Origin of the sequence: Microcoleus sp. AT9b-C3 (genome assembly GCF_036705485.1) — a bacterium.
In the GTDB taxonomy this organism is placed as follows: domain Bacteria; phylum Cyanobacteriota; class Cyanobacteriia; order Cyanobacteriales; family Microcoleaceae; genus Microcoleus.
Genome location: NZ_JAUBUR010000007.1, coordinates 170,822 through 256,294, shown reverse-complemented (window position 1 = coordinate 256,294; position 85,473 = coordinate 170,822). Strand labels below are relative to the sequence as shown.

69 protein-coding genes and 1 tRNA gene (1 of these 70 running past the window's edge) are annotated in these 85,473 nt (G+C 46.0%); 41 read left to right on the top strand and 29 right to left on the bottom strand.

The genetic code is table 11. From position 1 onward, the window contains the following. Positions 1-135: 135 nt before the first annotated feature. Together QUB77_RS09595 and QUB77_RS09590 are read right to left on the bottom strand one after the other, a co-directional pair. Positions 136-1,197 (bottom strand): mannose-1-phosphate guanylyltransferase, encoded by a 1,062-nt coding sequence (locus tag QUB77_RS09595; RefSeq protein WP_333171731.1) that lies wholly within the window; start codon positions 1,195-1,197, stop codon positions 136-138. A 218-nt stretch (positions 1,198-1,415) separates the two neighbouring features. After that, a complete protein-coding gene (locus QUB77_RS09590; protein ID WP_333171729.1) occupies positions 1,416-2,027 on the bottom strand; it encodes a thylakoid membrane photosystem I accumulation factor in 612 nt (203 codons plus the stop codon). Positions 2,028-2,348: 321 nt separating this feature from the next. On the opposite strand from QUB77_RS09590, the gene QUB77_RS09585 reads away from it, so the two are divergent. The 12 genes from QUB77_RS09585 to psbM all read left to right on the top strand — a co-directional run bounded on the left by QUB77_RS09585 (position 2,349) and on the right by psbM (position 13,647). Next, on the top strand, positions 2,349-3,251 hold the full coding sequence (locus QUB77_RS09585) for an undecaprenyl-diphosphate phosphatase (RefSeq protein ID WP_333171727.1): 903 nt from the start codon (positions 2,349-2,351) through the stop codon (positions 3,249-3,251). Positions 3,252-3,601: 350 nt separating this feature from the next. Continuing rightward, positions 3,602-3,808, top strand: coding sequence for a hypothetical protein (locus QUB77_RS09580; protein ID WP_333171725.1), 207 nt, complete (start codon positions 3,602-3,604; stop codon positions 3,806-3,808). 49 nt (positions 3,809-3,857) lie between these two features. Further along, positions 3,858-4,193, top strand: coding sequence for a DUF433 domain-containing protein (locus QUB77_RS09575; protein WP_333171723.1), 336 nt, complete (start codon positions 3,858-3,860; stop codon positions 4,191-4,193). A gap of 6 nt (positions 4,194-4,199) precedes the next feature. Beyond that, positions 4,200-4,442: a DUF5615 family PIN-like protein gene (locus tag QUB77_RS09570; protein WP_333171721.1), complete on the top strand. Its 243-nt coding sequence runs from the start codon at positions 4,200-4,202 to the stop codon at positions 4,440-4,442. A gap of 127 nt (positions 4,443-4,569) precedes the next feature. Beyond that, positions 4,570-4,983: a hypothetical protein gene (locus QUB77_RS09565; protein ID WP_333171720.1), complete on the top strand. Its 414-nt coding sequence runs from the start codon at positions 4,570-4,572 to the stop codon at positions 4,981-4,983. Between the two features lie 154 nt (positions 4,984-5,137). Then, positions 5,138-7,696: a sigma 54-interacting transcriptional regulator gene (locus QUB77_RS09560; RefSeq protein ID WP_333171718.1), complete on the top strand. Its 2,559-nt coding sequence runs from the start codon at positions 5,138-5,140 to the stop codon at positions 7,694-7,696. 347 nt (positions 7,697-8,043) lie between these two features. After that, the gene (locus QUB77_RS09555) at positions 8,044-8,421 is read left to right on the top strand and encodes a hypothetical protein (protein ID WP_333171716.1); all 378 of its coding nucleotides are present in this window, start codon (positions 8,044-8,046) and stop codon (positions 8,419-8,421) included. A gap of 142 nt (positions 8,422-8,563) precedes the next feature. Further along, a complete protein-coding gene (locus QUB77_RS09550; RefSeq protein WP_333171715.1) occupies positions 8,564-9,331 on the top strand; it encodes a class I SAM-dependent methyltransferase in 768 nt (255 codons plus the stop codon). 80 nt (positions 9,332-9,411) lie between these two features. Next, entirely contained in the window at positions 9,412-10,797 is a 1,386-nt protein-coding gene (locus QUB77_RS09545) for a TIGR03279 family radical SAM protein (protein ID WP_333171713.1), read from the top strand. Between the two features lie 141 nt (positions 10,798-10,938). Continuing rightward, positions 10,939-12,831, top strand: coding sequence for a TolC family protein (locus QUB77_RS09540; RefSeq protein WP_333171711.1), 1,893 nt, complete (start codon positions 10,939-10,941; stop codon positions 12,829-12,831). A gap of 118 nt (positions 12,832-12,949) precedes the next feature. Further along, the gene (locus QUB77_RS09535) at positions 12,950-13,246 is read left to right on the top strand and encodes a 2Fe-2S iron-sulfur cluster-binding protein (RefSeq protein WP_333171709.1); all 297 of its coding nucleotides are present in this window, start codon (positions 12,950-12,952) and stop codon (positions 13,244-13,246) included. A 287-nt stretch (positions 13,247-13,533) separates the two neighbouring features. Then, a complete protein-coding gene (gene psbM / locus QUB77_RS09530) occupies positions 13,534-13,647 on the top strand; it encodes a photosystem II reaction center protein PsbM (protein ID WP_015177760.1) in 114 nt (37 codons plus the stop codon). Between the two features lie 120 nt (positions 13,648-13,767). Here the strand turns inward: psbM and QUB77_RS09525 are convergent, their stop codons facing one another. Next, positions 13,768-14,619: a universal stress protein gene (locus QUB77_RS09525; RefSeq protein WP_333171707.1), complete on the bottom strand. Its 852-nt coding sequence runs from the start codon at positions 14,617-14,619 to the stop codon at positions 13,768-13,770. A gap of 141 nt (positions 14,620-14,760) precedes the next feature. On the opposite strand from QUB77_RS09525, the gene QUB77_RS09520 reads away from it, so the two are divergent. The 4 genes from QUB77_RS09520 to QUB77_RS09505 all read left to right on the top strand — a co-directional run bounded on the left by QUB77_RS09520 (position 14,761) and on the right by QUB77_RS09505 (position 21,009). Continuing rightward, complete coding sequence (locus QUB77_RS09520; protein ID WP_333171705.1) at positions 14,761-15,261, top strand: thioesterase family protein; 501 nt, start codon at positions 14,761-14,763, stop codon at positions 15,259-15,261. A gap of 141 nt (positions 15,262-15,402) precedes the next feature. After that, complete coding sequence (locus QUB77_RS09515) at positions 15,403-16,464, top strand: DMT family transporter (RefSeq protein ID WP_333171703.1); 1,062 nt, start codon at positions 15,403-15,405, stop codon at positions 16,462-16,464. A gap of 22 nt (positions 16,465-16,486) precedes the next feature. Further along, complete coding sequence (locus tag QUB77_RS09510) at positions 16,487-17,662, top strand: D-alanyl-alanine synthetase (RefSeq protein WP_333171701.1); 1,176 nt, start codon at positions 16,487-16,489, stop codon at positions 17,660-17,662. A gap of 323 nt (positions 17,663-17,985) precedes the next feature. Further along, entirely contained in the window at positions 17,986-21,009 is a 3,024-nt protein-coding gene (locus tag QUB77_RS09505; RefSeq protein WP_333171699.1) for a right-handed parallel beta-helix repeat-containing protein, read from the top strand. Positions 21,010-21,152: 143 nt separating this feature from the next. Here the strand turns inward: QUB77_RS09505 and QUB77_RS09500 are convergent, their stop codons facing one another. From QUB77_RS09500 to QUB77_RS09490, 3 genes are all read right to left on the bottom strand, one after another. Beyond that, the gene (locus QUB77_RS09500) at positions 21,153-22,043 is read right to left on the bottom strand and encodes a DUF6282 family protein (protein ID WP_333171696.1); all 891 of its coding nucleotides are present in this window, start codon (positions 22,041-22,043) and stop codon (positions 21,153-21,155) included. A 139-nt stretch (positions 22,044-22,182) separates the two neighbouring features. Then, positions 22,183-23,088, bottom strand: coding sequence for an alpha/beta hydrolase (locus QUB77_RS09495; protein ID WP_333171694.1), 906 nt, complete (start codon positions 23,086-23,088; stop codon positions 22,183-22,185). Positions 23,089-23,102: 14 nt separating this feature from the next. Further along, complete coding sequence (locus tag QUB77_RS09490; RefSeq protein ID WP_333171693.1) at positions 23,103-23,549, bottom strand: SufE family protein; 447 nt, start codon at positions 23,547-23,549, stop codon at positions 23,103-23,105. 196 nt (positions 23,550-23,745) lie between these two features. Between QUB77_RS09490 and QUB77_RS09485 the strand changes: the two genes are divergently transcribed. The 3 genes from QUB77_RS09485 to QUB77_RS09475 all read left to right on the top strand — a co-directional run bounded on the left by QUB77_RS09485 (position 23,746) and on the right by QUB77_RS09475 (position 26,952). Beyond that, on the top strand, positions 23,746-24,744 hold the full coding sequence (locus QUB77_RS09485) for an iron ABC transporter permease (RefSeq protein WP_333171691.1): 999 nt from the start codon (positions 23,746-23,748) through the stop codon (positions 24,742-24,744). Positions 24,745-24,838: 94 nt separating this feature from the next. Further along, positions 24,839-25,624 carry an ABC transporter ATP-binding protein gene (locus QUB77_RS09480; RefSeq protein WP_333171689.1) on the top strand — a complete coding sequence of 262 codons (786 nt, stop codon included), beginning with the start codon at positions 24,839-24,841 and terminating at the stop codon, positions 25,622-25,624. A gap of 422 nt (positions 25,625-26,046) precedes the next feature. Continuing rightward, the gene (locus QUB77_RS09475) at positions 26,047-26,952 is read left to right on the top strand and encodes an ABC transporter substrate-binding protein (RefSeq protein ID WP_333171687.1); all 906 of its coding nucleotides are present in this window, start codon (positions 26,047-26,049) and stop codon (positions 26,950-26,952) included. Positions 26,953-27,107: 155 nt separating this feature from the next. On the opposite strand, the gene QUB77_RS09470 is transcribed toward QUB77_RS09475, so the two are convergent. Further along, on the bottom strand, positions 27,108-27,473 hold the full coding sequence (locus tag QUB77_RS09470; protein ID WP_333171685.1) for a hypothetical protein: 366 nt from the start codon (positions 27,471-27,473) through the stop codon (positions 27,108-27,110). Positions 27,474-27,798: 325 nt separating this feature from the next. Here QUB77_RS09470 and QUB77_RS09465 point away from each other — a divergent pair, with 325 nt between their 5' ends. The 3 genes from QUB77_RS09465 (at position 27,799) to QUB77_RS09455 (ending at position 30,394) form a co-directional block, all read left to right on the top strand. Next, positions 27,799-28,530: a response regulator gene (locus QUB77_RS09465; RefSeq protein WP_333171683.1), complete on the top strand. Its 732-nt coding sequence runs from the start codon at positions 27,799-27,801 to the stop codon at positions 28,528-28,530. 9 nt (positions 28,531-28,539) lie between these two features. Beyond that, positions 28,540-29,139, top strand: coding sequence for an adenylate/guanylate cyclase domain-containing protein (locus QUB77_RS09460; RefSeq protein WP_333171681.1), 600 nt, complete (start codon positions 28,540-28,542; stop codon positions 29,137-29,139). Between the two features lie 319 nt (positions 29,140-29,458). Continuing rightward, the gene (locus QUB77_RS09455; protein WP_333171679.1) at positions 29,459-30,394 is read left to right on the top strand and encodes a fused MFS/spermidine synthase; all 936 of its coding nucleotides are present in this window, start codon (positions 29,459-29,461) and stop codon (positions 30,392-30,394) included. Positions 30,395-30,714: 320 nt separating this feature from the next. Here QUB77_RS09455 and ccmS read toward each other — a convergent pair whose 3' ends face one another. The 3 genes from ccmS to QUB77_RS09440 all read right to left on the bottom strand — a co-directional run bounded on the left by ccmS (position 30,715) and on the right by QUB77_RS09440 (position 34,708). After that, positions 30,715-31,146 carry a beta-carboxysome assembly chaperone CcmS gene (gene ccmS, locus QUB77_RS09450; RefSeq protein WP_333171677.1) on the bottom strand — a complete coding sequence of 144 codons (432 nt, stop codon included), beginning with the start codon at positions 31,144-31,146 and terminating at the stop codon, positions 30,715-30,717. Between the two features lie 155 nt (positions 31,147-31,301). After that, positions 31,302-33,083, bottom strand: coding sequence for an ABC transporter ATP-binding protein (locus QUB77_RS09445; protein WP_333171736.1), 1,782 nt, complete (start codon positions 33,081-33,083; stop codon positions 31,302-31,304). A 161-nt stretch (positions 33,084-33,244) separates the two neighbouring features. Continuing rightward, the gene (locus QUB77_RS09440; protein WP_333171675.1) at positions 33,245-34,708 is read right to left on the bottom strand and encodes an RtcB family protein; all 1,464 of its coding nucleotides are present in this window, start codon (positions 34,706-34,708) and stop codon (positions 33,245-33,247) included. A 707-nt stretch (positions 34,709-35,415) separates the two neighbouring features. On the opposite strand from QUB77_RS09440, the gene QUB77_RS09435 reads away from it, so the two are divergent. Continuing rightward, positions 35,416-36,951 (top strand): NAD(P)/FAD-dependent oxidoreductase, encoded by a 1,536-nt coding sequence (locus QUB77_RS09435; protein ID WP_333171673.1) that lies wholly within the window; start codon positions 35,416-35,418, stop codon positions 36,949-36,951. A 426-nt stretch (positions 36,952-37,377) separates the two neighbouring features. Here the strand turns inward: QUB77_RS09435 and QUB77_RS09430 are convergent, their stop codons facing one another. Continuing rightward, complete coding sequence (locus QUB77_RS09430) at positions 37,378-38,595, bottom strand: CapA family protein (protein ID WP_333171671.1); 1,218 nt, start codon at positions 38,593-38,595, stop codon at positions 37,378-37,380. 63 nt (positions 38,596-38,658) lie between these two features. Between QUB77_RS09430 and QUB77_RS09425 the strand changes: the two genes are divergently transcribed. Together QUB77_RS09425 and QUB77_RS09420 are read left to right on the top strand one after the other, a co-directional pair. After that, positions 38,659-39,636, top strand: a complete 978-nt coding sequence (locus tag QUB77_RS09425) for a hypothetical protein (RefSeq protein ID WP_333171668.1) — start codon at positions 38,659-38,661, stop codon at positions 39,634-39,636. Positions 39,637-39,714: 78 nt separating this feature from the next. Then, the gene (locus QUB77_RS09420; protein WP_333171666.1) at positions 39,715-40,275 is read left to right on the top strand and encodes a Uma2 family endonuclease; all 561 of its coding nucleotides are present in this window, start codon (positions 39,715-39,717) and stop codon (positions 40,273-40,275) included. Positions 40,276-40,552: 277 nt separating this feature from the next. On the opposite strand, the gene QUB77_RS09415 is transcribed toward QUB77_RS09420, so the two are convergent. The 3 genes from QUB77_RS09415 to QUB77_RS09405 all read right to left on the bottom strand — a co-directional run bounded on the left by QUB77_RS09415 (position 40,553) and on the right by QUB77_RS09405 (position 44,678). Then, positions 40,553-40,948 (bottom strand): SH3 domain-containing protein, encoded by a 396-nt coding sequence (locus QUB77_RS09415; RefSeq protein WP_333171664.1) that lies wholly within the window; start codon positions 40,946-40,948, stop codon positions 40,553-40,555. Between the two features lie 81 nt (positions 40,949-41,029). Beyond that, positions 41,030-42,823, bottom strand: a complete 1,794-nt coding sequence (locus QUB77_RS09410) for an N-acetylmuramoyl-L-alanine amidase (RefSeq protein WP_333171662.1) — start codon at positions 42,821-42,823, stop codon at positions 41,030-41,032. A 169-nt stretch (positions 42,824-42,992) separates the two neighbouring features. Beyond that, entirely contained in the window at positions 42,993-44,678 is a 1,686-nt protein-coding gene (locus QUB77_RS09405; RefSeq protein WP_333171660.1) for an NAD-binding protein, read from the bottom strand. Positions 44,679-45,043: 365 nt separating this feature from the next. Between QUB77_RS09405 and QUB77_RS09400 the strand changes: the two genes are divergently transcribed. Further along, the gene (locus QUB77_RS09400) at positions 45,044-45,655 is read left to right on the top strand and encodes a COP23 domain-containing protein (protein ID WP_333171658.1); all 612 of its coding nucleotides are present in this window, start codon (positions 45,044-45,046) and stop codon (positions 45,653-45,655) included. An 89-nt stretch (positions 45,656-45,744) separates the two neighbouring features. On the opposite strand, the gene bchH is transcribed toward QUB77_RS09400, so the two are convergent. Next, the gene (gene bchH / locus QUB77_RS09395; RefSeq protein ID WP_333171656.1) at positions 45,745-49,569 is read right to left on the bottom strand and encodes a magnesium chelatase subunit H; all 3,825 of its coding nucleotides are present in this window, start codon (positions 49,567-49,569) and stop codon (positions 45,745-45,747) included. Positions 49,570-49,787: 218 nt separating this feature from the next. Here bchH and cobJ point away from each other — a divergent pair, with 218 nt between their 5' ends. Together cobJ and QUB77_RS09385 are read left to right on the top strand one after the other, a co-directional pair. Next, positions 49,788-51,563: a precorrin-3B C(17)-methyltransferase gene (cobJ, locus tag QUB77_RS09390; protein ID WP_333171654.1), complete on the top strand. Its 1,776-nt coding sequence runs from the start codon at positions 49,788-49,790 to the stop codon at positions 51,561-51,563. A gap of 515 nt (positions 51,564-52,078) precedes the next feature. Continuing rightward, positions 52,079-52,864 (top strand): hypothetical protein, encoded by a 786-nt coding sequence (locus tag QUB77_RS09385; RefSeq protein ID WP_333171652.1) that lies wholly within the window; start codon positions 52,079-52,081, stop codon positions 52,862-52,864. Positions 52,865-53,048: 184 nt separating this feature from the next. On the opposite strand, the gene QUB77_RS09380 is transcribed toward QUB77_RS09385, so the two are convergent. The 10 genes from QUB77_RS09380 to QUB77_RS09335 form a co-directional block, all read right to left on the bottom strand. Beyond that, a complete protein-coding gene (locus QUB77_RS09380; RefSeq protein ID WP_333171650.1) occupies positions 53,049-53,810 on the bottom strand; it encodes a DNA polymerase beta superfamily protein in 762 nt (253 codons plus the stop codon). Positions 53,811-53,928: 118 nt separating this feature from the next. After that, positions 53,929-54,870: a DNA polymerase beta superfamily protein gene (locus QUB77_RS09375; RefSeq protein ID WP_333171649.1), complete on the bottom strand. Its 942-nt coding sequence runs from the start codon at positions 54,868-54,870 to the stop codon at positions 53,929-53,931. Between the two features lie 127 nt (positions 54,871-54,997). Continuing rightward, entirely contained in the window at positions 54,998-55,402 is a 405-nt protein-coding gene (locus tag QUB77_RS09370; protein WP_333171647.1) for a putative toxin-antitoxin system toxin component, PIN family, read from the bottom strand. Then, a complete protein-coding gene (locus QUB77_RS09365) occupies positions 55,399-55,764 on the bottom strand; it encodes a hypothetical protein (protein ID WP_333171645.1) in 366 nt (121 codons plus the stop codon). The genes QUB77_RS09370 and QUB77_RS09365 overlap by 4 nt, the downstream gene beginning before the upstream one ends. Before the next feature lie 183 nt (positions 55,765-55,947). Then, positions 55,948-56,019 (bottom strand) — tRNA-Val (locus QUB77_RS09360). 125 nt (positions 56,020-56,144) lie between these two features. Continuing rightward, positions 56,145-56,357: a DUF2839 domain-containing protein gene (locus QUB77_RS09355; RefSeq protein ID WP_333230920.1), complete on the bottom strand. Its 213-nt coding sequence runs from the start codon at positions 56,355-56,357 to the stop codon at positions 56,145-56,147. A 65-nt stretch (positions 56,358-56,422) separates the two neighbouring features. Then, on the bottom strand, positions 56,423-57,931 hold the full coding sequence (locus QUB77_RS09350; protein ID WP_333322981.1) for a helicase C-terminal domain-containing protein: 1,509 nt from the start codon (positions 57,929-57,931) through the stop codon (positions 56,423-56,425). Positions 57,932-57,953: 22 nt separating this feature from the next. Continuing rightward, entirely contained in the window at positions 57,954-59,483 is a 1,530-nt protein-coding gene (locus tag QUB77_RS09345) for a pentapeptide repeat-containing protein (RefSeq protein WP_333322979.1), read from the bottom strand. A gap of 80 nt (positions 59,484-59,563) precedes the next feature. Beyond that, positions 59,564-61,126, bottom strand: coding sequence for a pentapeptide repeat-containing protein (locus tag QUB77_RS09340; RefSeq protein WP_333171637.1), 1,563 nt, complete (start codon positions 61,124-61,126; stop codon positions 59,564-59,566). A gap of 96 nt (positions 61,127-61,222) precedes the next feature. After that, on the bottom strand, positions 61,223-62,785 hold the full coding sequence (locus QUB77_RS09335; protein WP_333171635.1) for a pentapeptide repeat-containing protein: 1,563 nt from the start codon (positions 62,783-62,785) through the stop codon (positions 61,223-61,225). A 38-nt stretch (positions 62,786-62,823) separates the two neighbouring features. Between QUB77_RS09335 and QUB77_RS09330 the strand changes: the two genes are divergently transcribed. From QUB77_RS09330 to QUB77_RS09320, 3 genes are all read left to right on the top strand, one after another. After that, positions 62,824-63,663, top strand: coding sequence for a prephenate/arogenate dehydrogenase (locus QUB77_RS09330; protein WP_333171633.1), 840 nt, complete (start codon positions 62,824-62,826; stop codon positions 63,661-63,663). A 67-nt stretch (positions 63,664-63,730) separates the two neighbouring features. After that, complete coding sequence (locus QUB77_RS09325) at positions 63,731-65,566, top strand: APC family permease (protein ID WP_333171631.1); 1,836 nt, start codon at positions 63,731-63,733, stop codon at positions 65,564-65,566. 2,243 nt (positions 65,567-67,809) lie between these two features. Beyond that, positions 67,810-68,373, top strand: a complete 564-nt coding sequence (locus QUB77_RS09320) for a transcriptional regulator (RefSeq protein WP_333171629.1) — start codon at positions 67,810-67,812, stop codon at positions 68,371-68,373. A gap of 295 nt (positions 68,374-68,668) precedes the next feature. Here QUB77_RS09320 and QUB77_RS09315 read toward each other — a convergent pair whose 3' ends face one another. Next, the gene (locus tag QUB77_RS09315; RefSeq protein ID WP_333171625.1) at positions 68,669-70,597 is read right to left on the bottom strand and encodes a penicillin-binding protein 2; all 1,929 of its coding nucleotides are present in this window, start codon (positions 70,595-70,597) and stop codon (positions 68,669-68,671) included. A 288-nt stretch (positions 70,598-70,885) separates the two neighbouring features. Continuing rightward, a complete protein-coding gene (locus QUB77_RS09310) occupies positions 70,886-71,461 on the bottom strand; it encodes a hypothetical protein (protein ID WP_333171623.1) in 576 nt (191 codons plus the stop codon). Between the two features lie 337 nt (positions 71,462-71,798). On the opposite strand from QUB77_RS09310, the gene QUB77_RS09305 reads away from it, so the two are divergent. The 3 genes from QUB77_RS09305 to glgB all read left to right on the top strand — a co-directional run bounded on the left by QUB77_RS09305 (position 71,799) and on the right by glgB (position 75,546). Continuing rightward, positions 71,799-72,047 carry a serine protease gene (locus tag QUB77_RS09305; RefSeq protein WP_333171622.1) on the top strand — a complete coding sequence of 83 codons (249 nt, stop codon included), beginning with the start codon at positions 71,799-71,801 and terminating at the stop codon, positions 72,045-72,047. Positions 72,048-72,304: 257 nt separating this feature from the next. Beyond that, a complete protein-coding gene (locus QUB77_RS09300; RefSeq protein ID WP_333171621.1) occupies positions 72,305-72,613 on the top strand; it encodes a hypothetical protein in 309 nt (102 codons plus the stop codon). Between the two features lie 638 nt (positions 72,614-73,251). Next, positions 73,252-75,546, top strand: coding sequence for a 1,4-alpha-glucan branching enzyme (gene glgB / locus QUB77_RS09295; RefSeq protein ID WP_333171620.1), 2,295 nt, complete (start codon positions 73,252-73,254; stop codon positions 75,544-75,546). A 505-nt stretch (positions 75,547-76,051) separates the two neighbouring features. Here the strand turns inward: glgB and QUB77_RS09290 are convergent. Then, positions 76,052-76,969: a glycosyltransferase family 2 protein gene (locus QUB77_RS09290; protein WP_333040020.1), complete on the bottom strand. Its 918-nt coding sequence runs from the start codon at positions 76,967-76,969 to the stop codon at positions 76,052-76,054. An 86-nt stretch (positions 76,970-77,055) separates the two neighbouring features. Next, entirely contained in the window at positions 77,056-77,886 is an 831-nt protein-coding gene (hpsJ-B, locus tag QUB77_RS09285) for a hormogonium polysaccharide biosynthesis protein HpsJ (protein WP_333171618.1), read from the bottom strand. 796 nt (positions 77,887-78,682) lie between these two features. Here hpsJ-B and rfaE2 point away from each other — a divergent pair. The 7 genes from rfaE2 to QUB77_RS09250 form a co-directional block, all read left to right on the top strand. Beyond that, a complete protein-coding gene (gene rfaE2, locus QUB77_RS09280) occupies positions 78,683-79,177 on the top strand; it encodes a D-glycero-beta-D-manno-heptose 1-phosphate adenylyltransferase (RefSeq protein ID WP_445251723.1) in 495 nt (164 codons plus the stop codon). Positions 79,178-79,318: 141 nt separating this feature from the next. Then, a complete protein-coding gene (locus tag QUB77_RS09275) occupies positions 79,319-80,188 on the top strand; it encodes an STAS domain-containing protein (protein WP_333040028.1) in 870 nt (289 codons plus the stop codon). A gap of 55 nt (positions 80,189-80,243) precedes the next feature. After that, a complete protein-coding gene (locus QUB77_RS09270) occupies positions 80,244-80,633 on the top strand; it encodes an STAS domain-containing protein (RefSeq protein WP_333171614.1) in 390 nt (129 codons plus the stop codon). Between the two features lie 387 nt (positions 80,634-81,020). Then, positions 81,021-81,419 carry an anti-sigma regulatory factor gene (locus QUB77_RS09265; protein WP_333161485.1) on the top strand — a complete coding sequence of 133 codons (399 nt, stop codon included), beginning with the start codon at positions 81,021-81,023 and terminating at the stop codon, positions 81,417-81,419. Positions 81,420-81,722: 303 nt separating this feature from the next. Continuing rightward, positions 81,723-82,742, top strand: a complete 1,020-nt coding sequence (locus QUB77_RS09260) for an ATP-binding SpoIIE family protein phosphatase (protein ID WP_333171611.1) — start codon at positions 81,723-81,725, stop codon at positions 82,740-82,742. Continuing rightward, the gene (locus QUB77_RS09255) at positions 82,739-84,277 is read left to right on the top strand and encodes an ATP-binding protein (protein ID WP_333171609.1); all 1,539 of its coding nucleotides are present in this window, start codon (positions 82,739-82,741) and stop codon (positions 84,275-84,277) included. The genes QUB77_RS09260 and QUB77_RS09255 overlap by 4 nt, the downstream gene beginning before the upstream one ends. 595 nt (positions 84,278-84,872) lie before the next feature. Then, on the top strand, positions 84,873-85,473 hold the 5' end (the start) of the coding sequence (locus QUB77_RS09250; RefSeq protein WP_333171607.1) for an MBOAT family protein. Its footprint extends 872 nt past the window's final position; 601 of the gene's 1,473 nt are visible here — the first part of the coding sequence; its start codon is at positions 84,873-84,875; its stop codon lies off the right edge, out of view.

The following is an 85,473-nucleotide window of genomic DNA, read 5'->3' as shown; positions in this document are numbered from 1 at the left end:
ATTTTGGTTTGTAAGGCAACGATCTATATATATCTTGCCTTACAGATTTTTTTTTGCTCACTTTTTCAGTGCCATTGGACTTTAGTCCTTACTACAAACGAAGTTTTCAGGACTTGGCTCAGCGGTAGTTTGTCGTTACAATAAATCCTTGAATTTCTGATCTTCTCCCAACACTTTAATTACCTGTTTAATCTCCTGCGTCCTGTCCTTTTTCACAATCAAAGTGACATTGCCATCTCTGACAACTACCACATCTTCTAAACCAATGGTGACAATAACTTCATTCTCATCCGCTGCATACAGAATGCTATCCTTGGTGTCAATTCCGACGTGTTTTGCTAACTCGACATTCGGCTTGTCTCCTTGCAGCAAACGACCGATCGCATTCCAATCTCCCAAATCGTCCCAGCTAAAGCCTACGGGCAGAACACAGGCTTTTTGCGTCTTCTCCATCAGCGCGTAATCGATGCTAATTTTCGGCAATTCGGAGTAAGCAGCGGCACCTTTTGCTTCCAAAGCTGCCATCATTTCGGGTACATGATTTCGCAATTCTGTCAAGACTGTTCCAACTCGAAAGACAAAAATTCCGCCGTTCCAACTAAACTTGCCGCTGGCTACAAATTCTTCCGCAGTTGTGCGATCGGGCTTTTCGGTAAACCTCGCTACCCGATAGGCTGGAAAACCCGCAAAACTGCCAATTTCCTCGCCTTGTTCGATGTAACCGTAGCCGGTGGAAGCATAACTCGGTTTTACTCCCAAAGTGGCGATCGCATCCTGATTTTTCGCCAACTGGGCCGCCGCCTCCAAAGTCTTGACAAACTCCTGTGGTTCCCCAATCCAGTGATCCGCCGGGAAAAAACCAACAACCGCATCCTCACCGTAACGCTTCGCAGTTTCTATCGCAGTCCAGGCCACCGCTGGCGCAGTATCCCGGCCCTCTGGTTCCGCCAGCAAATTCTCAGGAGGTAAAAGCGGCAACTGTTCCCGGACTCCTGCAGCCAACATTTCCGACGTTACCACCCACAAATCGTCCCAGCCGTTACCTAATGTTAATAGTCTTTCTGCTGTAGCTTGCAGCAAACTCTTGCCGCTACCGTCGAGACTCAAAAACTGCTTGGGCCGCTGCTTGCGACTCAGTGGCCAGAAACGTTCGCCTTTACCGCCGGCCAGAATCACAGGAATTAAGGTTCTATTCATTGTTTAATGTTTAAACTGTTCACGTCCATTTTGCCTTGATACCCGAGATGGTGTTTGTAAAGAATTACTGAGGCTGAATGACGGTAGACGCTTGACTGTTGACTGTATCACCCTAAATGTAGGGTGCGCATTGCGCACCTTACCCAATATAAGACAAAAAAACTCTGTTAAGGCATCCTTGAAAATTGCTATAACGACTAGCAATTAGCCCTTACCTATTACTTCGACAATTCGATATTGAGTTCGTTTACGACACGGCGTTTGAGCGGGATCGATTTTTCACGGGGCAGCAAGTCAAATACTTTCCGAAAAGCATCATCTACCTGTTCAAAGGGTATTTGTCCTTTTTCATTAAAAACTACTTTTCCCGATTGGTCTAGGATGACTGTTTGAGGGACAAAACCTTCGTAATAATGACTTGGTTCGGTGATTTCTGGTGACGGTTGCGGAGGCAAAGAGTCAATTGTTATTGGCATAAAATCGGCTTCGCGCCCGTAAAATTCCTGGAGTTGAGAGACGACGATCGCGTATTGCTTGGAGTCACTGCTGTCGTCAGTGTAAAAAACTAAGAGTACGGGTTTATGGCGTTTAAAAGAATCTGCAATCTTGACTTTAGGAGGAACTAGGGAACCGTTGCCGGCGTAGAGGGCAAAGATTGTACCGTCGAAGCGATCGTCGGTGAGAGTTGCCAAGGCTGGCGGCGTGCCGCTTAGCAGTATTAAGCTAAGTGCGATCGTCACTGTTAAAAGACTGGCTGACAAGATTCGCTTCAGCAAGCCCAGGCCAGAAGCAGGAGTAACAATTGAATTTTTGTTCTCAGGAAATATCATAGGGTATTGGCAGTTGCTGTAAGGAAAGCGAAATCAAATGCAAAAACTTTCCTAATTGTATCAGCAACTGTATGCAAATGTTCCTGATTAGGTTAACGTAGTTTCGGATAGACTATGATAATTTGCTTGTTGTAGCGCTCGACACGGTGATTCTACTGATCCAAGAACACTATTTGCGATCGGCTTTTCATGGGCGGACTGGAACTATCCGCGCCACAATAGAATTTATTTGTTGCGGGCTGAGCTTGTAGCTTCTGAGAATGATGCAAGATGTTAAATCCAATGGATAACTAGAAACTGACAACTGGGAACTAATAACTAATGATAGCTTTGCTTGACACAATCCTCGCCCAAACGCCCGCTGCTGATGTTTCCGGGCCCGCTCAAATCAATCTGGTGCAGGCTCTTGTTTTAGGAATTGTACAAGGATTAACAGAGTTTTTGCCCATCAGCAGTACCGCTCATTTAAAGGTAGTGCCGATCGCTCTAGGATGGGGCGATCCGGGGGTTGCTTATACTGCTGTAATTCAGTTGGGCAGTATTGTTGCAGTGCTTTGGTATTTCTGGAAAGACTTGACAAATATAACTGTTGGTGCAGTAAAAGCCCTGGTGCAGCGCGACTACAAATCCCATGAGTTTCAAATGGCGCTGGGGCTTGTTTTGGGAACAATTCCTATACTCTTTTTTGGGCTGCTAATCAAGGCATTGGTTCCAGATTTTGATCACTCGCCGCTGAGAAGTTTGACCAGCATCGCCATTGCTTCGATCGTCATGTCGCTACTTTTAGCAACAGCAGAAAAAATTGGCAAGCGCAATCGCACTTATGAAAAGTTAACTGTCTTAGACGGTATTTGGATGGGATTAGCTCAAGCAATCGCATTGATTCCGGGGTGTTCGCGATCGGGTTCCACTCTAACAGCAGGATTGTTTATGGGATTGGAAAGGCCTGCCGCCGCCCGGTTTTCTTTTTTATTGGGAATTCCGGCAATTACTCTGGCTGGATTAGTGGAATTAAAGGGTGACTTGGGACAAGGAATCGGCGATGCTGGAGTTGCAGCTTTGATAGTGGGAACGATTTCGGCATTTGTGTTTTCTTATTTGTCGATTGCGTGGCTAATGAAGTTCCTGCAAACTCAAAAAACGTGGATATTTGTGTTGTATCGGCTAGCTTTTGGCGTAGCCATTTTAACGGCGATCGCAGGTGGGGCAGTGGGAAATGCGTAGGTTGTTCTAATTACAAGAACAGGCATTTTGCTTTTCAAACAAACAAGAACAGGCATCTTGCCTGTTCCACAAAGAGTAAATTTTATTGTGGGACGGGCCGGAGAACCAGTTCATAAAATGCTTATTAAAAGTTAACAAAATGTTAGCTTTTAACTCAAAGTTAGCGTCGCAGTGAAGGATGTAAAATGATCGAATATAGCGAGCGCCAAAAGGCCTAATTAACGCTAATTCTGCTGGTTCCTGCTGCTAGCATTGGTGTAGCGATGTCCTTATTTGTTGCACCCGAAATTGTGGGAACAATAGTATCAGATTTAAAACTGGTTATCCGTTCAGAATCCCAGTGCTAATATATGGAAGAGTATCGCAAAAAAAGCGATTATTTCCCGCACGGCTGGGTTGACAAAAGAGCGCTGCTGTGCTGGCAGAAGCAACTAACCTTGTCAGGAACCAGTCAAAATTTTGAGTTTCATAAATACATATTTTTGATACATCCTCTCACCGGCAATCTAAATTCACAACCCAGAACTTATCCTGATTCTAAAGGCGATCGACCTTAGCAGACTGCTATGCTGAAGAGAGAAAACTAACACTGCCATCAATCTCAAAATGCTACTTGTTCCGACGGCTGAACCAATTCCGCTGGTGGTGGCTGATGCAAACGGTGTGATTCGCATTAGCAGAATCCGCGTCACCCTAGATACAGTCATTACAGCTTTTCTTGAAGGAGGCACAGCAGAAGAAATCCGGGAACAGTACCCGTCTCTTCAACTTTCCGATATTTATTTTGCGATCGGCTACTACTTGCGACACCAATCCGAAGTTGACGCTTATCTGATGGAACGTCAACGTCTTGCCGCAGAAGTTCAGCAGGAAGCAGAAAGGCGTTTTAACTCAGTGGGAATACGCGATCGCCTATTAGCAAGACGCAACCAAAAAGGGTAGTTTTATATGCTGCGATTCTTGGCAGACGAGAACTTTAACAATCAGATTGTCCGAGGTATTCTGCGGCGGAATCCCGACGTTGATATTGTCCGCGTTCAAGATATGGGTTCGATCGAAGCAGACGACCCAACTGTCTTAGAATGGGCAGCGCTGCAAGGGCGGGTGGTACTAACTCAGGATGTAGCAACGATGGCCGAGTTCACCTACGAGCGCATGCAAGCAGGTCTTGCAATGCTTGGGTTATTTTAAGTCAGTCGCCGTGTTTCCGTAGGTTTGACGATCGAGGAAATTTTGCTAATAGCTGAGTGCAGTCTGGAAGGAGAATGGGAAGGGCAAGTGCGATTTTTACCTTTACGCTAACGAGTTTAAGCAAACTATGTCAATACCGAAAAAAGGAACAAGAAAAATAATTGTTGACGGGGAGCCTTTCATCTGGCTAATCCGAAGACAAGCTACTAATACGCAAGTAGAATCTGGCTGGGGACACCTTCATGTTGCTGTCGAACACGCTGAAAAACCGGGTTCGGTGTTAGTTCTCATCACCGATCGACCTCATCCTCAAGGTTGGAGTCAAACTAACTGTGAATTTATACCCGTAAAACCTCCAGATGGAGCGCCGCAAGAGGTAAAGGTATGGCAGATTATTTCAACGAAAGAAGTGAAACCAGTAAGACCCTCTGATGTAGCACAATGGATACGGCAAGCAGTGCAACTTGGATGGCAGCCTCGGCGATCGGGAATCACTTTTAACGTGCAGATTGCAGGAGGACGTGGAGAAAAAATATATTAGAGCGGGGAGGGCCGATCGGGTATGCTGAAGACAGAAAATTAACACCACACTCAAACTAAAAATGCTAGTCGTTCCCAGCAGTTAATATTGATCTAGCACAAAAATATATATCCTACACCAACCACCACGATTCGGCTTTCGCCGACGCTAAGCGATGTCTACCGAAACATTAGTTAACTGGCTCGAAGAGAGTACCGAATTAGCCATATTATCCCGCGAGATTTTACAGGCGATCGCGGGTGAAATGGAGATGACAACTTTTCCCCCTGGATTTCGAGTGGTAATAGAAGATACGCCCATCACTAATCTCTATATCCTAGAACGAGGACAAGCCGATCGATACCGCAGCAAACAACCGGGTTTAATGTGGGGGAGTAGTTTATTACCGGGGGCGATCGTCAATTTATCTGCCCTTCAACGATCGCAACCTGCGGATAGTCGAATTATTGCTCGGACAGAGTGTCAATTTTGGGTAATTAGTGCCGATCGCTGGCGTGGTTTGCTAAAAAGATATCCACGCATTACCGAAGCCTACGCTCAACGCTTGGCGGCGAAGTTAGAGCAGCTAGAAGCAGAAATTGCCTACGAACGAGAGCGTCAAAATGCCCTCCGCAGCTATCTAGTACCCAGGGCGAAACGGGGAGTAATTGGCAATAGTCGTTATGCAGTGAAATTACGCCAACAAATTCGCGCGGCATCGAGTGACAGCCGATCGGTATTAATCTCTGGCGAACCTGGTTTAGAAAAGGATAATTTAGCTGCTTTAATTCATTTCGGTTCCCATCGCCGCAACGAGCCAATTATTCAGATTAAAAGTGCTTTACTTCAGAGCAACGGAGCGGAATTGTTCGGGCGGTTGGGCGGCAAACCGGGGCTGTTGGAATGGCTGGGAGAAGGGACGTTAATTTTAAATGACGTGCAAGAATTACCCCCTGAATTATGCCCCCAAATTCAGCAATTATTAACCGAGGGAACCTATACGCCAGTTGTCAGGGAAGGACAAATACCGCGACCACCGCGTTCTAGTAATGCCCGGATAATTTTAATTTCAGAACTTGTGCAGCCCAAGCTAGATAAGCTGACACAACACAAGATTAAAGTCCCATCCTTGCGGGTGCGAAAAGCAGATTTAGAGGCACAAGTCAACTATTATCTCAATATCATTGGTCGCAAAAAGAAATTAGTCAAGCCCCAAGTCACACGGGAAGCAATTCGCCGCTTACAAGCCTACGATTTTCCAGGTAATTTGCAGGAATTGCAGGGAATGGTCGATCGCGCCTTAGTTCAAGCACAGGGGAGTCAGGTATTAACGGAAGAAGTGTTTTGGGCCCAGGCAGCGAAGAAACAAAAGTTTCGGCTGAATTTATTAAATATTTATCCCAAATTTCGGCAATTTTTACGGAGCGAGTGGTATCCCGATCGCGTAAATTATTGGTTTACCACCTGGGTGTTTGCATTAGTGGTAATTATCCTGTTTGTTGCTCCCCAAGATCGACAACATAATTTTGCCCTAAATATCTTTTGGGCGTGGTGGTGGCCGTTAATTTTATTATTATTCCCCATCATCGGACGATTGTGGTGCGCTTTTTGCCCTTTTATGATTTATGGGGAAATCGTCCAAAAACTATCGCTGAAATTTTTCCCGCGATCGCTCAATCAATGGCCCCGCAAACAAGCAGAAAAATGGGGCGGTTGGTTTCTTTTTGGACTATTTACCCTAATATTTCTGTGGGAAGAGTTGTGGAATTTAGAAAATACCGCCTATTTATCCAGTTGTTTGTTGTTGCTCATCACCGCCGGAGCGGTAATTTTTTCCCTAATCTTCGAGCGGCGATTTTGGTGTCGTTATTTATGCCCGATCGGGGGAATGAATGGATTATTTGCTAAACTATCAATTATCGAACTTCGCGCCCAACAAGGAACCTGCGCGGCGGAATGCAGCACCTACCAATGTTACAAAGGCGGCCCCGGCTTGGGGGAAGGATTAACTACTAATGGCTGTCCGATTTATTCCCATCCCGCCCAATTAACTGATAATAAAGATTGCGTGTTGTGCATGACTTGCTTGAAAGCTTGTCCGCATCGATCCGTTGAATTAAATTTGCGCCCTCCCGGAATCGAATTATGGACGACTCATGTTCCCCACAGTTATGAAGTCGCCCTGTTATTTTTATTACTAAGCGGTATTTATCTCCATCGCTTGCCGGAGATAAATAGTTTGTTGGGGCTAGGCATCAATTTAGACCAATTTATCCCTCATTTAGGACTCTCGCTCGCTGTGTTAATTATCCCGCCGATGATTCCCCTAATTGCCTACGCCGTCATGCAGGTAATTTATCGATTGGGACAAGCAGAAACCATGCCATTTACAACCTACAAACCCCTCTCATTTGTCTCTCTCGCCTACGGTTATTTACCCTTAGTCTGGGGCGGTAGTTTGGCTCACTATTGGCGATTGGGTTTGCAGGAAGGCGGTCGAGTGATTCCCGTAACTTTTGCCACTTTCGGACAAATTAGAGACGATTTACCGAGTTTTATCGGCGATCCCGCCGTGATTAGCTTCTTGCAAGGTTTAACTTTGATTGTATCATTATTAGTCACAATATTTGTGACTCAACAAATTGCCAAGCGCTCGATTAAATCTTTGATTCCACAGCATTTAGCGAGTGTGTGTCTGATGGTGAGTTTGTGGTATGCGATCGTGGGAAACTAAAACAACCATCATCAAGTTCGTAGTGCGGACTTTAGTCCGCAGGATTTTGCGGACTAAAGTCCGCACTACAAACCGTCTCGATCGCTGGTAATAGACCGGACATGATATGATATGCCCATGCAAAGCAGTATGACATTGAGCAGCAAGCTTTCACCAATCTTGGCAGCAATCAATTACCGGACAAACATTACCGCTTTTTCATCGGACTGGGAAGATTTAGAAAGCACAGTTTAATATCATGATTGAGGTTGCTTGAAACAAAGATTCTGCGCCTGTCACATAAACCGGGTTAGGAGCCAAAACTCTGCAACAAAACCTATATTTATAGTCAAAAATCCGGTGGCTCAATGCTTATTGAAAATGCTGAAATATTTAAGCTGAAACAAACTATGTCAATACCGACAAAAGGAACAAGAAAAATCATAGTTGATGGGGAGCCTTTCATCTGGCTCATCCGCAGACAACCTACTTATACACAAGAATGCTTTCATGGCGGAAATCTTCATGTTGCTGTCGAACACGCTGAAAAACCAGGTTCGGTGTTAGTTATCCTCACCGATCGACCTCATCCTCAAGGTTTGACTCCAACTAACGAAGTGAAACCAGTAACACCCTCTGATGCAGCACAATGGATACGCCAAGCGGTGCAAATTGGATGGCAGCCTCAGCTACCTGGAATAACTTTTGAGGTGCGGATTGCAGGACTGTTTGTGGAAAAAATATAATGCTGTATGTTTAGCAACCAGACAAGTCAATTCTGTTAAAGACAATTCACTCGCCTAGACTGGCAGAAGCGATCGCCCGATCGCCAAATTCAGCCTAGACCAGTTAAACTGTAAACATTCTCCGCTAGCCACATCCTAAACTATGACCGCACATCAGGAATCCATCATCGACCAGTTCACTCGTCAGGCAATTCCATTCTCTAAATTGTACGCTCACACCAATCAAGAGTCTCTGTACCTGCTGAGAGAAATGGCGAGTGTATCTGACAAAGACACTGTTCTAGATGTTGCTTGCGGTTCAGGTATTGTTAGTTGTGCTTTTGCGGAAGTTGCCAGTCACGTTACTGGCATTGATATCACACCAGCGATGCTCGAACAAGCCCAGATTCTGGCGCAACAGAAAAACTTGATTAATGTGTCCTGGCAACAAGGAGATATTGAAACACTACCATTTCCCGATGCTACTTTTTCTCTTGTTCTGAGTCGTTACGCTTTCCATCATTTTTTGCGGCCAGATGTTGTTATATCAGAGATGGTTCGCGTATGTCGTCCAGGTGGTCGAATTTTGATTGCTGATGTTGCTTTGCCACCGGATAAAGTGAATGCTTACGATCGGATTGAGAAGTTGCGCGATCCCTCTCATACTCGCGCCTTGACTCTGGAAGAGTTGCCAAAATTAGTCGCAGATGCCAATCTTCAAAATGTTAAATTGGCTTTTTACAAGGTAGAGCTTGGGCTAGAACAACAGTTAGCTGCTTCTTTTCCTAACCCCGGCGATGACCAGAAAATCAGAGAAATTTTTAGAGAGGATATTGGTGTTGACAGTCTCGGAATTGGCGCGCATTTCCAAGGCGAGGAGATTTATTATGGGGTTCCCATCGCTGTCATCGTTGGCGATAAAATAGCCTAAGTTGTATCAACTAAAAACAAGTGTAACAGAGTCCCACTAATAACTAATTACCAATAACTAATTACCAATAACTAATAAATATGAGCGATTTATCAACCCGACCAGCCCTAATCAGCAAAGTCATCCCCGATAGCATCGCCGCCGAAATTGGATTTGATGCTGGCGACGCCATCATTGCTGTCAACGGCCAAAAACCCCGTGACTTAATCGACTATCAATTCCTGTGCGCCGATGAATTTCTAGAATTAGAAGTATTAGATACTAAAGGCAAAACCCACAAGTTAGAAATAGAAAAAGAGTATGACGAAGATTTAGGATTAGAATTTGAAACTGCTCTTTTTGATGGGCTAATTCAGTGCAACAACCGCTGCCCTTTTTGCTTCATTGACCAACAGCCTCCAGGCAAGCGGGAAACTCTGTATCTTAAGGATGATGACTACCGCCTCAGCTTTCTTTATGGCAGCTATCTCACTCTCACAAATCTGACTCAAAAAGAGTGGGACAGAATCGAACAAATGCGGCTTTCTCCTCTCTATGTTTCCGTGCACGCTACGGAACCGGAAGTGCGAATTAGGCTGTTAAAAAATCTCCGCGCTGGCCAGATTCTCGAACAAATTAAATGGTTTAAAGAACGCCGCTTGCAAATTCACGCTCAAGTAGTTGTTTGTCCTGGTATTAATGATGGCGAACATTTAGAACGCACTTTGTTAGATTTGGCAAAGTTTCATACCGGAAATATTCCCGCTGTAGCATCGGTGGCTGTAGTGCCGGTGGGTTTAACTCGCTTTCGCCCAGCCGAAGATGAACTAATCGCAGTAACGGCCCAAAAAGCGCGAGAAGTAATCGAACAAGTGCAGAAAATTCAACTGCTTTTGAATCAGGGGAAAGGTGGGCAAAAGGCGAAAAAGCCGAATTCAAAATCGCGGTGCATTTGGCTGGCTGACGAGTGGTTTTTAATAGCTGGTTTAGATTTGCCGTCGGCTGCTGATTACGAAGATTATCCGCAAATTGGTAACGGTGTGGGTTCGATTCGCCAGTTTATCCAACAGTTTGAAACGGCTTTTGAGAAGTTGCAACCGATGCAAGTCGAGCCTGCGCGCAAGTTGGTTTGGGTGGTGGGGAATGCTGTCGAAAAAGCTTTTGAGCCGATCGTACAACAACTAAACCAAATTCCCGGCTTGTCCGTCAACATGGCTGCACTGTGCAGCCGCTACTGGGGACAAACTATCACTGTCACGGGTTTGCTCACCGGGCAAGATTTGCTCGAAGCTTTGCAGGGGCGAGACTTGGGAGATGGCATCCTGCTGCCGTCGGTGATGCTAAAACAGGGGGAACCGCGTTTTCTAGACGACATGACCCTCGAACAGCTCGCCAGCTCGCTGAAAACCCGGATTTTGCCGGTGAGCGGAGTAGAGGAACTAATCTCGGCGGCGATCGGTCTGGCAAATGCTGAAGTTAAATTCTAAATTTTGAATCGAACATTCAAAAGTTAAGATGAGTATGGTAATTGTGACTTGTAACCGTCGAGTTCAGGCTACAGACTAGAAACTTGAGACCTCAATCTTGCTCTAAAATTGTCTCTAGGATTGCAGAGTAATTAAAAAATTATGCGTGTTTTTCGTCAAATCATCGTAGTCGGAGTGGGCGCTGCAATTACTTTGGGCAACGCCGCACAGAGTGCTTCAGCACAGCCTCCGGATCAATCTCAGGACAGTGTGGCCCGCTTCAATCAGCTCGAATTAGGGCAGAAGGTTCGATCGACCTCGAGCACAGCGGCAGAATCAGCATCACAGGCCGAACAGTCGATCGCCCTTAACCCTCAAACCTCCGAGTCTCAGCAGCAAGGGGGAGCGAATATCGCATCAACTCGAACCCAGCCCGAGCAAGCATCAAAGCCTCAACAGGCTGCTCCGGCGGCCCCATCAACTCTGTCTCAGGGCGGTTCCACACCACTAAGAGGTTTGGAACCGACAGAGGTTCAGCAGCCTTCCCCGAACCCTCCCAACAATGTTCCTGTCCCCAGTTCCCCGGTACCCATTCTCCGGGGCACTCCGAACGAAAGTTTCCCCCCTGTGCCTCCAAGGGGCATTTTAGACACCAAGCCTCCGGCTTCCCTGGAACCCAACCCGAATCCGCTGCAGTTTCCGACCAACCCGGAGGATGTCAGGATCGAGCAAACTGAGTCAATTACCTTGCAGCAGGCGATCGACCTCGCCCGCCGCAACAGCCAAGTTTTGCAAATCGCCGGACAGCAAGTGGAACAAAGCAGAGCAGCTTTGCGCGAACAGCAAGCGGCTCTTTATCCAGACCTGAATTTTCAAATGGACGCCAGCCGTTCTGTGAGTGCCGGCGGAGAACTCGGAATCCGGGCTGCACAGCGCCGCTTCAACGCTCAGGCTAACGGAACCGGGCAGCCCGCCCTCCAAGCCGGCACAAATTTTGGCAACAACAGTCTCAACAGCACTTTGCAGTTGAGCTACAACCTCGATTTGTTCGGAGGCCGGCGCGCTACCATCCGCGCGGCAGAGGAACAGTTGCGCCTTCGGGAACTGGATGTGGAACGCCAAGCCGAGGAACTCCGCTTCGACACTGCTGAGGCTTACTACACCTTGCAAAACGCGGACGGACAAGTTGCCATCCGCCAAGCTTCGGTGAGAAATGCCCAGCAAAGTTTGCGGGATGCCGAAGCTTTGGAACGGGCCGGGGTAGGAACCCGGTTTGCTGTGTTGCAGGCTCAGGCAAATTTGGCTAACGAAGTGCAACAACTGTCAGTGGCCCGTCGTGACCAGCGAGTTGCCCAGCGGCGTCTGGCTGAGATTTTGAATGTCAGCCAGTCGGCGAACTTGACAGCGGCTGATCCGGTAGAGCAAGCGGGCTCTTGGAGGCTGTCTTTGGAAGAGAGTATTGTGCAGGCTTTTAAGAATCGCCCCGAGTTGGAACAGCAGTTGGTCCAGAGGGATATCAGCAAGCAGCAGAGGCGAGCGATTCAGGCATCGCGTTTGCCTCAAGTGAGCGTGGGGGGTAGTTACAACGTACTGGGACAAGACCCTGATAACCCCGATCCGTATACTTCTCGCGGCTGGGCCGATGGTTATTCGATCCGGGCGAGTCTGACTTGGAGTCTCTTCGATGGGGGCGCGGCGAACGCCAGGGCGAGACAGCGGGATGCTGAGATTACGATCGCTGAAAGTCGATTTGACCAACTCCGCAATCAGGTGCGCCGGGAAGTGGAACAAGCTTATTTTGGCTTAGAGTCGAGTTTTGAGAATATCGAAACTTCTGAGGCGGGGGTTTTGCAGTCAAGGGAAGCTTTGCGTCTGGCGAGACTGCGGTTTCAAGCTGGCGTGGGTACTCAGACGGATGTGATTCAGGCGGAAACTGATTTGACTAGGGCTGAGAGAAACCGATTGTCGGCAATTGTCACCTACAACCTGGGGCTTTCATCTCTTCAGCGGGCTGTGAGCAATCTTCCGACTAATAACCTCTCGGATGCTCCTTGAGATTGAGTTGGGGCGAGCTTTAATTACCAGATCAATTGGACATCGGGTATTAAACGTCCGACACATTAGTTAATATTTTGTAATAGAGTTGGATGTCAACTGCGTTAAGGAATCGGCAATGGCCAATATCAAGTTTGTGAAGGAAAATCAGGAAGTCATCGCAGCAGACGGAGCCAATTTGAGGCTCAAAGCTCTAGAAAACCGCATCGATTTGTACACATTTTCGGGAAAGATGATGAATTGCGGGGGCTACGGTCAATGTGGCACCTGCATTGTGGAAATTGTCGAGGGCAGTGAAAATCTGTCGCCCCGCACTGACTTTGAAAACCGCAAGCTCAAGAAAAAGCCCGAAAACTATCGGTTGGCTTGTCAAGCTATGGTCAATGGCGACGTGAGCGTGAAGACTAAACCGTGACTTTCAGGGGGCAGAAGACTAGAGATGCAGAAGGAAAGAAAAATGCAGAATGCAATAATTTTGTTTTTTTTTCCTATTTCACTGTATAATCACGCATTTTGCCGATCTAGGAAAAGAAACTTGGTTTCTAGGACAAATAAGAGATGGGGAAGCAAGGCATCCAGCCAGAAAGAGGGTTTCGACGCTTGTCGGTAAGCTCTTCTTCTGTCTTGGAGTTTGCCTTTTGCCTTTGAGTGATATCCTAGTTGTGTGTGTTTTTCTATTTTCCGATAGAGGCGAGCGTCTTCATGGAAGTTAACGATTTAGGGTTTGTGGCAACCATTCTGTTTGTATTGGTTCCCAGTGTTTTTCTAATCATTCTGTACATTCAAACAGCTAGCCGTCAAGGTAGAAAAGATTAGCAACTGCTGCTATTTCTGTCTGGCTTTGCTGCTTGCAAAAAAAAGCGCCAACAGCTTTTTGCTGAGGCGCTTTTTTTATTAAATGTTGAGTGTTAGCTGCTCGTTCTTAACGATGAGATTCTAGGCGACTGTGCGGGCTAGCAAGACGGGACAGTTGGCATAAACTCGCACGTAGTCTGATAGCGAATTTCCTAGGAGTCGATCGATATCCACAAAGTTTTTGGCAACGCTGGGTCGCCGATCCGGGGAACCGATTACCAATAAGTCGGCATTCAAGTCGTCTGCAATCCGACAAATTTCTTCCCCTGGCTTACCTGTAGCACTCACGCAGCGGTAGCTAACTCCCATTTGTTTGGCTAGTGCTACTGCGGGAGCTAATACGGGGTCTTTTTCAGCACTTGCTGTTAAATCTTCGCTGGCTTTTCCCGTCAAATCTTTGGTGACGTGTACTAAAATTATCTCTCCGCCACTGACTTCTTTGACCAAAGAGAGCGCAAGCTGCAATGACTGTTTGGCAGCTTCTGATTTGTCTACCGCTACCATGACGCGCTTGATTTTTTTGACGTAAATGTCGTCTTTTACTAACAGCATCGGTCGGGATGTTAGCTGGAAAACGTACTGGCTGACTGAGTTTTCCAAAATCGATTGCAGCCGTCCGAGTCCCCGGGAACCCATAATTACTAAGTCGGATTGTTCTTCTTCTGCGACTTGGCAAACGGTGGTTTTCGGGTCTCCCTGTTTGAGCCGCGGGTTGACTTTGCTGGGATCTATTTTCAAAGACTGGACTGCTTGTGCTAAAATCTTTCCTCCTTCTTCCAACTTCTCGGCCATGCCATCGGAGGTTACTTGCGGCGGCACGACGTGCAAGACGGTGACAGAGGTTTGTTGCAAGGAAGGGATGTCCATCAACATATTAAACATCTCTTCGCACAAGCCGCGACCGGCTACGGCTACTAAAATTTTTTCTATCATGGTTTTGGCGGTAAAAACAGTTGAGTTTTCTTGTGCGACGTTACACTAGGGCGTTGGTACTCTAGTTTCTTACTGTCAAGCATAAGCCTGAAGTTTGTCTTATGATTTGTAGAAATGTAGCGTTTTGGAACGATTTGTAAAGTGTTAGAGAACGATCGAACTCAACCAGAACTCGCACCGGCTGGTGCTATTCAAAATCGGCGCGGGATGGACTCTGAGGGCTGGTTTGAATATTTGGTGCGAGTGTACCCTCACCATACTGACTACAGCGGTGTGGTTTGGCACGGTACTTATATTGCTTGGATGGAGGAAGCTAGGGTGGAAAGTTTGCGCTCTCTTGGCATCGAGTATGCAGATTGGGTGGCGCAGGGTTTGGAATTGCCCGTGGTGGAACTTTCGCTGCGCTACCACCGGGCTGTACAAATGGGTCAATCTGTGGCAGTCAGAACGCGGATCGCTGCTACCGAGGGTGTGCGGCTGCTTTGGGATTACGAAATTCGATCGGCTGAGACTCAGGAGTTATATGTGACAGCACAGGTAACTTTGGTTGGTGTCGATCGCGACAAGAACAAGATTATCCGGCAATTGCCGCCGGCGATAAAGGAGGCTTTGACAAGGCTTTCTGTTAAACCTTCAGCCTAAGCTGCAAAAACCATAAAAAATAGTTTTTGCAGCCCTCGTAAGTAGAGTGCGTGACTTTTGAGTCACTCCATTCGTCGCCCAATTTTTATTTGGTCACGCACCCTACACAACTGCCTTCTGCCTTCATTGGAACTTTTAATAATGTCAAAAAAACTGGGATTGCCAGAGCCAAATATTGAACTTCAGCGCAATATTTTGGAAAAAACCGAGTTAAACTCTGCCTTAATAACTGAAGACAAAACTATTGTTTCGGGAAAGCCAGACAGTTTAAAAAACGGTGAATTAGCTGAGAGTCAAGGCAAAATTTGGGCGATCGCATCGCTGTCGGCGGCGCTGCTAGCGGTGTCGCTGGCTGCGATTTTTATTAGGTTGAGCGAACGGGAAATCAGCCCGAATGCTACTGTTTTTAACCGTTTGTGGATAGCAACTGTAGTATTTGGAGTGTGGAATGGTGCGGGTGCTGCGCGTCGCCGAATGTCTGGGGCACAAGTTGAAGAGCGATCGAACTACACTCTGCAGGATGTGATGCTGTTAATCGCCGTAGGCGTGGTTTCTTCTGCTTCTGTGGGTTTCTGGGCGTGGTCACTGAGTCAGACTAATGTCGCCAATTCTACTGTACTGCGAAACTTAACTCCTTTATTTACTACTTTGGGAGGATGGCTGCTGTTGGGGCGGCGCTTTGACAACAGGTTTTTGGTGGGACTGGCGGTGGCTTTGTCTGGTGCAATTGCGATCGGTATGGACGATTTGCAAACGGCGGGAGACACTCTTGTCGGCGACATTGCTGCTCTTTTATCGGCGATGTTTTATGCAGGAAATCTGCTAATTTCAGAACATTTGCGAACCAAGTTTCCGGCAACAACTATATTGATGTGGCGCTGTTTTATGGGCAGTATCTTGGTTTTGCCACTGGTTCTGCTGGCGGGCGATCGAGTTTTCCCTTATTCTTGGCAGGGATGGCTGACTGTAATTGCTTTGGCGGTGATTTGCCAAGCTTTCGGTCAGGGACTGCTTATCCACAGTCTAGGTCGTTTGTCCTCGGAATTTGTAGCTTTTTTCCTGCTGCTAGAACCCGTAATTACAGCTATTATGGCTTGGGTGCTGTTTTCGGAAAGTTTGAGCTTGTTTAATTGGTTTGCTTTCTCTGTGGTTTTGGCTGGAATATATTTGGGAAAATCTAGCGGTTCGGTCGCTAAAAAATGAAACAAAAAGGAAAAATACTTAAATGATTCCAATATCAATTACCCGGAATCGCTGGCATTATGACTTTAGTTTGCTGCCTCAATATTTGGAGGTACTGTTTGCTAAATTGCGGATTGCTGTGGTGTTCGGCGGCGACTGCGATAGCCCCGGCTCAGTGATTTACAAAACTCACAACCCCCGCGCTTGGAAGAGTTACGAAGTCGTCGCCCGCGAGATTGCTAAAGCATTAGTAGGAATTGGCTTTAAGCACGTCTTTGTCCTACCTGATGACATGAATTTGCCGGAAAAACTCAAACAAAACAATATCCATTTAGTGTGGCTGAATACTGGCGGAGTCCAGGGCTACAATCCTGTTTGTCACACTCCCGCATTGTTGGAAATGTTGGGAATGCCTTATGTCGGTCACAATCCTTTAAATAGTTCAACTTTAGATAACAAACACGCTTTTAAACGGGAACTGCAATCAGTCGGAATTAAAACCGCTCCCTTTATGACTTGGCATCCTTCTCAAGGGATTTTGCAGCCTCATTTGCATCAGCGTTTTGCCATTGCTTTTGGTGACTATCAAGGGCCGTTTGTTGTTAAACCAGTATCCGGTCGCGCTTCGCTGCACGTTCATTTTGTAGACCAGATTGAGGGTTTGTCTCAGGCGGTTTTAGAAGTTCACCGAGACACTCACAATACTGCTTTAATTGAAAAGTATTTGCCGGGACGAGAATTTTGTGTAGCGGTCTGCGGCTATGTTACTTATGCTAAAGGCCGATTTTATAAAAATACCAAACCCTTTGCTTTTTCGACTGTGGAGCGGGTGCTGGAGCCTGACGAACGCATATTTACTTCTATGGATAAAAAGGCGATTACGGCCGACCGAGGACGGTTGATGGGCGGTGAAGAACCTGAACTAAAACAAGAGTTAATTGAGTTGGCTCGAAAAATTTATTGGGAGTTTAGTTTGAACAGTTTGGTGCGGATTGATGTCCGAAGTGATGCTGATGGCTCGCTTTATGTTTTGGAAGCAAATCCCAAACCGGATCTGAAACATCCAGGGGAAAATGTGACGAGTTTGGTAGCTTTAGGTTTGGCGGAATACGGGATGAGTTATAACGATTTAATTTTTAGTTTATTGGCGGATAGGTTGGATTATTTGTTGACTCAGCATATCCAAATTATTCCTCATATTGTGGATTTGCTTCATTAATCGGACTTGGAGGGTGCGCTGTACCTTACCTGTAAACAAAAGGGATTTGTAAAGAAATATAAATTGTTGAGCCAAGTGAACACAGGCAGGCAAGTTGTGATAGCTTTGAGTAATATCAATTCCGGTTGCACTCCTCATGACTGTTGACTGTTGACTGTTGACTGTTGACTGGCGGGTCGCAAAACTGAAGGGTTGATTGTTAACTGTAGACTCGATTTTCTTATTCCGATGCAACCGGAAACGATATAAGATAGCGAGTTGTGGATGTCCATTTTTTGGGTCAGCATCAAAATCAATCAATTTATATTAATTAGATAAAACAAATGGAAGCATTACTTTTATTAATTGGATTTGGAGGCGGGGCATTAGTCTGCTGGCTAATTTTGAATAAGCGAAATTCACGCAATTTGGTGCGGATGCAGGGTTCGCAGGAGGCTATATCGAATTTGGCTGCTCAGTTGGATGCCCGAACTTCGGAATTGCGACAAAAGGTGCAGAATGAAAATCAGCTAAATTCTGAATTGTCCCAGTTGCAAAGTCGCTTGGAAACTGTGACTGGCGAGCAAGAATTGTTAAAAAATCAAGTGTCGGAAATGGAAGAATTTTTGGCAGGAATTGCCCAGGATCGATCGCAAATTGATGCTCTGATTGCTGATTTGCAGTTTCAGCTAGAAAATGCTCAACAAGCTGAGTCGCAGTTAGCAGAAGTGGCAGAACTTAAAGATCAGTTAGAAGTTGCGGAGCAGGAGCGATCGCAGCTTAACGCTCAATTGCTGGAAATGCAAGCAGAGTTAGAGGCGGTTGATGCAGAACGTTCTCAATTTCACGCTCTGCTGTCGGAATTTGAGAGTCAGTTGGAAACGGCTAGCCAAAGCCGATTGCAGGTACAGTACCAGTTGTCGGAAATTCAAATTAAATTCGAGCGCTCCATTGAAGAGCGGGAGCAACTTCAGTCTCAACTTTCGGGTTTGCAAACTCAACTGCAATTAGTCGAAGCAGAGCAATCGCAATTTACTTCGGAATTGTCAGAGCTACAAGCTCAATTGGAGAGTGCAGAGCAAGAACGCGAATTACTCAACTCTCAATTGCAAACCGCTCGCGAACAAGCACAGCAACCTCCATTTGAATTATTAGAACTGCAAAGACAGTTAGAAGCTGCTAATTTGGATAAAATGCAGTTAAACTCTCAAGTTCATGAACTACAACTTCAATCCGAAATGGTTGTTTTAGAGCGAGAAAGACTGCTGTCTGAGTTGTCAGAAATGGAGTCTCAGATACATCGCAAGGAGGAAGATAGCTCGCAACTCCAGTCTCAGTTATCAGAACTGCAAGCTCAATTAGAAACTGCTAACACAGAACGATCGCACCTTTATTCTCAACTGTCGGAATCCCAAAGTCAAATCGAGACAGCCAATCAGAATCAAACTCAACTTCAATCTCAAATCTCACAGTTAGAACGCCAGTTACAAAGTGTTCGTCAAAGTCGATCTGAATTAGAATCTCAGCTAGAAACTGCTAACACAGAACGATCGCAACTTTATTCTCAACTCTCGGAAATTCAAAGTCAAACCGAGACAGCCAATCAGAATCAAAATCAACTTCAATCTCTAATTTCCGAGTTAGAACAACAGTTAGAAAGTGTGCGTCAAAGTCGCTCTGAATTGGAATCTCAGCTCACTTCTCAAATTTCCCAATTGCAAAGTCAAACCGAGACAGCCAATCAGAATCAAAATCAACTTCAATCTCTAATTTATGAGTTAGAACAACAGTTAGAAAGTGTGCGTCAAAGTCGCTCTGAATTGGCATCTCAGCTCACTTCTCAAATCTCCCAATTGCAAAGTCAAATCGAGACGGCCACTCAGAATCAAACTCAACTTCAATCTCAAGTATCCGAGTTAGAAAATCAGCTAAATAGCCTGCGTCAAACTCGCTCTGAATTAGAAGTTCAGCTAGAAACTGCTAACACAGAACGATCGCAGCTTTATTCTCAACTCTCGGAATTCCCAGCTCAAATCGAGACAGCCAATCAGAACCAAACTCAACTTCAATCTCAAATCTCCGAGTTAGAACATCAGTTAGAGAGTGTGCGTCAAAGTCGCTCTGAATTGGAATCTCAGCTCACTTCTCAAATCTCCCAATTGCAAAGTCAAATCGAGACAGCCAATCAGAATCAAAATCAACTTCAATCTCAAGTATCCGAGTTAGAAAATCACCTAAATAGTGTGTATCAAACTCGCTCTGAATTAGAAGTTCAGCTAGAAACTGCTAACACAGAACGATCGCACCTTTATTCTCAACTCTTGGAATTGCAAAGTCAAATCGAGACAGGCAATCAGAATCAAAATCAACTTCAATCTCAAGTATCCGACTTAGAAAATCAGTTAGAAAGTGTGCGTCAAAGTCGCTCTGAATTGGCATCTCAGCTAGAAACAGCTAACAGAGAACGATCGCACCTTTATTCTCAACTGTCTGAATTCCAAAGTCAAATCGAGACAGCCAACCAAAATCAAGCTCAACTTCAATCTCAAGTATCCGAGTTAGAACATCAGCTAGAGACAGTTTATCAAGAACGCTTGCTGCTAACATCGCAACTTTCCGAAGCGGGCGATCGACAATCGGAGCATTTTGACTCGGAATCAGGGCAAATTAAAGCATCTACTTCAGATCCCAAAGTTTTGAAGAGTAAAAAATTTGTTGTTTCTCAGCAGGGTCAAGGCGATTATACTACTATTAGCGAAGCGCTGAAAAATGCAGCACCGGGCACGCGCATTGACGTGCATCCAGGCGTTTATCGCGAAAGTCTAATTCTCGACAAATCGGTAGAAATTATCGGCAGGGGAGATGTCGATCGCATTGTGGTTGAAAGTATCAACTCAAACTGCATTAAAATGGCAACTGATACTGCTTTAGTGCGGGGTTTAACGATGAGCGCAACGGGGAAATATTACGCTGTGGATATTCGCAAAGGCGAGTTGATCGTAGAAGACAGCGATATCACTTCTGCGGACTATTCTGTGGTGGGCATTTGCGGCCCTGATGCAAATTCTATCCTCCGCCGCAATCAAATTCATGATGGGGTATGGAACGGAATTTTTATATCTGATAATGGGAAAGCAACGGTGGAAGATTGCAGTATTTTTGACAACGGCAGTTTGGGAATAGGTGTCGGATTGGGAGGAAAATTGATCGTGCGCCGATGTCGGATTAATGGTAATGAAGGTGAGGCGATCGCCGTTTACAGAGATAGCATTGCTACAGTGGAAGATAGCGATTTAACGGGCAATGCTGGCGGTGCTTGGCGCATTGCAGATAACGGATACTTGAAGGGCAAAGGCAATCAAGAATAGAAGAAGGAAGTTCGGCAACGAGCAATGTACGGGATGTAACGGATGTCAGGAAGAAGGCAGAAGGCAGAGGGAAGAAGGAAGAGAAAAGAGGGAAGAGAATTCCCAATTAGCGATTCCCAATCCCCGATTGCCAATTACCAATTCTAAATGCCTAACAATCGAGCTGGATTGTGTGTCATCATCAAATCAATTTCCTGCGGAGAAATGCCTTCATCTATCAATTTTTGCACAAATAATTTGTAACCTTCCGCAGGCAAAGGATCGGGTTTCCTTCCTAAATCCGTGCTCATCACAAAATGCTCTGCTCCGATTAGTTTAATCGCTGCTGCCATCTTCTTAATTGAAACTTGATGCCAGTTTTTGTGTCCGTCATCAGCGGCCTTTTCTCCCATCAAATCGTTGACAAATGCTAGTTCTAGAAAAGCTCCCATCTTGGCGGCTGTTTGCATATTTTCTAGGGACAAACCGGGTACATCTGCCATTGCGTGGGTAATCAGGATGTTCTTAATGTTGAGCAGGTTGGCTTCACCGACAACCGCCATCACTTCTTCTGATGAAATATGACCGGTTTCCAATATCAAATTCTCTTTTGCTACAATCTTCAACACCGCTGCTGTTTTCGGTAAAACCTTGCCATTTTCCGCAACTTTAATCCCTATTCCCGATTTGTGAAAAACCTGCAAGTGATGCTCAGCATCAACCGTTGGCAGCCACACTACTTTACCGTATTTGCCACCGATGCGGTGCATTGCATCTACAGCGTCGGGATTAATGCCGCCGACAGCATGATTGAGAACAACTCCCCCGAAAACTTCGATTTGTGGTACTATTTTATTAACCAAAACTGCCCGCGCTGCTGTACTCGCATAATGATTTTTCAATACAACAGCTTTCATGTGCGATCGCGCGGCTGACTTAGCTACTTCAAAATCATCCAACCTGCGAGGAATCACATCAGGAGAAGAATGAATGTGAAAGTCGATCGCACCTTCAATAATACTCTGTTGTGAGTTAGCAAACGGCGGCTCTCCCACAGCATACAGTGGCAAGGAAAAGGAAGAAAAAACTAGCCAAAATACCGCTGTTATTCTTATGATGTAAACCGCCGAATTGAATTCGGGGCTACACAAACGAAGTCCGCCTGCGCGGACTGAAGAGTGGGATTTAAATAATTTAGAGAAAAGATTTAGCCGCATTTGCCAAAGCTTCTGCATTCTCTTCGTGCATACCCAAAGAACCGGGAATAACTCGCGATTCAACACCGGGTAATTCCGTTAATGCTTCCATTTCCGCCTTTGATTTGGGCGGCGCCTTTTCAGCAATTACAACCATCACCGGCACTGCTAATTGTTGAAAATTGTCTGTAAATTCCGATCGCACTTTGGCCGGATCTAAACCACCAGTCACAAAGGCGGCGGAACCGTAGCGAGCACCTGGTTTTTGCGTAATTTTCCACTTATTTTGGATGAAATCGGGCGTGACTTTAGCTGCATCCACATAGACGTGGCGGCGGTACATGAGACTGAGGAATGACGGTGCAGTGTTGAGTTTGTATAGGAATTGTCCCAGTAAGGGCGATCGTACTAATTCTCTCACCATTCCATGCCACCCGCTTTGCTGTTTGCTCATCGTCGGCAAAGGCCCGCGCCAAGTCGGCGCAGCTAACACAATCTTTGACCAAACATTCGGCTGTGATTGCGCTAATTGCATCGCATAACCCGCAGCGTGACCTGCCGCAACTACAGCAACCGGACTATTAAAAATTGACTCCACAAAATCCTTAAGAAATTGATGGTATAATTGCGGTTCATAGTCGGTTCGCGGGCGATCCGAGTCGCCAAAACCCGGCCAATCTAAGCTCACAACTTGAAAGTTAGAAGCTAACAATTCTGCTAAAGGACGCATTTCTTCTCGCGTCGAAACCGTACTGAAAGCAGGCAGCAGCAAGACAGGATTTCCCTGTCCTCTGGTTTCGTAAATAACTTTTATTTGCGTTTCTTTCCAATTCCAGAGATATTCTTGAACTGCGGCCGGATAGTTGCCAGAACCTGATTTTGTTAAATTTGTAGTTTGAGTCATGGCTGTTTATTCTTTTAATTAACTTCGGCTTGCTTGCTCAATTCACAAGCAAGTGCCTTATTTTTCATCATTTGAAAGATGTTGTAAAATCCGTTAGCGCGGGAAGGTGTCAGACTCACATTCAATCCCGTGTCTTGAATAAAATCTGGGGTAATGGTGACAATTTCAGCAGGGGTTAATCCGCTCAAACCTTCCACCAGCAAGCCAACTAATCCTTTGACTAACTGAGCGTCTGAATCGCCTTGATACAATACTTTTCCGTCTGCCAAATTTGCAGTAATATAAACTTGCGACACGCAGCCAGAAACTTTGTTTTCCGGCAGTTTGTCGCTTTCGGGAAATGCTGGGAGTCGCTTGGCATACCACAGCAGTTGTTCGTAGCGCTGTTTCGGATCGGAATGTCGCTGAAAGCGCTGGACGATTTTAGCTAGGGCTGCGGGTAGCGCGGTGTTTGCGGACATGATTCACTCGTAGCGGTTTACTTCGTTAATATTATACATTTAATTTTGGCGGCGGGTGCGATCGCCTGCTCATCTGCTCCCACGGTCGCCGTCTTCTTGTGAATGGGTTATTGTTATTGTAGTTAACGAGTTCGACCATTCTCAACCGAGGAAATATGGTATTTAGTGCTGTTAATCAAGATAGTGGTGTAATGTAGTGAATCTGCAAAAAATCTGGCTAGAATATCGAGTTTTTCAGGCAGTAGTATTCTTAGGATTGGGTTTGCTATTAACCATCGCCCTTTCGCTTTCTTTTGGTGCGGTGTCGATGAGTACCGATCAATTGTGGCAAGCATTTCTGCACCGAGGTGATGCTGTCAATCAGACTATTTTTTGGGAATTGCGTTTGCCCAGAGTGGCGGCAGCGCTGACGGTTGGTGCGGCTTTAGGAATGTCGGGGGCTTTGCTGCAAGGTTTGCTCCGCAACGGTTTAGCCGATCCTTTTGTATTAGGAATTTCGGCGGCTGCGGGGTTGGTTGCGATTACCATGCTGACTTTGGGAATATTTCAAACTTGGGTGCCTTTGGCGGCTTGGATAGGTGCTATTTTAACTTCGATGCTGGTCTACTTTTTGGGAAAAACTAAAACGGGGATTTCGGTTGAACGTTTGGTTTTAGCTGGTGTGGCTGTGAGTTCTCTTTTTGGGGCCATACAAACTACACTGCTGCTGTTGGCTGAAGACAGCCGCTTGCAAGCTGCTTTGAATTGGTTGATCGGTAGTTTGAACGGTCGCGGTTGGTCGGATTTGCAGGTGGCTGCACCTTATATTTTGGCTGCTTTGTTGTTAGGATGTTTTTTGGGTCGATCGATAAATTTGCTGGCTTTGGGCGACGATTTAGCTGTTGGTTTGGGGGTTTCGCTGGTACGATCGCGCTTATTGATTGGGGGTGTTGCTACTTTGCTAGCTGCGAGTGCTGTCAGCATCGGCGGATTGATTGGTTTTGTGGGATTGGTTGTGCCTCACGGGGTGCGTTTGTTGGTTGGTAATGATTATCGGTTTGTGTTGCCGATGAGTGCGATCGGCGGTGCTTGGGTGTTGACTTTTGCTGATTTTTTGGCTCGTTTGGGTGCAGTAGAATTGCCTGTGGGTACGGTTACGGCTTTGTTGGGTTCTCCGCTATTTGTCTGGCTGCTTTATCGGCGTTCTAGTTATTAGTCATTAGTCATTAGTTATTAGTCATTAGTCATCTCTCATTAGTCACTCGCGCTTCAACTGTCAACTGTCAACTGTCAACTGTCAACTGTATCTTATGTCTTTAGAAATTCACAATTTAACTGGGGGTTACGGCGAAGTTGCGATCGCCCACAACATCACTTTATCTTTGCAACCTGGTGAGTGGTTGAGTCTTATCGGTGCCAACGGTTCTGGTAAGTCTACTTTCTTGAAATTAGTTAGCCGCATCCTAACTCCGCAGCAAGGAAGTGTGTTGCTTGATGGCAAAGAAATTCATACTCAACCTGCTGCTGTTGTCGCTCAAAAATTAGCGCTTTTGCCGCAGCAGCAAACAGTACCGGAAGGTTTGACGGTACGGCAATTAGTTAGTTTGGGGCGTTCTCCTCACCAGGGTTGGTGGCAGTGGGAATTGAGCAAGGAAGATGCGGAAAAGGTGGAAGTTGCTATCAGTCAAACTGGGATTGAGGATTTTCGCGATCGCCCTGTCGAACAACTCTCAGGAGGCGAACGCCAGCGCGCTTTTCTCGCCTTAGCTTTGGCTCAAAATCCGCAAGTTTTGCTATTAGATGAACCTACTACTTATTTAGATATTTGCTATCAGTTGCAATTGTTAGAACTGCTTAATCAACTCAATCAAAAACACAAATTGACGATTATTACAGTGCTGCATGAAATTAATTTAGCTGCTAGGTACAGTTCGCGGATTGCTATGTTAAATAAAGGGGAACTTTTTTGTGTAGGAACTCCGGCACAAGTTTTAACTCCTGATAATTTAGCTCAGACTTTTGGCGTAGAAGCTATCATTTTAGAAACTTCTGTAGGCTTGCAGATTTGTGCGATCGCTCCCACTCATCATACTTAATACTTTTTTGCTAAGTATAACCTCCCCCTCGCACGAAGTTCCCAATTTATTCATAATTATTTCTATTAACTTATTGCCACAATCGGCTGTTCTATCTGAGTGCCACAGGCAATAAACTATTGCCTAGTAGTGGTTCCAAAGGCTCCCATAAAAGTTAAGAGATACTTAAAAAATCCGAAGTCAGGCAATAAAGGCGGTTTTTTATACAAAATATACCGTAAACTATTGATATTTAAATCATTAAGCGCTAAAGTGCGATCGAACTTCCCGTCATATCGTTTCCGGTTGCATCGGTATTTTTCAAATGTCCAAACAGTCAACAGTCAACAGTCAACAGTCAACAATCATTTCTGAGTGCGATCGCACTTCCCGTCAATTCTGTCTCAACCTGGTCTAAACTCGCAGTAACTCCCGCCTAAACTATGTACAAAACTTTTTTTTATCGTACCGCTATCCTGTTGCTGAGTTTAGCATTTACCGCTTGCTCCGCCGCCACATCACCCCAAATTCAGCAATCAACTCCTGCTGGTTCGCCAGTTAATCAACCACAAACAACTAACAGCGAATCAGCACAAAAAGTTGTAGCTTTAACACCTTTAACCGCCGATATTATCCATCAACTCGACCCAACCAAACTTGTAGGAATTCCCGGCAGCAAATTAGTCAGCAGCAACCCCAAATTTACAGGGATTACCGCAGTCACGGCCGAACGTACCCCTCCTAATTTGGAAAAAATTATCGCATTAAAACCGGATTTAGTCGTAGGTGCGTCGGGATTTCACGACCAAACTATGCAAAAATTGCAGCAGCTTGGAATTAAAACTTTACTGACTCAAGTGGATAGCTGGAAATCCCTAGAAGAGTTAACAACCACTTTAGCTAAATCCCTCAATACAAATCCCGAACCTCTGTTAAAACGCTACCAAACATTTTTAGCAGACATCCCAAATCAAAGCCCCGCCACTTTAGTTTTGGTAAGCAGACAACCGATTTTATCTCCAAATCAAAGCAGTTGGGCTGGAGATTTGCTGGGTAAGTTTAACGTGAAAAATGTCGCAGCCCAATTGCAAGGAGATAGCCCCGTGCGAGGCTACGTCACGCTTTCAGCGGAAAAGGTTTTAGAGGCTAATCCTGAAGTTATCATTGTAGTCGATCGGGGAGAAGGAATTTTAGACCAATTTAAATCTGATTCATTTTGGAATCAACTAACAGCCACAAAAAATAATCGAGTTTACGTTTTTGACTACTACGGATTAGTCAACCCAGGTAGTATCGAAAAAATTGAGCAAGCAACTGCTCAACTTAAACAAGTTCTCGCTAAAAAGTAGAGACCGATTTTGAGAGATAAAAAATCTCTAGAAATCATGGAACAAATTGACTACAATTTCTCTAAAACTGAGAAAGCTAAAGGCACTCAAAAGCGCGCAGCGATCGGAAACCAGGTTTTTGAGCCTGACTCCCAATGCTGTCTGACCGATCGCCCTCAAGAAGCTAGATCTAGAGGTGTCACACCCCGTAACTGCCGCAGCGAGTTGATACACACCTGACAGTCGCAGCCAAACAGCGCCACCGCCGCATCGCTTTCTTCTTCCGAAAAATCCAGCATCGCCACCTGTTCGTCAGCAGGGCGCTGCCAAGTAATTCTCGGCTTAGAAGCCGCAGCAGCAGACTTGTCAGGAAGCCGCACGCAAGTCAGACGCTGAGTGTGGGGCGATCGCACGCATTGGGGCGAATCAGCCGATTGCCTTGGTGTTTCGCCAATTTGAGCGGGATTTGCGATCGCGCTCAAAGACATCACAGATCCAAACAGCGTCGGACTTACAAGTAAAGTGAGGAGCAATCGATTCATTTGTCGTCCTTAAGAACTTCAACGTATACAGTAGCCGATTATCTGTTGCAATTCAACCAGGTTTTCGTCCGATATCAGTACGATTTGCCGTTATTAAGGCTTAAAAGCCGAATATTTACCGCCTAAACCTTCAACAATTATCAGGGTATTAGCAACCAGCATTTTTGGATAAGTATCACCTTCGCTCGCCAGTTTAAGATTTGTTGCAATTTGAGTAAGTTTAGCTCGCCAGTGATAACAAATTCATCCAAGGCGGGTAAACTGATGTCAGCAAGGGTGACTCGAAGCAGCGAACAAGTTTACCTCAAAAACCAGGTGGGGAGTGATGAGAACAGTTTTAGTGGTGGAAGATTCCCGCAGCCAGCGGGAGTGCATTTCACATCAGTTGAGATGCAGCGGATTGAATGTAATTCAGGCATCTGACGGTGTGGAAGCGTTGGATAAAATTGAGAAAAATTGCCCTGATTTAGTATTATTAGATGTTATAATGCCCCGTCTGGACGGCTACGGGGTTTGTCGTTTAATTAAAGCTAATCCCGAAACTCGGAACATACCGGTGGTATTTTTAACAGGTAAGGGACAGCAGTTAGCTTTATTTTCGAGGTTCCAGGGCGATCGCGCCGAGGCTTATGTTAGCAAACCTTGGCAGCCGAGGGAACTTTTGGCAACGATCAAAAAAGTTTTGCTCAATGCCAATATTAAGTTCGATCGAGCTTCAGCCGACGCTTGGACAGAATACGGCATCTTAAACTTAAGTACAGTCGAACTGTATCAAAGTTGTGCCGATGCTTGGACAAAATACAGCGCCCAAATTATTAAATTGTACGATTCCAGCTTAGCCGCTTTCGAGCAAGCTTTGGCAATTGAACCGAGTCACTCGAATGCAAACAAGTATCGTAACCGAATCCAGACAATCCGGGCAATTTTGATGAAAAAATTAGAGCAAACTAAACCTTGCACTGTCTGCGATTATTATTACGGCAAGGATGGCATCAATTGTGCGGTGCATCCGGCGGGTCGCCCTCAAGAACTGTGTCGCGATTGGGATTTTAATTAATAAAATAAAATGAAAACAAATAACCGCGCTAACTTGGAAAAGTTGCTGCAAGAAAGAAACGAACATCCCGAAAGAATGGCTGAAATTGATGAAAAAATTAATGCCACTTTCCGCAAACATTACGCAATTTTAGTAATGGATATGTCGGGATTTTCGCGCACGACAGTCCGCTACGGAATTATTCATTTTTTGGCAATGATTCACCGGATGCACGGCATTGTCAAACCGATAATTTCCGAATACGGCGGCACTGTAGTTAAGGAGGAAGCAGACAATATTTTTGCAGTTTTTGCTGATGTAAAATCCGCTGTGGAAGCTGCGATCGACTCTTTGAAACAAACGGCGGCTGTCAACACGACACTGCCGCCGGAGATGGATATTTACCTCTGCATTGGTATTGGCTGTGGCGATGTTTTGATGCTGGAAGGAGAGGATATGTACGGATCGGAATTTAATCTGGCATCGAAACTGGGAGAGGATTTGGCGGAACGGGGAGAGATTTTGCTAACCTCAGCAGCCTTTGAAAAGTTGGAAGGTGACAAGCAAGATTGGGAAAAAGTGGAACTTTCGGTTTCAGGTTTGGAATTGGTGGCGTACAAGCGGCTGTAATGGGGTGAATTTCTGTTTTCTTCTCCTTCTTCACCATCCTGGAAAATGAGACATGACGCAGCCCAAAAACGGATACCGTGCCACGTAGTTAATTCGTGGAAAGATAAAAATTTTAGACCCTAGTTCAAGCTCCCAGATTTATCTGTGGGGTAAATCTAAAATCTAAAATCTAAAATCTAAAATCGACTGACTTGCCCCAGCCTTGACTAGAAACCCGGTTTCTTCGCAGATATCGGGCGACTCAGCCTTTTTTGTAGAAACCGGGTTGATGAGGCTGTATTCTTAGAGAATATCGAATTTAAATAAAATTTAAAATCAGATGATTGAAGAACACAGAACTTGGCAATCTATTAATTTAGCTGCCATTCAACAGCGGCTGGCTTGGCTGCAGGAACAGCCAGACCAAGTTATTTTTTGCAAAGAGTCTGGTGTTCACTATGTTGCAGTCACAAAAAAGCGATCGCACATTAATCTATCTTTAGTAGAAAAAGTCAATCAGCACACAGATTTACTGCAATCTATTTTCGATCTCAACAATCCTTTACATCTAGTGTCTGAATATACTCAGGCGATGATGTTGGGTTTAGTGTGGCAAAGCCAACCTCAAAGAATCTACATAGCTGGATTTGGCGGCGGCAGAATTCCCTTAGTTTTGCACCACTATTTGCCGGAAACTGTTATAGAATGTGCGGATGTAGACCCGATCGCGATCGAAGCAGCTAAAAAGTGTTTTGGAGTGCAATTTGACGATCGGCTAACTGTAACAATTCAAGACGGCCGAGAGTATTTAGAGCAGCAAAAATCCGATACTAAGTACGATATCATCATGATCGACGTAGCTTTTGGCAACGGCTACTTTCCGCACCGCCTATCCACCAAAGAATTTTATCAAATCTGCGAAAAACACTTATCAAGCGAGGGAGTTGTACTAGCAAATCTGCTGCACAGAGATGAGTTTTATGCCGAAAAAATCACAACTTTTCAAAGTGTGTTTTCTCAGGTGTGCCTGTGTGTTTGCCAGGAAAGTAATAGCATTTTGATTGGTAGCAACAGCAAGATTTTGGAGAAAGATCAGATTGTTGCTAAGGCAAAATATTTGCAAGATAGCCATCAATTTTCCTTTCCATTAACAGACAGGGCGCTTGAGGTAAAAGTAGGTAGAGAATTGGCAGAGGCTGTACCTACTTTAGACAAAGCTCAAATTTTTTATGACGATTCGCCGCCCCCTGGTTATTTTGATTGCTGGTTATTCTGATATCTAATTCTGATATCTATAATAAGTCCGGGTTTACTCTTTGTGGAACAGGCCGGAAAGCGTGTTGCTGATACGCAGTTTATCTCACCGAGGGATTGAAAGAGACTCTTGGATGAAATTGCCCTCAGAGTGCGATCGGATATAGCCATCGACAATAGGGAAACCGAGGACACAGCATTGCCGTTTACCTACCCCAACATAATCAATCTTTCTCGATAAGAGATATAACTATCGCCCGATTAATTGTAGGGAAACCGCACGGCGTCGTCTCCTGACTGTAGGTAATATCACTTCCGATGCCACCGGATTTGATATAACTCCTATTTCATATATTCACCCATCTGCTGTTCCAGCTTAGCCAACAATGTATCCACATCTGTTGCCGCTTCCTCAAAACACACAGGAGGTTCAGGCTTAGGTTCAAAAAAAATTAACTTAATTTGACCTTCCCCGATCGCCAAAATCGCCACTTCTGTCTCAGGCTTGTGAGCGTTCAACACACCTACAACTTCCTGAATATGACTTCTCACTTGACGGTTCAACTCCTCAACCGCCTCTTTCTTACAATACACAAAACGCGCAGTTTCTGCAACATCAATTGCCAAAATCTCCTCGCTTTCCTCTCCCCTTTCCAGAAATAGCCCCCAAGCCAAAGCAGCCAATTCATTTTGATTAGCTTTCACGAATTTATCTAATTTGCGGCTCCAGCTATTTTCGTTGGGTTTGGACTCAGGGCTATCAAATAGAAACATTTTCTCTTCTTGTTTGTATAAACTAATATTTTACAGTCAGCAGTCAGTAGTCAGTTGGCAGTTGGCAGTTGGCAGTTGACTGTTGTCATTAGTTACCCATGCCCAATGCCCCATCCCCAATTCCCAATTAGCAATTACCCAAAACCGCTGCGTTTCTATCTTATACCAGATTGCACCCGCCAGAGCGCCGCATAAATTCCGTCCTGTTCGATCAGTTGTTCGTGCTGCCCCGATTCTACCACCAGCCCCTCTTCCATGACACAAATGCAATCGGCATTGCGGACAGTAGAAAGACGGTGGGCGATCGCAATTGTAGTGCGATTCTTGGTAATTCGTTCGAGCGATCGCTGAATTGCCGCCTCCGTCTCGTTATCCACCGCTGAAGTAGCTTCGTCAAGAATCAAAATCGGCGGATTCTTCAAAACAGCCCGCGCAATTGCAATTCGCTGCCGCTGACCCCCCGACAATTTTTGACCGCGTTCCCCTACAATCGTGTTGTAACCGTCCGGCAATTGTACGATAAACTCGTGAGCCTCCGCAATTTTCGCAGCATTTACTATCTCTCGATTGCTGGTTTCAAAACTGCCGTAAGCAATATTTTCGGCCACCGTACCGTGAAACAAAAACACATCTTGACTCACCAATCCGATCGCTCTCCGCAAATCTTTTAAATTCAGGTTATTTAATTCTATACCGTCGAGGTAAATATTGCCGTACTGTACCTCGTACAGCCTCAAAATTAGTTTAACCAGCGTACTTTTTCCCGAACCAGTAGCGCCAACGATCGCAGTAGTTTTACCAGCAGGCAGAGTCAACGAAAAATACTGCAAAATCGGCTTTCTTTGATTGTAAGAAAAAGTAACATTTTTAAATTCCAACTCACCCTTAATCGAACTAACAGGCCGCCGAATATCACCCGTGCGAATAGCGATCGGAGTATCCAACAAATTCATCACCCGATTAGTAGAAGCCATTGCGCGCTGGTATTGATCTAGAGTATCTCCCAGGCGAGTCAGCGGCCACAGCAACCGCTGGGTCAAAAACACCAAAACGCTGTAAGTTCCCACAGACAACCGGCCCGCAACTACCTCCAAACCGCCCAGAAATAGCGTTGCAATAAACCCCAAGAAAATCACAACCCGAATCAGCGGAATAAAAGCTGCCGAAAGTGCGATCGCTCGTCGGTTACTTTGGCGGTAAGCTTGGCTTTGTGTTTCGATGCGCCCAATTTCATAATCTTCGGAAGTAAAACTTTTAATAGTAGTAATTCCGGTCAAATTATTCGACAGTTGCCCGTTCAGAAAACTCACCTTTTCCCGCACATCAGCATAGAAAGGAGCAAGGCGATTTTGAAAGGCGATCGAACCCCAAATAATAAAAGGTATCGGCAGCATTGACAGCCCAGCAACACCAGGAGAAGCAGCAAAAAAAGCCGCACCAATCACAACAACCGTTGTAATTACCTGAATCACCTCATTAGCACCGTCGTCCAAAAAACGTTCCAGTTGATTGATATCATCATTGAGAATAGAAATCAAACCGCCCGTGCTGCGTTCTTCAAAATAAGCTAATTCTAATTCCTGCAAATGCCCGTAAGCTTCCAGACGCAAATCGTGTTCAATATCCTGAGCTAAATTGCGCCACAAATAATCATAGGCATATTCAAAAACCGATTCCAACGTCCAAACAATCGCGCTCAAAAGAGTGATAATTGCCAGTTGCCAAAAAACATCTTTTATGCCCCACTGAGCGAGTATAGAATCTTGCTGTTTCACCACCACATCAACGGCAATACCGATTAATGCTGGCGGCGCTAAATCAAAGAATTTATTCAGCAGCGAACAGATACTTGCCAGCCAAGCTTTCAGCCGGTAGCGGCGCCCGTACTTCAGCAGCCGCTTTAGGGGATGAACAGGTTTTGATGTATTTGGTGACAATTGAGGATGGGGATAATTGGACAAGTTTGAGATTTTGCACTTACTTTCACAGGTTGTGGAACGGGCTAGAAGCTCATTCCACAACCTGTGAAATTGTCTTGTGGAACGGGCTTTTAGCCTGTTCATAAAACCAGTTTTTGAGAACGGACAAATGAGCCAGCCTAGGCTTTAAACGTTAACACTGGTTTCATTTTAGCGACTATCCCCACCATTTGCGCCTCAACCTGCACGTCAATTACTGGTTGAATTTGCTTGTACGCAGCCGGTGCTTCTTCGATCCTGCGTTCTTCGCGTAAGGTAATACAATCTACGCCAGTTAAACCCAAAGCGGAGTCAGTTTTGTCAACACCTTTGCGACTCATATCGAATCGCGATCGCGCCCTTCCTGCACCGTGAGAGGCCGATCGCAAAAATCGATCATTTCCCTTCCCAACTAGCAAATAAGACGGCGCGCCCATCGAACCCGGTACAATTACAGGCTGACCGGAATGTGCGGGACAAGCGCCTTTGCGCGTTACCCAGCCAGCACCTTCAGCTAAGGTAATATTGTGAGGCAAATCGTATACTAACGGCGCTTCCACATCGCCGAAAACTTGCCGCAAACGCAAGCGCAAAAGTTCTGCTAACAGCAAACGGTTGATAAAACCGTAGTTAGCGGCTGTTGCTTCCGCTTGCAGGTAGCTGCTCACAAGTTCGGGATTGGCCTCGACAGACAGCGGAAAAAGGCCGGATTCAGGGTATTTCAGAGTTTTCGGCCAGGCGTCGCAAGCTCGATCGCGCCACATTCCCCCGATGTATTTGCCGACATTCCGCGACCCCGAATGAATCATGAAAGCGATTTGTCCCGATCGAACTCCCCAAGTATAAGCCGTAGCTCGATCGATAACTTCCTCAACCACTTGAATTTCGACAAAGTGATTGCCGCCACCGATGGTAGCTAACCCGCCATCCCTGACTAAGCCGTCATTTGGGACTAATTCGTCGGGAGCCCATTTGACATCGCCATTCATGGAACCGCCGAGGAAAGTGCGATTGCACTCTGTCGCCAACTGCTCAAAATCCGAATTAGCCGTGCTGCCGGTTGCCTCGTCCAGCATACCATCCAGCCATCCGGGAATCCCGTGTTGGAACATGGCGCGAGCAGTTTTTGCAGTCATGCTGACATCGCGAGTACCGAAGAAATAATCGCCTTTGAGCAATTCTACAAATCGATCGCGCTGACTGAGGAATTGTTCGATCGACAAATCCGCAACGTGTAACCGCATCCCGCAGTTAATATCGGAACCGGTAGCCGCCGGAATCACCATTCCTGCTGTTTCTACAATAGAGCCGATCGCCACCCCCGAATCCCCCGGATGGAAATCTGGAGTAGCGCAAGCGCGGCAAACGCAACCGCCTTGAGGGTGTCGAACATTCGCCAAACTTGCTAACTGTTTGAGGGCCTTTGCTTCCACCGGAAAATCCTCTGGAAGCAAAACTTCTGCTGTTGTGGCACTGGCATCTTGCCACTCTTCTTTCAGAGAACTATTGAGACAAATCGAGTAGACTTTATTGTCGTAACTAACATCAAGACCTTGCCGAGACAAAGCTCGCAAAAGCCTGTTCAAGTTTTTTGGCTGCTGCATAAATAGTCGGTTGCGGGTTGCATAGCAACCCCCAAAAGTTGAAGAGATTTTTTAGGGAACAAAAGACTTGGGTTCAGCAGCCGCAATCTTTTTCAAGATAATTTGAAAGGCAAGTTTTCTAATGAGTAAAATTATAACATATCATTATTTTATATGTCAACCCTTTCCTTGATTTTTTAATAAATATATAGCGCTCGTAAATCATTTGTGAATTTCTTACTCCCTCCCATTACTCAGGGGAGGGCAGGGGTGGGGTAAAAAATTTACGACTCCTGCAAGGATTACTATAGTTATTAGTTACATCATTGGGATGCTCGGAATGTGCCAGCTCGCCTCGACTGAGGCTGTAGCAGCCAGACTGCAAGAATTGCTCTCCCCCTTAGTCTATAACCACCTAGGCTAATATCAGCAGTTAGGGTTAAGGTCGCGGAGCTGACGGGGTGACAGCGCTTCTATCTTGTTGAGAGCGATCGATTTAAACTCTTTTCAGTGCAAGGCTTTCCGGTTGCTTGTCACTGCCTCAGTAAAATTACAAATAAAAATGGTTTAAAGCCGGAACCCTTGTAGGGAGAAATTAAAAGAAGACTATTCATTACTCCAATCCTCTTCCTTCCAGGTAGAGGTCGCTGTCAACTGTCAACTGTCAACTGTCAACTGTCAACTGTCAACTGAATCTAATACCCATACACATAAGGAGACTCAAATATATGCAATACAAAAACGGTATGCCAATTGCCATTATCGGCGCGGGAATATCAGGCATTACGACAGCCAATATTCTCAATAAAAATGGTTTCGCAGCAGTTGTTTTCGAGAAATCCGAAAAGATTGGCGGAGTATGGGCACTTGCATACCCAAACGTACACCTGCAAAATATCAGGGAACAGTATCATTTATCTGATTTTCCCTGGCCCTTCACCCCGGATTTACATCCCACCGGAGAACAAATCCTGAATTATTTGGAACAAGCGGTCAACCATTTAAATCTTGATGTGCGGTTAAATCATGAAGTTATCGAACTCAAAGAAACAGAAGATGGCTGGCTATTAAAATATAAAAACCAGGAGGGCGTTCACGAAGAATTATTTGGATATGTCGTTATCTCAGTTGGGCAATATACAGAAGGAAAGTATCAACCTGAATTTCCTGGTATAGAAGATTTCGGTGGAAAAATCATCACTGAACGGGATGTCCACACGCTTGATATATTCGACAATCAACGAGTTGTAATCGTTGGCTTCGGAAAAAGCGCTTTGGACATGGCGACTTTCGCAGCCAAACAAGGCGCACAAGTAAATCATGTATTTCGTACACCGCGCTGGCTTATCCCCGAATGGATTTTGGGCGTACATTTTACCTACGCATTATTCAGCCGTTTTGGAACAGTGATGATGACAAGTTGGGCACATCCAACCGCCATTGAACGTTTCCTGCACAATCGCCTTAGCTTCATTGTTTCAGCTTTTTGGGATTTGATTGCATCCATCTTCCGCTTTCAAGTTCAGCGAAATGTTTCTGGAAAAGATCAAGAAGCCCAGCGTCGCATCAAAGCTGTACAACCAAATCACAAACTATTGCCTGATTTACGTTCAGCCACAGCGGTTGCGCCTGAAAATTACTATCCGTTTATTGCAGAAGGAAAAATCTCGCCCCACCGTGCAGAACTATCTGGTTTTTCGCGAGAATCAGTAAAGTTGAAAAATGGTTGCGAGATTCCATGCGATTTAGTCGTTCTATCTTTGGGTTCGCAAACGCCGATTTTTCCATTTTTGCCTGATAAATATCGAAAAATGTTGGAAACCGAACCCGATGGCGTACAGTTATATCGTCACTTGCTTCATCCTCGCATTCCTGGCATTGCCTTTGCCGGGTTCAATCATGGATATATGCACGTGCCAGCAGTCGAAATTGCCACACAATGGCTGTGTGCTTACTTGCGTGGTGAACTTGAGTTGCCTTCTAGCGAAAACATGGAAAAAAGTATTGAATATATCCGCGAGTGGAAACGCGCCAATATTCAATTTGAACCTTCGCGATCCTGTGCGATTAACACTCGCTTCCAACAATATATTGACATCATGCTTCAAGATATGGGTGTTTCTCCTTATCGAAAATTGCCTAACATTTTCGCTGAGATATTCGGCAGATATGAACCATCTGATTATCTTGGCGTATCGGAAGAATATAATCACAAAAAGAAAAGTCGCTCTACTCCACTACACCCTCTTCCGTTGGATACTTGATTGCTTCCCAAGCTTACCAGGAGTCAATTGATATCAATTCCGGTGCAACCGGAATTATTGTTGACTGTTAGCTGTTAGTCGCAAAACTCAATGATAGTTGAGTATTGACTGTTGATTCGATTTTACAATTCCGATGCTAGCGGAGTTGATATGACGCGCTATTCTGCTGCCCATTTCGCACTTATTGGAAAGGATATCCAAGCTTGGGGGAATTTATTTGCTGAAGATTCGGCATGATTGTTCGATCGCCCAAATCTAAGTTTTCTACCAAAAACTTGAGTAAATTCTGAGCATAATTGCTGATTGACAAATGCTTCCCTAGCTTAAGCTGTTACCTTAGCAATGGACACTACCTGGGAATACAAATACTCGGCTAAGCCTCCAATTCCAATAACTAATGCCCTATTCCCAATTGGCACTGCCAACTTATTTGGATTTTGGCGGACTATTCAAAGAGGTAAGATGATTGTTCATATCTTGCAAATATTTTGATAAAATTGGATACTGTGAAGTTCCTAGGAGTGCATCTTTTTTCTGGGTAACAGTTGTTTCTAAGGGCAAAACGCGATAGTTCGTTTTATTGTTCTGAGTATAGCGGTGTACCCAAGTAGGATGTGTTTTTACATCTGTAATTTCTGTGGTTTTTTCGGGAAATTTTTTGCGAATATTTACTTGCAAAATTACGCCTAAGTCTGTATATTTTTTATTCTGACCGGAAATGAAGTTTCCCATTGAATAAATTGCTACAGCTTTGCGAGTTTTGCCATTTTTTCCGGGAAAGTTAAAAATTTTGTAAGGTTGGACGACGTGGGGATGGCTGCCGAGAATGATGTCTGCACCCGCTTTTAATAGGTTTTCAACTAATTGTTTTTGTTGGGTGTTTGGCTGTCGCTGATATTCATCGCCAAAATGCAGGGAAATTGCGATAATGTCTGCTCCTTGTTTTCGGGCTTTAGCAATGTCTTTGACTATCTTTTTTTCGTCGATTAGGGAAACTAAGTAGTCTTTGCCTTTGGGTATGGGAATGCCGTTTGTGCCGTAGGTGTAGGCTAGCAGGGCTAATGAAATGTTGTTTTTGGTGCTGATTAAAGTGCGTGAAGCTTCGGCGGCTGATGTCGCTGTTCCTGTTGAGGCAATTTTGCGATCGCTCAGATTTGCGATCGTCCTAATTACCCCTTTTTCTCCACGGTCTAAAGCATGATTGTTCGCGGTTGTCAAGATATTAAATCCGGCTTTTTTAGCCGCATCCGCTAATTGAGCCGGTGCGTTAAATAGCGGATATCCCGTATATCCGCCCGCATCTTGCCCCGCTAAAGGTGTTTCGAGATTTCCGATGACCCAATCGCCTGTTGACAGGATACTTTTAACTGGTGCGAAGAAAGTGTCAAAATTGTATGTTTTATTTTTTGCGTCGTAGCCCGATCGCGTTTGGGTACTGTGCATCATGATGTCGCCGACAGCAATTAGTTTTGCTTCTTTGATCTCAGACTTTGGTTGGGGGGGAACAGGGGTTGCTATTGGCGATGGCGTCCCGCCCCGCAAGCTACGACTTTCTGTAGACTGTGTGTTGGTTTGTGGCGTTTGGATATTGCAGCCTGCGATCGAAAGCATGGCAATTATCGAGAGCAACCGACGAAAATTCATAATTTTTTAGAGTAATTTGTCGGCTCATATGGTATCATAAATAATTTACTTACAGCTATAAAAATGAAAAAAAACTATATAATTATTGCCTTAATTGTTTTTGTAGCAATTACGGGTTTTGGCGTTTTAACTTACGCTCAAACTTCGCGCGATCGACCTTTTGAATTTGCCTTAATTGGCGATTTGCCCTACAGTGCCGAACAAGAAGCAAAATTTCCGAGTTTGATTGCAGATATCAATCGATCGCCCGCCGCGTTTGTAGTCCACGACGGCGACATTAAAAACGGTTCTAGTGTCTGCGACGATGCAACTTTTATCAGTCGCAAGCAGTTATTTGATAATTTTGAAATTCCATTTATTCTAGTTTATGGTGACAATGAATGGACGGATTGCCACCGATCAAAAAACGGCAGTTACGATCCAGTAGAAAGACTCGCTAAACTGCGGGAAATCTTCAACCAAGGTAATCGAAGTTTGGGAAAGCGCACCTTAACTCTCACCCGTCAAAGCGAAAACCCGCAGTTTGCTAAATTCCGCGAAAATGTTCGCTGGATTTATCATGGAGTCGTGTTTTTCGCGATTAATATGCCGGGAAGCAACAACAATTTTGGCCGCACTCCCGAAGCAGATGCTGAATATGCCGATCGCAATTGGGCTAACTTAGCCTGGATCAAAGAATGTTTTGCTTTAGCCAAACGCATCAACAGCAAAGGAATTGTGTTAGTTGCACAGGCAAATCCGGGATTTGAATTCGATCCGACGGACAAAAGAAGAAGTGGCTACAACGATTTTATCGCAACTCTGGAAACAGAAACAGGCAATTTCCCAGGGCAGGTTGTATTCGTCCACGGCGATACTCACTATTTCCGCATCGATAAACCTTTACCCCATTTTACCGATGAAACTCAACTACCGAGAATGAAAAATTTTACTAGAGTTGAAACTTTTGGTTCTCCAAACGTGCATTGGTTGCGGGCTTTTTATGACCCTACCAATCCTAATTTGTTTGAATTTAAACAGCAGATTGTTCGGCAAAACTAGGCTATTTCACACCCTTTTTATGCAAGATAAATAATTTTTGGATTACACTGAAGATAGGTAGAATTGAGGAATTTATTTATGACGATCGCAAGTGAGCGCCTTACTCTTGAACAATTTCTGAAACTGCCAGAAACTAAACCTGCCAGCGAATACATTGAGGGGGATATTATCCAAAAACCTATGCCAAAAACTAAACATTCTCGTCTCCAGGGGCAATTCCTGCGTGTCATTAATGAAGTGGTAGAGGAACCCAAGATAGCTTACGCTTTTCCAGAGTTGCGGTGTACGTTTGGCGGTCGATCGATTGTTCCAGATATTGCGGTACTATTATGGGAACAGATTCAATTTGATGACAGTGGCGAACCAGTGGATGATGTGCGAATTGCACCGTATTGGACGATCGAAATCCTGTCGCCCCAGCAAAGCTCAAATCGCGTAACCAGAAAAATTATTCACTGTATTCAAAATAATTGTCAGTTGGGGTGGCTAATCGATCCAGACGATCGATCAATTTTAGCGTTTTTGCCCAACCAACAACCGCAATTCTGCGAAGGTAGCGATGTCCTTCCTGTGCCCGAAATGATTCCCCTGAATATCACCGCCGAACAGGTGTTTAGCTGGTTGAGAATGCAACAATGAATCAGGGCGATCGTCTTTTTTACATCACATCCGGTTTTAAATCTCCTTTTTTTAAAGTATCGCGTTGCGCTATCGTAGGGGCGGGTTTCACCGACAATTATTGTCAATAATCGACAATATAGTAAACGCGCCCACCCAACGGTAAATCCCCATATATTTTTTTCTTTTGCGATCGAAATCAAGGTTCATGTAGGTTATTGGTGGTGTGGGGGCGGGTTTATATAGATTGTTTGTACTCGTTATATATTGTTTGTAAAACCCGCCCCTACGACATCCCCTATTGCCGCCACCTGTCAAATTGGTCTTCAGAACAGCCATTAATAAATTGATTGCTCACCCAACCGTCAAGGATTGTCAAAGTTTCATTAGGAGGATTACCCGAAAATCTGGCCGCAATTTTCACCCAATTACCTTGTCTGCTGACAGCCCTAACTCCGTCTCCCCTTTTCAATTTAGCTACAACCGCGTACTTATTGCCTGGGCCTTTGCGAATGTTAACAGCGCCCCCTTCACCTGTAATAAACGAGCATTGAGTTTGCTTTTTTAAAGCTTCGGCTTTGGCGGGAGAAAGACTTTGCTGCTTGCCGAAAACAGGAAAACTGTAAAGTGAGAAGCTAAGGCTTGCAACGACGGCTGCAATAAAAAAGGCTTTTGATTGAGTAAAAATTAGCATTATTTCATTTCCTTGGATTGGCAGAACTGAAGTCCTGACTATGATTTTTTGGAGAAAGACTTCAGTCCTTACTACTAACTATTATTTGACAGAGGCAAACCATTCGGTAACACCTTGGGCGATCGCCGCGGCTAACTTCTTCTGTTCTGTCGGATTCACAATCCATTCAAACTCTTCGGGATTGATCATAAATCCCAATTCCATTAAAACAGATGGAGCAACCGCAGGACGAGTCATGGCTAAGTTGTTCCAGAATACACCATAGCTCGGACGGTTCAACTTGGCAACTAAATAATTGTGCAAAAAGATTGCCAAACTGTGCGCTTGCGGGTGAAACCAGAAAGCGCCGACGCCTTTAGTCTTAATGGCGTCGCCGTTATCTGGCAAAGCATTGTAGTGAATTGAAATTGCGATCGCAGGTTCTTCTTTTTGAATCATTTCCACCCTCGGTGGCAAATCCAAATCGACATCTTCTACCCGCGTCATTAGCACATTCGCGCCCCGATTTACCAATTCCTGTTGCACCAATTTCGACACTGTTAAAGCTACTGTTTTTTCTCTAATCCCCACTGGACTGACAGCACCTCCATCCTCCGGGCCGCCGTGTCCCGGATCGATGAGAATCTTAATTCCCGATAAGGGCTTTGCTTGCGAATTCGGCATCATGCTTGTATTCGCAGGCGGGTGTTTTAAAGACAACACTAAAGTTGTGCCATCGTATCTCAACTTGTAACCCCACTGCTGGGCAGATTTGAGATTAAAAGTGTATTGTACTTGCAGTGGCGAGATTTGTTGCCATTCCAAACGTGAAATTACGGGGTCATCAGAGACGCGAATAATGTCAGTTTGAGCGGTAGTATTGTACAGCGTTAAAGTAAAAGTGCCTTCTCCTTCCTGCACAGTGACTGGGACGGGTATTTCTAAGGGGAATAAAACCTCTGTCCAGCCGGACACTTGACGCGAACTGGCGCTACGAATAATCGATCGCGGAGGCACTGAATCCTTGACAATTCGCACTTCCGCTGCTTTAATCCAAGCACCGTAATCCAGTCTGAGCCATTCTCCCTCGCGCCCGATAATTGTTGCTCGCGTTCCCTTCGGCAGCGGTGTCATCCGAGAAAAATCTGTACTTGCCCCGGTTCGGGCAACACCGGGATCTGCTGTTACTTCGGCTATTTCTAAGTCAGCCGGAGAAAGAATAGTAATCTTGCCAGTACCTTGTTGGCTGATAGTTTGATCGTTCATTGTTAGTTCAAACGATGGCACGCCTAAATCAACTGTTTCTCCCTTAGATGAGAGGGCGTTATCAGGGGTTTTACCGCAGCCTTGATACTGTTGGCTGCCGTCTTTTTTGATCGGGGAGTTTTCACCTAAAAGTACGGAGTTGTTGGCGGGTAGTTCGACTTGCGATCGCGCTTTTAAAGGAATAGTAATCCCCGCCAATTTTACTGAAACTTGAGCATTCGCAGGTGCGATCGCCCCAAAGCAAATATATTCTCCCGGCAAACTCGCCACATCGACTTTCGGCGTCAGGGAATCTTTAGCAAAAGCCAATCCTAGAGGGGCTTCCGGCTGATTCGACTCGCGCGTCACCTTAATTTTGACTTCCTGATTTTCGTAACGCAAGGTAAAGACATTTTCGCCGAGTTGCAGCGGAAAAGTCGGGGCGAAATGCCCGGATGCGGTGCGAGAAATTTGGTTGCCATTTACTAACACTTGTCCCGGTGCGGGCGCTGTACCGATTAAAAAGATGCGATCGGCTGTAGTTTTGTGGTTGGCTGGAGGATAAGAGACGAACAAAGGTTGAGCCGCCACAGCTACAGAGGCGATCGCCATTATCAGCCCAAACACACATAATGCTAAAAATTTTCTCATTCTAAACCGTAACTAATTGAGACTCTGTTGGTTATTTATACTAGAACTTGGCCTAAGAAACCGGATTTCTGAGGATTAGCCGTAAGTCTTATTTACTAGACAGAGCTCATTTTATCAGGTTTGTAGTTGCAATTGAGCGATCGGCAAAATAAATTACCGCATCAAACCATTAAGTTTTAATTAATTCCGAGGTCGTTCTCCACAGTTGATCCAACCGATTCGCCGGCATCGTCAAATACAAAACATCCCCCGTACTCAAACAACAATTCAGTAAATCCCAGCCGTGGAGAGTTTGACACTTAGTTTCCACATAAAGAGGCACAAAATCCGCCGACTTAGCAGCATCTTGAATGCGGTGGCCGCAGAAAGGATGGTTGGGCGTAATCAATGTGGCCAAGCAAACCCAGAGACTATCAGCAGTCATCCCGTTGCCCAAAATCCTGCCTCCAATTGCCGCCGCTGCGAAAGCAGGAGCCGCCAATTCCGTCGGGTTCAAAACTCCTTCAAACTCAAAAACTTGCTGCACCATCAAAGCAAAATGTGGGTCTTGATTGCGGACAATAACTGATAGTTTTGGGGCCAATCCTTTAGCGCTCAAGGCAATTTCGACATTAGACATATCGCTGCTAGTTACCGCCAAAAGTGCTGCCGCTTGCTTAACATTAGCAGCTTCCAAAGTTGCGGGCAAACTAGCACTTCCCTGAATTACCGGAATTTTCATTGAGCGAGCCGTACTCAGAAATCGGCAGTTCGGATCTTGCTCGATCGCCACAATATCGTAACCGTTAGTGTGCAGTTCTTTAGCAATTTGGATACCTATTCCTCCGAGTCCGCAGATAATGTAATGATTGCGCTGCGGAACTCGCGCTACATCCCAATATTCGGTAAAGCGAGTTCCCAATACATAATCGTTGAGCAGTGCGTAGCAGATGCCGATGATTCCGGCTCCAACTAACATCATGACAACTGTAAATAGTTTAATGCTTTCGGGAGCTTGTTCGGCAACTTTTTCATAGCCTCCGGCTCCGGTAATCATCCCTACTGAAAAATACAGAGAATCGACAATTGAGATATTATCGTTAACACAAATATAGGTAGCAGTAGCAACGGCAATCATTGCCAGCAGCGTCAGTACAACGATTACTGCTGCTTGGCTGTGCTGCTGAAATCGGCGCAGGTTAGTTAATGTTTTGAGCAGTTTTTGAGTGAAAGTTTTTTGGGGGCTGCGGATAGTCGGCTGAGTGGCAACAATTAGCCGATCACCCTGCTGACACTGCCGATCGGCAAGCACCGCCGATACTAAATCAGTTTTGTTAGCAGCCGGCAGATAATAAATCAACATTCGCGATCGATCGTCCCACAAATCGCTCAGTTTGCGATTTTTCCAAGGATGTGTTTCATCGATATATTCTTCGTGAATCGGCCAAGTGCGATCGAACAAACGCAACTGTCCGATCGCCTGACTTCCGAGAGCCGCAAAGGCAAAAACCGGAGCCGCCAACGATGAAACGCTCATGGAAGTGTGATCGGGCAAAGTGTGGTCAATTCTGTCGCCCAAGCTAGTATTGAACAATCGGTTGATGATGCGAATCTGAGGATTGAGAATCCTCGCCTGCATCAAAATTGCCAAATTGACAGCATCATCGTCTCCTGCAATTACTAAAGTGTGAGCATTTTGAATGCCAGCAGCCAACAAGGTAGAAGCTGCTTGCAAATTGCCGACAACCACATCAGAAGTTTCACCGCGAATTGGGCGATCGCTAATACCGATCGCGATCGCTCCTTGCTGTCTCAACAAACAAAAAATCTTGTGTCCCGTGTGGCCCAACCCGCAAACAATGATTCGAGGTTTCATAAAAAGTTATTTGCCAGCCAATTTCGGAGCTGTCCTTTGTAATTTTACTTACCATTGTTGACTGTCGTGGCTTTGCAGAATGTAGCTAAAAACACTATCTAGGATACTTGTGCCACAGTCTCGAAGTGTTGGAAACAAAGAAAAAGCTGTGCCGTGTTTCTAAAGCCACGTTCCCAAGTGTTGAAATAAACACACCATACTGCCATGTACCTACAGACATGAGGTGCAACTAACCTGATTTAATATTTGAAAAATATCCGGGTGCGACAGCCAACCAGCGGAATTTGAAGTTGTAGGGATACAGCCCTGTCCCTACAACTATGACTTCTTACATAAATTTAGCTGCCTTAGTGGCAGGAGTTATTATGAAATTGACTGCACCCTTATTAGCATCCGCTTTAGTTTTCGCCGGTACTGCTGCCTTTGCAAGCCAAGTGCAAGCAGCTCCAACGAGCAACTGGAATAACACTAGAACAACATTTCAGTGCGTTACTTCCGGCCGCAATTTTGTCACAATTGCGCGGCGAGGAAATGTCACAACAGATCCGATGATTCTGTGGAAATCTACCGAGTTCGGCCGCGAATATACACCTTGGCAGCGCTGTCAAATTGTTTCCAATAGATTGACCAAAGCTGTTGCCCAGAGTGGCGGAAGATTGAGCAACTTGCAGTTAACAACAGGAATTGTTAATAACTTGCCCGTAGTTTGTTACGTGAACGGACAGGGGCGCTGCAACTCTCAAAATCTGCTGTTCACCCTAGACAAGCGAAATGCTAAAAATCCCGGTGATGCCTTAACGAGATTGATTAATTTTGCCCAAGACGGCAGCGGGCCAGTTACAACGTTCAGAACCGGAGCTCCATCGGCTGCACCGCAGTTTGTTCCCTTTGGAGATATGGTCGATCGAGCTTTTAACTCTCCCAATAAGAAACCGTCAGTTCCTGTAACAAAACCGCAGGGCGATCGAGGTATTTAATAGCCGCGCCTCTAACTTGCACCTGAAAAAATTGGAAACTATTGTGGGGTGGGCTTCTAGCCCGCCCCTAAATATTTAGACTAAAAAAACTACACTGTCACCCCTTCAATCCTCTCATCAGTCAACTCGTACAACTCGCGCAACTGCTGCAACTTATCCGCATCCGGCAGCCAAAAACCCCGCCCGTTAGCCTCCAACATTCTGCCTACAATATTGCGAAAAGCTTCAGGATTTGCCTCGCGCAACTTCCGCGCCATCTCCTCATCCAAAGCATAAGTATCAGCCGCCTGATCGTAAACCCAACTATCAGTAAAATCAGCCGTTCCGCCCCAACCAATTAACGCCGTCATCCGCTGCGAAATTTCATAAGCGCCGCCAGAACCTTGATTTGCCATCGCGTTAGCCCACTTAGGATTTAGCAACTTAGTTCGATATTCCAAGCGCAGCAAATCTTCTAAATTGCGCGGAGTTGTATCCTGAGAAAAACTTTCTACAAAACTCGTGTTAACCTTTTTGCCGCGCTGCTTTTCTGCGGCTTTCTTCAAACCGCCAGTATTTGCATAATACTCTTGAATATCAGTCAAACCGTATTCAACAGAATCAATTTCTTGAATTATGCGATCGCACCCTTGCAACAACTGAGTCAAAACCTCCGGCCTCGCCTCCCCCTTATCCTTTCTCCCGTAACTAAAAACATTGCGGCTTTCCCAAGTTTTCCCCAACTCATCCCCCGATTCCCAACTACCATCAACAACCCTGTCATTAACCAAAGAACCAAAATCGCCAGCCGGATTAGAAAACAACCTTGCCGAATAATTCTGCACACCTTGTCCCTGCAAAATTAAAGCGTGTTTGCGAATAAAATTCTCCGATTCCGGTTCATCAGCATCCGCCGCCCGCACGAACAAATCATCCAACAACTCAATAATATTCACAAAGCTATCTCGGAAAATACCCGAAAGATTGCCCAACACATCAATCCGGGGATGACCGACATCAGCTAACGGTTTTAATTCATAGCGAACAATGCGGCCAGTACCTTCTTTAAGAGGTTCAGCCCCCACCAATTCTAGCAGAATTCCAATAGATTCGCCCCGCGTTTTAATCGCATCCAAACCCCACAACATCACCGCCACAGTCTCAGGATAATTCCCATGTTCCTTAAGGTGCTTCTCAATAATTTTCCGAGCAATTTCGCGCCCCCTTTCATAAGCAGCAGGAGAAGGCATCCGATAAGGGTCTAAAGCGTGAATATTCCTGCCAGTTGGCAACACTCCAGCCCCATCCCGCAACAAATCCCCACCCGGTGCCGGCAGAATATATTCCCCATTCAAACCCCGCAAAAGATTAGTCAACTCATCCGTCGTTTGCAACAACAAATCCTGCACCAACAAACCCTCCTCAACAACCCCACCAAACCCCTCTTTCTCTTCCTCTCTGCGCCCTCTGCGCCTCTGCGGTTCATTTTCTTCAACAACCAGTTCTTGCACCTGTTCCGGTGATAACCTATCCCCAAAATAAGCCTCAAGATAAGAGGTCATTTCCTCAGAACTAGGCGGTTCTCCGAGAACGTGCAAACCAGAAGAAAACAAACGACATTCCACCACCTGCAAATACTCATAAAGCTTCACCAAATAGCGGTTAAAAGCATCAGCACTAAACATTCCCACATTCTCAAAACTAAAAGCAATCCCTAACTTGCGACCCTCGTCAAACGAACAATCAGCCTCCAAACCGCTATCTAAAATTTTCTTACAAATAGCCTCTTTCAGCACATAATTTTTTGCAGTATCTTCTCGATATTCCGCAATCAAATCCCGCAAAGCCATCAATTCCTTGTACAAGCCCGCGCGGCCGTAGGGCGGCACATTGTGAGAAATCAAAACACCGTAACCGCGCCGTTTTGCCAACATCGATTCCGAGGGATTGTTGGCAGCATAGATATAAAGATTCGGCAAACTTCCCAACAGAATATCCGACCAAGAATAGCCAGTATTTCCCAGAGGAGATCCCGGCAACCATTCAACAGTCCCGTGCATTCCGAAGTGAACCACAGCATCAGCTTGCAAATCATTTTGCAGCCACTTGTAAAAAGCAGCATATTGAGGGTGAGGCGTCAAATCGCGATCGAACATTAAGCGCATCGGATCGCCCGAAATTCCCAGCGGCGGCTGCAAACCTATCCAAACATTCCCCAGTTGAATGCCACCGATATGGAACTCGTCGCCGTCAGTCTTAATCCCAGTACCAGTCAGAGATTTCCACTGTTTTTCAATACGACTTGTTAACAGATACCCCAGCCACTTCTCCAGAGTTTTAACATTAACAGTATTGCCAAACCCTCCCCTCCCATCTGCGTTCATCCGCGTTAATCCGCCCCCATCTGCGGTTGCAACATCCGCCTCCTTCACCCTGCGAATTAACTCCTCCCCGTCAGCCGGAATTTCTCCAACTGTATAACCTGCTGCTTGAAGTTTGTGCAGGAAATTTAGCAGAGATTTCGGTACATTTAACAAAGCAGCCGTACCCGCCGCACCGTAACCGGGAGGAAACCCGTAGAGAATAATCGCAATTTTCCTTTCAGATGGCGGAGTTCGACCTAATTTCACCCAATTGTTAATTCTACTTGTCAGGCGTTTCGCGCGATCGGGCACCAGATAAATATCCTCACCCACCAAACCGCCTAGGGGAACAGGATCGATCGCGCCATCCAACTCAGGCAAAGCATACAATACCACACTTTGCAAACCTCCAATCCCCTGACGAGTCCAAGAATGGATATCCTGAATCAGCAGAGGTGCGGACACAAAATAAGGTACATTTTTAGCAGTTAAAATGCGCTTAGCAACTTCCACCTGCCTCCCCGCCTCCATCGAACCAGCAGGCCCGCCAACCAAAGGAAAGCCAATAGTAGAAACAATCGCATCAACTTCCACAGCATCTTTAGAAAGCGAAAGAGTTTCAATATTGCCTTGTTTTCTCCGCCCAGTTTCATCAGCAGTCGTCATCCAATCCCGCACCGCGACATGGCCTTCAACGCCATTGATAAAAATCGGCAAAGGCACAATTCCCGCCTTTTCAAAATAGCGAATTAATTGAGGAATATAAGGCTGCTTGGTGATAACGTGCTTGCGGTAAAGCAAAATTCCCACAACAGGGGATTTTACTTTATCTGAATTTGGAAACCAATTGGTTCCCAACTTTGTGGAACGGGAATCTTGCCCGCCCCTAGCACTTTTATGACTCAGATACCAATCCAAATATTGCCGAGGCGATTCAAAATAACCATTATAATCGGGATGCAATAAACCCATATTGGGAGTTTCCACAGGCGGCGGAATTTCTGCAACCTTCAGCCCCAAATAGTTTTCGGCAATAATCCAAAACATCGAGACAACATTATCCGCACCGCCCGCATTCCAGTAACCATAAATAATCAGCCAGTTGCGTAAATCTTGCACTTTTTGCACAGGCACATATTTTAATAATTTCGGCCCCACCTTCAAAAAGCTGATGTAACCAGCCAGCTTATCTTCTTCTCGCCCATTGCTGAACTTATCCAGAATAAACTTAACCGGCTTCGGCATTCCCTTCGGTTTGTCGCCAATTTTAAAAGCGCCGATTTGAGTAAGACTCATCAATTCCAAAGCCGACTCAAAAACCAGGCGAATAGGGATATGTTGCACCCTTTCTCGCAGCCACATTACCGCATCGTAATCAAACAGCAAACTCCCGAAAAACACATCAGCATTAGAGAGGGCGACTGCTACAGCGTCGGGTTCGTCTACGAGGGCGCGATCGCTAAAAACCCGTACTTCCAATCCCTGACACCCAGAAACAGCCAACTCGGCAGCTTTGCGGTACAAATCAGCATTAAAAGATTCAAACCCTGCAATTAAGACAATGCGTTTCACAGCCAAACCTCGAAATATTTATTGATTGTAGCCTGTTTTAATTAGGTTATATTATATTAGATAGCATCCTCCGTGGGGGTGGGGCGGGTTTAGTAGATTTCTGGTGTTGTATTGCAGACCTTGGCGAATCCGCCCCTACATTACCAATTATCAATTATCAATTCCTAATTTCCGTCGCAACTCTCATAAAATCTAAAATCTAAAATCTAAAATCTAAAATGGTTCGAGTTTCTCCCGCAATAGTTATATTAGGTCAAAACAGCCAGCCGATCGCCAAAAAAATCTCGGCACATTTCCCCGGTTCCCAGATTTACGGTTTAATCGATCGCACTTCCAACACAGACATCAAATTTAGCAACTTCGGCGAAACCTTGCGGGAATTATTTGCAACAGAAACCCCAATCATCAGCATCTGCGCCGCCGGAATCATCATCCGTACCCTCGCCCCGCTGCTGTCAGACAAACGCGCCGAACCGCCAGTTTTAGCCGTCGCAGAAGACGGAAGCGCCGTCGTACCGCTGCTGGGCGGTTTGCACGGCGTTAATGATTTGGCCAGAGAGATTGCAGCAGCCCTCGGCGTACAACCTGCAATTACCACCACCGGAGATATTCGGTTTCGCACCGCGCTGCTGAGTCCTCCCCAAGGCTATTATTTAGCGAATCCAGAGGACGCGAAGACTTTTATTTCAAATTTGCTCGCCGGGGCAAAAGTACGCCTAGAAGGGGCTGCAAGCTGGCTGTCCGAGAGCAATTTGCCGTTAGCGCAGCCCTCGGAGAGGATCGCCCCCGACGCAAAATTGACGATCCGCGTCAGCGAAAAAGCAATTGTGCCAACGCCCGATTGTTTAGTTTACCATCCGCAAATTCTGGCAGTTGCACTCACAAAAATATCGAATATTGAGCCGGAAATAGCGGTTTCATTAGTCCAGGAAGTCTTGGAAAATGCAGGTTTAGCGCCAGCTTCCGTTGCTGGATTTTTTGCATTAAAAGATGAGATGGGAAATCCGGCACTTGAAGCAGTTTCACAATATTTTAAAGTCCCCGTCCGCTTTTTCAAACTCTCCGAACTTGTCGAATTAGACTCAATTGAATTCATCGAAAATCAGGCCGCAAAAATTGCCCTGACAGCAGCCGGTGCAAACAGTCAGTTAATCGAAGGCGATCGCCCAAACGCACTGAATTGCGCGATCGCCCTAGCCGCCGAACCCATAAATGCTAGCGCGATCGGAATTAGCCGCGGCAAACTGGCGATCGTCGGTACCGGCCCCGGAGGCGCTGCCTGGATGTCGCCGGAAGTTAAGGAAATTTTGCGCGAAGCCACGGATTGGGTGGGTTACAAGTTCTATCTGGACTTAGCCGGAACCCTGGGTGAAGGACAAAAGCGGCACGATTCCGACAACCGCGAAGAGATCGATCGCGCGCGTTTTGCCCTAGATTTAGCAGCATCGGGAAAATCTGTCGCCGTCGTTTCGTCGGGAGATCCGGGTATTTTTGCGATGGCGGCGGCGGTGTTTGAGGCGATCGACTTTGATGCCAAACCCGAATGGCAAGGCATTGATATTCGGGTAGCACCGGGCATTTCAGCCATGCAGGCGGCCGCTGCTGCGATCGGAGCACCCCTCGGACACGATTTTTGCGTGATTTCGCTTTCGGATATTCTCAAGCCTTGGGAGGTCATTGAACAGCGGATTGCGGCCGCTGCGATCGCAGATTTCGCGATCGCATTTTACAATCCGATCTCGAAACAGCGGATTTGGCAACTCGCAAGGGCGATCGAGATTTTGTTGCAAAGTCGCGATGCTAAAACCCCCGTCATATTGGGGCGCAATCTCGGCCGCCCAGGCCAATCTGTGCGGGTTTGCACCCTCGGCGAATTCCAGCCGCAAGACGCCGACATGAGAACTTTAGTTATTGTCGGTTCGAGTCAAACTCGGATTATTCCCCGCAAATATGGAGATGTTTGGGTTTACACGCCGCGCAGGTACGAAAAATAAGTAAAGCAGCAAAAACTTGAGAAATCAGCAATTGACTGACAGCTAATTGACTTGGACAATAAAATATTTCGATCTCGCTGGGGGGAGTAAAGGTTAACAAATGGCGGCGAATCACTCGACTGGCCTGTTATTTCACCTCATAGTGGTCACTCTCGATCGATCGGTAATCTCCTTTGATTACAGAAATTCTCGGTAATGAGGAATCTCGGCTTCCTGAAGCCGAGTTTTCTCGCAGACATCGAGCGAATTTAGAACTAGACTCAACCATAGCAAGGGTTTCAGCTTCATTTTGGGAGAAATATAATTTACTTCTCAGGCAATAATATTTTTCATATAGCTGAATAAAATTAAGGGCGATCGAGGTCTTATCAATTCCTTAATCTTACAATAATCATACAGTTACAAAAAGATAGCCTTCACCCGCAGGCGTCCTCTCTGTCTTTGGGTAGAGCGCATGAGTTTTTTCTTTTGATAAGATTCCCTTAAACAAAGGTTAAGAGAATAGTGAAAATAACATGAAATTCCAAATTCCTTTAGCTCCTGGGGCTGTAACCCAATTTTTGCTGCGAGTGGTGGCCTGTCTAGCTGTACTCTCTTTCTTAAGTCAGATGAGTCTGTACTACTTGCCGGAATACCCGTTGAGAGAGTACATTGCAAAAGTATTTAACGTTGATGCCGAGCGGAACCTTCCAACCTTCTACTCATGTTTGGCATTGCTGTTTACTTCTCTCTTGTTGGGTGTGATCGCCTATGCGAAAAATTTGGATACCGATCGCTACAAGAATCACTGGAAAGTTTTATCATTCATATTTCTATATCTATGTTTAGACGAAGCTGGTCAATTGCACGAAAAGTTGATCGATCCGACGAGAATGCTGCTAAATGCGTCAGGATTTCTTTACTTTACTTGGATTGTACCATTTGGTTTTCTGGTAGCGATATTTTTATTATCCTATAGTAAGTTTGTGTTCCACCTTCCTGTTGCCACAAGAAAATTATTTGTTTCCGCATGCGCTCTTTATATTGGAGGAGCAATAGGGATGGAACTTCCAGGGGGATACCTATCTTCTACCACGGGGGAGGGGGGTCTAGCCTACGCCCTAGTAACCACCCTTGAAGAGTCATTAGAAATGGTGGGCATCGTTGTATTTATCCACGGCTTGATTTCATATATCAAGACATATTTAGGTGGCGTAAGTTGGAATATTTACATACCAGGAAAAAACTCACAAGTTACCGAATATCAAAATATCGGCATACTTGGTATTAGCGAATCCGCCAACACAAATCTATTAAAGTGAATCACTTAAAACCGGGTTTAATGGATGAGGAGAATACAGGATTCTGGCTTTTGAGCAGGATAAAAAACCCGGTTTCTTTGGTACTGATGCGCGTTTGACTTCAGTTTCTGCGATCCGCGGCGCACACAATGACTAATATATAGGCTGCTTGCTGCACCAAAAGAATAATTAGAGGTGGAACAGCTTACTTTACAGATGACATCCTCACCTTTACCAGAAAATCGCTAAGAGCAACCTTTGCATTAGGATTTGACGGCAAATGACTTGTACTGCTTGCATCTACCAATATATTAACCAGTCGAACGCGCTCTTGTCGATAAAACTCGATCTCAGCATCTTCCAGCACCGATTTTTCCTCCCCGCCGAGCTTTCTCGCAATCAAATCGGGAATGTACGACAACTGAAATTTTTCATTTAGTTTTACCAAATTTGCCTCTACCTCCCCCGTTTGCATCAAATGAATCCCAGTCAGCAACACCCGGTAAACATACAGCAGCGGTTTCACCCGGCGCGGCTGTTCTTTCTCAAACAATTTCCACTGATTGTGAGCAAAACCGAGATAGTGGTGGCTGTGATGCTTGGTGATGCAGTTCGAGGCGAGCTCTTTTAATTCCTCGTGTTCCTTTGTACTGTAAACTATCAGCGGCGAATACAGTTGTTCTAGCACGTAGCCGTTGCGCTTCAACAGCAACTCAAAAAATTTCTTGATGTCGTGAGTTACTAAATCGAGTTGCATTCCCTCCCGAACTTTCGACACTTCGATTGTTTCTTCTCCAACTATCAGTCCAATTACTTTCGGTAGGGGCAAAATGTGTACTCCCCGCAAGTCGAAGTCAGAATCTGCGGAAGGAAAGCCGTATAAATGCGAACCGCTGACAGTCGCAAACAGCAGCGGATAAGGTTGAACGGATATAATTTGGGCGAGGTTAGAGATATATTCTATCATTTTTTAAACATTTTATCCATGCTAATTTCCAGGGCGGTTAAACAATCGCAAATACCTGTAGGGGCGGGTTTTACCAACCATATATGTCTCAAATTAACGCTCTCGTAAACCCGCCCTTTTAGCCAAGAGCACCTTTACGCGCTTCAATCAAAAACAGATTCGCTTTCTCGTAATTAGGACGTTCTGGCAACTTAGTTTCAGCAAAAGCGCGATCGAACTCTGCGTGCAAACTCAACCGCCACTGATTGACCTCATCCCAGGATATTTCTTGGTTGCGGATCGATAAAAGTTGCGATCGATAATCCTGCACTCGAACGGGTACAAACCCCTCCTTGAGCACCGTAATTCCTGACAGCAACAAGCGAATTAAGTGCATCGCGTGCTTCCAACGAATTTCCCCGGTATTGCGGAGGTCTTGCTCCATTTTTTTAAATTGAGACAAAACGTAGCTATTGTAAGTTTGATAAACCAATTGAGAAAGAAAGATTTCCCGAATTTCCAGCAATTCTTGTGCTACAGGAGAAACCGTTTCTACCAAAGGCGTGTACAAACATTCTAGCACATTTGGATTAGCTTTTAATGCCAAGATTAAAAACTTTTGCAGTTCCCAATAGCATTCCTGATTTTCCTTGTTTTCCAATTGTTCTGGAATGCCGTAAAGCGACCAATGAAGTATTGCAGGCGGCAGGTAAATCCCGCGTCTGTCTGTATCGGATTGCTCGTTATCAAGACCGTAAGCTCTCGAACCAACAATGCAGCGGTAAATTACAGAATCATAGAGGTTGTATTCTGCAAGAAAATCTCCTCCTGACTGCAATCCTTCGCTCTGAAACTGCTTGCGGATGCTGAGTTCGTGCCGCCGCAGACTAACTTCTGTTCCGTCTGGGAGTTTGACTAAATATGCGTGGGAATTGTCGGTAGGCGATTGAACGATGACGCCTACTAATCCCGGTTTCCAAGATTGGTCGCTGGCGGGGTTTTTGACCTCGATTCGGGTGACAATTTGGGTTCCTGCGGGGATGATTAAGTTGAAATTTTGAGGAATATTGGCAGTTGCCATGAGGGAACCTCCTGCGGGGCACGAGCTACGATGTTATTGTAGCATACGTGTAGTATAAATAATGGGGGTTTGGGCGATCGCGTCGGGCCCCGCAAGCTACGGCAGTTTTGGCCTTCTTGAACAGTGTCTAATTCATAATCAATTCTGCAAAAAGAGAAACAGAAATAATTAACGTATTTTCTAAACTCTGAACTTCTGTAAAATCGCGATCGCCTGTAATTAAAAAATCAGCATTAGCAGAGAGTGCACAAGCAATAAACTTAGCATCTTTTTGATCTCTAGGGAAATCAATTTCTATAGACACATCAATGAGTTGGGTTGAACCCTGAATCAAATTTAACCATCTTTCTTTCTGAACATCTGTTAATTTTAGTTTTCGTCTGCTTAATACCTCCTGATACTCTGCTAAAATTTCTTCTGAAACTACCCATTCATAATCAGGTTGATTGATAACCCAGGTAATAACAGAAGCTGGTTTTCTTCCAGCGAGCGCTGCAGATACTAAAATATTAGTATCTATAACAACTCTCATTCTCCACTCCGATAAGCTGCAATTTCTTGGGCAATTTCTTCATCAGTTAAAGGATGATCCGCGTGTAAAGCCTGGGTTTCTTCACATAAGTTGTTAAAATCTTCAGCTAAAGCTTGTCGGTGCGGATCGGGCTGATAACTATTCTTAAGTTCTCGGCTTATTTGGAGTTTTTCTGCTAGTAAATCTTGTGCAGGTTTTCCTGAAAGAATCGTTACTACTTGCCGAGGTTGATTAAGATGCTGTTTTTCTGACAAAGCTTTTAAAGCATCAGTAATTACCTGATCGGGGGTTGTATATTTCCCTGTCTCTAAGTGTTGTTGCAGTAAAGTTTCTTGTTCTGAGTTCAGAATTATTTGGATCATAAAGTTACCTCTCTAAATAATCTCAAGCCGTTTGAGATCTGTAGGCGTGAAGCCTTTGGGCGACAATTGTATGTTGAAAACCTGTAATTTTCTCCCCCAATGCTTCACCCTCCAACCTGGATCGCACTCCGACAGGATATTTTATTTTTTGGAGATGTCTAATGAGTCACCATAGATTTTGAATGGGCAATACAGGATTTGAACCTGTGACCCCTTCCGTGTGAAGGAAGTGCGCTACCACTGTGCTAATTGCCCGCAGATAATTAATATACCATACCAAGTCCAAATTTGCAACTAAATTTTTCCTAAAAATTCAGCCGCTGGTTTCCCAGTAAAACTCGACACAATGCCAAGAATACAGGCATTTGTCGAGTCTGGCATCAGTTAACCTGCCACCAACCCGCCGAGGGGCCGACAAACCGCACTACAATCCACCAAGCCACCAAAAGACTAATCCCCATCCAGCTTCCGCGACTTGTCCACTTCACAAAATCTTCGCTTTGGGTTTTCGTGATTGGCAGCCAGGGAAGGATGCGTTCTTCTTTACCGTATTCGTCGCCGATCGACTCTTTGCGACGCTTAGCTTCACCCATAATCTTTGTCTACTAAATTAGATTTCAACTGGATACCTAACCAAATTATACGCCAACAGGTCATCTCAAGCCTGCGTCAGCCAAGTCGTATCCAAATAATCAATCCTCGCAAAAGGGCTCAAGGCCGCTAAAACCTGTTGTCCATAACTGCGGTGAATCACCCTGCTGTCGAAAATCGCCACCACCCCTTGACGTTCTCGCACAGGCGCGATCGCCCGCTGCAATTCATTCAGCGCCGCCGGCAGCAAATACAACCGAAACCAATCCTTGCGCCGTTCCTTATAATAAGCCACACGCGCCGTCACCAAAGGATTCTCCAAAGAAGGCAATGGCAAAGTTGCGATCGCCAGCAAGTGAGGCGCCCTCAATTCCCCCTGATGTTCCCGCCAAAACTCCCACCCCGTCACCAAAATCGCATTCTCGCCCACATCAGTTTTTTCTACCTGCACGCGAGAACCGAACTCAGAAGCCAAAATTGCCGCCAGCCGAGCCTTCAGCGGTACATCACCAACAATCAGCACAGTTAAACCCGCCACCGACGCGCTCATCAACAGCAAAGTCCGAATTTCTTCCATTAAAACTCCCTGAAATTCCGGCGTATTTGGCAGCGGCAGCCAGTTAGGAATGTACAGTTGAATTAATTCGCTTTGTCGATCGGGCGAAAACTTAACGCTCGTCAATTCTGGCAGTCCCAGCATTTCCCTGAAAATCGGAGCCTTCGGTTCCACATCCACCGCCCCGCCAATCAACACCATCGGCTGATCGTCCCAAATTTTGCCCAAAACCTCAGCCACCTGCACCGGCGCGCAGAACAGAGAAAATGAGCCAGCCTCCCGATGAATTTGCGCCCACCGCAGTTTTCCGTTTGCTTCCCACCGCTGCCAAAAATTCCTCCAAGCAGCCGGAATTAGGGGGTTTGGCTCGATCCTTTCAAACAGCCCCTGCAAAATATTTTGCTCTGCCGTTTCCAGCAAATAGCACTCCTCTGGTTTCGCCGGATGCCGAAAGAAAGCCCGCGTTAGCAGTACCCGCCCTTGGAGGATTGCATCGGCTTCCAAAGGCTGAGATTGCATTAAATCATTCCAATCAGCCGGTTGCAAGCCCGCCGTCAATTGCTGGCGCGTCCAAACTTCCAAGTCATCCACACCGTCGATAATTGTCGGAATATTCCTGTGAAGTTCCGAATTCCCCGCCAAGCGAGCCGCCAGCCAAGACTCGGGATCGGCTAGCATCAATCCTCGTCCAGTGGCATTATCCGAATAAGTCTCGATCGACTTATCAGTTTGCAGCCACTCTTGCAAACGTGGAATTTCCACTGCTCTCAAATGCTCAATCAGCCGTGTCGGCGCCACCAAAATCACAGGTTCCGGCCACATCAAAATCGGCATCAAATAGCTGACTCGATACCGCTGTCGGTAAGCTCCAGCGGGAAGCCCCGTTTGGATCAGAGCGCTGCGCCTTAAGCGCAAAGCCCGCGCCACGAGCCGCGCCATCGTTAAATGGTGGGGCCAGTGCGGCTCGGAGTTCGATCGCAGGAAGCGGAGCAGCGAATTGTGGACTTCTACCTCAATCAATCGGTTTTAAAATTGACATTTCTCACTCAACATAATCAAAACTTGCCAGAAAATCAACTACTTTTTGACCGAGAGGCAAACAGAATTTACTCTCCTGATGAGTTGCACCTCCCTTCCCAAAATTCCCGTGAGAATTCACCATCAAACTCTCCTGTCCCGAACTAATTAAAATAGTTTGGGTAGGAGACTCAAAAAACTTTGTGGGCTGACTCCCTCGTGATATATTAGAGACCAAATTTATCAACTCATTTAATTTATTTGTAGCTGTACTCAATGCTTTACGCAACTGCAATATTCGTTTCTCCTCCAACTTTTGACTTTCAATATTTTTGCCGATAACCATAATATTTCTCTGAGTTTGTACAGCATCCTTAAAAGGAAGAATCGCTAAAAAAGCTGCTGGCAATAAATGCTCATCGCTCTCAAATCTAAAAGTTAGAGTTGTGCGGCGGTAGCCGACTTCAATATTAGGAGGAAAATTCATTGCCCGGTAATGCCGAGCTATTTCGCTGTAAGCTGTTGCTAAAGTGCTGTTTGCTGAGTAGTCTAAAAGTGCGTCAACCACAATTTGCACTAACCCCGGCGTGTGATTTAAAAATTTTCTTGATTCTGACGGCGAATTAAATTGTTGAATCTGAGTGCGATCGCCTGCGGGGCTGAGGTCAACCCACTGGCAAGTAATATCATCTGCAATGATACCGCACCGAGGAACCAAATACAGTTTTGCTCCTGTTAAAGTTGCTCCCCTCAAATCAGCGCCCACCCAATCTGCATTAATCAAATTTGTTTCTGTCAAATCAGCGTGAACGAAATTAGCACTTCCTAAATTAGTATTTCTTAAATCGGCTCCGTTAAGGTTAGCTCCGCTCAATTTAGCACTGCTCAGATCAGCGCCGTTGAGGTTAGCTCCCGTCAAATCAGCCCATTTGAGGTTAGCTCCGCTCAAATTGGCACTGCTGAGATTCACCTGTTGCAAAGAAGCTTGTCTGATATCGGCATTGATCAAATTGACGCCGCTAAGTTCTGCTTTCGTCAAATCTGCGCCGTGTAAGTTAGCTTCTTGAAAGTTAGCTGAAGCAGCCGAAGCGCCTCTGAGATTAGCACCGGAAAGATTAGCACCGGAAAGATTAGCTTCCGTCAGTTTTACCTCTCTTAAATCTGCTTCAGTCAGGTTTGCGCCGCTGAAATTAGTTTTGCTGAGTTCGCAGCGGACTAATTCGCTTCTAATCAGGGATGCTCGGATTAATTGAGCTGCACTTAAATCGGCTCTGACTAAGTTTGCTACGTTGAGAGTAGCCCCGTTTAAGATTGCCCGCGATAGGTTGGTACTGCTGAGTCTAGCCACATTCAGGTTCGCTTCGCTCAAGTTAGCTTCGCTCAAGTTAGCACCGCTGAGGTTGGTGACAAATAAGCTAGCCCGTCTTAAAATTGATTGGCTAAGGTTGATGCGGCTGAGATTAGCTTCATTCAGGTTGATTCCTGTGAAATCTCTATCGCCTTCAGTGTATCTTTTGACGATTGCAAATCGTTTGAGCAGTTCTTCAGCTTCCATTTTCTTTACCTGAATGAAATAGCAATCGGCTAACTTTTTTATGGCATAAATAGAAATAATATCAAATTAATATATAGTATTTACTCACCGAGCTGATAAAAGCTTTTGACAAACTCAATGACCGTATTTAGTGGCGGGGTGGTAAATCTTTGCGCTTTAATTGCCGGACTGATAGACGTTTTGTTTACTCCCGGCAAATTTGTCAAGTTTCTGCCAAAATCGGGGTGATAGTGAATCATCAAAGTTTCGGCGCTGGAGTTAGCGAGTACAGTTTGGGTAGGCGATTGGAAAAAACTTGACATCGGTTCGCGATCGAGGCGAATCGGCTGAATTTTCATTTCCCCTATTTTTCTCATTGTTTTGGTCAGGGCTACGTTTAATTGCACTACCATATTTGACACTCTGACGCCCAGGTTATTACCACTTTGGGGTTGAATCATCTTGATCAGAGTAATCAAATTTTTCTGAGTGAATGCTGCATCACTAAAGGGAATAATTGCAACGAAAGCTGTGGGAAATAGTTGATCGTCCTGCTCTATTTTAAATGATATGATTGTGCGTCTGGAATTAACTTCGATACTGGGAGGATGATTCAAAGCAGGGTATTGACGGGCAATTTGGCGGTAGGTAGCTGCAAGGACAAAGTTAGCATCCGGGTCGAGGGGTCGATCGACAATAATTTGAACTGTCGGCGGTGTAGCATTGAAAAACCTTTGAGATTCTTCTGGGGTAAAGCGCTGAATGTGGCTGCGATCGCCGTTAGGACTGAGGTCAACCCAATCGCAGGTAATGTCATCTGCTTTCACATCAAACCTAGACACCGCGTAAATTTTTGCCCCCGTCAGGGCCGCCCCCGTCAAATCTGCGCCCACCCAATCAGCGTGAATCAAATTCGCTTGAGTCAAATCCGCGTGTACCAGAGTAGCGTTCAACAGATTGACATTGCTCAAATTTGCCCCGTACAAGTTGGCCCCGCTCAATCTCGCTTCGTCGAGGTCAGCGCCGGTTAGGTTCGCCCCGCTGAGGTCAGCCCACCGGAGATTAGCGCCTCGCAAGTCAGCGCCGCTAAGGTTTGCTTGAGACAGATTAGCTTGTCTGAGTTCGGCATTGCAGAGGTTGACTCCTCGCAAGTCTGCCCTGCTGAGGTCGGATCTGTGCAAGTTGGCCCGTTCCAAGTTGGCCGCTGTTAGAAAAGCGCCTCTCAGGTGAGCCCCGCTGAGGTCGGCTTGCTCTAGATTGGCTTCTCTGAGGGTTGCTTCTCTCAAATCTGCTTCGCTGAGATTTGCACCGGTCAAGTTGGCACTGCTGAGGTTGGCTCGAATCAGTTCAGATCTGATCATTGTAGCTTCGACGAGTTTGGCTTCGCTGAGGTCGGCTCGAATCAAGTTGGCCACGTTGAGGATAGCGCCGCTGAGGTTGGCTTGGTGGAGATTAGCACCGCTGAGTCTGGCAACATTGAGTTTGGCTTTTCTCATGTTGGCGTTTGACAAATTGGTGCCGCTCATGTTGGTGAGGCTCAAGATTGCCTCACTGAAATTAGCCCCGCTGAGATCGATCCTGCTGAGATTTGCCTCGCAAAGGAGGATGGCAGTAAAATCTCTTTCTCCTGCTGCATATTTGGTGATGAGTTCTTCGGCATCCATGCTTTTCAATTTCCCTGATGTCTTAGTTAGAACAAAGCTTTATTGTGCCAACCTTTAAACTAGAATAAGCATTTTTTGTAACTTGATGCAATATGCCTAGACATCTATATTGTGGAAGCCTTTTATAAAATCCAAAATGCTAGTGATATTAGCTTGAGCCAATTTTGTGCTTTCGGCTAACTTAGCCGATGTTGAGTTACTCAGATCGTATTTTTTAATCAGGCGCTTGCCGAAGCCTGGGTGGTGATATACGCTGAGTCTTTGATCGCGGGAATTAATTAAGCTCATCTGTGTGGGTATTTGAAAGAAATTGATGCTTTCACCGATTTTGGGAAAAGAACTGGAAATTTTGATTTGGTCTACTTTGCTGATAGCTTGGTTAAGAGCTTTGCTGCATAACTGGACGTGTTTAGATTCTTTGACGTTAAGTTTGCCTGCATCGTGGGATTGAATCATTTTCATCAAAGCTATTAGGTTTTTTTGAGTTATGGCAGCGTCGTTAAAAGGAATGATGGCAACGTAAGCGGTGGCAAATAATTTATCGTCGCTGTCCATTTTAAATGCGAGTACGGTGCGCCGGGAGCTGACTTCGATCGTGGGAGGCTGACTTAAACTTGGGTATTGTTGGGCAATTTGGTAATAAGTTGCAGCTAGTGCAAAATGAGCGCCTTGGTCTAAGGGCGAGTCAATTACAATCCGAACTGTGGGCAAGGTTTCATGAAAAAATTCGTGGGTTCCTCCCGAGTTCAACCAGTAAATTTGGCTGTGGTCGCCGTTGGGGCTAAGATCAACCCACTTGCAGGTCATGCCTTCGGTTTTGATGCCGAGTCGCGAAACTGCGTGAAGTTTGGCTCCGGTTAAGGTGGCTCCGGTTAAGTCGGCTCCAATCCAGTCGGCGCGGATCAGATAGGCATTTGTCAAGTCGGCGTGAACTAAGCTGGCATTCAGCAAGTTGGCGTGGCAGAGGTCGGCTCGGCTGAGGTCGGCACCGCTCAATTTGGCTTCGCTGAGGTCTGCCCAGCGGAGATTGCAGCCGCTGAGGATGGCCCAGCGCAGATTGACGCCGCTGAGGTCGGCGCCGCTGAGTACGGCTTGAGTGAGGTTGGCTTGTCTCAGTTCTGTGCCTCGCAAGTCTGCGCCGCTGAGGTCGGCGCGGCTAAGGTCGGCTCCTTGCAGGTTGGCTTGTTCGAGGTTGGCTTCTGTCAAGCACGCGCCGCTGAGGTGAGCGCCTCGAAGGTTGGCTTGAGCGAGGTTGGCTCCTCGAAGGGTGGCTTCGGTGAGGGTGGCGCCGCTGAGGTTTGCGCCGCTGAGGTTTGCGCCGCTGAGTTCGGCTCGAATCAGCTCGGCTCTGATCAGTTTGGCTCCTATGAGTATGGCTTTTTTGAGGTCAACTCGCACTAGGTAAGCGACGTTGAGGTCGGCGTCGGTGAGGTCGGCGCCGCCTAGATGGGCGCCACTGAGTCTGGCGATGTTGAGTTTGGCACCTGTGAGGTTGGTTTTGCTGAGGTTGGCTCCGCTCAGGTTTGCTACACTCAGATTCGCACCCTTGAGGTTGGCTCCGCTCAAGTTGACGCCGCTGAGGTTGGCCTCAGTCAGGTTGATTCCGGCAAAGTTTCTTTCTCCGGCGGCATATTTTTTCAGGAGTTCCTCGACTGTCATGGGGGCGGCACCGTATCAAATATCCCCATTTTATTGCTATGAATATCGGTATTGTAGGACTGGGTTTAATTGGTGGCTCGATCGGGCTGGATTTGCGATCGCGCGGGTTTAATGTTTTTGGGGTGTCGAGTCGGCAGCAGACTTGCGATCGGGCGCAAGCTCGCGGTGTTGTCAATGAAGCCAGCATACACCTGTCTCTGATCGCAGCAGCGGATGTGGTTTTTATTTGCACGCCACTCGGCTCGATCGAGCTGATCGTCCGAGAGTTGATGCCCTATCTTTCCCCTGATACTATTGTAACCGATGTCGGTTCCGTAAAAACACCCATAGTGCAGGCTGTGTCTCCTCTGTGGCCGAATTTTGTGGGGGGACACCCGATGGCGGGGACTGCTGAAAGCGGAATTGAGGCGGCGATGCCGGATTTGTTTGTGGGCCGGCCTTATGTGGTGACGCCGACTGCCCAAACGCCGACGCTTGCGGTGGATAAGGTTGAGGAAATTGCGCGGTTGCTAGGTGCTAAAGTTTACCGATGTGAGCCGGAAGAACACGATCGAGCTGTGGCTTGGATTTCTCATTTGCCGCTCATGGCGAGCGCGACGCTGGTTGCGGCCTGCGATCGAGAGGGCGATCGAGATATTGTTAATTTAGCCCAACATTTGGCGAGTTCGGGTTTTCGGGATACGAGCCGCGTTGGGGGCGGCAATCCCGAGCTGGGAGTGATGGTGGCCAAGTACAATCGAGAGGAATTGTTGCGATCGCTCTCTATTTACCGCGACAGTCTCGACGAGTTCATCAGCGATATCGAAGCTCAAAATTGGGAAGGTCTCGAACACAAGCTGAAGCTGACTCAACAAGCGAGACAGAATTACAAATTGTGATCCAAAAATTACTTAAAACTTTCCCCGTCTCGATTATGATTTGTGGACGGCTATATATTGAGTTTCAATGTACACTTATTCTCGACTCAAGCGATTTTTACTGGGTGAATCTCTCCCCACTAGCGCATCTATTCATGAACGCCTGAGCAACGCTACAGGACTAGCTGTTCTGGCTTCCGATGCACTGTCATCTGTTGCCTACGCTACTCAAGAAACTCTGCTGGTACTGTTACTAGCGGGCAGTAGCAGTTTGAGTTTATCGCTGCCTATTTCTGGAATTATTATTTTACTGTTGGCGATCGTGGCGCTGTCTTACCGACAGACAATTAAAGCGTACCCTAACGGCGGTGGCGCTTACATTGTAGCGCGAGAAAATTTAGGTATTTATCCTGGCTTGATTGCAGCAGCTTCGCTGATGATTGATTACATTTTAACTGTAACAGTGAGTATTTCGGCTGGGGTGGCGGCCCTAACTTCAGCAGTTCCCTCGCTGCAACCCTACACAGTTGAACTGTGCTTAGTTTTTATTGTCCTAATCATGTTTGCCAATCTCAGGGGATTGCGGGAATCGGGCAATATATTTATGGTTCCCACCTATGGGTTTCTCGTTGGGATTTTTGTTTTGATTGGCTGCGGTTTATTCCAACAGGCAACAGGTAATGTTATGCCGACATTACAAAATATTCCCGCTAAGGAACCTTTGGGATTATTTCTGCTGGCGCGCGCTTTTGCGGCGGGCTGTACAGCCCTGACTGGAGTTGAAGCCATATCAGACGGGGTGTTGGCTTTTAAGCCTCCTGAATGGAAAAATGCGCGCCTGACTTTGAGCTATATGGGGGGAATTCTGGGAGCGATGTTTTTGGGAATTAGTTACTTGGCTCATATTTATCAGGTGATTCCTACAGAACATGAAACGCTCCTTTCTGTATTGGGAAAACAAATTTTTGGTGTCGGTATATTTTATTACTATTTGCAGGCAGCAACTCTGTTGATTTTGCTGTTGGCTGCGAATACGAGTTATGCAGATTTTCCGCGACTTTGTTATTTTTTGGCGCGGGACGGGTTCTTGCCGAGGCAATTGTCGCTGTTGGGCGATCGCCTAGTTTATTCTAATGGGATTAATCTGCTAAGCTTCTGCGCTGCTCTTTTAATTATCATCTTTCGAGGCAATACGAGCGCGGTGCTTCCCCTGTATGCGGTTGGAGTTTTCACTTCTTTTACTCTCTCCCAATCGGGAATGGTAATTCACTGGTTTAAGGAACGAGGTAAAGGTTGGCAAGTTAGTGCTGTGATGAACGGTATTGGTGCAGTGGCAACAACGGCAGTTTTGGCTGTAATCCTCGCTACAAAATTCCTTTTGGGAGCTTGGGTTGTCGTAGTAACTATTCCTATCGTAGTCACTCTATTTTTAGCTATTCACCGGCACTATCGCTATGTAGCAGCTCGCTTGAGCATTCAGGGAATAGAACCGAGGTCTTATCTTCGCAGACCTAGAGTTAAAACGGTGACACATCCGGCAGTGGTGTTAGTCGGGCAGTTGCACCGAGGAACTTTCGAGGCCCTCGATTACGCTCGTTTAATTGCTGATGAAGTTGTGGCAGTTCACGTAGATATTGGTTTGACCGATCGAGAAAAATTACAATTAGCGTGGAAAGATTTGCAGTCTGATATTCCTTTGGAAATCCTGGACTCACCTTACCGTTCTGTTAGTTCGGCTTTGACACACTTTTTGGCTTTGTTTGAAGAGCAGCGACCGGGAGTATATTTAACGCTGATCATTCCGGCTTTTGTGACGCGAAATTGGTGGGAGGGACTGCTGCACAATCAAACTGCTTTCTTTTTGAAAGCGGCTTTGCGGGCTAAAAGAAGTCGGGTTGTAACAACGGTTAGATATTATCTTTAAGTGGGGATAGGCAACCACGGGGGATTGCCCCTACTTCCTCGCAAGTAAGACTGGAATTCGGTCACGCGCTGGCCCAATAAACCCGGTTTGTTCGCAAAATCTTTCGTTTGGATGCTATTTTTCTACGAGAAACCGGGTTTTTGACACTGCTGGGTAAATCATATATATTTATTAAATATTCACTAAAAGGGTTGACAGATTAGAAATGATATACAATAAATTTAGTCATTAGATAATTGCCTTTCAACTTATCTTGAAAAAGATTGCGGCTGCTGCACTCAAATCTTTTTTTGCCTCAAAAATCTCTTCAACTACTGGGGGTTAGTATGCAACCCGCAACAGACTATTTATGCCCCTGTCAAAAAACTTGAATAGGTTTTTGCGAGCTTTGTCTATGCCAAGTCTGGATGTTAGTTACAGCACCAAAGTCTACTTTATTTCTCTCAATAGTTCTTTGAAAGAACACTGGCAAGATCCCAGTGCCACAAGAGAATTCAATAGTTCTTTGAAAGAACACTGGCAAGATCCCAGTGGGGAGCGTGTCACTTTGGTGATGAATCTAAATACTCATAATAATCCCCATAACTGTTTTAGCTATCATCAGTAAAATACGCAATAATTATCATGTCTTCCCACTTGAGATAGAATCATGACAGCCGAACAACAACAGGCAATTAAAACACATATAGATGCTATTTCTGCCATTTTTTATGCTGATTGTGATCGTGAATTTTCCGACCTTAGAAGATATTGATCTCGCAGTCATAGAACAAGTTTTGCCTCATGTGAAACCGCATATCGGATTTTTTTCTACTCAGCTAGCGGTACAAAAGCAGGAAGAATAAAAACCTTAAAAATGACTCTATGTAATTTAAGTATTACCCAGAAGCAAGCAGATTAACTAGGCTATGGTAGTAAGTTGAGTGCACATTTAGAAAACTGTTGCTTAAGACAAGCGTGCCAATGTTGCTTATAATCATGCAGCCCAAGATATTGAGTATATAACGAGGGTGACTGTTCCGTCTAAAACACAACACAGATTAGTACATTCTCAAGACTTCGACCACCCCAGAGCAACAGAAGATATTTCGGAGCTAAGCACCGATGGTGGAAAAGTACGACTGAGCGCACTTTTCCTGAGAAAAATCTGAAGGTAAAGACTATAAATTAATTGTGTCGCCAGCTTGTAGAGTGGCTAGTTTCAATCAAAATGATCTCATTGATTGGGCAAATAAACAACTGTTAGCAAACCCTATCACTTGCTTAGGTGATGGACATGATGGGGTGTGGAATATATTTAAGGACATCAGTTGTGAATAGGAGAGCAGAGAAATTCTCGATTGGTATCATCTCACTGAAAATCTTCAGAAAGTAGGCGGTTCAATTAAGCTACTCAAGCAAGCAGAAGCATACTTGTGGAAAGGGAATGTAGAGAGTGCGGGCGCTCTATTTACAAAGCTAAAGAAAAAATCAGCATTGAATTTTTGCAAATATGAAGGAAAAGCACAAAGAAAGGATTATCAACTATGAAGTTTTCTCCAGGGATGGCATCTGTTCAATTGGTTCGGGAGCGGTAGAATCAGGCATGATATCATTTCCGGTTACACTCATACATGATGTTGACGGTTGACTGTTGACGCCGTGAACAGTCAACCGCCAACAGTCAACAGTCAACCGTGAACTCGAATTTACTATTCCGATGCTAACGGATTTGATATGAAGCAAATAGCCAGACGAATTAAAATATCTGAAGCGAGTTTAAAATCAGAATATGTGGGACAAGTATTAGCTCCTAGTTGTGCTTACTTGAACGGCTTAATTGGTAATCAGCGAAAACCGGCCTGAGTATAATTACTCCCTGCAAAAGTGAAATGCTCTTCTTTCCTTCTGCCTCCTGCCTCAAAACTCCTGCCTCAAAACTCCAATTTCTAGCTTGGCTGCAAAAGTGAGATTCTCCTTACATACCTTCGGACTCTGATGCGATCGGGCGATCGACAAAACTGCAATAGAGAAACCGCACAACCGTTTCCTGACAACCGTTTCCTTACCCGCTTTGTTAAATTTGCATAAATTTTCAGTAAATACCGATCTACACACTCCCCAAACCCAAAGTTAAAATATACCCAATAAAAAATAGCTCCTCCTAGCTGTTTTTTGGCCCGCTAAATATCAGGGAGTGCATCTACGTGTCAATATATAAAACGCTCAAAGGCAGAGCCACTACACCTGCCGCAGGTTTTACAATGCTTGAGCTATTGATAATTATTTTAATCATAGGAATATTTTGTGCGATCGTCGCCCCCTCTTGGCTAATGTTTATCAACAACCACCGTTTAAAAGTATCGCTCGATCGAGCTTATTGGGCAATGGAACTTGCACACAGCAACGCCAAACGGGACAAAATTTCATGGCAAGCCAGCTTCAAAGAAGTAGGAGAAAATGTACAAATAGCAGTTCACCCAGCCGACATTTCCCCAGCCCAAGTACCAGCCAGTCAATGGAAAAACCTAGAACCGCAAATTCAAATAGATACAGATGAAACAACAGTGCTCCAAGTAAATGAAAACAACGAGCAAAAAACAAACGGCACAATCCGGCGAGTCATGTTCAACCATCGAGGTTGCCCCGTATCTCGAAGCGACCACGACTGCACCCTAACGAGTATAAGAGCCAAAGGAACCCTAACGCTATATCATCCCAACTTAAGAAACAGCCAACGCTGCATCATCATCTCCACTCTTTTAGGACATAAACGCACCTCCAAAAAACAATCAACACCCAACGAAAACAAAAGATATTGTTACTGACAAGGCGATGGCGTGCCGCCCCGCCAGCTACGATTATTTTGGGGGTAGGGAAACGGCATTGCGCTGTCCTCAATAGCCGTGTTGTCTAGCGTCATATCCGATCGCCCGATGAATCATTGTGGCGTAGGAAAACGGCATTGCGCTGTCCTCAATAGCCTTGTTGTCGATCGTTAAATGCGATCGCCCGATGAATCATTGTGGCGTAGGAAAACGGCATTGCGCTGTCCTCAATAGCCTTGTTGTCGATCGTTACATTCGATGTCAATTCCTGACGCCACATCTCAGATATAATCAACTACTTCTTACTCGGCGCAATCTTTTCAATAGAAATCAGCGCCTCCATCACCGACTCCACAATCGGCGCCGCCACAGTACCCCCCGAAGAACCCTCCTTCGGCTCATCAATCACCGCCAAAACCACATACCGAGGAGCCTCCACAGGCATGATCCCCACAAAGCTAGTAATAATCGCCTTGTCAGAATAACCCCCACCAGCCTTAGCTTTTTGAGCCGTGCCCGTTTTTCCAGCAATCCGATACCCAGGAATTTGTGCAGCTTTCCCCGTACCACCATCAACCACAGTTTCCATCATTTCTAAAACCTGCTTAGTAGTTTCCGGCGAAAAAACCTGCTTGGGAACCGCCCTCGGAAGCTTCCAATAAGCTTCACCATCCCTATCAAAAAGTCCCCGCACCACGTGAGGAGTCACCAACTTGCCACCGTTAGCCAAAGCCCCGTTAAGCTGCACCAACTGCATCGGAGTAATTGAAAAACCTTGCCCAAAAGCCGTAGTAGCAACTTCCACAGGAGAGTTAATAAATTGCTCTCGATTTTTAAGTTGACTGGTTACTTCAAAAGGCAAATCAGTTCCTGCAGTTTGTCCGAGTCCGAGTTTTTCTAAAGCTTGATAGTAAAGAGAAGGTTTCATGGTTTTCATAATGTGCACCATCCCCACATTACTAGAATGTTTCAAAATCTCAGTAACAGTCGAAGGGCCGCGCGCGCCGGCTCTTTGGTAATCGGAATTTTGGATAGTCCAGGGATTCATGTAAATCCGACCTTCATCGTTAAACACAGTATTAGGTTTCACCGCACCCGCTTCCAGAGCGATCGCCACATTAATCGCTTTAAAAGTCGAACCAGGCTCATAAACATCAGTTACAGCCCAATTTTTATAGCGCGACAAATCGAAATTAAAATATTGATTCGGGTCATAAGAAGGTTCCGCCACAACTGACAGCAATTCCCCGTTACGGGCATCCATCACAATCACCGTGCCCCGCTTCGCATCGTGTTGCTTCATTTTTTCCTTGAGGGCACTTCGGGCAGCCCGCTGCAAGCGAGTGTCGATCGTCAATTGCAATTTCAAGTCATCAAGCTGCACAAATCCCGCCGTCAGCCGATCGGGAACCCAATTCCCATTGCTCGACCTGCTAAACTGAATCGACGGCATTGATCGTTCCAACAAATTCTGCTGGCTGTATTCCACCCCGGCTTGTCCCTTCCGTTCCCCGTCCACATAACCGAGAATATCCGCCGCCAACTCCTGCTGCGGGTAAAAACGCTGCTGCTGCCGCAGCAACTCCAAGCCATCGACCAGAGTACCTTTAATTTGCATCCCAGCGACGCGATCGGCAACTTCTTGAGGCAGAGAGTCCGCAATTGTAATACCGCTTTCAGCAAGATTAAACCTGCGTATCAATTCAGTTTCCGACGTAGTTCCCGGACTCAGATCGATCGCCAGCATCGGAGCCAATTTAGCAGCAATTTCCGCCTTCGAGTGGTTAAACAACTTCGGGTGAGCGTAGAGCGTGTACACCTGTCTGTCGATCGCCAAAACATTCCCTGCGCGGTCAATTATCGGGCGTCTCGGTACAAACGGCTTCGTTTTGAGAGTTTGCTGCTGCTCGGCCTGTTTACGCAGCGCCGGAGCTCGCGTCACCTGCAAATAAAACAAATTCACAGCCAGCCCTAGCCCCCCCAGCATCAACACCGCCCACACGGCCCACAAACGGAACTTGCTGCGCTTTAAACGCTCCACCGGCCGCCCCCAAGATGCAGCCGTCTGTTGTGGCGATCGGCCGAAACTGCCCGAAGATTTAGGTTTGGCTGGTTTTTCCCACCCAGTACGCGCGGCGAAGCTATCCCGTAGGGAATCGCCCGCCTGTTTTGTGCGTTTGAAATTCGGCGATCTGTAGCGGTCAAAACGGGGGTCGTAGCTCATGGCATTAAAAATTCAATAGCAAGTTAGAGCGTTTTAGAATTTATAATTTCTAACTTAAATCTTAAAAGATAAAATTTACAACTTGGGAATGAGCAGGGTTGGGCTCACACGTACAGTTGGATTCTGGTTTTTTAAGGGGTCTTATTATTTTTAATCTGTAACTTCCGGTTGGAAGCAGAAAAATCGATCGCCACTTGCAAAAAAGTCAAACAAAAAGGAAATTAGATCCTCGGACACTCAGGCCCTCGGACACTCAGGCCCTCGGGCGCTCTCCGCTTTGACACAGGTTTAATAGCCCAGCGGTGTTTCCACACCGGCTCCCTTCTTGAGAACTGGCTCAGAATTTGGTGCCGCAACGGGCGATCGAGTTTCAGGGGCCGGCTGCAAGAAAATCGTGTCCCCCGGATTCTGCGGAGCCAAACCGGTTTCGGGATTTTGGGCTTCTTTAGCCAGTTGGTGTTTCAAGACTTCACTAGAAGCACTCAATTGCTGTTCCCGGAGGCGCAGAGTTTCCAGTTTTTGATACTCCTGACTCCAGCGCTGCTCGCCGTAAACAGTCAAGCCGTAGAGACTCAGAGCACCGCCCAAAAGCATAACTGCTACCACTGAGGAGGCGCGCTGTGCCTGCAGGAGCGATCGCAACCACACTGGCTGCTGCAGGCGATTGGGCAAGACTTTCAGCACCGATGCCGACGACTGAGCCTGAGCCTGTTCGTCGGCTGGCGAGTAGTTGGGCAATACCGGCCCTGTCTTCGCCCGCCTAGCTTTGGCAATAGAAGTAACTTTGCTTTTGGCAGCGCCAGCAGCGGGCTTGCGGGTCGAGCGGGAGCGGGGAGAATCGGGGGATCTGATAGCAGCGGTCATAGAGTTCACCAATACGTAAAGTGGGGTAGCTTCAGCTTGATTGAGGTTAAGAGTTTTTTGTCTAGACGATCGCCAGTGGTGGCCATCTGCGTTCGATCGGTTATCCTTACCAAGGATACCTCACAAGCCAACCAACCCATCCTACCACCGGTCTCTTTGACTTCAGGATTTGCCAAAAAAAAGAAATCTTTGCTGGTTAGCGATAATCTATGTGAAATTTATGAATAAATGCAGTATTGTAATCAACGAGCGAATCGTTGAGCTATTCGTGCCAGCATTGTTTCTCAAGTAAACTATTCCCTTCCTTGCGATGGGTTTTCAATGTTAAGGAGTTTTTATGAACAAGGGATTAATTCGTTTGACTTTGGCAGTGGGCTTGGCAGTAGCCCTCGGCGCCTGCGGAGGAGATACCACAACCCCCAGCTCTAGCCCCTCTCCCAGCAGCCCTGGCGGCACTGGCACTACTACTACTACTCCTCCTGCTTCTTCTCCATCTCCAAAGTCCACTCCTGGGGCTGGTGGAACTGGGGCTGGTGGAACTGGGGCTGGTGGAACAGCTTCCCCTTCTCCTAAAAAGTCTCCCTAACTAGGGCGATCCGAGAGTGTTTGCCCAACGAGCCTAGCCTCCAGGTGAAAAATTGTTCGCTCCTCGCATTTTTTCATCTCATAGGTCTAGGTCTCAAGTTGGGTGTTAGTAATTGTCTAATGCTTTTACTACTCAAGTTCACTACGTCCCCTTACAGCAGCAAATTCCGCTGATTCGCGGCGTTACAAGAGCATTCCCTTTCAACTAGAAAATTTGACTCCCGGCCTGCACGTTTTGAAACTCAAGCCTGTGACAGGATGTTTGAGGACATTGCCAGTGCTGCTGCTTCAACTGAATATCAACCGGAGGATCTCGCAGACTCGACGCAAATTTTGCACTGTCGATCGAGTCTCGCTTTCCTTCCCCGTCGCTGTTGGCTGCAGACGAGAGGAAAGCAAGCTGAGGCTTGGATGATCGAAGACTGCCTCGATGAAAGCATCGCCATTGCTACTCGATTTGTTGACGACGAGTTTCGCGTCGGTGCCGGCAAGCAAATCTACCGGTCTGTTTTGTCTGTTTTGAGCGACTTTAGTGATTCAATTGGCGCCGCGCCAGTTCGGTATTAACCATGCCTCGGCAAAACTCGCTCCAGTTGCGCCTGAATGCTGCTTTAAACCTATTCCACCGTCGCTGGTAAGCGATGTTGAGCATGGCAGATATTGCTTGCTGCTGTCGCCATGCTGAGTTTTTTAGCTTTGATTCCTCAATACCGAGTTAAGCTTCCTTCGCTGTTTGAGCGTATTGCCCAAATTCACGGGCTTTGTGGGCCAACCTAGCCTCCGGCAGGTGAAAGTCTACCGATCGGGCGATCGCCCCTACATGAAAATTCCAGGTAAACTATTATATTAACTGCTGCCCAACACTTACAGGGTTGACTTTCCGGCAGTGGCAAATCGACAATAGTTAGTTTAAAAACTTTTCATATCACATATTAAGTAATAAGTCAAGGACTTTTGGGAAAAAATATAAGTTTTTCAATTTGTTTTAATATTTCTATACTTAGATGTTAGCAGTAAAACCCCAGCTCGGCCGCCGGCAAGGTAACAGCCTGCTGTGTGTGCAAGGGCGCGCGCTGGAGCTGCAGCAGGCAAGATCGTGCTAATCAGTGGTAGGATCAGCGATCAAAAATGTATCGAAATGTAAAGTGCAGCGCCACTCTAGGTTTTGAAAGCCATTTAGTTAAAAGATTGAGGTAAGTAGTTTTATGCCCGCGACCGTCCCCTTTGAACAGATTGACCGCATTGTTTGGAATCAGCACCACGATCCATTTGAAGTGCTAGGCCCTCACGCGATCGAAGAAAATGGCAAAAAAGTCTGGGTCGTCCGAGCTTATCTGCCGAATGCGGATGCGGTATCCGTAGTTTTGCCGGAGGCCAGGGCCCAATACCCGATGAAATCAGAGCATCACCCTCACTTTTTTGAATGTACGATCGACACCCCAGAACTAGCAAACTATCAATTGCGGGTCAAAGAAGGGGAACACGAGCGCTTCATCTACGATCCCTACGCCTTTCGATCGCCCAAACTCACAGAATTCGACCAGCATCTATTCTCAGAAGGCAATCACCACCGCATTTATGAAAAACTCGGGGCGCACCTCACCGAGGTAGGTGGCATCACAGGAGTATATTTTGCCGTTTGGGCTCCGAATGCTCGCAATGTCTCTGTTTTAGGAGATTTCAACTATTGGGACGGCCGCAAACATCAAATGCGGAAATCGCAAAATGGCATCTGGGAATTATTTATTCCGGGACTATCCGTGGGAACTTCCTACAAATACGAAGTGAAAAACCAAGACGGACATCCCTACGAAAAGTCCGATCCTTACGGTTTCCAGCAAGAAGTGCGGCCGAAAACAGCATCAATTGTCACGGACTTAGACACCTACACGTGGCACGACAGCGCTTGGATCGAAAAGCGGCGACAAACAGACCCACTGACGCAGCCGGTTTCGGTTTACGAATGCCACATCGGTTCTTGGCTGCACGCCGCGACTGACGAACCCGCCGTGCGACCAAATGGGGAAATAGAACCAACCGTGCAGGTTTCGGAACTCAATCCCGGGGCGCGCTTTCTGACTTACCGGGAATTAGCCGATAGGCTGATACCCTACGTCAAAGATTTGGGATTCACTCACATCGAAATGCTGCCCATCGCGGAACATCCTTTCGACGGTTCTTGGGGCTATCAAGTCACCGGCTATTTTGCCCCAACTTCCCGCTACGGCAAACCAGAAGATTTCATGTATTTTGTTGACCAGTGCCACGCCAACGGCATTGGCGTACTCGTGGACTGGGTACCGGGACATTTCCCGAAAGACGGCCACGGTTTGGCTTTCTTTGATGGAACTCACTTGTACGAACACGCCGATCCCCGCAAGGGCGAACACAAAGAGTGGGGAACCCTAGTATTTAACTACGGCCGCAACGAAGTGCGGAATTTCCTAGTATCAAACGCTCTGTTCTGGTTTGACAAGTACCACATCGATGGGGTTCGTGTTGATGCCGTAGCCTCGATGCTTTATTTGGATTACTGCCGTGAACCGGGAGAATGGCTGACCAACCAGTACGGGGGTCGGGAAAATATCGAGGCGGCAGATTTTCTGCGTCAGGCGAATCACGTCATTTTTAGCTATTTCCCTGGTGCGCTGTCGATCGCCGAAGAATCTACCTCTTGGCCGATGGTATCTTGGCCGACCTATGTAGGTGGTTTGGGTTTCAACCTGAAGTGGAACATGGGTTGGATGCACGATATGCTCGACTATTACCACATGGACCCGTGGTTCCGCCAGTTCCACCAGAACAACATAACTTTCAGTATGTGGTACAACCACAGCGAGAATTTCATGCTGGCTTTGTCCCACGATGAGGTAGTCCACGGCAAGGCTCACATCATCGGGAAAATGCCAGGGGACGAATGGCAAAAGTTTGCAAACGTGCGGTGTTTGTTTACTTTTATGTTTACTCATCCCGGAAAGAAAACGATCTTTATGGGGATGGAGTTTGGTCAGTGGCACGAGTGGAACGTTTGGGGGGATTTGCAGTGGCAGTTGCTGCAATTCGAGCCGCACCAAAAGTTGAAGCTGTTTTTTAAGGATTTGAACAATTTGTACCGCAGCGAAACGGCACTTTACAGTCAAGATTTTGCTGAGGATGGGTTTGAGTGGATTGATTGCAGCGACAACCGACACAGTGTCGTGGCATTTGTGCGCCGAGAGAAGGATGGCGACGAGTTTGTGGTGACAGTGTGCAATTTTACGCCGCAGCCACACTCTCACTATCGCGTAGGAGTGCCGGAACCAGGTTTCTATACGGAGTTGTTTAACAGCGACGCGCGGGAGTACGGCGGCAGCAATATGGGGAATTTGGGCGGTAAGTGGACTGAGGAGTGGTGGTTCCACAACAGTGCTTATTCGATCGACTTGTGTTTGCCACCTTTGGGGGTATTGATTTTAAAGCTCGATCGGGCAAAAACAACAGCCAAATCTCAAGAGTTTTAAGTTGTGAGTCGTGAGAGTTTTGAGTTAAGAAGAATCAAAACTTTATTAAACCTAAAAATTTGAGGGTATTCAGAAACCCGGTTTCTCCAAGAAATCGGGTTTTTGGCTATCCTGAGTTTGTGGTGATAAACAAACTGCATATCCTTACTCCAAGGGCATCACCGAATCGCGAACAGTTGTGTCTGATACCGTATCTACCATAAACCCAGGAGAGCCGGGTTTTTTTGTTTTGTTGTGGCGAAAGAAGGAAGTTCTGCAACGGATTCGATTGCTTCGGATTTAAGGAATTTAATATTAATTCCGGTTGCATCGGAATGATTTAACCGCAGAGTACGCAGAGTTCACAGAGGAAGAGAAGAGAGAGATGAATAATTTTGATGCACACGGTAAGGATGTAATACCACTTCTCAATACTTCTGCTACCCATCGAGTCCGATCGGCGGGGGAACCGCGAGGGTACAAGTTCCAAATACTACCGCTAGGCGAGCTTACCTCTTACCTATTTTTAATTTCGAGTATCAGAAGCGCCAAGATTATAAGAAACTTTTGACGGTTCAACTGTTACTACTTCCGAAATAGATTGTTCGGCTGCTACCTCTAAAGTTGGTAGTGGTAGATGCTTCATTTCCCAAACTTTCAGCAAAATTAGATATTCATAAAAAGCTTGCAGCGTGCACCAAGCCAATCCGGCTTGGCCGTCAAGAAATCCGCCCAGTAAAATATACATATAGAAAAAGCGCACCACAGGCCGCAAAGGCAAGCGCAAAGAAAAATCTTTCAAAGCGCGGCGCCTTTCCACCTCCGACGCGCCAAACAATAAATCCCACCAATTTACTTGACCCGCTTCTAATTGACGAAGAGTTTCAGCCGCCTCGTCAGTCGAGTAGCGGTTGTGCTTTTCAATCCAGCGGGAAAGACCTTTGCTGCAAGTATAGTGAGGGTAAGTTTCTTTCAAAAAGTGAGTAGGCCCGTTGCAGACTTCCCGTTCAGTGTGACCGTAGTCAGTAAACCACACTCGGTCTTTGCGAAACAGACGCATTTGATAGCGGGGATATTGAGTGCTGCGGCGAATCCAGCGCTCCATAAATATTACTTTTTCAGCTACGTAATAGCCGATATATTCTTGACTTTCGATCGCCTTTAAGCATTCAGCAAACAGTGCAGGCGTCATCCGCTCGTCAGCTTCGAGGATGTAAACCCATTCGTACTTGCAGGGGACTTCTTGGAGCATCCAAGTCCGCTGGCGTCCGTGAGTTTCAAAGCGGTGCTGCACTGTTTGCACGGCATAGTTCTGAACAATCTCAAGGGTGCGATCTGTGCTGAAAGAATCAACTACAATGATATCGTCACAAAGCAGCGCCGATTCAATGCAAGCGGCGATATCAATCTCTTCGTTGTAAGTCAGAATATAAATTGAGAACATTCCCAGCTTTCAGTAAGGGCAAACTATTGGGCAAACAAACTATTTCTCAGGGATGTCTCGACCAGCACGATCCCTGCCAGCGCCGGTCAATTTTTGCGGCGGCCGAACCGCAAAATTCCCATACTTCTCAATCCCGTCCAACCAACAGTAATGTAGCCTATCGCTAACAGCAAACTGGTGATTCCCGTCTGCAAACTCGAATTTCTCGATCGAGTTCTTAACTCTTTCTCTTTTTGTTGCTTGCGGGTGCGAATCTCGTTACGAGCTTGAGTCGGAAGTGCTTGAGCTTGCTGTTCCAGGAACTTGTCAACGGCTTTCGGGTCATTTTTCGACTCCTCAAGCACAGCTTTCAATTCCTTGGGAACCTCTGGACTCTTGAGTGCTTGTTGCAGCTTCCCATTGTCTTCCAGCAGCGCCCCTATCTGGCTGCGACGCTGGCTTTTGAGCTGTTCTACCTGAGCTTTAAATTGAGGGCTTTTAAGTTGTGCCTCAAGTTGACCTTCCGCTTGTCCCGCTTCTTGATCGACTTGAGCCAGAGCATCCTTGAGTTCCAAACGAGTATTGTTGAGGTGAACGGGAACCAGAGATAGGTAAACTAGACCTAACAAGCTGGAAATCAACAGCGCCCAGAATCGCAAGTCCAGCCAAACCTTGCGTCGCTCAATAGAGACTCCACTGCTGCTGTCAACCCAAAAGCCAGTCATCAGGAGGGCGATACCGATCAAAGGAATAATGCCCCTGTCAACTATCTGAGTTGCTGCAGCCAACTGCCAGCCTCGATTGAGAAGGTCTGAAGTTTCTCCCGGCAGCGACAGAACAATGCAGTCAAGCAAAGCAGAGAGAATCAAGATAATCCCAACTACTTTTAGAGTTCGAGCAGCTACTGAAGAAAATTGACGGCTATTACTTGCTTTCATAATTCGTGTTAGATAATTCTACACCGTTAGATTCAATGGGGTAGTTGAGTGGATTTTGTTCAAGGAGTTAAGCTATTTTCCACCAAAATAGCTGCTTCGGGTACCGACCTCGACTTTCCCCTGGGTTTTCACAAGGTGCGGTTGCGACCCAAAAGGTCGAGTTTCTGCACAGCTATATAGAGTTGGACACAAAAGGCTGCGCGCTTCAGGGGTGGCTGTAAGGCTTGGTCAAGATAGCGCCCAGAAACTGCTGCAAGCAACTGCTGGCTTCTTCTATAGTCTGGCGAATCCAGCGTAAAGATTAGCTCTGCACGCTTAGGTTCCAGCTTTTAACTAGCTTTCGCTCGCGCGGCGGTGTCAGAAAGAATAGACACAGGAGGAGCGCGTTTCGCTGGGTTTCACCCCCTAGGGTTCTCACTACCCGATCGCCTGCCCGATGCGGTGGAACTCTCATCCCTTGTCTTATAGTAATTGATATAAGAGAGGGCGGGAATAAATAATTGTTTACCAACCTTTTTAACCTCCAGTTACCAACAGCAGGATACGGCAGTCACCGATAGACGAGTAGCTGTTTTTGACGGAGAAATTATGTTTTCCATATCTGCTTCGCCCTCGGTAGTTTTCCCTTATCCATTCTGGGTTAAAATTTACTATTTACTAATTAATTTTCTGCTCACCTACAAATATTAATGAGTAGGATATTGAATGATGGATTTTTTAATATCGCAAGTGCAAACATCACATTTTTTGGTAGGATAATTTGGATCGCTGTTTAAATTGGGTGGTAATGACTGCAATGATTTCTGATGTTTATACGTTGAGAGAACTTGAAAGATCGATCGCATCCGATCCGGACAAGTGGCGTCCGATCGTGTTTACTAACGGCTGCTTCGATATCCTGCACTGCGGCCACGTCCGCTATTTGCAGGCGGCCAAAAAATTGGGGCGATCGCTCGTGGTGGGATTGAATAGCGACGCCAGCGTGCAAGCTATCAAACCGCAGCAGCCGGGATTGCCGCCCCGCCCGATCGTACCGGAAAATCAGCGAGCCGAAGTGTTAGCAGCCCTCAAACCAGTAGACGCCGTAGTAATTTTTTCCGAAATTACAGCAACTAAACTGATAAATATCCTGAAGCCTGATATATACGTTAAAGGAGGCGACTATCAAGTCGAAACTCTGCCGGAAGCACCGGCCGTTATCGCCGGAGGTGGCAAGATTTCCTTGATCGAAATAGAAGTTCCGAGTTCTACCAGTGCGATCGTCAAACGCATTTTACAATTAGGTACTTAACCCTCGATCGCAAACAGCAAACAGTGAGCTAAACTCAGAAGTTGCCCCATCAAAAAACACGCTTGGTACGCGCGGCGAAGCTATTCCGTAGGGAATCGCTCGTACAACTTCATCCCAATTCCTAAGCAGGAGAGAATTTCAATGGAACTCACAAGCAATAACACGATCGCGGAAATCCTACAAAGACACAAAGCAGAGTTACTAGCAGACTGGCTCAAAGAACTGCAAAATACCGGGCTGCGGCGGGACGACTTGATGAGAGCCAAAGAATTGCGCTCCGAGTGTCAAGAGTTCCTGCAATTGCTGCACATTGCAGTCGGGAACGGTAACTTTAGCGACATCCAGACACCCGAATGGGAAAATATGCGGGTGCTGCTAGCAGAAGTTTCGCGATCGCGCGTTCAGAGAGGTTTTACTCCCTCAGAGATAGCGAGTTTCATTTTATGCTTCAAAAAGCCATTGTTCGATCGGCTTTGTCATGAACTGACAGAAAACCGCGACGCACTTGTCGAACAACTTTGGCTTTCCACCAGTTTATTAGACCAGCTCGGCCTTTGGGTGACAGAAATTTTTCTCAAAGCTCGCGAAGAAGTCATCGAACGCCAGCAGCAAGAAATGCTCGAATTGTCAACACCCGTAGTCAAACTTTGGCAAGGCATTCTCGCTTTACCCATGATCGGGACTCTCGACAGTGCCCGCACTCAAATAGTAATGGAAACTCTGTTGCAGGAAATCATGGAAACAGGCTCAGAATTTGCGATTTTAGACATTACAGGTGTGCCGACTGTTGACACTTTAGTTGCTCAACATTTATTAAAAACTGTCGCCGCCGCCCGTTTAATGGGTACTGAGTGCATCATCAGCGGCATTCGCCCGCAAATAGCTCAAACCATAGTTCATTTGGGAGTTGACTTGCAGGATATTCTGACAAAAGCGACTTTAGCAGATGCTTTTAAAGTCGCTTTGCAGCGCCAAGGTTTAACTATAAAAAATCTTAAAGAGGAAAGATAAACATATTGCAGTCTGACAGTAAATTTTAAGTAAAACTTAACAAATAGGTAAATTTGTGGAACGAATACCAATTCTTCAAATGGGAGAATTTTTGCTAGTAACAATTCAAGTAGATATGCACGATCGCTTAGCAATGACGCTGCAAGATGACCTGACGAACCGCATCGTAAAAACAGGTGTTAAAGGTGTGTTAATTGAAATTTCTTCCCTGGAAATTGTTGATTCTTTTATCGGTCGCATTATCAACAATATCGCTAGTATGTCACGAATTTTAGATGCGGAGACAGTTGTAGTCGGGATGCAGCCAGCGGTTGCTATTACCCTCGTTGAGTTGGGGCTTTCCCTGACAGGAGTTCGCACAGCTTTAAGCGTTGAAAAGGGCATGATTTTGTTAAGAAAATCCTTGGGTTGGTATCTTGACGAGCAATCTTCAGTTGACAGTTGACAGTTGACAGTTGACCGCTTTATAGCGACCTCTACCTGGAAGTCCGAGGATTGGAGTAATAAATAGTCTTCTTTTAATTTCTACCTACAAGGCTTGGGGCTTTAAACCAATTCTTTCTGGTAAGCAGTCGATTAATTGTCCCGTAACTTAGGCACAGGCAGTAAAGAAACCTAGTTTGTTTGTAGATACCCTGTTGACAAACTAAAGATTTCTTAGGAAAGGGCTTACGCACTCAAGGGGGTTAAATCAAGGGTTTAAGATTCCTGCACTATGTTCTCTTTAGAGAGAAAATCGTAGTAAGTGTGTAAGTCCTATTAGGAGAAACTAAGTTGACGAGTGTAAGTCCTATATTTTGTGGAGAAGTTCTATTTTGGTACAGTAGCCGCCATGTCAAAACGTGAGACACTAGAAATCCGATCGTCATCCGATATAGTCCACGTCCGACAGCAAGTGCGAACTTGGGCTGTAGCAATGGGATTCGGTTTATTAGACCAAACAAAAATCGTTACCGCAGCCAGCGAACTCGCCCGCAATACTGTAGACTACGGCAAAGGGGGAACTGTAACTCTCGAAACGCTGCAATTAGGAACCCGCAAAGGGCTGAGGCTGATATTTGAAGACAAGGGCCCGGGAATTCCAGACATCGAATTAGCAATGACCGACGGTTATACTTCTAATCACGGTTTGGGTTTGGGGCTCAGTGGTTCCAAGCGGTTGATGCACGAATTTGAGATTGTTTCCAAAGTGGGTAAGGGAACTAAAATTGCGATCGTCCGCTGGCGCTGAAGAAGTAATACGATTTGAGAGTTGAGATTTTTGATTAAACCATTGGGAATGACCGAAAGTATCCTGGATACAAGCCCCCCGATGAATCCGTGGGGTTAATGCTTCAATTCTAAAATCTAAAATCTAAAATCTAAAATCGATTGAGTGAGGACGATCGGGGTTTGGAGGTTGCGTATAGTTGTATTATTTTTTTAAATTGGTATAAACAGTAACCAGCAAAGCCAAGAAGTGATTCTTGGAATCCCACACCATACCCGGAGAGGGTTGGCGTATGGAGGATTTCATTATGAGAGCTTATAAAAAATGATAGATGCCGTAGCCTTGCCCGTAACAGAAGAAAGTCAAGTCGGAGAAGCGCGGCGAATCGCAGTCGCCCTGGCGGCCGAAGTCGAATTTAACGATACCGATCGCGGTAAAGTGGCAATTGTTACCACCGAAGCAGCAAAAAACGTGGTCAAGCACGCGGGCGAAGGAGAAATTTTGCTGCGAACATCAAAAACAGCCGCAGGATATAGCATTGAAATAGTAGCGCTAGACCGGGGCCAAGGAATGGCAAATGTCGCGCTTTGTCTGCGGGATGGTTTTTCTACAGCGGGAAGCCCTGGAACTGGACTGGGGGCAATTAAACGCCTCTCTACTTTTTTTGATATTCATTCTGTACCAAAACTGGGGACAGCCTTATTAGCGCGGCTGGAACCGACCCAAAATAGCCGGGAAGTCTTCCAAAACAGCAATTACTTGGAATTTGGGGTTATCCACTTGCCGAAAGTAGGAGAGCAAATTTGCGGCGATTCCTGGGCGGCAGAAAATCACCTTGACAAAAACCTGATTTTAGTTGCAGACGGGCTCGGATACGGGGATTTGGCCCAGGAAGCGTCTCGCGAAGCAGTGCGGGTATTTCAGGAAAACGCCAAACTCGGGCCGAAAGCAATTTTAGAGAAGGCGCACACTGCTTTAAAAAATACCAGAGGAGCGGCTGCGGCGATCGCCCAAATAGATCCTACCCAACAAACAATTTGTTTTGCCGGAATTGGAAACATCAGCGGTGTAGTTGTCACAGATAACCAAAGCCGCAGCATGGTTTCCTACAACGGCACAGTTGGACATATGATGCGAAAAGTAGCAGAATTTGTCTATCCTTGGTCGCAGCAGTCCCTACTCATCATGCACTCCGACGGTTTGGCGGCGCAGTGGAATTTAAACCGCTACCCGGGTTTAGCCTCCAGACATCCTGCTTTAATCGCAGCCGTGCTCTACCGGGACTTCAAACGCACTCGCGATGACATGACAGTTATAGTAGCCAAGGTGAGAGAAGCAGCGTGAGTTACCCAATCCTGACGACGGAAGTCCGCTTTGAACAAGACATCGTACAAGTACGCCAGAGAGCTCGCCAAATTGCTAAAGGGCTGGGATTCGATTCCCAAGTACAAACTCGCATCGCCACAGCAGTTTCCGAAATTGCCCGCAATGCTTTCAAATATGCAGGCGGTGGCAAAGTAGAATTCATTGTGGAAGGGGAATCACCCCAAATTTTTCGGACTCGGATTTCTGACACCGGGCCGGGAATTGCTGATTTACCGGCTGTGTTAAGCCCCAATTTTAGATCGCAAACTGGCGCGGGACTCGGTTTAGCAGCAGCCAAACGGTTGATGGACGAAGTGCAAATCGACTCGGCGCCCGATCGCGGAACGGCTGTACAATTAATTAAACAGTTTTCCAAAAATATGCCCGCGCTGAGTGCGATCGAACTCAATCAATTAGTTGACAAACTAGCGCGCCAAATTCCCGAAGATCCCTATGCCGAAATTCAGCAGCAAAATCAAGAATTACTACGCACTTTAGACGAACTCCGCCAGCGTCAAGAAGAACTCGTACAATTAAATCAACAACTAGAAGATACCAATCGCGGAGTCCTGGCACTTTACGCTGAATTGAACGACAAGGCCGAATCTCTCCGGCGCGCCAGCGAACTCAAAACCAGCTTTCTCTCCAATATGAGCCACGAGTTTCGCACTCCGCTAACGGCAATTATGAGCCTTTCGGAAATATTGTTAAATCGCCTCGACGGAGAACTTTCAGCAGAACAGGACAAGCAAGTAAATTACATTTACAAATCCGCCGAATCTCTCGCAGAACTTGTCAACGACTCGTTAGATTTAGCCAAAGTGGAAGCTGGAAAACTAACTGTTCGCGTGGCTGATTTTGAAGTCGAAGATTTGTTCAGCGCCCTGCGAGGAATGATGCGCCCCCTGCTTCCCCCAAACTCTGCCGTTTCTATAATTTTTGAAGATCCTCTCGAACTTCCCATCCTCACAACCGACGAGGGAAAAGTTTCTCAGATTTTGCGAAATCTGATTTCTAATGCCCTCAAATTTACCGAAGCAGGTGAAGTTCGAGTGGCTGCGGAAATGGGAGAGGAGGGAACAGTTACTTTTTCAGTAGCAGATACGGGCATCGGCATTCCTCCAGCCGATCAAAGGCGGATTTTTGAAGAATTTGTCCAACTCGAAAACCCCTTGCAGAATGGCGTCAAAGGCACGGGATTGGGATTGTCTCTGTGCAAAAAACTGGCGGAATTTCTAGGGGGAAGTATTGAAATCACAAGTTCACCCGGAGTGGGTTCGACTTTTTTTGTCACACTGCCGATTCTGTATCCGGGAGATACAGAAAACTCTTTGGAAATAGCTGCTGCTAAGGCAGATGAAATACCGCAGGCGAGCGCAAATTCTCGCTCGCCAGTGCCGGATTCAGCAGCAAAAGTTCTGATTGAGGAGGATGAAGATAGTTTTTCGGTATTTGCTGAAAGACTTGCTGGCAAAAATTCATTGTACTGCGATATAGGTCGCCAACGGTGGTGAAGCTTGGGTTCGGCTGCTCTTTGAGCCACCGCAAGCAATTTTTATCGACATTGTGATACCGGATCTGACCGAATTTAAGGTTTGGGAAGGGTTGAAGTGCGATCGCACTACTTGTCAAATACCTGCTATCGTGATGAATTCAAAACATTTTGGGTTACATCACTTTTTTGCTGTGCGGGATGCTAGCACTGCACGGTGAAAAATATTATTCCGATGCAAGGGGAAACAATATCAGGCCTTGTAGCTTTTGAGAACTGAAGTCCGATGCTGCGAACCTAATTATATTTTTTTCACCAAATTTTATATGGTTCGTAAGAGCGTTAATTTATAGCAGGCAATATTTATTTAATTTGCAACAGCATTTAACCTTTGTGCTGTAAAATGTAGCAGTTCTCAGTGGCCGACTATATAGTAGGGACTTACCGAGTGCCTGTTTTCGTGTCGGCGATCGGCTAAAACCCATGATAAATCTCGTTCTTAGCAAAGTCTGGATTATTAAAAATAATGCAACAGTAAGGCCGCGATCCAAACCCATACCAAATAAGCCATTCTCAATTCTTAAATCGAAAATCTAAAATCCAAAATCTAAAATGGTATGACTTTCATCTCCCTTCAATATGCCCTGTTTCTGTTAGTTTTGTTCGCGGCTTACTGGTTGGTTCCGCTGCGGTGGTGGCGGCTGTTCATCATGTTGGCGGGTAGTTTAATTTTTTACGCTTCGCTGCAAATTTGGTATATTCCTCTGCTGTTAGTCGGTGCTTTGTTTAATTACTGCTTGGCGATGGCGATAGGGGAACCTCTGGATTGGCGGATTGCTAATGAATCTTGGAACCGGCGCCGTTTGTTGCTGCTGTGGATAGGCATCTGCCTGAATGTGTTGCTGCTTCTGGGCTTTAAGTATGTGCCTTTTTTATTGAGTTCGATCGGCACTTTGTTCAATTGGCCTGTAGCTATCGACGGGGCTGACTGGGTGAAAAGTCACGTCATCGCACCTTTGGGATTGAGTTTCTTTTGCTTTGAGTGCATTGCTTATTTGATTGACGTGTACCGAGGCGCGCCTGCTGCTACTTCGCTGCTGCACTTTGCTGCTTACAAGTTGTTTTTTCCCAAACTGATTTCCGGCCCGATTACTCGGTATCACAACTTGATCTATCAACTGAAAACCCAACAATTTCCGACGCCCGATCGCATTTCTG

What these genes read in the sequence shown, in the direction of transcription:
- QUB77_RS09555 (WP_333171716.1), top strand. Translation starts at nt 8,044, where the DNA reads ATGCTTATTGAAAATGCTGAAATATTTAAGCTGAAACAAACTATGTCA.
- QUB77_RS09525 (WP_333171707.1), bottom strand. Translation starts at nt 14,619, where the DNA reads ATGATAGAAAAAATTTTAGTAGCCGTAGCCGGTCGCGGCTTGTGCGAA.
- QUB77_RS09590 (WP_333171729.1), bottom strand. Translation starts at nt 2,027, where the DNA reads ATGATATTTCCTGAGAACAAAAATTCAATTGTTACTCCTGCTTCTGGC.
- QUB77_RS09380 (WP_333171650.1), bottom strand. Translation starts at nt 53,810, where the DNA reads ATGATAGAATATATCTCTAACCTCGCCCAAATTATATCCGTTCAACCT.
- QUB77_RS09430 (WP_333171671.1), bottom strand. Translation starts at nt 38,595, where the DNA reads ATGAATTTTCGTCGGTTGCTCTCGATAATTGCCATGCTTTCGATCGCA.
- rfaE2 (WP_445251723.1), top strand. Translation starts at nt 78,683, where the DNA reads ATGATTTCTGATGTTTATACGTTGAGAGAACTTGAAAGATCGATCGCA.
- QUB77_RS09265 (WP_333161485.1), top strand. Translation starts at nt 81,021, where the DNA reads ATGTCAAAACGTGAGACACTAGAAATCCGATCGTCATCCGATATAGTC.
- QUB77_RS09545 (WP_333171713.1), top strand. Translation starts at nt 9,412, where the DNA reads ATGAGCGATTTATCAACCCGACCAGCCCTAATCAGCAAAGTCATCCCC.
- QUB77_RS09410 (WP_333171662.1), bottom strand. Translation starts at nt 42,823, where the DNA reads ATGAGAAAATTTTTAGCATTATGTGTGTTTGGGCTGATAATGGCGATC.
- QUB77_RS09355 (WP_333230920.1), bottom strand. Translation starts at nt 56,357, where the DNA reads ATGGGTGAAGCTAAGCGTCGCAAAGAGTCGATCGGCGACGAATACGGT.
- QUB77_RS09335 (WP_333171635.1), bottom strand. Translation starts at nt 62,785, where the DNA reads ATGACAGTCGAGGAACTCCTGAAAAAATATGCCGCCGGAGAAAGAAAC.
- cobJ (WP_333171654.1), top strand. Translation starts at nt 49,788, where the DNA reads ATGGTTCGAGTTTCTCCCGCAATAGTTATATTAGGTCAAAACAGCCAG.
- QUB77_RS09425 (WP_333171668.1), top strand. Translation starts at nt 38,659, where the DNA reads ATGAAAAAAAACTATATAATTATTGCCTTAATTGTTTTTGTAGCAATT.
- psbM (WP_015177760.1), top strand. Translation starts at nt 13,534, where the DNA reads ATGGAAGTTAACGATTTAGGGTTTGTGGCAACCATTCTGTTTGTATTG.
- QUB77_RS09595 (WP_333171731.1), bottom strand. Translation starts at nt 1,197, where the DNA reads ATGAATAGAACCTTAATTCCTGTGATTCTGGCCGGCGGTAAAGGCGAA.
- QUB77_RS09575 (WP_333171723.1), top strand. Translation starts at nt 3,858, where the DNA reads ATGCTACTTGTTCCGACGGCTGAACCAATTCCGCTGGTGGTGGCTGAT.
- QUB77_RS09375 (WP_333171649.1), bottom strand. Translation starts at nt 54,870, where the DNA reads ATGGCAACTGCCAATATTCCTCAAAATTTCAACTTAATCATCCCCGCA.
- QUB77_RS09330 (WP_333171633.1), top strand. Translation starts at nt 62,824, where the DNA reads ATGAATATCGGTATTGTAGGACTGGGTTTAATTGGTGGCTCGATCGGG.
- glgB (WP_333171620.1), top strand. Translation starts at nt 73,252, where the DNA reads ATGCCCGCGACCGTCCCCTTTGAACAGATTGACCGCATTGTTTGGAAT.
- QUB77_RS09475 (WP_333171687.1), top strand. Translation starts at nt 26,047, where the DNA reads ATGTACAAAACTTTTTTTTATCGTACCGCTATCCTGTTGCTGAGTTTA.
- QUB77_RS09415 (WP_333171664.1), bottom strand. Translation starts at nt 40,948, where the DNA reads ATGCTAATTTTTACTCAATCAAAAGCCTTTTTTATTGCAGCCGTCGTT.
- QUB77_RS09320 (WP_333171629.1), top strand. Translation starts at nt 67,810, where the DNA reads ATGCTTGAGCTATTGATAATTATTTTAATCATAGGAATATTTTGTGCG.
- QUB77_RS09405 (WP_333171660.1), bottom strand. Translation starts at nt 44,678, where the DNA reads ATGAAACCTCGAATCATTGTTTGCGGGTTGGGCCACACGGGACACAAG.
- QUB77_RS09420 (WP_333171666.1), top strand. Translation starts at nt 39,715, where the DNA reads ATGACGATCGCAAGTGAGCGCCTTACTCTTGAACAATTTCTGAAACTG.
- QUB77_RS09315 (WP_333171625.1), bottom strand. Translation starts at nt 70,597, where the DNA reads ATGAGCTACGACCCCCGTTTTGACCGCTACAGATCGCCGAATTTCAAA.
- QUB77_RS09515 (WP_333171703.1), top strand. Translation starts at nt 15,403, where the DNA reads ATGTCAAAAAAACTGGGATTGCCAGAGCCAAATATTGAACTTCAGCGC.
- QUB77_RS09465 (WP_333171683.1), top strand. Translation starts at nt 27,799, where the DNA reads ATGAGAACAGTTTTAGTGGTGGAAGATTCCCGCAGCCAGCGGGAGTGC.
- QUB77_RS09440 (WP_333171675.1), bottom strand. Translation starts at nt 34,708, where the DNA reads ATGCAGCAGCCAAAAAACTTGAACAGGCTTTTGCGAGCTTTGTCTCGG.
- QUB77_RS09535 (WP_333171709.1), top strand. Translation starts at nt 12,950, where the DNA reads ATGGCCAATATCAAGTTTGTGAAGGAAAATCAGGAAGTCATCGCAGCA.
- QUB77_RS09510 (WP_333171701.1), top strand. Translation starts at nt 16,487, where the DNA reads ATGATTCCAATATCAATTACCCGGAATCGCTGGCATTATGACTTTAGT.
- QUB77_RS09400 (WP_333171658.1), top strand. Translation starts at nt 45,044, where the DNA reads ATGAAATTGACTGCACCCTTATTAGCATCCGCTTTAGTTTTCGCCGGT.
- QUB77_RS09585 (WP_333171727.1), top strand. Translation starts at nt 2,349, where the DNA reads ATGATAGCTTTGCTTGACACAATCCTCGCCCAAACGCCCGCTGCTGAT.
- QUB77_RS09570 (WP_333171721.1), top strand. Translation starts at nt 4,200, where the DNA reads ATGCTGCGATTCTTGGCAGACGAGAACTTTAACAATCAGATTGTCCGA.
- QUB77_RS09385 (WP_333171652.1), top strand. Translation starts at nt 52,079, where the DNA reads ATGAAATTCCAAATTCCTTTAGCTCCTGGGGCTGTAACCCAATTTTTG.
- QUB77_RS09290 (WP_333040020.1), bottom strand. Translation starts at nt 76,969, where the DNA reads ATGTTCTCAATTTATATTCTGACTTACAACGAAGAGATTGATATCGCC.
- QUB77_RS09540 (WP_333171711.1), top strand. Translation starts at nt 10,939, where the DNA reads ATGCGTGTTTTTCGTCAAATCATCGTAGTCGGAGTGGGCGCTGCAATT.
- QUB77_RS09365 (WP_333171645.1), bottom strand. Translation starts at nt 55,764, where the DNA reads ATGATCCAAATAATTCTGAACTCAGAACAAGAAACTTTACTGCAACAA.
- QUB77_RS09490 (WP_333171693.1), bottom strand. Translation starts at nt 23,549, where the DNA reads ATGTCCGCAAACACCGCGCTACCCGCAGCCCTAGCTAAAATCGTCCAG.
- QUB77_RS09460 (WP_333171681.1), top strand. Translation starts at nt 28,540, where the DNA reads ATGAAAACAAATAACCGCGCTAACTTGGAAAAGTTGCTGCAAGAAAGA.
- QUB77_RS09470 (WP_333171685.1), bottom strand. Translation starts at nt 27,473, where the DNA reads ATGAATCGATTGCTCCTCACTTTACTTGTAAGTCCGACGCTGTTTGGA.
- QUB77_RS09580 (WP_333171725.1), top strand. Translation starts at nt 3,602, where the DNA reads ATGGAAGAGTATCGCAAAAAAAGCGATTATTTCCCGCACGGCTGGGTT.
- QUB77_RS09565 (WP_333171720.1), top strand. Translation starts at nt 4,570, where the DNA reads ATGTCAATACCGAAAAAAGGAACAAGAAAAATAATTGTTGACGGGGAG.
- QUB77_RS09560 (WP_333171718.1), top strand. Translation starts at nt 5,138, where the DNA reads ATGTCTACCGAAACATTAGTTAACTGGCTCGAAGAGAGTACCGAATTA.
- ccmS (WP_333171677.1), bottom strand. Translation starts at nt 31,146, where the DNA reads ATGTTTCTATTTGATAGCCCTGAGTCCAAACCCAACGAAAATAGCTGG.
- QUB77_RS09275 (WP_333040028.1), top strand. Translation starts at nt 79,319, where the DNA reads ATGGAACTCACAAGCAATAACACGATCGCGGAAATCCTACAAAGACAC.
- QUB77_RS09340 (WP_333171637.1), bottom strand. Translation starts at nt 61,126, where the DNA reads ATGGATGCCGAAGAACTCATCACCAAATATGCAGCAGGAGAAAGAGAT.
- QUB77_RS09260 (WP_333171611.1), top strand. Translation starts at nt 81,723, where the DNA reads ATGATAGATGCCGTAGCCTTGCCCGTAACAGAAGAAAGTCAAGTCGGA.
- QUB77_RS09345 (WP_333322979.1), bottom strand. Translation starts at nt 59,483, where the DNA reads ATGGAAGCTGAAGAACTGCTCAAACGATTTGCAATCGTCAAAAGATAC.
- QUB77_RS09480 (WP_333171689.1), top strand. Translation starts at nt 24,839, where the DNA reads ATGTCTTTAGAAATTCACAATTTAACTGGGGGTTACGGCGAAGTTGCG.
- QUB77_RS09325 (WP_333171631.1), top strand. Translation starts at nt 63,731, where the DNA reads ATGTACACTTATTCTCGACTCAAGCGATTTTTACTGGGTGAATCTCTC.
- QUB77_RS09305 (WP_333171622.1), top strand. Translation starts at nt 71,799, where the DNA reads ATGAACAAGGGATTAATTCGTTTGACTTTGGCAGTGGGCTTGGCAGTA.
- hpsJ-B (WP_333171618.1), bottom strand. Translation starts at nt 77,886, where the DNA reads ATGAAAGCAAGTAATAGCCGTCAATTTTCTTCAGTAGCTGCTCGAACT.
- QUB77_RS09505 (WP_333171699.1), top strand. Translation starts at nt 17,986, where the DNA reads ATGGAAGCATTACTTTTATTAATTGGATTTGGAGGCGGGGCATTAGTC.
- QUB77_RS09455 (WP_333171679.1), top strand. Translation starts at nt 29,459, where the DNA reads ATGATTGAAGAACACAGAACTTGGCAATCTATTAATTTAGCTGCCATT.
- QUB77_RS09435 (WP_333171673.1), top strand. Translation starts at nt 35,416, where the DNA reads ATGCAATACAAAAACGGTATGCCAATTGCCATTATCGGCGCGGGAATA.
- QUB77_RS09370 (WP_333171647.1), bottom strand. Translation starts at nt 55,402, where the DNA reads ATGAGAGTTGTTATAGATACTAATATTTTAGTATCTGCAGCGCTCGCT.
- QUB77_RS09310 (WP_333171623.1), bottom strand. Translation starts at nt 71,461, where the DNA reads ATGACCGCTGCTATCAGATCCCCCGATTCTCCCCGCTCCCGCTCGACC.
- QUB77_RS09300 (WP_333171621.1), top strand. Translation starts at nt 72,305, where the DNA reads ATGTTTGAGGACATTGCCAGTGCTGCTGCTTCAACTGAATATCAACCG.
- QUB77_RS09550 (WP_333171715.1), top strand. Translation starts at nt 8,564, where the DNA reads ATGACCGCACATCAGGAATCCATCATCGACCAGTTCACTCGTCAGGCA.
- QUB77_RS09495 (WP_333171694.1), bottom strand. Translation starts at nt 23,088, where the DNA reads ATGACTCAAACTACAAATTTAACAAAATCAGGTTCTGGCAACTATCCG.